The sequence below is a fragment of the Mitsuokella sp. AF33-22 genome, from assembly GCF_003475755.1.
GTDB lineage: Bacteria > Bacillota > Negativicutes > Selenomonadales > Selenomonadaceae > Mitsuokella.
In genome coordinates this window covers 1-115343 of record NZ_QRQA01000007.1, presented here as the reverse complement: position 1 = coordinate 115343, position 115343 = coordinate 1, and the positions used below count along the sequence as shown (strand labels likewise).

Annotated in this window: 102 protein-coding genes, 2 tRNA genes, 1 pseudogene and 1 riboswitch (1 of these 106 running past the window's edge); of the genes and pseudogenes, 12 read left to right on the top strand and 93 right to left on the bottom strand. The window is 56.0% G+C overall.

All coding sequences use genetic code 11. From position 1 onward, the window contains the following. Nucleotides 1–648 carry the 3' portion of a hemolysin family protein gene (locus tag DWZ54_RS06005; RefSeq protein WP_118474902.1) on the top strand. Its footprint begins 732 nt before the window's first position, so the window shows 648 of its 1380 coding nt (coding positions 733–1380); the start codon falls outside the window, past its left edge; its stop codon occupies nucleotides 646–648. Nucleotides 649–769: 121 nt separating this feature from the next. On the opposite strand, the gene ftsH is transcribed toward DWZ54_RS06005, so the two are convergent. The 14 genes from ftsH to DWZ54_RS05935 form a co-directional block, all read right to left on the bottom strand. After that, the gene (ftsH, locus tag DWZ54_RS06000) at nucleotides 770–2758 is read right to left on the bottom strand and encodes an ATP-dependent zinc metalloprotease FtsH (protein ID WP_233541636.1); all 1989 of its coding nucleotides are present in this window, start codon (nucleotides 2756–2758) and stop codon (nucleotides 770–772) included. A gap of 55 nt (nucleotides 2759–2813) precedes the next feature. Then, the gene (locus tag DWZ54_RS05995; protein ID WP_118015759.1) at nucleotides 2814–3647 is read right to left on the bottom strand and encodes an Asp23/Gls24 family envelope stress response protein; all 834 of its coding nucleotides are present in this window, start codon (nucleotides 3645–3647) and stop codon (nucleotides 2814–2816) included. A gap of 25 nt (nucleotides 3648–3672) precedes the next feature. Further along, nucleotides 3673–4503: a PHP domain-containing protein gene (locus DWZ54_RS05990; RefSeq protein ID WP_118015758.1), complete on the bottom strand. Its 831-nt coding sequence runs from the start codon at nucleotides 4501–4503 to the stop codon at nucleotides 3673–3675. Nucleotides 4504–4528: 25 nt separating this feature from the next. After that, nucleotides 4529–4789, bottom strand: coding sequence for a stage V sporulation protein S (locus DWZ54_RS05985; protein ID WP_118015757.1), 261 nt, complete (start codon nucleotides 4787–4789; stop codon nucleotides 4529–4531). A 164-nt stretch (nucleotides 4790–4953) separates the two neighbouring features. Beyond that, nucleotides 4954–5730 carry a TIGR00282 family metallophosphoesterase gene (locus tag DWZ54_RS05980; RefSeq protein WP_199663276.1) on the bottom strand — a complete coding sequence of 259 codons (777 nt, stop codon included), beginning with the start codon at nucleotides 5728–5730 and terminating at the stop codon, nucleotides 4954–4956. 35 nt (nucleotides 5731–5765) lie between these two features. Then, entirely contained in the window at nucleotides 5766–6314 is a 549-nt protein-coding gene (locus DWZ54_RS05975) for a hypothetical protein (protein WP_118474900.1), read from the bottom strand. Between the two features lie 75 nt (nucleotides 6315–6389). Then, complete coding sequence (gene rny / locus DWZ54_RS05970) at nucleotides 6390–7934, bottom strand: ribonuclease Y (RefSeq protein ID WP_118015754.1); 1545 nt, start codon at nucleotides 7932–7934, stop codon at nucleotides 6390–6392. 178 nt (nucleotides 7935–8112) lie between these two features. After that, complete coding sequence (locus DWZ54_RS05965; protein ID WP_158573625.1) at nucleotides 8113–9870, bottom strand: diguanylate cyclase; 1758 nt, start codon at nucleotides 9868–9870, stop codon at nucleotides 8113–8115. 98 nt (nucleotides 9871–9968) lie between these two features. Further along, the gene (locus tag DWZ54_RS05960; RefSeq protein ID WP_118474898.1) at nucleotides 9969–10976 is read right to left on the bottom strand and encodes a nicotinate-nucleotide--dimethylbenzimidazole phosphoribosyltransferase; all 1008 of its coding nucleotides are present in this window, start codon (nucleotides 10974–10976) and stop codon (nucleotides 9969–9971) included. 25 nt (nucleotides 10977–11001) lie between these two features. Next, on the bottom strand, nucleotides 11002–11790 hold the full coding sequence (gene eutC, locus DWZ54_RS05955) for an ethanolamine ammonia-lyase subunit EutC (protein WP_118474897.1): 789 nt from the start codon (nucleotides 11788–11790) through the stop codon (nucleotides 11002–11004). Then, the gene (locus DWZ54_RS05950) at nucleotides 11787–13184 is read right to left on the bottom strand and encodes an ethanolamine ammonia-lyase subunit EutB (RefSeq protein WP_118474896.1); all 1398 of its coding nucleotides are present in this window, start codon (nucleotides 13182–13184) and stop codon (nucleotides 11787–11789) included. Before DWZ54_RS05950 ends, eutC begins: the two co-directional genes overlap by 4 nt. 57 nt (nucleotides 13185–13241) lie before the next feature. Continuing rightward, nucleotides 13242–14651 carry an ethanolamine ammonia-lyase reactivating factor EutA gene (locus DWZ54_RS05945; RefSeq protein WP_118474895.1) on the bottom strand — a complete coding sequence of 470 codons (1410 nt, stop codon included), beginning with the start codon at nucleotides 14649–14651 and terminating at the stop codon, nucleotides 13242–13244. 2 nt (nucleotides 14652–14653) lie between these two features. Continuing rightward, complete coding sequence (gene eat, locus DWZ54_RS05940) at nucleotides 14654–16045, bottom strand: ethanolamine permease (RefSeq protein ID WP_199663274.1); 1392 nt, start codon at nucleotides 16043–16045, stop codon at nucleotides 14654–14656. 305 nt (nucleotides 16046–16350) lie between these two features. Further along, nucleotides 16351–17271, bottom strand: a complete 921-nt coding sequence (locus DWZ54_RS05935) for an SLC13 family permease (protein WP_199663272.1) — start codon at nucleotides 17269–17271, stop codon at nucleotides 16351–16353. A 20-nt stretch (nucleotides 17272–17291) separates the two neighbouring features. Between DWZ54_RS05935 and DWZ54_RS05930 the strand changes: the two genes are divergently transcribed. From DWZ54_RS05930 to DWZ54_RS05920, 3 genes are all read left to right on the top strand, one after another. Continuing rightward, nucleotides 17292–18173, top strand: a complete 882-nt coding sequence (locus DWZ54_RS05930; RefSeq protein WP_118474894.1) for a LysR family transcriptional regulator — start codon at nucleotides 17292–17294, stop codon at nucleotides 18171–18173. A 134-nt stretch (nucleotides 18174–18307) separates the two neighbouring features. Continuing rightward, nucleotides 18308–20263: a peptidase U32 family protein gene (locus tag DWZ54_RS05925; protein WP_118474893.1), complete on the top strand. Its 1956-nt coding sequence runs from the start codon at nucleotides 18308–18310 to the stop codon at nucleotides 20261–20263. Nucleotides 20264–20393: 130 nt separating this feature from the next. After that, nucleotides 20394–21632 carry an aspartate aminotransferase family protein gene (locus DWZ54_RS05920; protein WP_118474925.1) on the top strand — a complete coding sequence of 413 codons (1239 nt, stop codon included), beginning with the start codon at nucleotides 20394–20396 and terminating at the stop codon, nucleotides 21630–21632. A gap of 83 nt (nucleotides 21633–21715) precedes the next feature. Here DWZ54_RS05920 and DWZ54_RS05915 read toward each other — a convergent pair whose 3' ends face one another. After that, entirely contained in the window at nucleotides 21716–21961 is a 246-nt protein-coding gene (locus DWZ54_RS05915; RefSeq protein ID WP_118474892.1) for a hypothetical protein, read from the bottom strand. Nucleotides 21962–22067: 106 nt separating this feature from the next. Here DWZ54_RS05915 and DWZ54_RS05910 point away from each other — a divergent pair, with 106 nt between their 5' ends. Next, nucleotides 22068–22619, top strand: coding sequence for a phosphoribosyltransferase family protein (locus DWZ54_RS05910; RefSeq protein WP_118474891.1), 552 nt, complete (start codon nucleotides 22068–22070; stop codon nucleotides 22617–22619). Nucleotides 22620–22744: 125 nt separating this feature from the next. On the opposite strand, the gene DWZ54_RS05905 is transcribed toward DWZ54_RS05910, so the two are convergent. Continuing rightward, complete coding sequence (locus DWZ54_RS05905; RefSeq protein WP_118474890.1) at nucleotides 22745–23245, bottom strand: hypothetical protein; 501 nt, start codon at nucleotides 23243–23245, stop codon at nucleotides 22745–22747. Nucleotides 23246–23488: 243 nt separating this feature from the next. Here DWZ54_RS05905 and DWZ54_RS05900 point away from each other — a divergent pair, with 243 nt between their 5' ends. Then, nucleotides 23489–23776 (top strand): hypothetical protein, encoded by a 288-nt coding sequence (locus DWZ54_RS05900; protein ID WP_118015744.1) that lies wholly within the window; start codon nucleotides 23489–23491, stop codon nucleotides 23774–23776. Nucleotides 23777–23827: 51 nt separating this feature from the next. On the opposite strand, the gene DWZ54_RS05895 is transcribed toward DWZ54_RS05900, so the two are convergent. The 4 genes from DWZ54_RS05895 to DWZ54_RS05880 form a co-directional block, all read right to left on the bottom strand. Beyond that, nucleotides 23828–24505: a hypothetical protein gene (locus DWZ54_RS05895; RefSeq protein WP_147369899.1), complete on the bottom strand. Its 678-nt coding sequence runs from the start codon at nucleotides 24503–24505 to the stop codon at nucleotides 23828–23830. A 17-nt stretch (nucleotides 24506–24522) separates the two neighbouring features. Further along, entirely contained in the window at nucleotides 24523–30078 is a 5556-nt protein-coding gene (locus tag DWZ54_RS05890) for a UvrD-helicase domain-containing protein (protein WP_118474888.1), read from the bottom strand. Between the two features lie 312 nt (nucleotides 30079–30390). Further along, nucleotides 30391–30519, bottom strand: coding sequence for a hypothetical protein (locus DWZ54_RS12080; protein ID WP_255418108.1), 129 nt, complete (start codon nucleotides 30517–30519; stop codon nucleotides 30391–30393). Nucleotides 30520–30721: 202 nt separating this feature from the next. After that, nucleotides 30722–31051 (bottom strand): HIRAN domain-containing protein, encoded by a 330-nt coding sequence (locus DWZ54_RS05880; protein ID WP_118016494.1) that lies wholly within the window; start codon nucleotides 31049–31051, stop codon nucleotides 30722–30724. 139 nt (nucleotides 31052–31190) lie between these two features. Here DWZ54_RS05880 and DWZ54_RS05875 point away from each other — a divergent pair, with 139 nt between their 5' ends. Next, nucleotides 31191–32252 carry a hypothetical protein gene (locus DWZ54_RS05875; protein ID WP_118474886.1) on the top strand — a complete coding sequence of 354 codons (1062 nt, stop codon included), beginning with the start codon at nucleotides 31191–31193 and terminating at the stop codon, nucleotides 32250–32252. Between the two features lie 16 nt (nucleotides 32253–32268). On the opposite strand, the gene DWZ54_RS05870 is transcribed toward DWZ54_RS05875, so the two are convergent. The 5 genes from DWZ54_RS05870 to DWZ54_RS05850 all read right to left on the bottom strand — a co-directional run bounded on the left by DWZ54_RS05870 (nucleotide 32269) and on the right by DWZ54_RS05850 (nucleotide 35915). Further along, on the bottom strand, nucleotides 32269–33366 hold the full coding sequence (locus DWZ54_RS05870; protein ID WP_118474885.1) for a threonine synthase: 1098 nt from the start codon (nucleotides 33364–33366) through the stop codon (nucleotides 32269–32271). Between the two features lie 12 nt (nucleotides 33367–33378). Continuing rightward, entirely contained in the window at nucleotides 33379–33768 is a 390-nt protein-coding gene (locus tag DWZ54_RS05865; protein ID WP_118016498.1) for a RidA family protein, read from the bottom strand. 54 nt (nucleotides 33769–33822) lie between these two features. Further along, a complete protein-coding gene (locus tag DWZ54_RS05860) occupies nucleotides 33823–34932 on the bottom strand; it encodes an alanine racemase (protein WP_118474884.1) in 1110 nt (369 codons plus the stop codon). A gap of 65 nt (nucleotides 34933–34997) precedes the next feature. Next, nucleotides 34998–35642 (bottom strand): transcriptional regulator, encoded by a 645-nt coding sequence (locus DWZ54_RS05855; protein ID WP_118474883.1) that lies wholly within the window; start codon nucleotides 35640–35642, stop codon nucleotides 34998–35000. Nucleotides 35643–35839: 197 nt separating this feature from the next. Then, a tRNA-Ala gene (locus DWZ54_RS05850) sits at nucleotides 35840–35915 on the bottom strand. 239 nt (nucleotides 35916–36154) lie between these two features. Between DWZ54_RS05850 and DWZ54_RS05845 the strand changes: the two genes are divergently transcribed. After that, nucleotides 36155–37219 (top strand): AI-2E family transporter, encoded by a 1065-nt coding sequence (locus tag DWZ54_RS05845; protein ID WP_118474882.1) that lies wholly within the window; start codon nucleotides 36155–36157, stop codon nucleotides 37217–37219. 74 nt (nucleotides 37220–37293) lie between these two features. On the opposite strand, the gene DWZ54_RS11850 is transcribed toward DWZ54_RS05845, so the two are convergent. From DWZ54_RS11850 to argC, 29 genes and pseudogenes are all read right to left on the bottom strand, one after another. After that, entirely contained in the window at nucleotides 37294–37644 is a 351-nt protein-coding gene (locus DWZ54_RS11850) for a YezD family protein (protein WP_158573624.1), read from the bottom strand. 244 nt (nucleotides 37645–37888) lie between these two features. Next, complete coding sequence (locus tag DWZ54_RS05835; RefSeq protein ID WP_118016326.1) at nucleotides 37889–38269, bottom strand: universal stress protein; 381 nt, start codon at nucleotides 38267–38269, stop codon at nucleotides 37889–37891. Nucleotides 38270–38387: 118 nt separating this feature from the next. After that, nucleotides 38388–39695, bottom strand: a complete 1308-nt coding sequence (gene thiC, locus DWZ54_RS05830) for a phosphomethylpyrimidine synthase ThiC (protein WP_118474881.1) — start codon at nucleotides 39693–39695, stop codon at nucleotides 38388–38390. 47 nt (nucleotides 39696–39742) lie between these two features. Next, nucleotides 39743–39839, bottom strand: a riboswitch (TPP riboswitch). 91 nt (nucleotides 39840–39930) lie between these two features. Beyond that, entirely contained in the window at nucleotides 39931–40605 is a 675-nt protein-coding gene (locus DWZ54_RS11915; RefSeq protein ID WP_199663270.1) for a Flp family type IVb pilin, read from the bottom strand. 162 nt (nucleotides 40606–40767) lie between these two features. Beyond that, nucleotides 40768–40998 (bottom strand): glutaredoxin domain-containing protein, encoded by a 231-nt coding sequence (locus DWZ54_RS05820; RefSeq protein WP_118474880.1) that lies wholly within the window; start codon nucleotides 40996–40998, stop codon nucleotides 40768–40770. A gap of 57 nt (nucleotides 40999–41055) precedes the next feature. After that, nucleotides 41056–41997, bottom strand: a pseudogene (locus tag DWZ54_RS05815) (NAD(P)/FAD-dependent oxidoreductase); the annotation flags it as partial. 100 nt (nucleotides 41998–42097) lie between these two features. Then, nucleotides 42098–42745, bottom strand: a complete 648-nt coding sequence (locus tag DWZ54_RS05810; RefSeq protein ID WP_118474878.1) for an NAD(P)H-binding protein — start codon at nucleotides 42743–42745, stop codon at nucleotides 42098–42100. Nucleotides 42746–42831: 86 nt separating this feature from the next. After that, on the bottom strand, nucleotides 42832–44016 hold the full coding sequence (locus DWZ54_RS05805; RefSeq protein WP_118474877.1) for a pyridoxal phosphate-dependent aminotransferase: 1185 nt from the start codon (nucleotides 44014–44016) through the stop codon (nucleotides 42832–42834). 164 nt (nucleotides 44017–44180) lie between these two features. Then, entirely contained in the window at nucleotides 44181–44669 is a 489-nt protein-coding gene (locus tag DWZ54_RS05800) for an Lrp/AsnC family transcriptional regulator (protein ID WP_118016333.1), read from the bottom strand. A gap of 29 nt (nucleotides 44670–44698) precedes the next feature. Continuing rightward, nucleotides 44699–45157 (bottom strand): AsnC family transcriptional regulator, encoded by a 459-nt coding sequence (locus tag DWZ54_RS05795; RefSeq protein WP_118474876.1) that lies wholly within the window; start codon nucleotides 45155–45157, stop codon nucleotides 44699–44701. Nucleotides 45158–45257: 100 nt separating this feature from the next. Next, nucleotides 45258–45896, bottom strand: coding sequence for a ribosome biogenesis GTP-binding protein YihA/YsxC (gene yihA / locus DWZ54_RS05790; protein WP_118474875.1), 639 nt, complete (start codon nucleotides 45894–45896; stop codon nucleotides 45258–45260). Between the two features lie 65 nt (nucleotides 45897–45961). Further along, nucleotides 45962–48286, bottom strand: coding sequence for an endopeptidase La (gene lon, locus DWZ54_RS05785; protein ID WP_118474874.1), 2325 nt, complete (start codon nucleotides 48284–48286; stop codon nucleotides 45962–45964). 82 nt (nucleotides 48287–48368) lie between these two features. After that, nucleotides 48369–49634: an ATP-dependent Clp protease ATP-binding subunit ClpX gene (gene clpX, locus DWZ54_RS05780; protein WP_118016337.1), complete on the bottom strand. Its 1266-nt coding sequence runs from the start codon at nucleotides 49632–49634 to the stop codon at nucleotides 48369–48371. Nucleotides 49635–49645: 11 nt separating this feature from the next. Further along, nucleotides 49646–50257 (bottom strand): ATP-dependent Clp endopeptidase proteolytic subunit ClpP, encoded by a 612-nt coding sequence (clpP, locus tag DWZ54_RS05775; protein WP_118016338.1) that lies wholly within the window; start codon nucleotides 50255–50257, stop codon nucleotides 49646–49648. A gap of 25 nt (nucleotides 50258–50282) precedes the next feature. Beyond that, the gene (tig, locus tag DWZ54_RS05770; RefSeq protein ID WP_118016339.1) at nucleotides 50283–51572 is read right to left on the bottom strand and encodes a trigger factor; all 1290 of its coding nucleotides are present in this window, start codon (nucleotides 51570–51572) and stop codon (nucleotides 50283–50285) included. 159 nt (nucleotides 51573–51731) lie between these two features. Beyond that, on the bottom strand, nucleotides 51732–52334 hold the full coding sequence (locus tag DWZ54_RS05765; RefSeq protein WP_118474873.1) for a GerMN domain-containing protein: 603 nt from the start codon (nucleotides 52332–52334) through the stop codon (nucleotides 51732–51734). A gap of 22 nt (nucleotides 52335–52356) precedes the next feature. Further along, nucleotides 52357–53427, bottom strand: coding sequence for an N-acetylmuramoyl-L-alanine amidase (locus tag DWZ54_RS05760; protein WP_233541635.1), 1071 nt, complete (start codon nucleotides 53425–53427; stop codon nucleotides 52357–52359). Between the two features lie 17 nt (nucleotides 53428–53444). After that, nucleotides 53445–53645, bottom strand: a complete 201-nt coding sequence (locus tag DWZ54_RS05755) for a DUF3006 domain-containing protein (RefSeq protein ID WP_118474872.1) — start codon at nucleotides 53643–53645, stop codon at nucleotides 53445–53447. Then, nucleotides 53642–54649 (bottom strand): ComEC/Rec2 family competence protein, encoded by a 1008-nt coding sequence (locus DWZ54_RS05750; RefSeq protein ID WP_118474923.1) that lies wholly within the window; start codon nucleotides 54647–54649, stop codon nucleotides 53642–53644. The genes DWZ54_RS05755 and DWZ54_RS05750 overlap by 4 nt, the downstream gene beginning before the upstream one ends. A gap of 72 nt (nucleotides 54650–54721) precedes the next feature. Continuing rightward, nucleotides 54722–55534, bottom strand: a complete 813-nt coding sequence (locus DWZ54_RS05745) for an HAD family hydrolase (protein ID WP_118474871.1) — start codon at nucleotides 55532–55534, stop codon at nucleotides 54722–54724. After that, a complete protein-coding gene (locus DWZ54_RS05740) occupies nucleotides 55531–55728 on the bottom strand; it encodes a hypothetical protein (RefSeq protein ID WP_118016343.1) in 198 nt (65 codons plus the stop codon). The genes DWZ54_RS05745 and DWZ54_RS05740 overlap by 4 nt, the downstream gene beginning before the upstream one ends. Nucleotides 55729–55841: 113 nt before the next feature. Then, nucleotides 55842–56456 (bottom strand): hypothetical protein, encoded by a 615-nt coding sequence (locus tag DWZ54_RS05735; protein ID WP_199497604.1) that lies wholly within the window; start codon nucleotides 56454–56456, stop codon nucleotides 55842–55844. A 132-nt stretch (nucleotides 56457–56588) separates the two neighbouring features. Beyond that, nucleotides 56589–58016, bottom strand: coding sequence for an argininosuccinate lyase (gene argH / locus DWZ54_RS05730; protein WP_118474870.1), 1428 nt, complete (start codon nucleotides 58014–58016; stop codon nucleotides 56589–56591). After that, entirely contained in the window at nucleotides 58013–59224 is a 1212-nt protein-coding gene (locus DWZ54_RS05725; protein WP_118016033.1) for an argininosuccinate synthase, read from the bottom strand. The genes argH and DWZ54_RS05725 overlap by 4 nt, the downstream gene beginning before the upstream one ends. Before the next feature lie 94 nt (nucleotides 59225–59318). Further along, nucleotides 59319–60251 (bottom strand): ornithine carbamoyltransferase, encoded by a 933-nt coding sequence (gene argF, locus DWZ54_RS05720; protein ID WP_118474869.1) that lies wholly within the window; start codon nucleotides 60249–60251, stop codon nucleotides 59319–59321. A gap of 155 nt (nucleotides 60252–60406) precedes the next feature. After that, nucleotides 60407–61615 carry an acetylornithine transaminase gene (locus DWZ54_RS05715; protein ID WP_118474868.1) on the bottom strand — a complete coding sequence of 403 codons (1209 nt, stop codon included), beginning with the start codon at nucleotides 61613–61615 and terminating at the stop codon, nucleotides 60407–60409. 110 nt (nucleotides 61616–61725) lie between these two features. Beyond that, complete coding sequence (argB, locus tag DWZ54_RS05710; RefSeq protein ID WP_118474867.1) at nucleotides 61726–62610, bottom strand: acetylglutamate kinase; 885 nt, start codon at nucleotides 62608–62610, stop codon at nucleotides 61726–61728. 65 nt (nucleotides 62611–62675) lie between these two features. Then, nucleotides 62676–63890: a bifunctional glutamate N-acetyltransferase/amino-acid acetyltransferase ArgJ gene (gene argJ, locus DWZ54_RS05705; RefSeq protein WP_118474866.1), complete on the bottom strand. Its 1215-nt coding sequence runs from the start codon at nucleotides 63888–63890 to the stop codon at nucleotides 62676–62678. A gap of 41 nt (nucleotides 63891–63931) precedes the next feature. Beyond that, nucleotides 63932–64966: an N-acetyl-gamma-glutamyl-phosphate reductase gene (gene argC / locus DWZ54_RS05700; protein WP_118474865.1), complete on the bottom strand. Its 1035-nt coding sequence runs from the start codon at nucleotides 64964–64966 to the stop codon at nucleotides 63932–63934. Nucleotides 64967–65187: 221 nt separating this feature from the next. On the opposite strand from argC, the gene DWZ54_RS05695 reads away from it, so the two are divergent. Then, nucleotides 65188–66015, top strand: a complete 828-nt coding sequence (locus tag DWZ54_RS05695) for a transglycosylase domain-containing protein (protein WP_118474864.1) — start codon at nucleotides 65188–65190, stop codon at nucleotides 66013–66015. A 51-nt stretch (nucleotides 66016–66066) separates the two neighbouring features. Here DWZ54_RS05695 and DWZ54_RS05690 read toward each other — a convergent pair whose 3' ends face one another. The 6 genes from DWZ54_RS05690 to DWZ54_RS05665 form a co-directional block, all read right to left on the bottom strand. Beyond that, nucleotides 66067–66633, bottom strand: coding sequence for a coenzyme F(420) biosynthesis enzyme (locus tag DWZ54_RS05690; RefSeq protein WP_118474863.1), 567 nt, complete (start codon nucleotides 66631–66633; stop codon nucleotides 66067–66069). Nucleotides 66634–66741: 108 nt separating this feature from the next. Then, entirely contained in the window at nucleotides 66742–67626 is an 885-nt protein-coding gene (gene sdaAA, locus DWZ54_RS05685; protein WP_118474862.1) for an L-serine ammonia-lyase, iron-sulfur-dependent, subunit alpha, read from the bottom strand. A 22-nt stretch (nucleotides 67627–67648) separates the two neighbouring features. Further along, entirely contained in the window at nucleotides 67649–68311 is a 663-nt protein-coding gene (sdaAB, locus tag DWZ54_RS05680) for an L-serine ammonia-lyase, iron-sulfur-dependent subunit beta (protein WP_118016024.1), read from the bottom strand. A 153-nt stretch (nucleotides 68312–68464) separates the two neighbouring features. Further along, nucleotides 68465–69352, bottom strand: coding sequence for a 4-hydroxy-tetrahydrodipicolinate synthase (gene dapA / locus DWZ54_RS05675; protein ID WP_118474861.1), 888 nt, complete (start codon nucleotides 69350–69352; stop codon nucleotides 68465–68467). 136 nt (nucleotides 69353–69488) lie between these two features. Next, nucleotides 69489–72404, bottom strand: coding sequence for an insulinase family protein (locus DWZ54_RS05670; protein ID WP_118474860.1), 2916 nt, complete (start codon nucleotides 72402–72404; stop codon nucleotides 69489–69491). 17 nt (nucleotides 72405–72421) lie between these two features. Next, complete coding sequence (locus DWZ54_RS05665; RefSeq protein WP_118016021.1) at nucleotides 72422–72850, bottom strand: EamA family transporter; 429 nt, start codon at nucleotides 72848–72850, stop codon at nucleotides 72422–72424. A gap of 134 nt (nucleotides 72851–72984) precedes the next feature. Between DWZ54_RS05665 and DWZ54_RS05660 the strand changes: the two genes are divergently transcribed. After that, the gene (locus DWZ54_RS05660; protein ID WP_118474859.1) at nucleotides 72985–73767 is read left to right on the top strand and encodes a ZIP family metal transporter; all 783 of its coding nucleotides are present in this window, start codon (nucleotides 72985–72987) and stop codon (nucleotides 73765–73767) included. A gap of 71 nt (nucleotides 73768–73838) precedes the next feature. Here DWZ54_RS05660 and nifJ read toward each other — a convergent pair whose 3' ends face one another. The 5 genes from nifJ to DWZ54_RS05635 form a co-directional block, all read right to left on the bottom strand. Next, the gene (gene nifJ / locus DWZ54_RS05655) at nucleotides 73839–77363 is read right to left on the bottom strand and encodes a pyruvate:ferredoxin (flavodoxin) oxidoreductase (RefSeq protein WP_118474858.1); all 3525 of its coding nucleotides are present in this window, start codon (nucleotides 77361–77363) and stop codon (nucleotides 73839–73841) included. A gap of 198 nt (nucleotides 77364–77561) precedes the next feature. Further along, the gene (locus DWZ54_RS05650) at nucleotides 77562–78944 is read right to left on the bottom strand and encodes an amino acid permease (protein WP_118016018.1); all 1383 of its coding nucleotides are present in this window, start codon (nucleotides 78942–78944) and stop codon (nucleotides 77562–77564) included. 184 nt (nucleotides 78945–79128) lie between these two features. Beyond that, nucleotides 79129–79205: transfer RNA gene (locus DWZ54_RS05645), tRNA-Pro, on the bottom strand. A gap of 71 nt (nucleotides 79206–79276) precedes the next feature. Then, entirely contained in the window at nucleotides 79277–82354 is a 3078-nt protein-coding gene (locus DWZ54_RS05640) for an efflux RND transporter permease subunit (protein WP_118474857.1), read from the bottom strand. Then, nucleotides 82351–83619 (bottom strand): efflux RND transporter periplasmic adaptor subunit, encoded by a 1269-nt coding sequence (locus DWZ54_RS05635; protein WP_118474856.1) that lies wholly within the window; start codon nucleotides 83617–83619, stop codon nucleotides 82351–82353. The genes DWZ54_RS05640 and DWZ54_RS05635 overlap by 4 nt, the downstream gene beginning before the upstream one ends. 232 nt (nucleotides 83620–83851) lie before the next feature. On the opposite strand from DWZ54_RS05635, the gene DWZ54_RS05630 reads away from it, so the two are divergent. Next, a complete protein-coding gene (locus DWZ54_RS05630) occupies nucleotides 83852–85018 on the top strand; it encodes an FprA family A-type flavoprotein (protein WP_118474855.1) in 1167 nt (388 codons plus the stop codon). A gap of 102 nt (nucleotides 85019–85120) precedes the next feature. Here the strand turns inward: DWZ54_RS05630 and DWZ54_RS05625 are convergent, their stop codons facing one another. From DWZ54_RS05625 to ilvN, 25 genes are all read right to left on the bottom strand, one after another. Continuing rightward, the gene (locus tag DWZ54_RS05625; RefSeq protein ID WP_118474854.1) at nucleotides 85121–85543 is read right to left on the bottom strand and encodes a hypothetical protein; all 423 of its coding nucleotides are present in this window, start codon (nucleotides 85541–85543) and stop codon (nucleotides 85121–85123) included. Between the two features lie 284 nt (nucleotides 85544–85827). Next, a complete protein-coding gene (rpe, locus tag DWZ54_RS05620) occupies nucleotides 85828–86472 on the bottom strand; it encodes a ribulose-phosphate 3-epimerase (RefSeq protein WP_118016013.1) in 645 nt (214 codons plus the stop codon). Nucleotides 86473–86508: 36 nt separating this feature from the next. Continuing rightward, nucleotides 86509–87186 carry a transaldolase family protein gene (locus tag DWZ54_RS05615; RefSeq protein WP_118474853.1) on the bottom strand — a complete coding sequence of 226 codons (678 nt, stop codon included), beginning with the start codon at nucleotides 87184–87186 and terminating at the stop codon, nucleotides 86509–86511. 86 nt (nucleotides 87187–87272) lie between these two features. Then, a complete protein-coding gene (locus DWZ54_RS05610) occupies nucleotides 87273–88190 on the bottom strand; it encodes a transketolase family protein (protein ID WP_118474852.1) in 918 nt (305 codons plus the stop codon). Beyond that, nucleotides 88190–89011, bottom strand: coding sequence for a transketolase (locus DWZ54_RS05605; RefSeq protein ID WP_118016011.1), 822 nt, complete (start codon nucleotides 89009–89011; stop codon nucleotides 88190–88192). Before DWZ54_RS05605 ends, DWZ54_RS05610 begins: the two co-directional genes overlap by 1 nt. 19 nt (nucleotides 89012–89030) lie before the next feature. Then, nucleotides 89031–89723, bottom strand: a complete 693-nt coding sequence (locus DWZ54_RS05600) for a ribulose-phosphate 3-epimerase (RefSeq protein ID WP_118474851.1) — start codon at nucleotides 89721–89723, stop codon at nucleotides 89031–89033. Between the two features lie 3 nt (nucleotides 89724–89726). Then, entirely contained in the window at nucleotides 89727–90185 is a 459-nt protein-coding gene (gene rpiB, locus DWZ54_RS05595) for a ribose 5-phosphate isomerase B (protein WP_118474850.1), read from the bottom strand. 12 nt (nucleotides 90186–90197) lie between these two features. Further along, nucleotides 90198–91235, bottom strand: a complete 1038-nt coding sequence (locus tag DWZ54_RS05590) for a zinc-binding dehydrogenase (protein WP_118474849.1) — start codon at nucleotides 91233–91235, stop codon at nucleotides 90198–90200. A gap of 12 nt (nucleotides 91236–91247) precedes the next feature. After that, nucleotides 91248–92288 (bottom strand): galactitol-1-phosphate 5-dehydrogenase, encoded by a 1041-nt coding sequence (locus tag DWZ54_RS05585; RefSeq protein WP_118474848.1) that lies wholly within the window; start codon nucleotides 92286–92288, stop codon nucleotides 91248–91250. Nucleotides 92289–92387: 99 nt separating this feature from the next. Further along, on the bottom strand, nucleotides 92388–93650 hold the full coding sequence (locus DWZ54_RS05580; RefSeq protein WP_118016006.1) for a PTS galactitol transporter subunit IIC: 1263 nt from the start codon (nucleotides 93648–93650) through the stop codon (nucleotides 92388–92390). Between the two features lie 48 nt (nucleotides 93651–93698). After that, entirely contained in the window at nucleotides 93699–93983 is a 285-nt protein-coding gene (locus DWZ54_RS05575) for a PTS sugar transporter subunit IIB (RefSeq protein WP_118016005.1), read from the bottom strand. Nucleotides 93984–94059: 76 nt separating this feature from the next. Beyond that, nucleotides 94060–94533, bottom strand: coding sequence for a PTS sugar transporter subunit IIA (locus DWZ54_RS05570; protein ID WP_118474847.1), 474 nt, complete (start codon nucleotides 94531–94533; stop codon nucleotides 94060–94062). A 227-nt stretch (nucleotides 94534–94760) separates the two neighbouring features. Continuing rightward, nucleotides 94761–96809: a BglG family transcription antiterminator gene (locus DWZ54_RS05565; RefSeq protein WP_233541634.1), complete on the bottom strand. Its 2049-nt coding sequence runs from the start codon at nucleotides 96807–96809 to the stop codon at nucleotides 94761–94763. Between the two features lie 112 nt (nucleotides 96810–96921). Further along, nucleotides 96922–98229 (bottom strand): cell wall metabolism sensor histidine kinase WalK, encoded by a 1308-nt coding sequence (locus tag DWZ54_RS05560; RefSeq protein WP_199663268.1) that lies wholly within the window; start codon nucleotides 98227–98229, stop codon nucleotides 96922–96924. Further along, a complete protein-coding gene (locus tag DWZ54_RS05555; RefSeq protein ID WP_118016001.1) occupies nucleotides 98229–98906 on the bottom strand; it encodes a response regulator transcription factor in 678 nt (225 codons plus the stop codon). The genes DWZ54_RS05560 and DWZ54_RS05555 overlap by 1 nt, the downstream gene beginning before the upstream one ends. 74 nt (nucleotides 98907–98980) lie before the next feature. Beyond that, entirely contained in the window at nucleotides 98981–100975 is a 1995-nt protein-coding gene (locus DWZ54_RS05550) for a GGDEF domain-containing phosphodiesterase (protein WP_158573623.1), read from the bottom strand. A gap of 230 nt (nucleotides 100976–101205) precedes the next feature. Next, entirely contained in the window at nucleotides 101206–102711 is a 1506-nt protein-coding gene (locus tag DWZ54_RS05545; RefSeq protein ID WP_118474843.1) for an IMP dehydrogenase, read from the bottom strand. Between the two features lie 112 nt (nucleotides 102712–102823). Then, complete coding sequence (gene nspC / locus DWZ54_RS05540) at nucleotides 102824–103963, bottom strand: carboxynorspermidine decarboxylase (protein WP_118474842.1); 1140 nt, start codon at nucleotides 103961–103963, stop codon at nucleotides 102824–102826. After that, nucleotides 103963–105165: a saccharopine dehydrogenase family protein gene (locus DWZ54_RS05535; protein WP_118015684.1), complete on the bottom strand. Its 1203-nt coding sequence runs from the start codon at nucleotides 105163–105165 to the stop codon at nucleotides 103963–103965. The genes nspC and DWZ54_RS05535 overlap by 1 nt, the downstream gene beginning before the upstream one ends. Before the next feature lie 320 nt (nucleotides 105166–105485). Next, nucleotides 105486–107150, bottom strand: coding sequence for a biosynthetic-type acetolactate synthase large subunit (gene ilvB / locus DWZ54_RS05530; protein ID WP_118474841.1), 1665 nt, complete (start codon nucleotides 107148–107150; stop codon nucleotides 105486–105488). Between the two features lie 80 nt (nucleotides 107151–107230). After that, complete coding sequence (gene leuB, locus DWZ54_RS05525) at nucleotides 107231–108298, bottom strand: 3-isopropylmalate dehydrogenase (protein WP_118474840.1); 1068 nt, start codon at nucleotides 108296–108298, stop codon at nucleotides 107231–107233. A 92-nt stretch (nucleotides 108299–108390) separates the two neighbouring features. Then, entirely contained in the window at nucleotides 108391–108882 is a 492-nt protein-coding gene (locus DWZ54_RS05520) for a 3-isopropylmalate dehydratase small subunit (RefSeq protein WP_118015732.1), read from the bottom strand. Between the two features lies 1 nt (nucleotide 108883). Next, nucleotides 108884–110146, bottom strand: a complete 1263-nt coding sequence (gene leuC / locus DWZ54_RS05515; protein ID WP_118015733.1) for a 3-isopropylmalate dehydratase large subunit — start codon at nucleotides 110144–110146, stop codon at nucleotides 108884–108886. 114 nt (nucleotides 110147–110260) lie between these two features. Then, nucleotides 110261–111277 carry a ketol-acid reductoisomerase gene (gene ilvC / locus DWZ54_RS05510; protein WP_118474839.1) on the bottom strand — a complete coding sequence of 339 codons (1017 nt, stop codon included), beginning with the start codon at nucleotides 111275–111277 and terminating at the stop codon, nucleotides 110261–110263. Further along, a complete protein-coding gene (gene ilvN / locus DWZ54_RS05505) occupies nucleotides 111258–111788 on the bottom strand; it encodes an acetolactate synthase small subunit (RefSeq protein ID WP_118015735.1) in 531 nt (176 codons plus the stop codon). Before ilvN ends, ilvC begins: the two co-directional genes overlap by 20 nt. Nucleotides 111789–112186: 398 nt before the next feature. Here ilvN and mutY point away from each other — a divergent pair, with 398 nt between their 5' ends. Beyond that, the gene (gene mutY / locus DWZ54_RS05500) at nucleotides 112187–113311 is read left to right on the top strand and encodes an A/G-specific adenine glycosylase (RefSeq protein ID WP_118474838.1); all 1125 of its coding nucleotides are present in this window, start codon (nucleotides 112187–112189) and stop codon (nucleotides 113309–113311) included. Here mutY and cas2 read toward each other — a convergent pair. Genes cas2 through cas4 form a run of 3 tightly spaced genes read right to left on the bottom strand, consistent with a single transcriptional unit; the run spans nucleotide 113281 to nucleotide 115277 of the window. Then, nucleotides 113281–113571: a CRISPR-associated endonuclease Cas2 gene (gene cas2 / locus DWZ54_RS05495; protein ID WP_118474837.1), complete on the bottom strand. Its 291-nt coding sequence runs from the start codon at nucleotides 113569–113571 to the stop codon at nucleotides 113281–113283. The two genes, mutY and cas2, sit on opposite strands and share 31 nt — an antisense overlap. A gap of 9 nt (nucleotides 113572–113580) precedes the next feature. Next, entirely contained in the window at nucleotides 113581–114612 is a 1032-nt protein-coding gene (gene cas1c, locus DWZ54_RS05490; RefSeq protein WP_118474836.1) for a type I-C CRISPR-associated endonuclease Cas1c, read from the bottom strand. Continuing rightward, entirely contained in the window at nucleotides 114609–115277 is a 669-nt protein-coding gene (cas4, locus tag DWZ54_RS05485) for a CRISPR-associated protein Cas4 (RefSeq protein ID WP_118474835.1), read from the bottom strand. The genes cas1c and cas4 overlap by 4 nt, the downstream gene beginning before the upstream one ends. Nucleotides 115278–115343 lie beyond the last annotated feature (66 nt).

Here is a 115343-nt window from a genome sequence, read left to right as displayed (position 1 = left end):
CAGAACGTCTTCCCCGTCGGCCGCGAGAACCTCGATGATTTCTGCGGTGTCCTCTACGCCAAGGATCTCCTCAACGCCTCGCTCGAGCGCAAATCGCTCGATCTCGCACAGTACATCCGCAAGCCCATGTGCGTACCGCGCTCAATGGAAACGTTCCGCGTGCTCGAGAAATTCCGCGACACGGGCATCCACGAAGCCATGGTGCTCGATGAGTACGGCGGCGTCGTGGGGTTCATCACGCTCAACGACATCATGCAGGAAATCATCGGCGACTCGATGTCAAACGTCGAGCCGGATCCGGTCCAGTTCACGCCGCGCGACGAGAACTCGTGGTACGTCGACGGCCTCTGCTCCATCGACGAGTTCAAGGAACGCTTCGACATCGCAGAGCTGCCGGACGAGGACCACGACCATTACCAGACGATGGGCGGTTTCCTGACATCAGCGTTCGGCTACATCCCGAAAGTCGCCGAGAAATGCGAATGGAACGGCTTCACGTTTGAAGTCGTCGATATGGATCGCGCGCGCATCGACAAGATCCTCGTGACGCGCCACGAAACGCCGGACGGCCAGGACGACGCCAAAGGCGGGGAAGCGGCATCTCGCGACAAGGCAGCGGAAAAAGACTCCCTGCCCAGCAAGGCCTGAGGCTGATGGTACCAGCATCACATACGATTGCCCTGACGGCATAGAAAACGGGATGGTGACATCATATCCGGATGTCACCATCCCGTTTATTATGCTGTATTTGTGACGCTTCTCCTGCAACTCATTCCTGTTTATCAGGAGCTGCCGCTGGCGTCTCAGGTGCATCAGCAGGAGACTTTTCCCGTTTTTCCTGCTCGAGGGACTGAAGCTCTGCGGCTTTCTTCGCCTCGTCAGCTGCGTCCTTCTGTTCGTCGGCCAGCAGGCGCTTCTCGGCTTCTTCGACCTGCTGCTCCTCGCTCTCATCGCCCTTGAGGATCTTCATGAATTCCTCGCCGGTGATGGTTTCCTTTTCATAGAGGAAGGCCGCGAGTTCATCGAGCTTATCCATGTGCTCCCGGAGCAGGCGGATGGCCTTCTCATGCTGCTTGCGCACGAGCTCGACAACCCGCTTGTCGATCTGCTGCTGCGTCGCAGCCGAGCAGGTCAGGCTCGTATCGCCCCCGAGATAGCGGTTATTGACCGTTTCCATGGCGACCATGTCGAATTCCTCGCTCATGCCGTAGCGCGTGATCATCGCACGGGCCAGCTTCGTCGCCTGTTCGATATCATTCGACGCACCCGTGCTCACGAGCCCGAACTTGACTTCTTCGGCGGCACGGCCGGCCGTAAAGGTCGCAATCTTGTTCTCGAGCTCTTCCTTCGAAAGGATGTATTTATCCTGCTGCTCGACCTGCATCGTGTAGCCGAGAGCACCCGATGTACGCGGGATGATCGTGATTTTCTGGACCGGCGCCGAATGCGACTGCAGGGCCGCGACGAGCGCATGGCCGATCTCGTGATACGCCACCGTGCGCTTCTCCTTGTCGGAGAGGATGGCGTTCTTCTTCTGATAGCCGGCGATGACGACCTCGACGCTTTCCTCGAGGTCGGCCTCCGTCACCTCATGGCGGCCATCGCGCACGGCGCGCAGCGCGCCTTCATTGATGATGTTCGCCAGTTCGGCACCAGAGGCACCGGCTGCCATGCGCGCGATGGTGTGAAAATTGACATCTGCTGCCATGCGGACCTTCCGGGCATGGACCTTGAGGATATCCTCACGGCCCTGGAGATCCGGCAGCTCAACCGGCACGCGGCGGTCGAAGCGGCCCGGGCGCAGGAGCGCGGGGTCAAGGGATTCCGGACGGTTCGTCGCCGCGAGGATGATGACGCCCGTATTGCCCTCGAAGCCGTCCATCTCGGTCAGCAGCTGGTTGAGCGTCTGCTCGCGCTCATCGTTGCCCATCGCGGCTCCCGTACGCTTCTGTCCGATGGCATCGATCTCATCGATGAAGACGATGCACGGTGCCTTCTCCTTGGCCTGCTTGAAGAGGTCGCGGACCTTCGATGCGCCCATGCCGACGAACATCTCGACGAATTCCGAGCCGGCAATCGAGAAGAACGGCACGTTGGCCTCCCCGGCGACGGCCTTCGCGAGCATCGTCTTACCAGTGCCCGGAGGACCGACGAGCAGGACGCCCTTCGGCATCGAGGCACCGATGCTCGAATACTTCTCAGGATTATGCAGGTAATCGACGATCTCCGAAAGGTTTTCCTTCGCTTCATCCTCACCGGCGACATCCTTGAAGTGGATGCCCTCCGAGGACGGCACGTAAATCTTGGCCTGATTGCCGGAACCGCCGAACATCATGGAATTGCCGCCTGCGCGGTCCATGAGCTTGCGGCTCATATACTGGCCGATGGCAAAGAAGATCAGGAGCGGCAGGATCCAGGCCAGGAAGAAGCTCAGGAGAGGCGATGTCTCCTCCTTGATATCCTGTGTGAAGGTCGCACCGGATTCCTGCAGGCGTTCGGCGAGATTCGGGTCATTCATGATGCCCGTCTTGTATTTCTTGCTGTCGTCCTTCAAGGTGTAGAGAATCTGGTTCGACTGGATCTCCACATGGTCGATCTTCTTGTCGTCGATACATTCCATGAAGGTACTGTAATCCACCGGCTGGATCTGTGCCTCCTCAAAGTAAGGCTTGGCCATCTCATTGAACATCAGGATGACGAACAGAACCAGGATGTAATAAAACGCCATGGGTTTTTTCGGCGATTTTACCTCTTTCATAAGCATCTCCTCCTGTATGAAAAAGCCCCTGCGCCGACGGCTGCAGGGGCAGGAATCACGCCTTGATGTAAAGCGCTTTAACGGCGATATCCACCTCATGCACGACCATGCCGGTCATGAATTCCACCGCTTCGCGGACCTGCTGCTGTGCCTGCTGGATGAGCGTCGGGATGTGGTTCCCATACGTCAGCACGACTTCACAGGAAATGCAGATACCCTGGTCTTCCTCGCCGGCGAGCAGGTGCCGAACATGGATGCTGCTGACCTTGCTGAACGGTCCCTTCTCCATGATGACGTTGCGCACGATGGACTTGATGGCCGTATCCTCGATGCTGAGTTTGCCGTAATAGCTAAATACGGGCCGCACGATGGATTTCTCACCGAGGCGGCGCCGCCTCGTCGAGGAGCGCTTGAAAAAAGACTGCAGCGGATCGATGAGATAGCCGGAGAAATGTGGCTTGAGCTCGATAGTCGGCACGGGGATGATGTGCTTGCCCTGCTTCAGGCGGTAAAAGCGCGCCTTCTCCATCTCCGACTGCGTCGCAATATCCTCAATGTGGATGATCTTCGCGATGGCCGGCAGATGCAAAGTCTTCGTGATCTTGTGCACCATATTTTCCGAAGTGCCGAGAATCAGGATGCGGTGCGGCTTGACCGCATCGATGGCCTGGCGAACCTCTTCGGCATGCCCGGGCAGGATGAAGATGGCGCGCCGCACGGCCATGATCTTGCTTTTCTCTTTTTTGGCCGAATGACCGGCGATGATCTTGCCATCCTTGATGAGGATGCCGTCATCGATGATCGCATCGGCGTGGTTCTTGTGCGCGACGATGAGCGCCCGGTGGCTCTTGCCCGTACCACTCGGGCCTACTAATGCAATCACGTCCATCTTACTTTCTCCTTACATTCATGGTTCAGAGTTTCTGCGTCGGGCGGTAAAACTTCTCCGCGTACGAATCCTCGACGGTGAAAACACCGAGCTTGTCAGGGTAACGCGTCGGGAAGCCGTGATAATCCGAACCGCCCGAGGGAAGCAAATGGTATTCCTGGGCCATCGCCAGGTAACGCGCAGTGTCCTCCCGGTCATGGCGCGGATAGAAGACCTCGATGCCGTCGATGCCACGCTGGCAGATACTGCGCACGAGCTCATCATCGCCAACGAGCTTCGGATGGGCGAGCACCGAGACGCCGCCAGCCTCCTTGATGAGGCTGATGATCTCTTCCACCTCGAGATGATAGTGCGGCACGTAAGCCGGCTTGCCTTTCTGGAGGACGGCCTCAAAAGCCGCCTGCACCGTTGGGAAATAGCCCTTGTCCACCAGCACGCGGCCGATGTGGGAGCGGCTGATGGAGCGGCTGTCGCCGGCAATCGTCAGCACTTCCGTCTCACTGATGTCGTAGCCGAGGCCCTGGAGCTTCTCGACCATCTCACTGAAGCGCGTCCAGCGCGCCTCCGTGACCTCGTTGAGCTTATCCGCCAGCTTGGCGTAGTAAATATCGATATTGTATCCAAGAATATGAATCTCATGCAGAGGGTGATGGGCGCTGAATTCGATTCCAGGAATCAGCTTGATTCCCCGGGCCGGGTACAGGCCGTTCTCGTAGAGATGGCTGATTCCCTCCACCGTATCATGGTCCGTGATGGCCATGTAGGTCAGTCCTGCTTCTTTTCCTGCGGCTACGAGTTCTTCGGGCGTCAGTTTTCCGTCCGAATAAGTCGTATGCGTATGCAGATCGCTTGGCATCCTGAAGTCACTCCTATACTATGTTTCACCGCGGCTCAACGATGAGCTTGATGGCTGTGCGTTCTTCCCCATCGATCTTAATGTCGGTAAAGGCCGGGATACAGATGAGGTCTACGCCATGAGGTGCTACAAAGCCGCGCGCGATGGCCACAGCTTTGACCGCCTGGTTCAAGGCTCCTGCGCCGATGGCCTGCATCTCTGCACTGCCATTCTCGCGGATGACGCCCGCCAGAGCACCTGCTACGGAATTTGGATTGGATTTTGCAGAAACTTTCAAGATTTCCATATGAGCACGACCTCCTTGTTCAATCTGATGCTTGTTCTTGCACTACAAACACTTGTCATATTTACAGCCAGTATTCCTACTACTGGTCTATAATTCGTCGCAGGCCGCTCAAATCCTTCTTTTTCCTGTTATTTTCTGCACTCGGTCATTCTTCTGTGCATGTCTTATTCGTGGAGGAAAATGCGTTCGATGGACTTCGTCCGGTTCGTCGCATCATCGATCTCGACGATGACGGCACAGTAAATGCACGGTCCCTCCGCGAGGTCAAAGCGCACGGGCATCGCCGTCGTGAACTTGCGCAGGATGATGTCGGTCTTCACCCCGAGCACCGAGTCGCGCGGGCCGACCATGCCAAGATCCGTGATATAGGCTGTCCCCTTCGGCAGCAGGCGCTCGTCAGCCGTCTGCACGTGCGTGTGCGTGCCGACGACGCCGTTGACGCGGCCGTCGAGATAGAAGCCCATGGCCATCTTCTCCGATGTCGTTTCCGCATGGAAGTCCAGGAAGATGATGTCGCACTCCTGTTTCATTTCGCGCAGGAGTTCCTCGACCTTCTGGAACGGGCAGTCGAGCGGCGGCATGAAGGCACGGCCCGAGAGGTTCATGACGCCGATGTTCTTCGCCTTGAACGGATAAGAGCACCAGCCCTTGCCGGGCGTCCCCTCCGGATAATTGGCCGGGCGGATGAGAAAGGGCTCATCGTCGATGAACGAGAGCACGTCCTTCTTGTCCCAGACGTGATTGCCCGACGTGACGATGTCGGCGCCGGCGCGGTAGAGCTCATCGAGCGCCTTGCGCGTAAAGCCCTTGCCGCCTGCGGAGTTCTCTCCGTTGACGATGACGACATCGATGTTCTTCTCCTCGCGGAGTTTCGGCGTATAATTCTGGAATGTGCGGCGGCCCGGACGGCCGATGACATCCCCTACCAGCATGATTCGCAATATGATCTCCTCTTTTCTCTTTTGCCGCGTGATGATCAGCGGTTGTAGACGACCACGCGGTCGCCTTCGCGCACACCGACCATGCGGCTCCTGAAACGCATCTCCTGTGCCTGCCCGAGCATCTGATCGAGCAGGTCGCTCTGGACGGTCGCGAAATCATTTTCGAGGTTGTCGAGGGAATGATTGTCCACGACGAGCGCTGAACCAAAGGTCGTGTGCATCAGCTCAGTGATGAGCGTGAGTTCACCGCGCCGCAGCGTCGCCACTTCGCGCGTGATGTGCAGGAGCACCGTCTTGTCCCCGACGGCCTCGCCCGTGATGGCCAGGTATGGCTTCTGTCCATCCTCCAGCGCATGGTAGGTATCGAGACTTTCCTGCAGGAAATGCGTGAAGGGATTGATCTTGTCCCAGTCAATCTCGCCCTGCAGGATGAAATCGAGGACGAGGTCCCCCATCTTCGGATCATACTGCACCGAGCTGACCTCCGGGTAGCAGACGAGCAGCGAGGCCAGGAACTGGATGCCGGCCTTGTCCTGCACTTTGTTGTACGCGCCTGGGGAGCGCAGCCAATTGAAACCAAACATAATTATCCCCTCTAAGCGACTGAGGGTCCGGGGCAGACGCCCCGCACCCTCAGTACATGGTATTTTTGCTTTTGCTTATTTCGCATAATCGACGACGCGCGTCTCGCGAATGACCGTGGCCTTGATCTGGCCAGGATACTCGAGCTCGTCCTCGATCTTCTTAACGATATTGTGTGCCAGTGCAGCAGCTTCGGCATCGTCCACCTTGTCCGGCTTGACCATGACGCGGATCTCACGACCGGCCTGGATGGCAAAGCAGCGCTCAACGCCATCGAAGGACTCGGCAATCTCCTCAAGGCTCTTGAGGCGCTTGAGATACGATTCGAGGCTTTCACGGCGCGCGCCCGGGCGTGCCGCCGACACGGCATCAGCCGCCGAGACGAGAACGGATTCCACGCAGGTCGGTTCCACATCACCGTGATGGGAAACGATGGCGTTGATGACATCCTTCGACTCGCGATACTTGCGCGCGATATCGCCGCCGATCGACGTATGGGAGCCCTCGACCTCGTGGTCGATGGCCTTGCCGATATCGTGGAGCAGGCCGGCGCGCTTGGCGAGCATGACATCACAGCCGAGCTCGGCCGCCATGACGCCGGCGAGATGCGAGACTTCCACGGAATGGTTGAGCACGTTCTGGCCGTAACTCGTGCGGTAACGCAGGCGGCCCAGGAGCTTGATGAGCTCCGGATGCAGGCCGTGGACGCCCGTCTCGAACGTCGCCTGCTCGCCGGCTTCCTTGATGCGCTGGTCGACTTCGCGCTTGGCTTTCTCGACCATCTCCTCGATGCGTGCCGGATGGATGCGGCCATCCTGGATCAGCTTCTCGAGTGCGATGCGCGCGATCTCACGGCGCACGGGATCGAAGCCCGACAGGATGACGGCTTCCGGCGTATCATCGATGATGAGGTCGATGCCCGTCAGCGTTTCGAGCGTGCGGATATTGCGGCCCTCGCGGCCGATGATGCGGCCCTTCATCTCGTCGTTCGGCAGGGCCACGACGGAGACGGTCGTCTCGGCGACGTGGTCGGCTGCACAGCGCTGGATGGCAATCGACAGGATCTCGCGGGCCTTCTTGTCCGCTTCATCCTTCGTCTGCTGCTCATACTCCTTGATCTTCATGGCCTTCTCATGCTTGAGCTCTTCCTCAGCTTCTGCCATGAGCATCGTGCGGGCTTCCTCAGCCGTCAGGCTCGAGATGCGTTCGAGCTCAGCCTTCTGCTGCTCGTGCATCTCATCGATGGCCGCCTGGCTCTTGTCGAGGCGGACTTCCTTGCGGGTCAGGGCCTCCTCTTTCTTCTCGACGGACTCGAGCTTGCGATCCAGGTTCTCTTCCTTCTGCACGACACGGCGTTCCTGACGCTGGAGCTCCGAACGGCGCTCTTTCGTGTCGCGATCGAGTTCCTGACGCAGACGGTGGATATCTTCCTTCGCTTCGAGCAGGGCTTCCTTCTTTTTCGTCTCGCCCCTCTTCTCAGCGTCTTCTACAATTCGTTTTGCTTCAGCTTCGGCGGAACCGATCTGTGCTTCAGCCGTGCGCTTGCGCATCACATAGCCGATGCCGGAACCGACAAATACTGCTACTATTACCGCTAATATTATAGTAACGATAATATTCACCCCCCTTTTCTTTTTTTGCTTTCATGCTTTTATTTTTGTATTGGTTGTTGTACGTCCTGGCATACGTGACATAACTATACCTTTCCATTTTATAGTTTTTTATATCCAGTGTCAAGAAAACGGCCCCCGGAATTGTGGTCGAAAAACCACCCGGAAGCCGCTTTTTTGAATATTATTTTCAGTCCCAGCTGCTCTCATCGAGCAGCACGACGTAAAAGATTCTGCCGTAGAAATCCGTATCGACGAGGCGGCCCTTGTCGAGCACGCGGCGCAGGCGGCCTTTCTTTGTGAGGATGCGGTAAACGACAGCATCCGTACCCGCGCTGCCGGACGCAGCAATCTGCTCGTCAATGCTCGTTTCCACGCGGTCGTAATCATCGGGATGCACGATACCGCGGAACGTCCCATTCGTATAGGTGAGGAACTCCTCGAGCGTATCGCAGTCGAACAGATGGATGAGCTCGAGATTTGCAAAGAGAATTTCCTCATGCTCATCAGCCTTGTAGATGAGGATGGCTCCCGGCAGATGCATGGCGATATCCTGAAGGCCGAACGCCAGCTGGCTCCGGCCGGCTTCGCCGACATGCGGCTGATACTGTGACATTCCCTGCTTGCCGCGCAGCTTCACCGCGTAGAGCGCGGCATCGGCGCACTGGAAGAGACTCGAGCGCGAACGGGCCTGGGCCGGGTATTCGGCATATCCCATCGAAATCGTATAGGAGTGCACTTTGCCATCATAGCGGAACAGGTGGCGCCGCGTGGCAAAACCGTCCAGGAGAGGGCCTGCCTCCGCTGCTGGCATGCCGCGGAACAGCGCGCAGAATTCATCGCCACCATTGCGGCCGACAAAGGCCACGTCCGAGAAATGCTGCTGCATCGTATGAGCGAGATTCTTCAGAGCCTCATCGCCGGCGCGGTGGCTGTTGAGATCGTTGACGAGCTTGAAATTATCGATATCGATGATGACGGCCGTCGCCTTCTCCTCCGGATGCTTGCGCAGCCATTTTGAAACGGCTTCATCAAAGCCCTGCCGGTTGTACAGCCCTGTCAGGGAATCCGTATTGGCCATGCGGTGCAGATGATTGCGCCGTTCCTGCAGCTTGAGCAGGAGCATGGTCATGCCCGTCAGGAGGAAGACAATCCCGAGGCCCAGAAAAAATGACAGGACGAGCGGGAACGAAGGCTGCCAGCCCCGCTCCGGCATGATCTCAAGCTTCCAGTAACAGCCGCCGTAGAAAAACGTCTGCGCTTCTGGACGGTCCAGATACTCCCTGGAGGCCAGGACCACATGATATTCATCGTCTCCCGGTTCCGTCTTGGAAAGCCGGTACTCATTGTGCGTGGCCTTGAGATCATTTGCCATGCTCTCAAAGATGTCCGGCGCCTTGAGAACGACGATGGAAAAGCCCCAGAAGCGTTCCGTCCCGTCCGGATTCTTAAAGAAAATGGGCTGACGCACGGCGAGGCCTTCATGGCCCTCGCTGAGCTGAAACGGTCCCTGGATGATCGTGGCCTTGTTGTCGCGGCTGTACGTGACGCTCTGCACGCGGTCAGGCAGGGCGAAGAGGTTCTCCTTGCCGATGATGCGGGCCGATTCCGGATAGACATCGGCGATGATGCCGTCAGGAGCCAGCTGGATGCTGTCGATATAGGGACTCCTCTGCATCATGCCGGCGGCTGCTTTGGCAAAATTCCTCGGCATGCCGCCCTCGTCCATGATCATATAGGCCATCATGTCCGTGGCAATGCTGCTGCGGTTGAAATCCTTCTCGAGTTCATCGGCATAGATCTGGGCATTGAGGGCGCAGCGGTCCCGCATCATCATCTCTTCGTTCTTCGCCAGGCGGCTCACGATCAGCAGGAAGATCAGGAGACCGACAATAAAGACAGCCAGAGGAATGAGTCTTCTTTTATAACGATTGGCGTTCCGCTTCATGATTTGCTCCTTTTCGACCTCGCATCGCCATCCACTTTCTTTATAATACCACAAAACAGGCCTCATTCCTTCGCAGCGAGGCCTGTTGATAAATATTTTTATTGATTGGAACTTTTGACCAGTTCCTCCATGGTCTTCATATGCCGCACGGTGTAGAGCATCGTGCGCAGCAGCGAGAAGCCCAGGATGGCGCCCGTACCCTCGCCGAGACACATCTCCGCATGAATCGGCGCGTCGTCCGGCCTGATGCCGCCCGCGCGCAGGGCAACGGCTGTGCCGGGTTCCTTGGAAAGATGTGTCGGGATGGCCATCCTCGTCACTTCGGGATTGATCCGGACGGCGCAGGCCAGGGCCACGGCCGTGATGAAGCCGTCGAGCAGGAACGGGATGCGTTCTTCCGCACAAGCCAGCATGGCCCCGCAGAGCGCGGCGAGGTCAAAGCCGCCCACGCAGCGCAGGATGTCCTGCGGCGTCTTCATCAGGGGCCGGTAGTGCTTCGTGGCCGCCGCGATGACTTCGCGTTTGCGCAGCACGATCTCCGGATGGCCGGGATTGGCACCGCAGCCCGTGATATCCTCAAGGTCCGCGCCGGTCAGCGCATGCAGCACGGCAGCCGATGTCGTCGTATTGCCGATGCCCATCTCACCAAAGGAAAGCAGATTGCATCCTTCTTTCTGCGCCTGCCGAACCATCTCACGGCCCACATCACAGGCGCGCCAGAAGTTGCGCTCGCTCATGGCCGGGCTCTCGAGAAAGTTCTCCGTCCCCTTCGCGACCTTGCGGTCAATGCCGACAGCTTCATCACTTCGGATGCCGACATCCACCACGGAAAGCGGCACCTGCTGGACCTTGCAGAAGCAGCTGATGGCCGCGCGGCCCTCCACCATATTCTTTGCCTGCAGATACGTGATGTCCTGGTCCTGTGCCACGACACCGGCCGCGACGATGCCATTGTCGGCCGCAAACACGAAATGATGCGGCCGCAGCTCCCATTCAATCTGCGGCCAGGCGCGGAAGAGCTTCTGCACCTCTCTCTCCAGGAGCCCCAGGCTGCCAGGCGGCACGGCCATGCGCGCCGTCAAGCGCTGTGCTTCATCCATCAGCATCTTGGTCCCTCCCTTCTGAATCGCGTTAAATCTTGAGTTCCACGCCGCTCTTCTTCTCGCGCATGAGGATTTCCGTCAGGTGCACGACCTGCGCGCCGGCCTCAAGCGGCGGGATGCCATGCGCGTAGATATTCGAGACGACCGTGCGCTGAGACTCCGGCTTCTCGCTACTGGCCTCATACGCCATGTAAACGCTCATGCTCTCGCCCGTCGCAAGGCCCGGGCGCTCGCCGATGAGTTGGATCGTGACCTTGGCGCCAAGTGCTTCGCTGATCTTGTCCATCGTCGCCACGCGGCTGTAACGCACGAAAATCGGCGTGCCGACGCGATAGCCCTTCTCCGCGAAACCATCCATCATGATGGCGTAGATATCGCGGAGGTTGGCATTGATGGCAAAGCCGCTGAGCCCGTCCGCCACGATGATTTGCACATCGGGATTGTGGATGCAGTCTCTCTCGATGGTTGCCATGGTTTCTGCCGAGAAGATGCGGCCGCGGTCCGGCCGGCGGACGTATTCCTCCTTGTCCTTTACAAGCGTCTGCACCTTGTAGAAGCCCATCTCATCGATGAGTGTCTCATCGATATCGGTCCAGACGGCATCCTGGGCAATGGCATGATCGGCGCGGAACTTCAAGAGCGTCTCCGTCTTGAAACGGTCGCCGGCACGGCCGATGCCCAGACGTGCATTCGTCGTCTGCTTGAGTCTCCGGATCATCTCCAGATTGCGCGGATGGTCGACGAGCACCTTGTCCTTGACTTCCGGCAGGGAAACATCCGGCACGAAATCCTTTCCGACAGTCTGTTCGCAATTCATACGGCTTTGCCTCCCTGCATCATGTGATCAACGTGGAAAAATATCGACGGGTCCCCTGCCAGTCCGGTCAGGTGCCCTTCTTCATCGAGAATGCCGAGTTCCTGCAGGCGCTGCGCAAATTCGCGGATGGGCTTCTTGCCCGTGAGGCGCCGCAGGGATGCCACATCGTGATAACTCGTCGTCTGGTACATCAGCATGACGTCATCGCCGCCCGGGATGCCCATGATATAGTTGCAGTCCGCCATGGCGAGCATCATCGCGAGATTCTCGAGATCATTCTGGTCGGCGCGCATATGGTTCGTGTAGCAGACATCGCAGCCCATCGGGATGCCCGTGAGCTTGCCCATGAAGTGATCCTCGAGACCGGCGCGAATCATCTGGCGGCCATCGTAGAGGTACTCCGGGCCGATGAAGCCCACGACCGTATTGACGAGGAACGGATGGTAGCGCTTCGCGAAGGCGTAGCAGCGTGCCTCCATGACGAGCTGGTCGGCGCCGTGATGGCCGTCCGACGAGAGCTCCGAGCCCTGCCCCGTCTCAAAATACATGAAGTTCGGCCCGGTCGAGCTCTTCTTCTCCTTCATGATGGCGTACGCTTCATCCATGAGTGCGACATTGATGCCGAAGGCGCGGCTCGCCTTCTCGGACCCCGCCAGGCTCTGGAACATCAGGTCCATCGGCGCGAGGTTTTTCTCGAGCACCTTCATCTGTGTCGTGACATGGGCGAGCACACAGTTCTGCGTCGGCAGCTGCCACTTGTTCATGAACTCCTTGAATTCCTTGAGGATATCCGCCACACTGTCCATCGTGTCGACGGCAGGATTGAGCCCGATGACGGCATCGCCGACGCCGTAGCTGATGCCCTCCATGACGGAGGCCATGATGCCTTCGGGGTTGTCCGTCGCATGATTCGGCTGCAGGCGCGCCGAAAGCGTGCCCGGCCGGCCGATGGTCGTGTTGCAGGTGGCCTCCACATGCATCTTCTGCGCCGCATAGACGAGATCCATATTCGACATGAGCTTGGCGACGCCCGCCACCATCTCCGCCGTCAGCCCCGGACGGATTGCAGCGATTTCCTCCGGCTGCGCCGCCAGCAGGAATTCGCGGAATTCCCCGACCGTCAGCGACTGGATTTTCTGGTAAACATCTTCATCCACAGCGTCCTGGTCCGCGCGCGTCACATCGTCGTCCTCGTAAGGCACGACAGGATTCTCACGCAGGTCCCGGAGCGTCATATCGGCCAGCACGGCCTTGGCGGCCACGCGCTCGACATTGCCGCGCGCCGCGATGCCGGCGAGCATATCGCCGGATTTTTCTTCATTGGCCTTGGCCAGCACATCCTTGACATCGCGGAATGCATAGGTCTGGCCAAAGAGGGTTGTCTTTAACTTCATGAAAATTTCCTGCTTTCCTTATAGCAAGCCTTCCTTATGGATACAGGAAAGACTATATCAGCTCTTGAAAATCAGCGTCTTGACGATGACGGGCACCGTGCCGGCCACTGAATGGCCCACGTCGATGTAATCGCCCGGCAGCGCGCGGATGCGGTCGAGACAGATGATGCGCCGCCCGCCGCCGGCCTGACGCTTCATCAGGAGTCCCAGGGCCTTCGCGAGGTCCTGCTCGAGAACGACGAGCAGCAGGCCGCGCTCGCCGGCCGTCGCGGCAACCAGGCTGTGCGCGAGCTGCTTGAGCGCCGTATAATCACTGCGTCCGGGACCGGAAAACGCGATGGCCACCTGCTGATTTTTCGGATAGATGGCGCGTTTCATGCGATATTCGCTGACGATCGTTCCCGGCCGCTCCGGGTGGTCGAGGCGGATGACGGGGATGTTCTTGAGCGGTGCCCAGTCATCGTGCATGAGTACCGTGCTGCCACTCAGATGGATGGCATGGCTGCCCGCGCCGATGACTGTTGCACGGATGCGTTCTTCCGCCTCCAGCAGTGTCACAGCCGGTTCTGACCGGAAGCGGCGGCGAAAGGCTGCGCCCACCAGCGGGCCGATATCGCCGTACGCGAGCACCTGCTGCCAGCCGAGCGTCTCGGGCTGATTCCCATAGATGCACTCGGCTACACCGCCGGAGAACATGACGGCAGGCAAGGGCTGTGGCCGCTTCCCATGATTGATGAAAAGTGCCTCTTCCACAGGTAGTAGCGGCTTTCCGAGGCAGAGCCTGCAGCAGATATCCGCAAAGCGGTCCGCCAGCGCGCGAAGATCCGCAAGCTCTGCCGCCTCCCCTTCCCGTATCGTCAGCCCCATCTCCGACACGAGCGGGCGGATGCGCTCCGACACGTAAGAGACGCGGTGATTGGGCGTCAGGCGCACGAGCCGTCCGCCGATGTCGAGCGCAAAGGCATCCTGCAGCTCGCCATTGCTGAAAACAGCGACATTCGTCGTGCCGCCGCCGATATCGAAATTGGCGACCGGCTTGGAAATCCGCTTGGAATACGCTGCAGCACCTGCACCGTAGCCCGCCAGCACCGACTCAAGATCCGGCCCGGCCGTCGCCACGACGAAATCACCGGCAAGCGCGGAAAGGTTCTTCACTGCCAGGCGGGCATTCTGCTTGCGGGAGCTCTCTCCCGTGATGATGACGGCACCCGTCGTCACCTCTTCGCGCGTAAGCTGCGCCCGGCGGTATTCATCGGCGAGCAGGCAGGATAGAGCCTGCTCGTCGATGCTGCCGTCCGCGCGCAGCGGCGTGAAATGGATGGGACTTTTATAGAGGATTTCCTTCTTCGCGATCTTGACGTCCGGCACCGCCGTATAGGAATGATCCTCGAGCGTGAGCCGGCTGAAGATGACCTGCGAAGTCGTCGTGCCGATATCGATGCCGGCACTGATGATTTCCTGCTGCATGATCAGGCATCCTCATCGAGATCATCGAGCACGCCGAATTCCTCCTCGAACGGACGGATGTGCTTGTTGCCATGCAGGAAGTAATAGGCAATCGCGACGGCGTAAATGCCGACGACGTAAGGAAGCACGGCACTCGATGCCATCAGGAGGCTCACGAGGCAGAAGACGGCCATGATGACGCTGACGGCAGGGATGACGAGGCTCGGCACGCGGAACGGGCGCTTGAGCGCCGGCTCCTTATGGCGCAGGATGAAGAACGAGACGAGGCTCGTCAGATACATGACGACGGAGCCGTAGCAGGCAATGGTGATGACGAGGTCCGTGAGTCCCGTCAGGGCCGTGAACAGGCAGACGATGCCCGGCAGCACGAGTGCCCAGACAGGCGTATGGTGCTTCTCATCGAGATGCGCGAGGAATTTCGGCAGATAGCCCGTGCGGGCCATGGCGTACGTCTGGCGGGAATAGCCGACGATGATGCCGTGCAGCGAGGCCACGAGGCCGAAGAGGCCGATGCCGCTCATGAGCAATACGGGCAGAGAGCCGTCGCCATAAGCAGATGCAAGGGCCATGGGCAGCGGGAAGTCCACGGCGGAGATGGCCGAGACATCGGCGATGCCGGCCGTCAGGAAAAGCGTCAGGGCAGCCATGACGAGCAGCGTTGCCATGCCGCTCAGGAAGCCCTTCGGGATATCGTGCTGCGGGTCGACCATCTCCTCGGCGCTCATGGCACCGCCCTCAATGGCCAGGAAGAACCAGATGGCAAACGGTACCGCCGCCATCACGCCGCCAAAGCCGTTCGGCAAAAGCGGCGTCGTCAGTACGCGGGAGGCATCGAAATGCGGAGCCGCGAGCAGCCAGTAAACGACGAGCCCGGCCAGTGCGATGATCGTGACGGTAAGCTCGAATGTAGCCGATGTCTTCATGCCGAGGTAATTGAGGAAGATGAAGAAGAAGAACGCAGCCACGGTCGCAACCATCGGATCGACGGCAGGAATCAGCGCATGAACGTAGCCGCCGACTGCCAGCGCGATGGCCGGCGGGGCAAAGACGAACTCGATGAGGCAGCTGATGCCGTTGAGATACCCGCCGAACTTGCCCATGGCGCGGCGCGCATAGGCGGAAGGGCCGCCCGCATGCGGGATGGCCGTCGCGAGCTCCGAGTACGAAAGGATGAACGTCACGTAGAAAATCGTGACGGGGATCAGCGCCAGGGCCAGTCCCATGACGCCGCCGGCGGCAAAACCGTAGCTCCAGCCGAAATAATTGCCCGAAATGACAAGGCCCACGGCCAGTGACCACAGATGAATCGGCTTGAGTACGCGCGTCAGGTTCTCATCCTGCGCGGCTTCGGCCGGCCGGGCGACCGCCATGGCATTGCTGTGATGATTGCTCATACAAATTCCCTCCTGTTGCAAAAAGCCAGTCGTCCCCCTGCACAGCGCGGCGAACCGCACGGCGGGAACAACTGGCTTCTTTGCCTGAAGTATTTCTATTATTACGATTACGTATAAAATTCATCTCCCACCAGATGAAAAGGCGCCTGATGAGAGAACGGGCCCATCCTCTCATCAGGCGCCTTTGCCTGGTTGAACGATAGTTGTAATATAGCATGACAAAATGTACTTGTCAACAACAAAATCTGACACAAATCCACTAAAAACATCCTCACATCGTGAACTCATGTTCTTGTACATATCCATCAGCCCGCGAGGAATGTCATGGCAGCCCAGCAAACACAGGTATTGACCAGCATGGTCAGGATCGACAGCCGAAGGCCCTGATGCATCTGGACCTTCGCATCGAGGCCGTAGCCCACGGGGATGGCCCTCGTCGTCACGGGCAGGATATAGGCACAGGAGCTCGCCGCAATCGTGCCGATGACATACGGCACAGGCGGAAGGCCGAGCGTCTGGCAGACGGAAACCGTCAGAGGCAGGCAGATGAAGACGGCCAAGAGAATCGGCACGAACCAGCACATCCATTCGATGTACATGAATTCGTGGCCCGTCAGGTCCTCGATATACGAGATGGCCACGAGATTGGCCGGGCTGCCGATGGGCATACCGAAGCCGCCGATGCCGCTGCCCCAGCCGATGGCAAGCAAAATGGGCACGGCTGCCGCGCTTGTACTGATGTCCTTCTGTCCCGTGACCTTGAGCATGCCGGCTGCAATCGGGCAGAGGATGGCCGCCACGACTGTATTCGGCAGAAAGGCCGACATCAGCACGGAGGCAGCCAGCCAAACGAAGATCTGCTGGCGCATGGACGTGCCGATGAAGCAGATGGCGCGCAGCGAAATGCGCCGGTCGAGCCCCGTCGTGCTCCAGGCCATGCAGATGAGATCGGCCCCGAGCAGCAGCACGACGATATCCGTGAAATACTGGGAGATCACATGGCTGTTCGGGATCAGAGAACAGACGGCATTGACGGCAATGGGCAGCATCGAGGTCACGGCGATGTGCACCGGGCGGAAGATCCACCAGAGTGCCATCCAGAAGGCCGTGCCCACCGCCAGCGCACCCGCCCAGCCCGTCAGGGGCGACAAGATAAGGCTGGCCAGCAGGAACGCCAGCGGCCCCGACCACAGCTTCTTCAACGTTTCTTTATCAAAATGCATCATCCGCACCTCCACAGCTCTTTTTGTATACATTATACGAGACACTCTCCGCGCACATCGCCCAGCTCGAGCGCGAAATCGGCGCGCCGCTCGTCGTGCGCCGCGTGCCGCTGAGCTTCACCTGGACCGGGCAGGTCTTCTACCAGCACGCGCTGAAACTCCACAAAGAAGAAGACGCCATGCGCAAGGCTCTCGCCGATGCCTGCCAGGAGGAGACGGGCTGCCTGCGCATCGGCATCGCACCCAACCGCGAGCACGCCATTCTGCCCGCCATCCTCAAACGCTATACGAGGGAGCATCCCGGCATCCGCATCCAGATGACGGAGGATATCAACCGCCACCTGATCCAAAAGCTCAGCGAAGGCGGGCTTGACCTGGCCATCGTCCATATGGAGCAGCCGCTCGCCGGCATCACGCAGGAAGCCTTCTATCAGGAGGAAATGGTCCTGCTCATCCCCAATCAGCTGCTCATCGGGCTGGCCGAGGCGCAACAGGTGCCATTTGCCAGTCTGCTGAAGCGCCTCAGCAGCGGCACGCCCGGCTGCCTTGCACCGCTCGCCCGTGCCCCGTTCCTGCTCTCCGAGAGCGGCACCGTACCGGGACGCCTTGCCCGCCGGCTGCTAGCCGAAGCCGATATCGAGCCCTTCGTCCGCGTATCATCCGACAATCTGCGCCTGCTGCTCGAGCTCTGCGCCGCGGGCAGCGGCCTGATGTTCTGTCGTCCCGCCAACCTCATCGCGCGCAACCTCACAAAGCAACAGCGGCAGCGCCTCACGCGCATCCCGCTGCGTACCGGCGAGCGCCTGATCTCCTTCTGCTACCGCCGGGAACTGCATGACTGGAGCCTGCTCGCAGCCTTCATGGACACGGCCCGTCAGATCATGCATGCCTGTCAGGATCACTGACGATTCATGCCGGATAAAAGTATGTTTATTATAATCCCGTGCAAGAATATCCATTGCTTATTTGCTGGCGGGATATATTCCTGTTATAATTAATATTTAGACGATTTGACATCGCGATAAAAGGAGTAAATACTATGATCTTAAACCGCAAATCCGTAGAACTGCTGGCACCAGCCGGTACCTGGGACGCCCTGGTCGCTGGTGTGGAATCCGGTGCCGACGCCGTCTATCTTGGCGGCAAACACTTCAACATGCGCATGCATGAAGGCGATTTCAACTTCAGCGACGAAATGCTGAAAAAAGCCATCGATTACGCCCACGCACACGATGTACGCCTCTATATCACCCTCAACAACCTCATCAGCGACGAAGAGATCCCGGCGCTGCGCCAATACCTCGCCTATCTCAACGAGATTCAGCCTGACGCCCTGCTCGTTCAGGATTTTGCCGTACTCGAACTCGTGCATGAGATGGGACTCTCGATTCCCCTGCACACCTCTGTCATGATGAACACGCACAACGAGCACGCCATCGAGAAACTCAAGGAATACGGCATCACGCGCATCGTCGTCGGCCGCGAGATGACACTCTCCGAGCTCAGCCTCTTCAAGGAGCGCACGGGCATCGAAGTCGAATACTTCATGCACGGCGACATGTGCATCAGCGAATCGGGCCAGTGCATCCACTCCGGTGTCCTCTTCGGCCAGAGCGGCAACCGCGGCCGCTGCCTCAAGCCGTGCCGCTGGGCCTACAAGCTCATCGACGAGCAGACGGGCGAGGTGCTCGACCAGGACGGCCCCGGCGCCTACAAGCTCGCACTCAAGGATATGTGCATGTACCGCGCCATCCCGCAGCTCATCCAGGCCGGCGTCTTCTCCTTCAAGATTGAAGGACGCATGCGTCCCGCCGGCTTCATCCGCCGCATCGTCTCGACGTACCGCAAGGCCATCGATGCCTACATTGCTGACCCGAACGGCTACACGACGGACGAAGCGGGCTGGAAAAATCTCTACGACAACCGCGCGCGCGACTTCACGACGACGTTTGCCTTCGGCCAGCCCGGCAAGAAGGACATCGGCTTCACGGGCGAGCGCGAGCCGCGCTTCTTCAGCCATGCCGTCAAGGAAGCAGGCTTCCAGGATGAAGTGCTCAAGCAGGAACGCGACATCGAGAAGGAGAACGCGCCGCACCGCCATCTGAGCGTCCGCGTCAACACGCCTGCGTCTGCCAAAGCCGCCATCGATAACGGCGCTGATACGGTCTATGTCGGCGGTGAAGCCTTCCGCCCGCTGCGCCCCTGGAAGCTCGGCGACTATGCAGACATCCTCGCCTACGCCAAAGACAAGGCAAAAGTCGTCGTCAATACGCCGCGCACGACGATGCGCCGCGAATGCGGAGAACTCGAACAGTTCTTCACGGCCCTCAAGGGCATCCGCCCCGACGGCATCATGGTCAGCAACCTCGGCTCCCTGAAGCTTGCCAAGAGCATCACGGATTTCCCGATCCAGGCCGACGTCTCCTTCAATCTCTTCAATCATCTGGCCGCGAAATTCCTCAAGGCAAACGGCCTCGTCATGGCAGCGACCTCGTACGAGCTCTCCTTCGAGCAGCTGCGCGAAATCGTCGAGAGTGCCGAACTGCCGCTCGAAACGATCGTCCACGGCACCTACGAGTCCATGATCTGCGACCACGACTTCCCGGCCATGAGCCTGCCGGCCTTCAATGAGCTCGACAACCCGGAAGTCCTCGACCGCCACTACGCCTTCCTCGACACGGCCGGCGAGAAGCACCCGATCCGCATTGACCAGTACGGCCGCAACCACATCGAATTTGCCAAGGACCTCTGCCTCTATCCGTATCTCGCCAAATTCAACGGCCTCGCTTCCTACCGCATCGAAGCACAGGACTACACGCCGGAACTCACGGGCCTCGTAACGAAACTCTACCGCGAAGCACTCGACAAGCTCGCTGCGGGCAAGACCGCCGCCGACGCCTTCGATGCCGCCGCTTTTGAAACAGTCAAGGACAAGAGCCCGCGCGAATTCGGCCTCGGCACCTACCGGTTCCGCCAGAGCCGCAACTCCATCTGACCCATGTGCGGACGCACATATGTCATGAACGTGCAAGGATATAAAAGCATACACAAGGAGGTTTTTCATCTTGGGAGAAAAAACGTACATCGGCCCGGAAGCCATCATCGCGAAAAAGAAGAAGTACATCATGCCCTGCCTCGGCCATTTCTACAAGAAGCCGATGGAGCTCGTCAAAGGCTCCATGCAGTATCTGTACGACAGTGAAGGCAGGAAATACCTCGACTGCTTCGCCGGTGTCTCGGTCATGAACTGCGGCCACTGCAACCCGGCGATCACGAAGAAAGTCGTCGAGCAGGTGGAAACCCTGCAGCATGTCTGCAACATCTACCTGACGGAGAATTTCGTCAACCTGGCGGAGCGCCTCGCGGAAGTGACCCCGGGCGACCTGCAGAAGACCTTCTTCTGCTCCACGGGATCCGAGGCGACGGAAGGTGCCCTGCTGCTCGCCTCCATCTACACGAAGAACAGTGAGATCATCGCGCTGCGCAACGGCCTGCACGGCCGCACGAAGCTCGGCATGAGCGTCACGGGCATCGGCATGTGGCGCACGGATCCGGAGCCTGTCGGCGGCATCCACTTCGCGCCGAACCCCTACTGCTACCGCTGCCCGCTCAACAAGCGCTATCCGGAATGTGACCTCGCCTGCGCCAACGCCATCGAGGATGTCATCGCCACCTCCACGAGCGGCCGACCCGGCGCCTTCATCGCCGAGACGATTCAGGGCAATGCCGGCATCATCGTGCCGCCGAAAGGATACCATAAGCGCGTCAAGGAAATCCTCGCCGCCCACGGCACCCTCTTCATCGCCGACGAAGTCCAGACGGGCTTTGCGCGCACGGGCAAGATGTTCGCCATCGAGAATTTCGATGTGGCGCCGGACATCATGGCCGTCGCCAAGGCGCTCGGCAACGGCGCACCGATCTCGGCCTTCATCGCAACGGCCAAGATTGCCGATACCTACACGAAGCCGGGTGCCTCAACGCTCGGCGGCAACCCCGTCTCCACGGCGGCCGGCCTCGCCGTCCTCGACTATATCGAGAGCCACCATCTCGCCGATAACGCAGCAGCCCGCGGCGAGCAGCTGCGCGCCGGCCTGCGCGAGCTCCAGAAGAAGCATCCGATCATCGGCGACATCCGCGGCCTCGGCCTCATGACCGGCGCGGAATTCGTCCACGCGGACAAGAGCCCGGCCGCCGAGGAACTCGACGATGTACTCGAAACGCTCAAGGACCGCGGCTTCATCATCGGCAAGAACGGCGTTGCCCGCAACGTCATGGCCTTCCAGCCGCCGCTCGTCATCACCGAGCAGGACATCGACGATGTGTTCAACGCCCTCGAGCTCGTGCTGACAGAGAAAAAACTCTGAGCCGTCTGCCGGTGCCCTTGCCTGAACAATGGCATACGAAAAAGCCGCAGCCTCTCATCGCTGCGGCTTTCGTATGCCCGGAATCAATCCTCGTGCTGATGGATCTCAGCCTGCTGCTGGCGCAGGGCCTCGATGCCGATGCGGAATTCGTCCATCGTGAGCGTGAAGTACGGCAGGGTCTTCAGCACGTCGTAGACTTCCTGCTGGGATCTGGCCGCGTCGAGCTGCTCGCCGATGCCATCCTCCGTCAGAGCATGCAGCAGCATATGCGTGATTTCCTCCACGGCACGCTGCTCCTCGCTGAATGATTCTTCCTGATGGGTTTCCATTTTTCCTCTTCCTTTCTGATTTCTACATTCCTGCCTGATTGAACACAATTGCACCTCCCATCTAATCATAGTATAATGAAGGTATACCATTACGGAGAGGTGCAACATGGCAGATAGATTCTATACGTTAAACATCGCAGGCTGCAAGCGCGACCTGCCGGTACTCAACATCAATGACAAGCTCGCAATCGCCGGCTTTGTCATGCTCGGCGACGTGAGCCTGACGCGTGCCTGCGCTCACGAACTCGCCAAAAAGATTCCCGCCGGCACGGACTACATCCTGACGGCTGAAACCAAGGGCATCCCGCTCGCCGAAGAACTGGCGCGCGAGCTCGGCATGGACCGCTACATCGTGGCCCGCAAATCCGTCAAAGCCTATATGGAAAATGCCCTCTGGGTCGAGGATGTCTCCATCACGACCAAGGGCACGCAGAAGCTTTGCCTCGATGGCGCTGACATCGAGCGCGTCAAAGGGCATAACGTCCTGCTGCTCGACGATGTCATCAGCACGGGTGGCTCGATGAAAGCCCTCGTCGAGCTGACGGAAAAGGCCGGCGGCCATGTCATCGGCCAGGCCTGCGTGCTCGCCGAAGGCGATGCCGCCCAGCGCGAGGACATCATTTACCTCCAGCCGCTGCCGCTCTTCGATGCCGAGTAAGCCGGCACCTTAGACCAGCCTTGCAAAAAGCCGCCGCGCGGAGCAGATCATCTGCTTCACGCGGCGGCTTTTCCCGTCCTCCACCATCCTCACGGAATGAAGACCGGACCTGGTCGCCAAAGTACTCAGAACTTCACCGTCACGCCGACACCGACGCCATTTTCACGGCTGCCCTCATCGGGCTTGAAGTTATGATAATTGACGTTGAGATCAACGTTGAGCAGTAAGTTCTTGTTGACACCGACCTGCGTCTCATTGAAATCCTTGCCTGACACGTACGATGCATAAGCATCAAAGCCCATGATCTTCGGCGTGCTGACTGCAACACCGGCAAAGGCATTGTCCTTATCGTTCGGCAGATTCCAACGGTAACCACCGATTACCTTGAGCTCGGAACCAACGACATCATACTGCAGATAGGCGTCCTTGTGGTCGCCCTTCTCATCGCGGTCTGCATACTGGAAGCCAACCGTGGCCTTGTTCGCGACTTTATGCTCGATGTAGCTCTCTTTCGTGCCAACACCGACGGCCGTCTCATGATTGGCCATCTGATTGATTGGCGCCGCCAGGGCGCAGGAAGAACTGACGAGGAGCATTGCCGCCGTCAGCAGTGCTGATTTTTTCATAAGCTGTCCCTCCAAAATCAAATCGTATAGAATGGTATGGATACAGAATATCCAGTAATACAATCTAAGCCTACATGATTTCCGGACAACTGTCAAATCCTTTTGAGAGACTCATTCTCTCTTTCAGTCCGTCATAGTCTGCGAATGGCGGAAATGCGCCACTTCTGATACAATGATCATGATAACGTTTTCCGCATTGCATCCGAACATCCGAACATCCGAACATCAGAAAGAAGGATCATCGTGTCAATCAAGATCACCGGTTACTATAAGCTCCCGCACCAGACCACGCCGGAACTCGTGGACTTCGACGAGGTCTTCAACACCTCCTTCATGCGCCGCTATACGAAATTCCGCACCTTCGAGAAATTCCTGCAAGGCGGCAGATTCGGCATTGAAAGCCAGCGCGATTTCGAGGCTCTGCCCGAGGAGCAGATGGATGCCTGGGTCAGGAAAAGCACGAAATTTTCCTCCTGGCAGGAGATGCTCGACATCGCCACCGACAAATACGTCATGCACAAGAACCGCTGACCAAAATGGCAGCAGCCTGCGTTTCCTGCAGGCTGCTGCCATTTTATCTTCTCATTCCTGCTGCACATCCTGCAGGAACGCCTTCAGTGCCCTGCTGTCGCTGTGCAGCATTTTTTCGGTCAGGCGCTGCAGGGATTCAAACTCTTCCCGCTTGAGCCGCGTATCGACAAGGGCTTCGGTCATCGCGGCGAGATACCGCCTGACCACGCCCTTCTGCCGGCATTTTTGCAGCGACGATTCGTATTCATGCCGAAGGATCTCATAGTCGTGATCGGTCACATGACGGTATTCATATGTCGCCGACTGCCGGCTGTCCTCCGCGATGGTGTGCATTGCCTTGATGGCATTGTTGAAATCCTTGTTGTAGAGCTTCTGGCTCAGGCTGTCTACACGCTGGTTGAAGGATTTCATGGCGAGTTCGAAGCGCTCGACGCGCTCGTTGAAACGGCTGATGACGCGCGACTCGGCGATGAGCCCGTGCTGGCCGTCGCGCATCGCTTCCGTCAAGGCCTTGACTGCCTCGACCTGTTTCTGCAGTTCTTCAAGCGATTGCCCATAGGCGGCAAATGTTCCCGCGGGGTCAGATGCCTTGAGATCCGCATCGAGTCCAGATACATACTGATTGAGTCGGCTGATGTATTTCTCAATGTCCTCCAGCCCCTTCTGATAGCCGATAATTGTTTCGCAGACGCGGCTGAGTTCTTCTTTGCTGTCCAAATCCATTGACATATGGCATTTCCTTTCTCTTATTCTGCTTCATGCAGCGGCCACTGACAGACGGCCTGATGCACCTGCCGGTAATCCGACTGGATCCGCTGCGCGGCATTGGCCGCCCAGCCAGCGAGGGATGTCTGCAGCCATGGATACACCCGGAGGCCTTCGAACAGGGCCTCATAGAAGTTCGCGGCATCCTTGCTGCCCTGCTCCTCGCCCATGCCGTATTTATAGCGCCAGGCCTGCTGCGCTGCGGTGATGAAATCCTTGCCGGCCCTGCCGGTAAGCGCGTAGGCCGCCAGAAATTCACCGCCGGCGATATCCGGGCGCGCCATCATCGTTTCCGGTGCATGACAGCGCGTGCGGCCATGATCCGACCAGTCGGCAGCGATCCCCGCATACGCCCGCAGGGCCGCGGCATACGCCCCGCGGCTTTCGAGCAGGCGGCCGCGGCAATAGGCAATCATATTGGCGTCGCGTCCTTCGGCCTCGTAAATACGCAGGGCCAGGTCGTACTGACCGAAATTCAGGGCATGCTCGGCCGTCTCCAGCCGGTTTTCCGCCACATTCTCGCGGACGCCCTGATACAGATAGCCGAGCCAGGTCATTTCACCATAATCCGCCTTGCCCGTGAGGTTATCCGCATAATCGATGAGGCCTTCACAGACAGCATCTTCGAGGAACTCATAGATTGTCGTGCCCGGAACAGCCTCATCCTCATAGATGATCAGGCAGGCATTGCTGCGCGTGGCGCCGACATAGAAATACTTCCATGCCATCGCCGGATTGCCTCCCGTCTCCGAAAGCACATCGTAGAGCAGCACCGAAGGATACTCCATGCCCTTGCAGTGGAGGATATCGGTCACGGCATCCTCCTCCGTCAGCGGGAAATCCTGCCTGCCGCGGGCCCCCTCAAAGGCAAAGATGGTCTGCAGATCACTCTGCGGCGTCTTGCGCCAGAGCTCATCAATCAGGAGCCGCCGGTTCTTCTCGCCGGCGGCCACCCAGACGGGCCGCATGCCCTGCATGGTCATGGGCGGCACCGTGATTTCATGCATCTCGTCCTGACGCAGCGTCAAAAGTCCTGCCGTGCGGAAATACCGGACCAGATAATTCTGGAAGTCGATGATGCTGCGGCTCGAGCGATAATTGTAATGCAAAAAGCGCGGCCGGAGCCCATAGGCCTCCACATGATGTCCCTGTGCCCGGTCATACGCGTTCGAAGTCGTGCGCATCCAGCCCTCGTCAAAATACGTCGGCTGCACCATCTGGCAGCGGTCAGAAGCCATGCGCTTATGGCGCGTGCCGCTGAGCAGATGAAAGATGGCCAGCAGCTCCCTCTGTGTGAGATCCTGGCATTCATCCACGAAAACAGCTCCGTATTGACGCTCGAGGTGCTTCGTATTCTTAAGCAGCAGCCGGGCCATGTCGTTGTCGTCAAAGAGATGATGGCGGTGCAGATACTGCTGATACCTCTCATAGACGCGGTAGAGCGTCGTCTCCCAGAGCACCGTGCTCCGGCTGGCCTTCTTCTCCCGGCGCAACCGGTCCTGATACTCCGCAGGAGACAAGGCCTCCCGTATTTTCCGGAGCCGCCCGTAATCGATATCCTCCGGCACGGCCCCCTTGATGATACCGTGAATCTCCCGCCAAGCCGCGAGCCGCGTCATCTCTTCCGTCTGCCGGGCAAAGTCTGGGTCCTTGCGATGCCAGAACTGCGTCCAATCGACATGCTCGGCCCAGAAAGCGGAAAAGGCCTCGTAGCTCTGCGCCGCGTTCAAGAGCTGCGTTTCGGGGATTTCCGGATGGATGGCCTTGACTGCCGCCCGCAGAAAATCAAACGTCGTGCGGATCTCAGCCTTGGAAGGCAGGACCTTGCCGTCCTCAAGCTGTTCCTTCTCGAACTCAAACGACAGCGTGTAGACGAGATTCTCCGACATCGTCAGATAAAGCGCATCGTGATGCGGCTGCCGCAGCTCCTGGCGCAGCCACTTGAGCCCGATGACCGACTTGCCCGCGCCGGCATTGCCGATGACCGAGAGATTCTCAGCACGTTTGGCGCTCTCCATCGCCGCTTTCTGATCGTCGTCGAAGACAAAATGCGTCGGCGTCGCCAGATAATCCCCAAACGACAGATGGTGTTTCCTGCCCTGCTCCGGCCAGGAAGAGAGCTGCCGCAGGAAGTCCGCCGTATCATAGTAGACATAGCCGATGCTCTTGCCCTTAAGTTTGCGGATATCCGCCATCTGCCGGTCGTGGCTGCTCAGAGCCAGGAGCGTCAGGATGCCGTCTTTATAGACCATGCTGAGACGATGATCTCCGACGCGCCGCTTGAAGACACGCCGTTTATTCCTGCCTGCCACGAACTTGAAATCGTTGCCGGCCGCCCGGGCTTCTCCGGAAAAGATCTTCTGCATCTTGATGAGACGCTTCGCAAACGTCCGCCGGAACCGCTCCTGATACGCAGCCGGTACATGACGGAAAATATGCTTGTCAAACTGGATGCCGCGAAAAACGGACAGAGCGGGATTCGAGACGGACTCATCCTGCCGCTCAGCCTGTTCAGTCTGTTCAATCTGTCCGATCTGTCCGGAATTGCCGCGCGCCGGCTCCGCCGGCACATCCAAAAGTTCTGCTGCCGAATTTGGCTCGCTCGCAGCATCCTGCTCCGCATCTGCCGAGTCCGTGCTGGCAAAGAAGCGTGCACGCGCCTGCGCTCTCCACGTTTCCTTCTCCGCAAGTCCAGGTGTGAACGGGACTGGCTTATAATTTCGCTCATAGCGGACACGCTTTACAATAGCCGTCAGAAGTGCCTCGATTTCCTGTGGCCAGTCCTCTTGATCAGAAGCCGTCAGCAGGGAACGGTACTGTTCTGTCAGTACCGGCACAGACTGCTCGCTCACCAGCCTCGGCTCCTGCTCGGACACGAAATCATAGAGCTCCTCATAAAGGCTGCGGCTCACATCAAGGAACCCCGGCAAATGCAGAAAATCATTGGAAAAACAGGTATAATACGCTTCAATCGCCGCTTCGCGTTCCTGGTCGAGCAGGATCACACGATAACCCCGGTTCTTGCGCTGTATCTTGAAGGCCGCCCGGATCTGCTGGGCGGTATCTTCTCCAAGTGTTGCAGCCATCAGAAGATGTCTTTGTCCCCTCGTCTCATACACACCATAAGATGGAGGCCGCGAAACGCGATAATCCGCCGCATCCAAGACATCACAATGCTTGGCGGGCAGGCAAATGCAGAGCACCTGCCGGAAGAGCTCCGCTTCCTGTCGGCAGCGGAACCAGCCGAGCACAGAATGGTCCGTCGCATCGCACACGAGATACGGCAGCAGCTGCTGCGCCCGCGTGCGAAATTGTGGATCCGGCTGCCAGAGATACTGGAAGCCGCTCTCATTCAAACTGACGCGCCCCTGCGCGATAAAATCGTTCAGCCGGATGAGAGCCGTTTCGATGTTCTGCGTCACCATGCTGTTTCCACAAGCCTTCTGGCAGGCCAACGCACGCTGCCAGACATGAAGCGGGAATGCACTGACATCCAGCTTCTCGCTCTGCGCCAGCAAATCTGCCAGTGGAGAAAACGCATCATCCGGATCGACCGGGGCAATGCAGAACCGCAGGCCGTAAACCACCACATAGCAAAAATCCTGACGATACATGTAAATGGCTTCATGCGTCCGCATACAGCGCGCCGTCTTCAAACGGTTGAGCATACAGGTCATGTAGCGCGGGAGCTGCCGCGGCCGCCCGTTATACGCGAACAGCAGCGAAAAGGAAGCGGCAAACAAATACGCATCCGCTGCCGTCCGCAGCGGGCAATGACGCGACACTTCATACGCGCGCATGGCATCCGCCTGGCTCACGGCTTCATCCGCGTCACTCGCAAGTGTCAGGAAATACGTCCGGTCTGCCGCCAGCTGTTCAAGAAAGGCCTGCTCTTCCGCGTCCGTCTGATCCTCCTTCTCCTTTTTCATAGCAGGAACCTCTCCTTTTCCTGCAGGAGATGGATTCAACTGCGCAAAGAGGTCCTGCAGCAGCAGCTTGTAGCTCGCCGGGATCTGTTTCTCTTTGCGGAATGCCGTCGCCAGCTGCTTGGAAGAATGCCTGGCATCGTCATTCCGGCTGGCAAAATATTGAAGCCGTGCCATGACCGCGACGCCCTGCTGACGGGCATGCGCAAGGAAATCGCGCGTCTCCTGCCGCATGGCCGTTCCATTTTTCGGCAAGTACCGATCATCAGGCAGAATCTCGGAGCCCAGCGGCATATCCGCAAGGATATCCAAGAGATACTGCTGCCTGTCACTGCTGATGTTCTTCTTCGTCAGTGCGGCTTCCCCGTCCGCTCTTTGGGGAACCGGCGCGATATCCAGCAGCGACTGCTGCACACGCGTCCCGGCAGCAGCTTCTTTTCTGTCTGCCCGCAGCTCTTCACGCTTTTCACGCAGCCAGCGTTTGGCCTCTTTGTACGAATAGAAAATCTCACTGACACAGTCCTCACCTTTGCCCAAAGCCTGCTGGTAAAATTCCTCATTCAGGAAAATCCCGCAAACTTTCCCCCGAGCCACGGCATAATAGCGGCGCTGACCAAACGTTTGCGGCATTGCATCCTCTTCCTTTTCTTTTTCCTTTTTCACGACTGGCTTAGGCAAGGCCCCAGAATCCGGAGTCTTCGCCGGCTGATATATGCCAGGATCCGTCACGTTAAAATAATGCTCCAGCTGTTCCCGTAATTTGGATGTGCGTACATGATGGACTTTCTCCTCATTCTGTTTTTCCTGATATAAGGCAAAAATCCGCATCCAGGCTTTCGCAGCAACAGCGTTAAAATCAGGAAAATCCAAGTCATACGCAAGGATAGCGGCCTGCTCATCAAAGGCCGATTGCAATGACAGGATTGAATGGTACTTCTTTTTGTTTTTCTGTACCCAGCGGAGCAATTCCTGATAAAACTCCTTCGCCCGCTCATCTTCGCCTGGCAGGATGAGCGCGAGCATCTGCTCGTCCTGCAGAGCCGTATCATTCGTCGAAGTATCCAGCCAGGCAAAGCTGCCATGAGGATATTCCTTCTGCCAGGCCTGCTCGAGCAAAGATTGACAAACCTCATCATAACAGCGGCAGATACGCAGGCACCGCCCGTTCGTCATATCATAAAAGTCCTGCTGCCATGACGTTCCTGCTGTGATGCCGCGATAAAAACGACGATACGCATAACGCACCATGACTTCAAAATACGGCCAGTATTCTTTTGGAAACAAACGCTCGTAAGCCGCTGCCATCGTCTCCTCATCCTCAAAACGGTCCGATGCCAGGCACTCTTTCATATCAGCCATCAGGACCCTGTACCAGTCCACCCGGTGTTCCCGCTGTTCCTGTTGAAAATACATGCGGGCAGGCTCCGGCAAACAGCGCAGGCGCAGCGTATTCTCTGCGTCCAGGAACAAACCAGCATCCACGTCCAGTCCAGCATCACGGAATGCCTGCAAAAGGAATTGCGCATAGTTTCGATTCACAGCTTTCAAGATGACGTTGCCGTCATCATCCTGAAACCGATAGATTTCAAACTGCAGCTTTGCTCGCCACATACTATCGCCTCCCGTCAATACAACGCGTTCTCATTGCCACGTTACATCAATGTGTATCCCGAATCGATGCCAATGCAAGTCCTGGCCACACGCTCGCTTAATAATAGCCCAGACCGTAACGCAAAAGAGGCCAGGTGGCAACAGCAAGACTATGAGAAATTTGATCATTGCTTCCCGAAACATAATGTTCATCATCACTCCTTTGACAAGAACTCCTGTAATTTCATTGCCATTTATCATGATACTCCGTTCATAAGATAAAATGGTCGGTTCCAAGACGACATACCAGCCGCTTTTTATATTTGCCCCCTCTCAATCTGCCGTCTGCCAGTACTCCGGTCCCGGCCAGCCGTAGAACATCCGATGCTGCGTGGTAGAAGTACGGTCATAGACACCTTCCGGGATCATACCATACGCAGAAAGCGCCGAAGCAAACGGCACATAAAATGGCCCCTATTGGAATAACAAAACCTCTATTGTCTGTATCATAATATTCCCTCCAATAACTATTATTATACGATAGTTATTGGAGGGAATTAAATCAAAATATAAATATTCTTCTGATTATTCTTTATCTAGATGTTGAAAGCAGTAATGCCTACAATCATACTACCCTAATTTGTTGTTCATTCATCGGAGAAGGTCAATCCCGACCGAGCTCTTCCCTATGCAGAATGGACGCTTCATCAACTGCACACAGAACGCCTTCTGGCAGCACGTACAGGATGGTTCCGTTTGCCTCATCGCCGATTTTATCGTACAATCTGCCGGCACTCAGGCTTTTCCCCTGTATTGTATGAGGACTATTGGCGACATAGCCGACCTTGCCCAATCCCTCCATGCTTACGCAGATGGCTTCTGGATCGTATTCGTTGTCGGGTTCTTTTTTCAATGTGACTTTCATCTCCGGCTTCATGAATGCCGTGCCAAAGCGATATTTCGTTCCCGTAATGGTGAAATACAACTTGTCCATAAAAACACCTCCAACATCTTTTTCCTACCTGTATTTTAACACAGATTCGCAGCTTACGGCTTATAAAATCCATCATCCCTGCTGTTGTCGAATGGATGTGATATAATTGACGTATATTGGGATAAGGAAGTGTCTCCTCATGCTATCGAAAACAAAATGCGGCGCGCTGCTCTGCTGCAGCCTGCTGCTCAGCTCCCCCATGGCTTTGGCCAGGACGCAGACCATACAGGCGACGGGTGTCTACCAGATGGGCGAAAACGACAGCATCGCCGCAGCCAAGGAAGGCGCCCGCAAAGACGCCATGCGCAACGCTGCGGAACAAGCCGGTGTTTACGTGCGCTCTTACTCGAAAATCAGGAATCTGAAGCTGACGGATGATCAGGTGGAAGTCATCAGCATCCAGACCATGCAGGTCAAGGACTGCCAGTACACGCAGGATTACCGCAACAACACGCTCGTCATCCATGCGTCGATTGAGGCCACCATTGACGATGCGGATTTCCAGAAGCGCATCGACGCCAATGACAAGATTAAGGACCTCCAGACGCAGCTGGCACAGGAAAAGGAAAAGAACCGCGATAACCTGAACCGGAAAATGCAGAAATCCGGCAATGATCCCTATGCGTCGCTCCTCGTGAACGAGGAATTGCAGAAATTCCGCCAGAATCCGCAGTATGCCGCTGTAATCCACAAGGAATTCGCCGATTTTGCCAATCAGCGCAACGGCATTGTCCCGGCCGATATCTACGGACGCATGGCGCTGCTCGACCTGTACAACGGCTCCGCGCAGTTCCAGCGCGACCTGGACAAAGCCATGGAGATTGCGCCCAATGACCCCCTTTACTACACCATCGAGGCCTTGCAGACGCTTTCCACACGGGACTATTACGGCGCCGAGGCCCTGGCCGACCAGGCCTTGCGCCTGAACGGCCGTTACTGGCCTGCCTATTACGTGCGGTCCATCGCCAAAGGCTTCCGTGGTTCCACGCGCAAGGCCATTGCCGACTGCAACACAGCGCTCAAGCGCGGCGGCGAGAACTGCCGCTATGTCATGAATTATCGGGCCAAGCTCCAGCGCGTCTTCGCCGGCCGCCACGATTTCGTCGAATTCAACGATGACGATTTCCAGGAAGTCATTGAGGATACCATCAAGGGCTTCTACCACGACATGGAGCAGATAAAACTGCACAAGAAGCGGTAAACGCCCCCTATTTCCCTCAGCCATGATCCGATTTAAGCCCGGCGCCGCACATGGAAATCAGCACATCCGAAACTGGGCCATGCGCCCGGCAATACGCTTCATACCCCGCGTAAACGGCAGCCGTCGTGTGTTCACAGTAAATTCCCTGTCTGGCCAGCATGCTGCGCGCAGAAAGGATTTTTTCCTCGGGGATGGCCACGCCTTTGACACCATAACGATACGCATAGGATAAGATCTCAGTGCCGCGCATAGGCAGTCCAATCGCAATGCCTTCTGCCATGGTAGCAGCGGGCTTCTCCGGATGGATTTGCAGAGCATGTTGTTCCATGGCCTTGAGCAACGGCTGACAGCGCTCACTCTGAACAAGGTAAAGTTGTGGCATCTGCGCAATGACTCCGCTTTGCAATAGATGTTCCAGCCCTTTGACAATGCCCAGGAACAAGGTACCATTGCCCACTGGAATAAAAATATGTTTGGGGATACGATGCAGCTGCTCGTATGTTTCGTAGATATATGTCTTGGTTCCTTCATAAAAAAACGGGTTATATACATGATTCGCATAATAAAGGTGTTCCTCGCGCGCTGTTGTGCGGCAAACATCTGCACAGTGATCGCGATTTCCTGGAATGATATGTGCCGTTGCCCCATGTGCCTCAATCATACGGATTTTTTTATCTGATGTCCCTTCCGGCACAAAAATATCACAGGCAATGCCGGCTCTCCCACAGTAAGCGGCTACGCTATTGCCCGCATTGCCACTGCTATCCTGAATCACGCGCTTGACGCCGATGGATTTGGCATGGGCAATCAGTACCGCAGCACCGCGATCCTTGAAGGAAAGCGTCGGCATGAAGTAGTCCATCTTGAGCCAAACACCATCCCGGAACGGTATAATCGGCGTCATACCCTCTCCTAAAGTAATGTCCCGCCAGGTATCATCTGCCATGGCCATGAACTTCCGATAACGGAATATGCTCCAGGTATCCCGGTCAACCTCCGCCAAAGAAAATTTAGGTGGTGTGTAGGATAGTTCCCAAAGTCCGCCACAATCACATTTGGGTTTACGAGTATCCGTGTCTTCTTCGTGTCCGCAGACCGTACAAACGAATTTCATCACTAACCCTCCTCAACGATTTTCATCAGGTAGTTCCGCCATGGCTTCAATCTCGACAAGCGCACCAAAATGGAGCGTGCGGGTAGGAACCACGACGCGGGCCGGCATATGCGAGCCAAAGAAATCCGCATAAACAGCGTTGACCTGGTCCCACAGTGATATATCTGCCAGATAAATCCGGCAAAGACCTACATCTTCTTTACTGCATCCGGCGCGTTCCAATACGGCTTCCACATGCTGCAAGGCACATTTTGTCTGGGCCTGCACGTCTCCTGCCACCACACGCCCTGTTGCCGGCTCAAGCGGCAGTTGCCCGGACACATATAAGATGTTGTTCATGATGACACCAGGAGAATAATGACCTTTATTCCTAGAACCCTCAGGCTTTTCAATAAATTTCATGATATTGACCTCCGTTACCATGATCCACGCTTGCTTTATTCTGCCAGCTTGGGGTTACTGGATTTTTCCACGGCAGGAAATGGGCAGGATTGCTTTGACCTCCTCACCATCAAGCAAGGCCGCTTCATCGTATAGATTGCAGACTGGACAGATATGGACGGGAATGATGCGTACCTTGTCGCCAATCTCGACACGATCATGAAAATCACGATTGAGGATGATGGCATGTTCATCAAACAAAGCATCAATGGAAACCTCGGGGTATTCATACAGGATCCCCATGCCTTTCGTGGAACAGATTCCCTCAGTGCGCGTTTCCTTTGTCAACCCCTTGGCACCAACATCCAAGATAGTGCGTACAGCCGTCGGCTTGCTTATTACGGTAGCCAGCACGGTCGCCGCACAACGCGACCAGTCCTGGATCGCATTTCCCTGCGCTGCATCCATCAAGACATATGTGCCAGGACGAAGTTCGGTAATGCCGGGCAGGATATCAATATGATTCATGAACGTCGGCGTCGCACCGTAGCTGACGACCTCGCAATCCATGCCCTGTTCATGCGCCAGATCGGCAAAATACACCGTCCGCTTCTGCGCGCTTGCCGCTAGTGCCTTACATTCGTCCAGGTCTTTTGCCCGATACGTATTGCCATCATGAGAAAACAGCCCTTTAAACCGAATATGCGGACAAGAGCGGATGGTGGCCAGCAGAGCCAGAAAATCCTTGTCATCGATAATCCCAGAACGTTCTTCTCCGACCTCTATCTCGATTTGAACGGAAACCGTCACACCGGCTTCTGCAAAGACAGCTTCTGCTCCGGTCACCTGACAAGGCGCATCTACTCCAAAAGAAATCTGGCATCCTGCTTTCGCCAGTGCTGCAATACGCTTCCATTTCAGCACGCCCACGATTTCGTTGGCAATCAGGATATCGCGCAAGCCGGCCTTCGCCATTTCTTCCGCTTCCCCCACTTTTGCCACAGCAATGCCGCAAGCCCCCTGCTCCATCTGCATCTGCGCAATGGCCGGCATCTTATGCGTTTTTGTATGCGGACGTAAGTTCACATGATGTTCATCGGCATACGCCTGCATATCCGCTAGATTTTTGCGCAATTTCTGCTCATCAATAAGCAAGGACGGAGTATCCAGATCGGTATAATACATAAAGCAGCCCTCCTGATAGAAAAAAATATTTTATATATAAAATATTATATAGCAAAGGTAAAAATTTAACGCCCTGCGGTCTGTTCTTTTTTGCGAAGTTCGTCTAGGTAGCTGTAAACCGTGACTTTCGTGATGCCCAGACGCTTGGCGACCTGCTCGATACTGCCCTTCACCTGAAAGATGCCTCGCTTCTGCATAAAGCGTATCTTCTCCATTCGTTCTTCCCTTGTCAGCAATCTCACATCGCAGCCAGCGAGGATATTATCCACGAGCGACATGACCATATCCTCGACCCGGCTGACTTTTTTGTCGTCATGTGCAGCCGAAGGTGCCGGCGGTGCGGGCATCAAGGACTGCAAGAACGCAATCTGCTGCTGGATCTTTGTCGTGTCCAGATTGATGCACATGGCTCCAATCAGACAGTCCTCGTCATCGCGAATGAACAGCGAAGACGAACGGATCAAATGGCCATGCTTATGAAAATAATCATTGACTGCATAATCCTGTTCGGGACCGTCCGCCTGCATGACCTCTCGCACCAGGTGCTCAATCCCCTGTCCGATACAGCGTCCCGTCACCTGGCCATTGGCTACATAAACCACCGAATGTTCCGGAACGGCAAGATCATGTAAAACAACTTCACAATCCTCCCCAAATGTAGAGGCCAGCATATCAGCCAGGGGAATATATCGTTTCAACAACGGATGCATGGCATTCACCTTCCTTTTCCTCTTCCTGTTTTATTATATAATATTTTATTCAAACAATCAATTTGTATAAAAATTTATATGTCAATTGTAATCCTATCCATATTCGCGCTGTACCTTTTTGCAAAGTATAATGCAAAGCAGCACAAAAATAGGACTGGTTCGAATCATTAAGATTCTTTCCAGTCCTTTGCTTTCAATGGTGGAGACAAGGAGGATCGAACTCCTGACCTCTTGCATGCCATGCAAGCGCTCTCCCAGCTGAGCTATGCCCCCGAAGGTGTTTTGTTTGTCGTTTCGCTTAACGACAGATATTATTATACGGTACTATGCGGATATTGTCAACACACTTTTTAAAAATAAATTCATTTTTTCACCCGCTTCTGCCATGCGGCATTTCCCCTGCTTTTACCCAAGGTGACGATGTGATATAATTTTGATGGACTCATCTTGCGGCCCCGCACAGCGGCCGCCCATCCATCTGCTGATACCGTATTTAAAAAAGGAACTGTACTATGCACCTAAAGACTTATCGAACATCCATCCTGCTGGGCATCACCTTCACGATCCTTCTGTCTACGTTCTGGTTCCTGCCGCAGCTCGCCTTCATCATCTTTATCTCGATGCTCCTGCAGCTTCTCCTGACGCCGCTCGTCGACCGGCTCGAGCATAAACTGAACCGCGGGCTTGCGGCAGCCATTGTGCTCATCGGCTTCGTGCTGGTGGCCGCCGGGCTGCTCGTGCTGGTGTCGAGCACTTTCATCCCGACGTTTACACGCTTCGTCACCGATTTCCCACAGATCACCGAAAAGCTGCAGGAAGCACCATTCCTGCAGAACAATGCCTATCTGACGAATGAGCTCGACCAGCTCTGGGAGGAGCTCAAGACAGCGAGTGTCGATGCCCTGAAGTCCTCGCTGACCATCTTGCTGTCGATCTTCAATAAATTCATCGACATGGTCATCATCTTCTTCGTGACGTTCTACCTGCTGAAGGACGGCGACGACATCAAGGCGTACTGCGCGAGTCTGTTCCCACGGCGCGATTACAGCCGCGTGCTCGCGCTCTTCAACCGCATCCTGTCCTCGCTGCGCATCTACATCTGCAGCCAGCTCGTCATCTGCTCCATCACGGCCACGATTGTCCTGATTTATTACACTGCGCGCGACCTGCCGTATGCGTCGGTCTTCGCCATGGTGTCGGGCATCAGCGAATTCGTTCCGGTGCTCGGCCCGACTGTCGCTTCGGCCTTCGGTGTCCTGCTGACGGCCACGGTCGATCCCTGGATTGCCATCCAGACGGCCGGCTTCTACCTGATCCTGACGCAGCTCAACCACAACATCGTCTATCCGACGCTCATCGGCAAGTCGCTCGACCTGCATCCCGTGGCTATCATCCTCGGCATCGTGCTCGGCGGTGAGCTGCTCGGCCCGGCCGGCATGTTCCTCGCCGTACCATTCATCGTCATCTGCAAGCTTGTCATTGAGGATATCTACAAGGACCGCCAGGAAACCCAGAAACGCCTCAAGACGTCGCGCTGGCTCAGCAAGACGCACGGCGACGACAGCACTAAAAACTGAAACGGAACCGTCTCATACGAAAAAAGGACTGCCATGCCGCAGTCCTTTTTATGATTTTGGAAAACCAGCCGGCCTCAGATGCCTTCGCCGTCGAGACCTGTGAAGCGCTGCTTCTCCGTGCGTTCGATCTGCAGCAGCCGCCCATGACGGATGACGAGCACGAGCTTGCCGTACTGTAGCAGGCCGAATTCCTTGCGGATACGAGCGGCAATCTCCTGCAGGGCCGCCGGCGAATACGGGCACGTCCCTGCGCCGGCGTCCTGCCAGCAATCGAGGCGCCGTTTCTCATTCCACTCCACCTGCATGAGCACGCCATCCTGAGCCACGAGGATGATTTCCCCGTAACAGATGTTCCTGAGTCCATGAAGGATGTATTCCATAGCAAGCGCTGGGATTTCCCCCGGCTGCAGTTTACGGCCTGCCATTCTGATCGCCTCTTCTTTCTATCGGTGATTAAAACATACTAAACAAGTATGTTTAACTATAATATATTTATGATACTATAGGAAAATCCGTTTGTCAAGAACTGCCCTTTACAAAAACCGTTAGAAACATATACATACAGCGACTGTGCCCCCTTTTTGTGCATAAAAAAAGACTGCCGCACGAAACACGAATGCTTCGTGCGGCAGCCCTATGCCCCATACATGGATGCCGGCTGTCACAAACTCATTTGATGACCATGACCGGGATTGGCGATTCTTCGACGACCTTCTGACTGACGCTGCCGATCAGCGCGCCTTTGAACAGCCCCAGGCCGCGGCTGCCCATGATGATGAGGTCGCTGTGCTCCTCACCTGCCACGCGCAGGATGGCCTTCGGGATATTGCCCGTCTCGACATGCTTCGAGGCCTTGATGTCATCCGGCAGTTTCTCCCAGATGCGGTCGAAGACGATATGACTCGGGATGTCCTTATTGATGTTGCTGGCTACATAGACAAAGTCGAGATCTGCCTTGCACTTCTCCGCAAAGAAGATTGCCTCATCTACTGCTTTGCAGCCATTGACCGAACCATCAACCGGTACAAGGATTTTCTGTATCTTCCCCATAATAAAACCTCCAATCTAGGTTTGATTTCATTTTACAAGGAATATTTCGAGCCAGAGCGGTCAAAATCCTTCTTCCTGCCGATGTTTTTTGCAGAATTTCCTGAAAAGCTCCGCTTGCTCAGTCCTGGCACGGGCAGTCCGGCTTGTCAAAATACTTGTTGATGATCTCCACGGCACAGTAATCGCCGCACATCGAGCAGGCGCCTTCATCAGCCGGATTGCGCGCACCGCGTTTCTTCTTGGCAAGGTCCGGGTCGATGGCGAGTTCCATCTGACGGTTCCAGTCGAGCACCTTGCGGGCCTTTGCCATCTCGCGGTCCCATTCACGCGCACCGGGCACGCCGCGCACGAGGTCAGCAGCATGTGCGGCGATGCGCGTCGTGATGACGCCAGCATGGACATCCTCAATCGTCGGCAGGGCCAGATGCTCCGCCGGCGTCACATAGCAGAGGAAATCCGCGCCCGAAACGGCTGCGAGCGTGCCGCCGATGGCTGCGGTGATGTGGTCGTAGCCCGGCGCAATATCCGTGACGAGGGGGCCGAGGACGTAGAACGGCGCATGACGGCAGAGGCGTTTCTCCAGCTTCATGTTCGCCTCAATCTGGTCGTAGGGAACATGGCCCGGCCCCTCGACCATGACCTGGACGCCGCGCTTCCAGGCGCGGTCGACGAGCTCGCCGAGCGTGATGAGCTCCGTGAGCTGGCCGCGGTCCGTAGCATCGGCCGTGCAGCCCGGACGCATGCCGTCGCCTAGGCTGATAGTCACATCGTATTTCTCGCAGATGTCGAGGATATCGTCGTAATGCTCGTAGAGCGGGTTCTCCATCTCGTTGTGGAGCATCCAGCCGGCGATGAAGGAGCCGCCGCGGCTCACGATGTCCATGATGCGGCCCTGGCGGCGCATGCGCTCGATGGCGCTGCGCGTGACGCCGCAGTGGAGCGTCATGAAGTCCGCGCCGTCCTTGGCCTGCTGCTCGATCGTCTCGAGGATGTCGTCATCCGTCATCTCGACAACGGCGCCGTGTTCACGGATGGAGCGCACCGTTGCCTGATAGAGCGGCACGGTGCCGACCATGATGGGTGAATGCTCGATGATGCGCTGGCGCGAAAGGTCGATGTTGTTGCCCGTCGAGAGGTCCATGACGGCATCGGCGCCGCAGCGTACGGCTTCGTCAAGCTTCTCGAGTTCCGGCTCGATGTCCGGGAAGGTGCTCGACGTGCCGATATTGGCGTTGACCTTGACGCGCAGGCCCTCGCCGACGCCGCGCGGGCGCAGGTTCTTGTGGTTGATGTTGGCGCAGATGGCAATCGTGCCGTTGGCCACGCGTTCGCGGATGGTTTCCACCGGAATCTTCTCTTCCTCGGCCACGATCTTCATGGCATCGGTGATGCGGCCTTCACGGGCCTGCTGCATTTGTGTCGACATGGCTATTCCTCCTAAAAATAAAAGCCGCCCGGCGTACCGGACGGCAAAATTTGCTTTTGTCACTTCCCTACGCAGGTATTACCCCAACAGGTTCCAAGGGTCGGAAAATCCTCTCAGCCGCAAGCGGCTCCCCTAGTGAAATCGTCATATTGTGTTTGTTCTTGTTTATTGTAGCAAAAGGGTGAAAAAATAGCAAGCACTTCCTGTTATCATTATGTTGCGGATAAACAGGAGTTTATTTCGTCCAGGTATCCTCCCACACCTTCAAGGGTGTACCATCCATTCGGTTGCCTGTATTCATGCTGCTGGTATTGGTATAATCTATACCGCTCTGCTTTTGATTTTGAACCGTAGAAGCATCGCCACGATAATAATACGATGTATAGGAACCATTGCCGTTCGATACGATACGGACACCGGCCCAGCCGCTTTCCTGCTCGATGTTCATTTCGTACATCTTGAGTGAAGTTGACTGCCAGAGGCCTTCAAATCCGCCTGCAGCCATATAATCCTTCCCTTTGACCTTTACCGAAGACGACTTTCCTGGAGATGCTGCGCTTGAACCGCCATCGACATAATTCCCCTTTTTATTTTTGTCTTGCTGAACATCAATCTCAATCCATGCCCCTGAGTCCATCACGATATTGCCATTCTTGATGGCTTCGCGCAAAGCCTTGTCCAAGCGGTCCTGGATGCGCTGCTGTTTGGCTTCGTTGGAGCCATTGATTGCATTGCTGATGACTTCCGATACCTGGAAGTACGCCTCCCCAATGGCATCCGCCAGGCCGCCGTTGGCAAAGATTGCCGCGGCCACGCCGACCACGAAGGCCAGTATCAGCGCATACTCGACAATGCCCTGAGCCGCCTGGTCCCGGAGCTTCCTGCCAAGTCCCCTGAAAATCCTGCTCATATCCTCTACCTCTATCGTCTTGCTCATCTTGCCATGGAGCAAATGTTTTCGCTTTCGTAACGCTCTATCCATTATACGGTATCCGAACATCTTTTGCACTGAAAATTTTGAGCATCAGAAAAACCGGCTGACGAGCAGCCGGTGACAGGAAGAGATATGGTATCAGAGTCCGAGCAGGGCATCGAGCTTGGCTTTATCAAAGCTCACGACGAAATCCTTGCCGTTGACGGTCGTGACCGGCACGACGAGGTCGCCGGAGATCTTGTAGCATTCATCGCGGTCCTTGTCGCTGAGCTCGATGTTGTGCTCCTCAAACTCCACATGACGGGATTTGAGATATTTCTTGACCTTATCGCACCAGGGGCAGGTCGTGATCGAATAAACTTTTACCATAAGAGAACACTCCTTATCAGAAATCAAATCGTTTTACATGGAGGGACGGGAAACGGCTCAGTCCTCAAGCTGACGAATGTAGCGTTCGGCCAGCAGGGCAGCTGTCGTGCCGTCGGCTGCGGCCGTTGTGAGCTGGCGGATTTCCTTCTCGCGCACATCGCCGGCAGCGAAGACGCCCGGGATTTCCGTGCGGCAGTCCTCGCCGGCAGGGATGCGGCCGCTCTCCGTCAGGCGAATCTGCCCGCGGAAGAGTTCGGTATTCGGCACGACGCCGATGTTGACAAAAATCGCATCGGCCGGCAGTTCCTCGCTCTTGCCCGTATCTTTGTGCAGGACCTGAATGGCCTCGAGGCGGTTCTCACCGGCAAGCGCCGTGATTTCCGTCTGCAGCATGACCGTGACGGCAGGATTGGCATAAAGGCGTTTCTGGGACACTTCATCAGCCCGGAGATCCGAGCGGTGGATGAGATAGAGCTTCTTCGCATAGCGCGTCAGGTAGTTGGCCGCGTCGACGGCTGCATTGCCGCCACCCATGACGACGATCACCTTGTCCTGATACATATGGCCGTCGCAGAGTTCGCAGTAATGGATGCCGCGATCCTCATAGCGTGCAGCCTCCGGCAGCGGCATCTTGCGGCGCTTCATGCCCGTGGCCAGGATGACCGTTTTGGTCTCGTAGATATGTTCTTCCGTCTCGACGATCTTGGGGACGGCCGTGAGATCCACGCGCTTCACGAGGTCAAATTCATCGACCACAACGCCGACGGCCTCGGCCTGTGCCTGTACCGTCGCCATGAGGTCACCGCCCTTGACGCTCATGAAGCCCGGATAGTTCTCAATGCCTGCGGCATTGGCGATCTGCCCGCCCACAAGCTCATTCTCGAGCACGATCGTGCTGAGATTCGAGCGGCCTGCGTAGAGCGCCGCCGTCAGCCCGGCCATGCCCGCACCGATGATTACTACGTCTTTTGCTACCGTTTCCTTTGCCATTTCAATCCCTCCCGCTGTCGCGTTCCTTGCTTTGTTGACTTCATTGTATCAGAAAGACCACTTTGTCTCCGTTACTCGGTCACAAAGTGGTCAAAAAATCAAAATGGAATCAGGCAAAGGAGCGAATTTCCTGCCCGGTGATGCGCTGCACGCCCTGTTTCTCTTCGGCGCCAACATTGGCCATGCACGAAGCGACGACTTTCGTCGAGATGGGCGCCATGTTCTTCACGAGGCCAATGGCATTCAGGACCTGGATGGCCTTGACGGAAACCGTCTCCATGAGCCGCTTGGCATGCTTGCGGATGAGCGACGGCGGCTCGATGATCGTGAGCGCCGAAAATCCCAGGGCCTCCATATCGCGTTCCACTTCGCCCTTGAGCCGCAGGTAGAAGAAGCGCGAGGACGGGTCCGCGCCGACCGAAGAGACGAGCACCATATGTGCGATGCCGTATTTTTTGGCAAAACGCGCGAACATCATCTGGTAGTCGTAGTCCACATGGCGCTGCGCTGCCGTCGAGCCCGCCTGCTTGCGCGAGGTGCCGAGCGCCGAGAAGATGACGTCGCCTTTGACGAGGTCCTGCCAGCCTTCAGGCTTCTCAAAATCCACCACGTAGGAACGGAGCTTGTGGGCGGGGTCTTCCGCCCGTACTTCACGGCGCGTAAAGGTGCGCACCTCATCGTAACGTTTGTCCCGGAGCAGGAGATCCAGAAGGTCCCTGCCTACGGCGCCGGTCGCGCCGACAATGACTGCTTTCATCTATCGATTCTCCTCATAAAAAGCCGGCACAGGGGCGTGCCGGCTTTTTCATATGTCCAATGGTTATCTGGGTATCGCAGCCGCCATCAGCGGTATTCAGCGGCCAGCTTCTTGAAGAGCGGCAGCGAACGCTCGATCGTTGAAGTCTTGATGCAGTATGCCGCGCGGAAATAGCCGGGGCAGCCGAAGTCCGTGCCCGGCACGAGTAGGAGGTCATATTTTTTCGCGCGCTCACAGAAGGCGTAATCATCCTCTTCGAGGGCCTTCGGGAACAGGTAGAAGGCACCCTGCGGCTTCACGCACGTAAAACCGGCATCGATGAGGCCCTGATAGAGCAGTTGGCCATTCTTGACGTACGTCGAGATATCCGACGGCTGGCCGGCGCAGCGTGCAACGACGAGCTGCCAGAGTGACGGCGCATTGACGTGCGTCAGCACGCGGGCGGCACCGGCGATGGCACCGTAGACGGCGCCGAAATCGGCAACCTCGTCCGGCACAACGATGTAGCCGATGCGTTCACCCGGCAGCGAGAACGACTTGCTGTACGAATAGCAGACGAGCGTATTCTTGTAATACTTCGGGATGTACGGCACCGTATAGCCCTCATAGGCAATCTCGCGGTACGGTTCATCGGAGATGATGAAAATCGGATGACCGTATTCCTGCTCTTTGGCTGCGAGAATCTCAGACAGGCGCTGAATCGTCGCCTCGGAGTAAACGGCACCGCTTGGGTTGTTCGGCGAATTGACGATGACGGCCTTCGTGTGCGGCGTCAGGCGCTTTTCGAATTCATCGAAGCGAATCTGGAAGTCATCGACCTTCGCCGGCACAACGACAAGCTTGCCGCCCACGGATTCCACGAAACAGCGGTATTCCGGGAAGAACGGCGCAAACGTGATGAATTCGTCGCCTTCCTCGCAAAGAGCCTTGAAGCAGATTGTGATGGCCGCTGCCGCGCCGGCCGTCAGGAAGAGATTGTGCCCGTCGAACTTCGTGCCGAAACGCTCGTTGATGCTCTTGGCCAGCGCTTCCCGAGCCTGCGGGTTGCCCGGTGCGATCGTGTATCCGTGCACGGCCTCCGGCGGCATGTTCGTCAGAATGTCGATGGCCGCCTCCTTGACGTATTCCGGCGTTGGCACATTCGGATTGCCCAGACTGAAGTCAAAGATATTCTCCTCGCCGACCTCAGCAGCCCGCTTGCGGCCGAATTCAAAGATTGTACGGATGGTCGATTTCTTCGTCCCCAGTTCATACATCTTTTCCGATACCATAATATTACCACCTTTATGCGTATTCCAATTCATGATAGACATTGCTCTTTTCAGTCAGAACATATTTTACATTTTAACACATCGTTGTCATAAAAAAAAGGAGAATGTGCCGATGACCGGCAGCATTCCCGTATAAAAGAGTAAAGCATATGGTTATGAGAGCATTAATCCGTAAAATAACGCATCGAAGTCTTCTTCCACTCCTTCTTGGAGTAGAGCATCGCACGCTTCGTCACGCCCGTTTCTTCCGACAGGCGCTTGACGATGGCTTCACATTCCTCGCGGCTGTGGCCATGGACCATCGTGTAGAGGTTGTAGGGCCAGTCCGGCGCCGTATTGCGGTCGTAGCAATGGGATACGGACGGGCTCTTCGCCATCTTTGCCGCGACCTCATCGAGGCGTTCAGGCGGCTCGACCTGCCAGGCCACGAGGACATTTGACGCAAAGCCGACCTCGCGGTGACGCAGGACAGCGCCCATCTTGCGGATCTTGTGTTCCGCCTCGAGCACCCTGATGCGCTCGAGGAAAAGCTCCTCGGAGATGCCGATGGAGTCGGCCAGCGCCTTGTAGGGTTCCGCCACGAGCGGGAACTCCCCCTGCAGGGCACGGACAATCTGCTTGTCCAATTCTGTCATTGCAACATCTTCTGCCATGATTTGACCCGATTCCTTCCTCGTCTGCATCAAGCCAGCTTGAACTGGACATTGATCTTGTACTTCTTGTTGGCCTTGAGGTTCAGCATGCCGTGAACACCGGGCAGGGCCCGGACTTCCGACAGGATCCTCTGCTCGCGGTCCATGCCCGGCGTCAGGAGCGTGAACCAGAGGTTGTAGCGGCCCTCGCGCTCGTAATTATGCGTGGCGCCGGGGTAACGGTTGATGGCCTCAGCCACCGCCTCCATGCAGGACGGATCGACGCGCAGGGCGACGAGCGTCCCCTTGTAGCCCAGCTGATTGGAATTGAAGAAGGTGCCGATGCGGCGCAGATACCCTTCCTTCTTTAAATGGTTCAGCCGCTCGATGACGACCTGTTCCTCCGTGCCCAGCTTTTCCGCCAGGGCCGCGAAGGGACGGCTGCAGACGGGCAGATTCCCCTGCAGCTGATTGAGTAATGCTTTGTCAAATGACGTCAGCTCTGTCATGACGCTTCTCTCCCTTGATACTCCTGCTCGGTACAGGATACACGACGATGCGGCCCGTTCTCCTGCTCGAAAACTGAACCGCATTCACAATTTTGTACCTTTATTGTACCAGAACATCGCGTATAACGTCAAGTAAATCTGAACGCCCTTCATTTTTCAGGGAAGAATACGGCAGGATGGAGAGCTCCTTGACGCCAAGTGTCCGGCGAATGGCCGCGATCTGCTTCTGACGTGCGTTCTTGCCGATCTTGTCGGCCTTGGTCGCCACGATGAGCACGGGGATGTTGTGCGCGACGAGCCACTCAAACATCTCGATATCGGAAGCCATCGGATCGTGGCGGATATCGATGAGCTGGCAGACAAACTGCAGGCGCGGCGAGGTCAGCAGGTATTCATTGATGAATTTCGCCCAGATCTTGCGACGTTCCTTGCCCGTCTTGGCGTAGCCGTAACCCGGCAGGTCGACGAGATAGAAAGCCTTGCGCTCCTCCTCCCCATCGAGCTTGGCCGTCAGCTCAAAGAAATTGATGGTCTGCGTCTTGCCCGGCTGTCCCGAGACGCGTGCGAGCCCCCGCACGCGCGTCAGCGAGTTGATGAGCGAGGATTTGCCGACGTTCGAACGACCGATGAAGACGATTTCCGGCAGTTCCTTTTCAGGATACTGCTCCTTCTTGACGGCAGAGGCCACATACTTGCCCTGCGTGATGATGACGGATTCCTTGGCAGATTCCTTTTCCATATCTGTCACTTCCTTTCCTCTAAAAAGCCCTCTCCGCAGCGGCGGAGAAGGCTCTCTTCACTTCTTTACTTCTTTGCTTCTTCCGGACAGAGCGCCGTCTTCAGCACCTCGTCCATATGCTCGACAGGCACGAACTCAAGTTTTGTACGGACATTCTCAGGGATGTCCTCGAGGTCGCGTTCGTTCTCCTTCGGCAGGATGATGGTCTTCATGCCCTCGCGATAAGCAGCCAGCACCTTTTCCTTGAGGCCGCCGATGGGCAGCACATTGCCGCGCAGCGTAATCTCGCCTGTCATGGCGACATCGCTGCGGACCTTGCGGCCCGTCAGGGCCGAGATCATGGCCGTCGCCATCGTGATGCCGGCCGATGGGCCATCCTTCGGCACGGCACCCTCCGGCAGATGGATGTGGATATCATCCTTCTCGTAGAAATCCGGCTTGAGGCCGAGTTTCGCCGCGCGGCTGCGGATGTAGGAGAGGCCGGCCTGTGCCGATTCCTGCATGACATCGCCGAGCTGGCCCGTGAGGATCAGCTTGCCCTTGCCCGGCAGCACCGTCACCTCAGTCGGCAGGATGTCGCCGCCGACCTCCGTCCAGGCCATGCCCGTCGCCACGCCGACCTGCGGCTTCTTCTCGGCCTTCGTCTCGAGGAATTTGATGCGGCCGAGGAAATCCGTGAGGTTCTTCTTCGTCACCTGGATTGGCGTCTTCTGCCCCTCGACGATCCTGCGGGCGGATTTGCGGCAGACCTGGCCGATGAGGCGTTCGAGCTCGCGCACGCCCGATTCACGCGTGTAGCCTTCGATGATGGCCTGCAGGACGCCGGCTCCGAAGTGGATGTCCTTGCCCGAAAGGCCGTTTTCGCGGCGCTGGCGTGCGACGAGGTAGCGCTTGGCAATCTCGAGCTTCTCGTATTCCGTATAGCTCGACAGCATGATGATTTCCATGCGGTCGCGCAGCGGACGCGGTATATTGCCGAGGTCGTTGGCCGTGACGATCCAGAAGACCTTGGAGAGGTCAAACGGGATGTCGATGTAGTGATCGCTGAAGGTCGAATTCTGCGCGGGGTCGAGCACTTCCAGCAGGGCCGACGACGGATCGCCGTTGTAATCCATGACGAGCTTATCGACTTCATCGAGCAGGAAGACCGGATTGCGCGTGCCGGCCGTGCGGATGCCCTCGATGATGCGCCCAGGCATGGCACCGATGTAGGTGCGGCGATGCCCGCGAATCTCAGCCTCATCGCGCACGCCGCCGAGTGAGGCGCGGATGAACTTGCGGCCGGTCGCCCGGGCCACCGAGGCGGCCAGCGAGGTCTTGCCGACGCCCGGCGGGCCGACGAGGCAGAGGATGGGTGCGCTCTTGTCCTTGGCGAGCTGATGGACAGCCAAGTAATCGAGGATGCGGTCCTTGACCTTCTTGAGGCCGTAATGGTCGTGGTCGAGGATCTTCGAGGCTTTCTCGATATTGACATTGTCGCGCGATTCCTTCTCCCAGGGCAGTTCGAGCAGCCATTCGACGTAGTTGCGGATCACGCTCGTCTCAGCGTTCATGTTGTTCATGCCCTCGAGACGGTGCAGCTCCTTCTCGACGGCCTCGTGCACGCGCTCCGGGTAATGGCCCTTCTTGAGCGTTTCGCGATAGGCGTCGACTTCGTCTTCCATGTCATTCGGCTCACCGAGTTCCTTGCGGATGGCCTTGATCTGTTCGCGCAGGTAGTAATCGCGCTGGACTTTATCCATCTGCTTGCGCACCTGGACGTTGATCTTCATCTCCATGCGCAGGATCACGAGTTCACGCGCGAGGACCTCGTAGAGCTTTTCAAGGCGTGCCTTGACGTCGATGCAGGAGAGCAGTTCCTGGCGCGTCTCGAGCTTGAGGTTCAGGTGGCTGGCGATGAGATCGGCCAGGCGGCCGGCGTCGTCGATGATGGCGACGGAGACGAGCGTCTCTTCCGGGATCTTCTTCGAGAGCTTGACCCATTCCTCGAATTCATGCACGACGGCCCGCGTCAGGGCCTCCATCTGCATCGAGGAGTCGATCGGGTCCGTGTAGACCTCGACCTCGACTTCATCATACTGCTTCTGCTGGCGGTAGGTGATGATGCGCGCACGCTTCTCACCCTCGACGAGCACGCGGATCGTGCCGCCCGGCAGCTTGATGAGCTGACGGACCTCCGCTACCGTGCCGACCTCGTAGAGGTCTTCGCGCACCGGCAGGTCCGTATCGGCGTCAATCTGTGCCGACAGCATGATCTTGCGGTCCTCGACCATGGCCTGCTCGAGGGCTGCCATGGAACGCTCGCGCCCAACGTCCAGATGGATGATCATATAGGGAAATACCATCATGCCCCGCAGCGGGAGCAGTGGCAGGGTTTTCATCTCAGGCATATTACCCCTCCCTTTCCTGTGTTGTCAAAAATCTATAAAATACAAGGCGCTGCCGCAGCAGCGCCTTGTCTATGTGATCTGCTCAAGCAGATACTTCCTTGCCGTCCTTGGCCTTCTTGTCGATGGTCAAGACCGGGTCTTTCTTTGTCGTGACGACATCCTTCGTCACCCGGCAGGACGTCACACCTTCAATCGAAGGGACCTCATACATCACATTGCGCATGATGCCTTCGATGATGGAACGCAGGCCGCGGGCCCCCGTCTTGCGCTTGAGTGCCTCTTTGGCAATCTGACGCAGGGCATCATCGTCGAATGTCAGCTTGACGCCGTCCATCTCCAGCAGCTTTTGATACTGCTTGACGAGCGCGTTTTTCGGCTCGGTCAGGATGTTGACCAGCGCCTGTTCATCGAGCGCATCGAGCGTCACGACGACCGGCAGGCGGCCGATGAACTCCGGAATGAGCCCGCATTTCAAGAGGTCTTCCGGCAGCACCTTGCGCAGCGTGTCGCCGATGTTCCTCTGACGCTTCGACTTGATGGGAGCGCCAAAGCCCATCTGTTTCTGTCCGAGACGCGATTCGATGATCTTGTCGATGCCGTCAAAAGCACCGCCGCAGATGAACAGGATGTTCGTCGTATCGATCTGGATGAGCTCCTGATGCGGATGCTTGCGGCCGCCCTGCGGCGGAACCGAAGCCGTCGTGCCTTCGAGGATCTTCAGGAGTGCCTGCTGGACACCTTCGCCCGAAACATCACGGGTGATTGAAGGATTCTCGGATTTACGCGCGATCTTGTCGATCTCATCGATGTAGATGATGCCGCGTTCGGCCTTCTCCACATCGTAATCGGCTGCCTGAATGAGCTTCAGGAGGATGTTCTCGACATCCTCTCCGACATAGCCGGCCTCCGTGAGTGCCGTGGCGTCCGCGATGGCGAACGGCACATTCAGGATGCGCGCGAGGGACTGGGCGAGCAGCGTCTTGCCGCTGCCGGTCGGGCCGAGCATCAGGATGTTCGACTTGGCGAGTTCCACATCCTCACTCTTGCCCTGTCCCATGTTGATGCGCTTGTAGTGGTTGTACACCGCGACGGAGAGCGTCTTTTTCGCTTCGTCCTGGCCGATGACGTACTGGTCCAGTATGGCGCGGATATCCTTCGGTTTCGGGACGTCCTTGAGTTCTACCTCCACATCGTCACTGAACTCTTCCTCGATGATTTCGTTGCAGAGTTCGATGCATTCATCGCAGATGTAGACGCCGGGACCGGCCACCAGCTTGCGCACCTGATCCTGGGTTTTGCCACAGAAGGAGCATTTGAGCTGACCTTTGTCATCCCCAAACTTCAACATGACATCACCTCTTACGCCTTGGCATCCGATTTCTTCGTCTTTTTCGGACGGGCAATCACTTCGTCGACCAGGCCATAGGCTTTTGCTTCCTGAGCCGTCATGAAGTTGTCGCGTTCCGTATCCTGCACGACCTGCTCACGATCCTTGCCCGTGGCATCGACGAGGATATCGTTGATGACTTCACGGATGCGCTGGATTTCGCGGGCCTGGATCTGGATGTCCGTGGACTGGCCCTGTGCGCCGCCGAGCGGCTGATGGATCATGATGCGCGCATTCGGCAGGGCATAGCGCTTGCCCTTGGCGCCGGCCGTCAGGAGCAGTGCGCCCATGCTGGCCGCCTGGCCGATGCAGATGGTCGATACATCCGGCTTGATGTACTGCATCGTGTCGAAAATGGCAAGGCCTGCCGTCACGACGCCGCCGGGACTGTTGATGTACAGATGGATGTCCTTGTCCGGGTCTTCCGACTCGAGGAACAGCAGCTGTGCCACCACCGTGTTGGCGACGGCATCGTCGATGGGGCCGCCCAGGAAGATGATACGATCCTTCAAAAGACGCGAGTAAATGTCATACGCGCGCTCTCCCGTGTTGGAGCGCTCAACTACCATTGGTACGTAACTCATAGGAATCCTCCCTTATCAGGGATGCTTACTCAGCGATGTTATCGATGATGAACTGTGCCGTCTTCTTGCGGAGGACGGAAGCAGCCAGATCGCCAATGCGTCCCTGCTCCTTGATGATCTTCTGGACCTGCTTCGGCGTAGCGCCATAGGCAGCAGCCATAGCGGCAACCTCAGCATCCAGATCCTTTGCTTCTACTTTGATGTTCTCAGCCTTGGCAACTTCTTCGAGCATGAGATCCGTCTTGACGTTCTTCTCTGCTGTCTCGCGATACTGCTCGCGGAGCTTGGCGATATCCGTGCCAGCATACTGCAGGTACTGCTCGAACTTCATGCCCTGCTGCTCGAGGCGCATGGCCATTTCCTGGATCATGGCCGTCACGCGGTTGTCGATCATGACAGCCGGGATGTCAACCGTGATGTTGTTCGTAGCCATCTCGATGGCAGCACTCTTCTGATCGTTCTCAGCCGTGCGCTCAGCATTCTCCGTCAGGTTCTTGCGGATGTCAGCCTTGAGCTCATCGAGCGTCTGGAACGTGCTGACCTTCTTGGCGAGCTCGTCATCGATGGCCGGCAGCTCTTTCGTCTTGATGCTGCGGATCGTGCACTCGAACTTGGCATCCTTGCCAGCGAGTTCCTTTGCATGGTACTCTTCCGGGAACTTGACGTTCACTTCGCGCTCTTCGCCGATCTTGGCACCGATGAGCTGATCCTCGAAGCCCGGGATGAAGCTGTTGGAACCGATCTGCAGCGGATAATCCTTGCCTTCGCCGCCGGCAAAAGCCTCACCATCAACGAAGCCCTTGAAGTCGAGCGTCGTGAAGTCGCCGCTCTTGACCTCAGCGCCTTCCGGAGCATCGACGAGCTTACCCTGACGATCCTGGAACGTCTTGAGCTGCTTCTCGACATCCTCGTCCGTGATGTTGACTTCAGCCTTCTCTACCTTCAGGCCTTTGTACTCGCCGAGCTTGACCTCAGGACGCGGCGTAACCGTAGCCTTGAAGACGAGATCCTTGCCCTCTTCGAGCGTCACGATGTCGATGTTCGGGCGCGTAACCGGCTCGATCTTCTGCTCATCGAGTGCTTCCTGGAAAGCCTTCGGAGCAATGATGTCAAATGCTTCCTGCATGACGGCTTCCTTGCCAACGTGGCGCTCTACGATCATGCGCGGAGCCTTGCCTTTGCGGAAACCCGGGATGCTCACACGGTTAGCGAGGCGCTTGCAAGCCTGATCTGCGGCCTTCTCTACCTTTGCTGCTTCTACTTCAATCGTCAGAGTAACCTGCTGGTTCTCTCCATTTTCAACCGTAACTTTCATTGTCTGAAATGACCTCCTGTATATCTGATTGCATAGATATTGGCCGATTCCGGCTATTCCAGCCTCAAAACATGCCATATGGATTTTATCATAACACAAAGTGCGCAGAAATACAAGGTTTCCCGCGCACTTGCAAGGTAAAAAGTCAAAAAATCAATATCACTTGAGCAAATCGTTCATGCGTGAAAGCGGCTGGCTGAGATCCATATGGCCAGCAAGTGTTTCCACGGGTTTACCCGCCACGAGAATCTGCACCTTCTTGACTTCGGGGAACTCCGTCAGCGTATCGACCACGGAGCCGACAAGCATCGTCTCGCCCGTGGAGCCGCCCACGAAATTCTTGACGATTTCCTGGCTGAAGTCCACTTTCGCAACGCCGTTTTCCACCTTGACGCTGCGCAGCTTCGCCTGCTTCGGGATGATGGCCGTCTGCCCCTTCTCCTTCGTGCCCTCGAGCAGCGAGTTCATGGCTGCCGTGTACTTGTCGGTCTTGCCGACCGTTACCTGGCGCTTCACGGCAATGAGCTTCGTGCCCTGCTCATTCGGGTAGTAAACTTTGATGTCAAGCTTCTCTTCCTTCGCGCCGGAAGAAGCAGACGAGGACGACTTCGGGTTGCCTGCCGTCGCGCTGCTCTCCGACCGCGCGGCTGACGAAGAACCGTCATCTGCTCCCCTGGTGCTTGAGGAATTGCAGCCGGCAAGCAGGAGCAGCATGCCCGCGGCCACGGCCAGCAGTGCATAGCGCAGATAGTGTTTCATCATGAATTCATCTCCTTATGATTGCTCAACGTCCCTCAAAATAACGGCCGAGTGCCCTGGCAATCGCCTTGGCAAGCTTTGCCTGATACGACGCATTGGCAAGCAGCGCCTCCTCATGGTCATTGGTGATGAAGCCGAGTTCCACGAGCGAAGCCGGCATGCTCGAATGCTTGATGACGTAGAAATTCGCCGTCTTGACGCCGCGGTTCAGAAGGCCGCCCGCCTGCTCGAGCTCCTCATTGAGGAGCGTGGCGAGGCGCTCGCCCTTCGATGAGCCGCTGTAATAATACGTTTCCATGCCATGCGCAGCCGGATTCGAGAAGGCATTGCAGTGGATGGAGAGGAAGAGCTCCGCACCCGGCGTGTATTCACCGACGTTGACACGGGCCTGGAGTTCCTGGCGGTCGCTGGCGTACGGGCCGTAAACGTCGCGGTCACTCGTGCGCGTCATCGTGACGCGGGCACCCGAGTTCTCGAGGATGGCATCGACCTTCTGCGCGACGCTCAGCGTCACCGAGGCCTCCGTGACACCGGTCGGGCCGACGGCACCCGTATCGCTGCCGCCGTGGCCCGGGTCGAGCACGATGACATGGCCGCGCACGCCGTCAACCTTGTCGGACGACGCGGCACGGCTCTGCGGGAAGATATCGATAACGAGACGGTTCGGCTTGCGTGCCTTGCGGTCTGCCGCTTCCTCATGGATCTTGTACGTGCCGTCGAGCACGGGATTCGTGAAGTCGATGCGGACCTGCGTGCGGCGCGATTCCAGCTCGTCGATGTGGATGGACTTCGCGAGCTTGCTCTTGACCTTGTAATCGCTCTTGACCGTTCCCGGTTCCGTATTCTTGAGATCCAGGATCAGCTGCTTCTGCAGATACGTTTTCGTACTCGTCGTGTAGGAAATATTCGGGTTATCAAAGCCGAGCTCGATGCGCAGGGCTTTTTCCCCATCCACGGTCGTTTCCGAAGTCTTGACGCTCTGCATGGTATGGACGGGTTCGCGGCGGGCGGCTTCGCCCATCTGCGGCACGAGCATGACGAGACACGCCACCCCCAGGAGCAGCAGTCCGCAAACATGGGATAACTTGGTAAACAAAAGGACTCCTCCTATTATTAATTCTTCATGAGGTCAAGCGCTTCCTGCTCAGCCTGCTCAGTCTTTTCCTTATCGTATGAAATATCCAAGCGCAGGTAATCGCCCTCGTTGAGGCCCTCCGGCAGATACGCCCTGGGGAAATTCACCTTTTTCATGTCATCGCCGAGATACAGGACGGCGAAGTCGCCTTCGAAGCGGTCAAGATATGCAGAAATCACTGTGCATCACCTTCCTCTGCCTGGAGCTTGTATCCCTGTCCATCCGTCGTCACCGTGATGGTGCCGTTCTTATCCGTCTCGTAGACCTTGGCCTTCAGGACGGTTCCCTTGTCGTCCTTGACGAGCTTCGTCTTTTTCTGCTTGCCGTCGCGGCGGTCGGTGTAATTGGACTGACCAAGGAAACGGGCCAGCACATCGGTATGCGGGTGGCCGTAATCATTGCCCTGGCCGCATGAAATCAGCACGGTTTCCGGCCAGACCGCCTTGAGATAGGCAACCGAGGAACTCGTGCTGCTGCCGTGATGCGGGGCCTTCAGGATCGTGCTCTTGAGCTCACCGGCATTCGTCTTCAGGATCTGTTCCTCGACCGGCGTCTCCGCGTCGCCCGTAAAGAGCATCGAGAAGCTGCCATACGTCAGGCGGCCGACGATGGATTCGTTGTTCGGATCATGCTTGTAGCCCTTCTGCGCCCCCTTCTGCTGGAGTTCCTCCGTCGGATAGAACACCTTGAACGAAACGCCGCCGCCAAAGTCCAGCACATCCCCGGCCTTGAGTGCCTGATACGGGATATTCTTGGCCTTCAGGGCCTTGCGGTACGACAGATAGAGCTTTGACGTCGACGGCATGCCGTTGTCGTAAACGGCGCCGACCTGATAATCCTTGAGCAGGACATCCATACCGCCGATGTGATCGGCATGCGGATGCGTCAGGATGACCTTATCGATTTTCTTGACGCCGGCCTTGTCGAGCTCGCGCTTGAGCTTGTCGCGCTCATCGACATCACTCGTATCGATGAGCACCGTCTGCTCCGGTGTCTCGATGAGGATGGAATCCCCCTGACCGACGTTGAGCATCTTGATCGTGACTGCTTTGCCCGCCTGTGCCGTCTGTGCCGGCGACGAGGACGACGAGGCCCTGCCCGCCGTATTCGTCTGGCCGCAGCCTGTAAGGACCGCAACGGCCAGCATCAGGATTCCCAGTATTATTCCAATTCGCTTGCGCATCAAAAAGCCTCCCTTGATCATTGATGCTTTCTTATAAAATCCCCTGGAACCCACATTCCAGGGAAAAGCTTCTTAAGCCAGTACATAACGGCTGATGCCTACGGCCACGCCGTCCTCCTCGACAGACGGCACAACATGGTCTGCCAGTTTCTTGAGAGCCGGGCGTGCATTGCCCATGACGAGACTCGTACCCACCGTCTGCATCATCTCGATGTCATTGAGCCCGTCGCCAAAGGCATAGCTGTTCTCCACTGGAATGCCGAGATACGAGAGCGCATGCCGGATCCCGGAGCCCTTCGTGACATCCGATGCATAGAGCTCCATATTCTTCTTGTGATACGGGTCCATGAGGCCCGTAAGCCCCGGCCAGGCCAGAAGCTTCTCGAAGAGCCCGTGCCCGCCCGGATCCTCCGAGGCGAATTCGAGCTTGGCCACCTCGATCTCGTCAAGATTGAATTCACGGACGAAGCGCGTCACATCGACATCGATGCTGCGATAGAAATTCTCGGTCAGCTGGAATCCCGGCCGCAGATAGACGTGCTGTGACCCCTCAAGGATGTATTCGACGCCATGAGTCTCCGAGGCCACGACGATTTCGCACACCGTTTTCTTCGGCAGCGGCTGCTCGTAGATGGTCCTGCCGTCCAGCAGCACGACCGCGCCGTTCATGAGCACATAGCCGTCAAACAGCCCTTCCTGCGTGAGCTCCGGGTCCAGGTAGTCATAGGGACGGCCGCTCGCGATGAATGTGGCATTGCCCGCCGCGCGCAGTGCGCGGATGGCCTCCCTGACTGCCGGCTGAATGGTCGTCTGCCCCTTCATGATATTGATGAGCGTCCCGTCTATATCAAAGAAAACGGCTTTTTTCATTCGCTTGTTCGTCATGATCCCTGACCTTTCCGATAATAGATGTAGCAGCGCACCAGGAGCAGGACAAACCACACGGCAAATGTGACAAGAAGGATCTTGTCCACGAGCAGCAGATGTGAGAAGTCCGTCCGGTACAGAATGTAGAGTGCGGCCATGCCGATGAAGACATCAAACGGCTTGATGGCCTGTTTCAGCCAGTCCCAGTTCAATGAAAAGACCCCAATCTCAATAAAAATCCATAGAATACACGCTTCTATAGTACTAGAGATTGGAGTCGTATTCAAGTGCTTTTCTCGGTGCGAACCGATGAAAAGCGCGGCTGTTAGCGGTAGTTGAGATCGCGCGTGCCGTTGCGGATTTCCTCAGAAACCGGCAGACTTGCCTCGTAGCGGCGGATGATGACATTCGTCGTCAGGACGCCGGCAAGCAGCACGATGGCCACGAGCAGGAGCACGCGGGCCGTCGAATTGTCGCTGTCGCCGTCATCCGAGAACAGGCCGCCGAGTCCCTGCTGGACGCTGTCAAGCGCCGGGCCGAAACTCTGGATGGCGTTGTACGTGTTGTACGCCTGCGCGAACGTGTTCCAGCCGGCCACGCCGAGATTCGACAAGGACTTGTCACGCGCAAAGGCAATCCACGACTGGATCGTGATGAAGATGCCCGAGCCGATGAGCGGCACGATAATCAGCAGGTAGATGAGATTCATCATGACGCCGAGCATCGCAGCCGGCAGATAGCCCGTCTGTACGGCGATGTAGCCGACGACGATGGCATAGACGAACGTGAAGCCCGCGGCCGACTGGATGGCACCGCACCAGGCCAAGAGGCGGATCCAGCCGCCGACAGCCTTCGACTCCGCCCAGACGCGCCCGACGTTGCGGGCATTGAGGAAACTGATGACAAGGTTGACGCCGAGTAAAAGAATCAGCATCATCATGATTATCACTCCTTTAAAAATCTGAACTCTAGTATAAGGAATGATTCTGAAAAGAAGCAGAAAGCAAGGATTTCATTAAAAGTCCCCGGTGAATCGATTGACACACCGGGGACTTTTAATTGATTGAGGTATTTATTTGACTTGTACCTGCTGCTTGGCAGCCTGGTCGGAGACTTCCTGTTCTGCAGCCAAGAGTTCCCTGGCAGCCTTGAGCTGGAGCTCAACCTGCCGGTATGACGTGCCGCCGAACGAATTGCGGTTCTTTACGCACGTCTCAGGGCTGATGGCTTCCTTGATGTCCTCACTGAAGAGCGGCGAGAGCTTCTTAAAGTCCTCGAGACTCATATCCTCGAGATAGATGCCCTTCTCGATGCAGTCATGAACGGCCTGTCCCGAAACGGCATGAGCCTTGCGGAACGGCATGCCCTTCTTGACGAGGTAATCGGCAAGATCCGTAGCGTTCGAGAAATCTTCCGTCACAGCCTTCTTCATGACTTCCTTGCGCACCTTCATGCCGCGAATCAGCTGTGCGTAGACAGCCAGGCTGAACTTCACGGTATCGATGGCATCGAAGATGCCCTCCTTGTCTTCCTGGAGGTCCTTGTTGTAGGCAAGCGGCAGGCCTTTTACCGTCGTCAGCATGGCCATGAGATGGCCGACGACACGGCCCGTCTTGCCGCGCACGAGCTCGGAAACATCGGGGTTCTTCTTCTGCGGCATCATCGAGGAACCCGTGCAGTGCGCATCGTCGAGCTCGACGAAGTGGAACTCACGGCTGCACCAAAGGATGGTTTCCTCAGACAGGCGCGAGAGATGAACCATGAGGATCGAAGCCGCTGCGAGGAATTCCATGATGTAATCGCGGTCGCTGACGGCATCGAGGCTGTTGTTGTAGATGTTCTCGAAGTTCAGGAGCTTCTGGACATACGGACGGTCAATCGGGAACGTCGTCCCCGCAAGAGCGCCGGCGCCGAGCGGCATGATGTCCGCGCGCTTGTAGACGCCTTCAAAGCGGGCAAAGTCACGCGAAAGCATGCAGAAGTACGCCATGAGATGATGCGAGAAGAGGATGGGCTGTGCGCGCTGCAGATGCGTGTAGCCCGGCATGATGACATCGCTGTACTTCTCTGCCGTCTCGACGAGTGCGCGCTGGAGATTCTCAATCTCCTTCTGCACCTCGACGACCTGGCGGCGGATGTACATGTGCGTATCGAGGGCAACCTGGTCGTTGCGGCTGCGCGCCGTGTGCAGGCGGCCGCCGGCTTCGCCGATGGCCTCGGTCAGGCGTTTCTCGATATTCATGTGGATGTCCTCGAGGTCGACGGAGAACTCGAATTTCCCCGCCTCGATCTCCTGCAGGATATCCTTGAGGCCCTTGACGATGGCATCCTTGTCCGCCTCTGAGATGATGCCGCATTTCGCGAGCATTGTCGCGTGCGCGATGGAACCGGCAATGTCCTCATGATACATGCGCTTGTCAAAATTGATGGAAGCCTGGAACTCGTTGATCATCTCATCGGTCGTCTTGGAGAACCGGCCTCCCCACATTGCTTCACTCATTTCTGGGTTTTCTCCTGCATCAGGGCACGTACCTTGAGCGGCAGGCCGAAGAGGTTGATGAAGCCCGTCGCATCAGCCTGGTTGTAAACGTCATCGTGCTCGAACGTGACGAATTCCTTGCTGTAGAGGGAATACGGGCTCGTGGAACCGGCGGAGATGATGTTGCCCTTGTAGAGCTTGAGCTTGACCGTGCCCGTAACCGTCTGCTGCGTGCTGTCGACGAAGGCCGAGAGAGCCTCGCGCAGCTGGCAGAACCACATGCCGTCGTAGACGAGCTCGCCGAAGCGGACAGCGACATGCTGCTTGAAATGGAACGTCATGCGGTCGAGGCAGAGATACTCGAGCTCGCGATGTGCATAGTAGAGGATAGATCCGCCCGGATTCTCATAGACACCGCGGGACTTCATGCCGACGAGGCGGTTCTCACAGATGTCGACAATGCCGACGCCGTTGCGCGCACCAATCTCGTTGAGCTCCGTCAAGAGAGCGACGGGGTCCATCTTCTTGCCGTTGACGGCAACCGGCTCGCCCTTCTCGAAGTCGACCGTGACGTATTCCGGTTTGTCCGGTGCATCCTCTGGAGCCTTGGAGATCAGGAACATGCTGTTGTGCGGCTCGTTGGCCGGATCCTCGAGGTCAGAGCCCTCATGGGAGAGATGCCAGATGTTGCGGTCCATGGAGTACGTCTTGTTCTCCGTGGCGATGGGGATGCCGTGCTTCTTGGCGTATTCAATCTCGGCCGAACGGGAATCGAGATCCCACTCACGCCACGGAGCGATCAACGTGATGTTCGGAGCCAGTGCCTTGACCGTCAGCTCAAAGCGGACCTGGTCGTTGCCCTTGCCCGTAGCGCCGTGAGCGATGGCATCAGCGCCCTCTTTCTTGGCAATCTCGACGAGCTTCTTGGCGATGATTGGACGTGCGAACGACGTGCCGAGCAGGTACTTGTCCTCGTAAACAGCACCGGCCTTGAGCGTCGGCCAGACGTATTCCTTGAGGAACTCTTCCTTGAGGTCTTCGATGTAGACCTTGGAAGCACCGGATTTCAGGGCCTTGTCGTGAACGGCATTGAGTTCATCGCCCTGGCCGACATCGGCGCAGCAGGCAATGACTTCGCAGCCATCGTAATGCTCCTTGAGCCAGGGAATGATAACGGAGGTGTCCAGACCGCCAGAATAAGCGAGTACGACTTTCTTGATCTTAGCCATAATAAATAACCTCTTTTCTTATATCTCCCCCGCTGCGGGTTTCCCTCAAGGTTCCCTTCAGCAGGCGATTTCACGATGCAAACGGCAAATACGGTCAGTCCGCCATGGTCAGTGCCATGATGGCCTTCTGCGTGTGCAGGCGGTTCTCCGCCTCGTCAAAGATGACATTCGCATTGGCCTCGAAGACGTCGGCCGTGATCTCTTCCCCGCGGTAAGCCGGCAGGCAGTGCATGACGATGACGCGCTTGTCTGCTCCCTTCAGGAGCTCGGCATTAACCTGATACGGAGCGAAGATCTTCTTGCGCTCCTCGTGCTCGGCTTCCTGTCCCATGCTGGCCCAGGTATCCGTCACGACGATATCCGCGTCCTTGACGGCTTCCTTCGGGTCCGTGACGAGACTGAGCGAAGCGCCGGTCTCCTTGGCGTCCTCGAGAGCATTCTTGACGACTTCGGCATCCGGCCGATAATCCTCAGGCGTCGCGGCGACAAACGTCATGCCGGCCTTGGCGCATCCATAGAGGAAGGAATTCGTCATGTTGTTGCCGTCGCCGACATAAGCCATCTTGAGGCCCTTGAGGTCCTTGCCCTTGTACTCCTGGATCGTCAGGAGGTCCGTGAGGACCTGGCAGGGATGCAGAAGATCCGTCAGGGCATTGATGACTGGGATGTCCGCCCATTTGGCCATCTCCGTCGCACGGTCATGGCCGTACGTGCGGATCATGATGCCATCGAGGTAACGGGAAAGCACACGGGCCGTATCACGGATGGGTTCGCCGCGCCCGAGCTGGAGATCGCGGTTGGAAAGGAAAAGAGCCTGTCCGCCAAGCTGGTACATACCCGTCTCAAAGGAGACTCGGGTTCGCGTCGAGGACTTCTCGAAAATCATGCCGAGCGTCTTCCCCTTGAGCAGCCGATGCGGAATACCAGCTTTCTGTTTGGCTTTGAGTTCCTTGGCGAGTGCCAGGATTTCCTGTACCTCATCCACCGAAAGATCGTGGATGGATAACATATCTTTTCCTTTCAACATTGGATGACCTCCCACACTGTAATAGATGTCCGTGTTTACTGCATATTATACATCAATTATGGCCGCTTGAAAAGTGTAGATATGCATTTTTTTTGCATTTATATGCAAATCGTTGTATCGTACCATAAATTTTACGGATTGATGCGGTTTGCGCGTCATTGCTCGTAATGTGCCAGTACCTCATCGAGCGTCCGGATGACCGTATCGACCTGTTCCTTCGTGATGATGAGCGGCGGGATGAAGCGCAGTACCTTGCCAGCCGTGCAGTTGATGATGGCGCCCTTTGCCAGGCAGTCATTGACGATATCGCGTCCATGCTCCGCCGAAGCGAGCTCGGCGCCCAGGATCAGGCCTTCGCCGCGCACCTCCGTGATGAGCGCCGGATGCTTGCTCTGGAGTTTCTCGAGCTGGCCCTTGAAGTAGCTGCCGACCTCTTCGACATGCGCGAGGAACTCCGGTTTTGGCACCGTGTCGAGCACGACGTTGGCAGCGGCGCAGGCCAGCGGATTGCCGCCGAACGTCGTGCCGTGATCGCCGGCATGGAAGGCCTTCGCGACTTCATCCGTGACGATGAAGGCACCGATGGGCACGCCGCCCGCCAGACCCTTGGCCAGCGTCACGATGTCCGGCTTGACGCCGTACTTCTCATAGGCGAAGAACTTGCCGCTGCGGCCGATGCCCGCCTGAATCTCGTCGAAGATCAGCAGCGCATGATGTTTGTCGCAGAGCGCGCGAACCTTCTTGAGATAATCGTCCTTCGGCGTGTAGACGCCGCCCTCGCCCTGGATCGTCTCGAGCATGACGGCTGCCGTCTTGTCGCTCATCATGGCTTCGAGTTCATCGATGTCATTGTAGTGGACGTAGTCAAAACCATCGGGCAGCGGGCCGAAGCCCTCATGATACTTGGGCTGGCCCGTCGCCGTCAGCGTCGCGATCGTGCGGCCATGGAAGCTGTCCCAGGCCGTGATGATCTGGGATTTCTCCGGGTCAAACTGATGCGCGTACTTACGCGCAATCTTGATGGCACCCTCGTTGGCCTCGGCCCCCGAGTTGCCGAAGAACGCCTTGTCGAGGCCCGAGAGCGCAACGAGCTTTGCGGCAGCATCAGCCTGCGGCTGCGTGTAGTAGAGATTCGAGCAATGAATGAGCTTCTTTGCCTGCTCGGCAATCGCCGTGACGAGCGGGCCGTAATCATGGCCGAGCACATTGACGGCGATGCCCCCGAGAAAATCGAGGTACTTCTTGCCGTTGTTATCCCAGAGATACGCTCCCTCGCCATGGTCGAGGACAATCTTATAGCGGTTGAACACCGGCAGATAATCCTGTTCGTCCTTGGCAAATATTTCTTTATCCGTTTCCTGCATAAAAATCGCATCCTTATCTTTATCCGGATTTTCTCCGGCTACACATAACGGTCCAATCGGCAAAAACTGCCTGGAAGAAGCATCCGGCTTTCTCCCAGGCAGCTGTAACATCAGCGCACGACCTGCGTGCCAATACCCTTGGAAGTGAAGATCTCGAGAATGATGGAGTGATCGAGACGCCCGTCGATGATGTGCGTCTTGCCCGCTCCCTTCTCGAGTGCCGTCAGGCAGGCCTCTACCTTCGGAATCATGCCGCCCTTGATGATGCCATCGCGGATGTGGGCGCGTGCCTCCGGCAGATGCAGCGTCGAAAGGAACGACGACTTATCCTCGAAGTCCTTGTAGATGCCCTCGATATCCGTCAGCAGCAGGAGCTTCTCCGCCTGCAGCGCGCCGGCAATCTCGGCTGCCACGTAATCGGCGTTGATGTTGTAGCTCTCGCCGTCCCGGCCGACGCCAATCGGCGCGATGACCGGCACGTAATCCTGATCGAGCAGATCCTCGATGAGGCTCGTGTTGATTTTCGCCACCGAGCCGACATAGCCGATATCGACCTTTTTCTCCGCCTCACCCTCGTAAACCGTGGCCAGTTTCTTCTGGGCCTCGATGAGGCCGGCATCCTTGCCCGACAGGCCGACGGCGCGAACACCGCGGCGGTTGAGGAGCGTTACGATTTCCGAATTTACCTTGCCGTCGAGGACCATCTCGGCAATCTCGACAGTTTCGGCATCGGTGACGCGCAGCCCGGCCACGAAGGACGATTCCTTGCCGACTTTCTGCAGGAATTCCGTGATTTCCGGACCGCCGCCATGCACGATGACCGGGCGGATGCCGACGTATTTCATCAGCGCGACATCCTGCATGACTTTTTCCTTCAGTTCGTCATTGACCATGGCATTGCCGCCGTATTTGATGACGATGGTCTTGCCATAAAATTCCTGGATGTACGGCAGAGCCTCGACGAGAATGGCCGCCTTATCCTTTGCTTCAAACATGTGATACGACATTCCTTTCCAGCTTCCGCGCTTCCTGCGGCGTCTTGTTCCGGCACAGCCTGCGATCAGGTGTGATACTCGCCGTTGATCTTGACGTACTCGTAGGAGAAATCACAGGTCCAGATGGTCGCTTCCTCCGTGCCTTCCCCCATATCGATGTCGATGACGATGTCATGCTCGGCCATGACCTTGCGCAATTCCTCCTCATCGTACTCCGCACCGACGCCGCCAGCATAGACGGGAATGCCGCCAAACTTCACGACCGTCTTCTCGGGATCCATCGGCACACCGGCATAACCGACGGCACAGATGACGCGGCCCCAGTTCGGGTCCTCACCGAAGAACGCCGTCTTGACGAGCGGGCTCTTCGCGACGCTCATGCCGATCGTCTTGGCATCGGCAAATGACTTCGTGCCCGTGACATGAACCGTCAGGAATTTCGTCGCGCCTTCGCCGTCCGACGCAATGCGCTTGGCAAGGCCCTGGCAGATTGCCTTGAGCGTTGCCTTGAACGTCTCATAATCCTCGTTCTCGGCCGTAATCATCGCATTGCCGGCCGCACCGTTGGCCATGACGATGGCCATGTCGTTCGTGCTCATATCGCCGTCAATGGAAATCATGTTGAAGGAAACCTCGACGACTTCAGAGAGTGCCTTCTGCAGCAGCTTGCTGTCGATGGCCGCATCCGTCGTGATGAAGCAGAGCATTGTGGCCATGTTCGGCTGGATCATACCCGAGCCCTTGGCGATGGCACCGAAGCGCACCTTCTTGCCGCCGAGCTCAATTTCCGTCGCGCACGATTTGGAATACGTGTCCGTCGTGATGATGGCGTTGCCGGCATTGACGCTGCCATCTGCCGAAAGCTCCTTGATGGCCTGCTCAATGCCCTTTTCCATCTTGTCCATCGGCAGATTGACGCCGATAACGCCCGTCGAGGCAACGATGACATCGAGAGGCTGGCAGCCGAGCGCCTTGGCCGTGATTTTCTGCATGGCCGCAGCGTCTTTCTCGCCCTGCTCGCCCGTGCAGGCATTCGCACAGCCGGCATTGGCCGTGATGGCATGTGCCGTGCCCGTCGCGACGACCTTCTTCGAGGCGAAGACCGGAGCCGCCGCCACGGCATTCTGCGTGAACGTGCCGGCTACTGCCGCTTCCTTCTCCGTATAGATCACAGCGACGTCGAGATTGCCGCTCTTCTTGATGCCGGCCTTGACGCCGGCTGCCAGAAAGCCCTGCGGGAACGTGACGCCCGCTTTGGCATTTGCTTCACTGAATAACATATGAATTCCTCCTGAAATGGCATGAATGTGCTTGAGAACAGTCAAGGGTACATGGGAACGAAATCAAGGCCCGTCTTCTCATCGAAGCCGCAGGCGATATTGAAGTTCTGCACGGCCTGACCCGCAGCTCCCTTGACGAGGTTGTCGATGGCCGAGAGCACGATGACGCGGTGCGTGCGCTCGTCGATATGCCAGCCGATATCGCAGAAATTCGAACCCCGGACCTCTTTCGTCGACGGATAGCCGCCGCGGCCGAGCAGCCGGATGAAAAATTCCTTGCCATAAATCTTCTCATAGGCCGCATCGACGAGCTCCGGCTCGACGCCCTCCTTGAGGGTGGCGTAGCACGTCGCGAGGATGCCGCGTGACATCGGCACGAGATGCGGCGTGAAATTGATGACGCTCTTCTCGCCCGAAAGGTCTTCCATGGCCTGCTCAATTTCCGGCGTATGGCGGTGCTGCGCCACATTGTACGCCCGGAAATTGTCGTAGAACTCCGGGAAATGATTGGCCTGCTTCGGTGAGCGGCCTGCGCCCGAAACGCCGGACTTGGCATCGACGATGATGGTGTTGACGTCGATGAGGTGCTGGCGTGCGAGCGGCGCGAGCGCGAGTATGCTGGCCGTCGTGAAGCAGCCGGCATTGCCAATGATCTTGGCGTCGCGGATCTCCTCGCGGTAAAGTTCCGCCAGGCCGTAGACGCGCGGCGCTTCCGGATACGTGTGCAGTACGTGGTACCACGCCTCGTAAACGGAGGTATCGCGGAAGCGGTAGTCAGCACCGAGGTCGATGATGCGCACGGGCAGATCCTTGAGGGTCTTGCCGACGGCCATCGCATGGCCATGCGGCAGACCGATGAATACGAAATCACTGTCCCTGCCGATGGCCTCGATGTCCTTCATGCTTTCCAGCTTCATGTCGTACAGGCCTCGCAGATGCGGGTAGAGCGATGCAATGGGCTCTCCCGTATGGCTCTCCGATGTGATATGCACCACCTCTGCCTCCGGATGGCTGTATAAGATGCGCAGCAGTTCCGCACCGGCATAGCCGGTCGCGCCTAGAACACTGACTTTCATAACCTTCGTCCTCCTTCCGGGGCGGCCGCCTGCCTCCCCTTGAGTTGATGTTTATAATTATACATCTTTCATGTATATTTTTTCAACCCCTATTTTACACATTTACAAATAAATTTCGTCAGCGTTTCCTTCACACCTGTCAGGTGCCCTCTCTTTCCCTGCTGACGAAATGCAAAACGGGTGCTATAATGTTATAGAAGCAAAGGAGTGAACCCGAAACGATGAAAAAACGAAGAAGACGTTCGCCAAAGCGGCTGGTCCGCTTTCTTTTTTTGTTGCTCTGCGTCTTCCTGGGCGCGTACTTCCTTTCCGGCGGCCTGGCCATCTTCTCCGCACATACCTGGCAGGCTGCCGGCGATTTCCTGCCCCGTCCCGAACAGCACCCGCCCTCCAATACCCTGACGGATGACAGCGACGATACGATAAGCGAGCGTCTCTCTCGCATCATCTTCCTCAAGCGGGCCGTGAACAGCCGGCTTGACCGCAGCCACTATACCAGGATCGATGAAATTCCCACCTCGATGCAGCAGGCCATCGTCGCCGTTGAGGACAAGCGCTTTTACGACCATCACGGCTTCGACATCGAAGGCATCATGCGTGCGACGCTCGTCAACCTGCAACAGGGAGAGATCGATGAGGGAGCCAGCACGATCACCCAGCAGCTCGTCAAGAACCTCTTCCTGACGCATGAACGGTCATTCGGCCGCAAGGCAGAAGAATTCCTGCTCTCGCTTGCCATGGAATTCAATTATTCCAAGGATGAAATCCTCGAGATGTACCTCAATACCATTTACTACGGCTCGAATTTTTACGGCATCGAGGAGGCCGCCGAAGGCTACTTCGGCAAGCATCCGAGTGAACTGCAGCTGCCGGAAGCCGCCATGCTGGCGGGGCTGCCCAACGCGCCGTCTCTGTACTCCCCCTACGTGGACTTCATGATGGCTAAAAAACGCCAGTTCGTCGTCCTCGATGCAATGGTCCGCGCCGGCTATATCGACAAGACCATCGCGGAAGACGCCAAGATCAAGCCGATTTATCTGGCTCACTGAGCAGAACAATCTAAAAAAGACAAGGTGCGCAAAGGCATCTTGTCTTTTTTCTTACTTCTTTTTGCTGTTGTCCTTCTGCTGCTCCATGGCGGAACGCTCAAAGTGCTTGTAGAACTGCTCGGAAAGATTCGTGTACGTAGCAACCGTATCGGCTTCGCTGCGGTTGGCCTGAATCTCATACGTGTAGAGCAGCTGGTTCGTGCCGGCCTTGTAGACATCGAAGAAGAAGGTCGTGCGGCTGTCGTTGGCTACCGTCAGGATGACGTAGGCATCGGCATAATTGCCGACATACTCCTTGAAGCTCTTGGCTGCCGTGCGGCGGTCCAGAGCCTTGAGGTCGATGTTGTGATCCTGCTTGATGTTCTGGGCAATCGTATCGTACGAGATGACGTAGCAGCGGGCAACGTGGCTCGAATCATAAACGATCTGCGTCAGCATCTCCTTGTTCGGGGATTTCGGGTCGACCTGCTGATACAGCGGGGAGCCGATGGCCAGGCGATGGATGGAAGTAAGATCTGCTCCCTCTTGGACCGTGACCTTATCCGAGTTTGCAAAAGCCACTTGCGTGCCAAGCACGACCAGGCAGGCGATGAGCAGCATCTGGACGATTTTTCTCATATCATATCTCTCCTTGCACATAATCTTGCGAATCATCTCGCAGTGTTATCCTCATTTTACACTGCCCGGGCAAGATACGCAAGACTTTCCTCAGCCAGGAGAGCATCGTCAGCCCTGCACCGGATAGATTCTCGCTTCGATTTTTTTCGCGGTCGGCGTGACGGCAAGGCCCGCTTCGCTCGTTTCGCGCAGGGACTTCGGCAGGGCACGGCCGATTTCGTTCATGGCCGCAATGACTTCATCGACGGGGATGACGGACGTGACGCCCGCCATCGTCATATCGGCCGCGAGCATGGCCGTGACGGCAGCGAAGCCGTTGCGCTTGACGCAGGGGACTTCGACAAGGCCCGCGACGGGATCGCAGACAAGCCCCAGGAGATTCTTGATGGCCAGAGCCGTCGCATTGCCGATCATCGCAGGCGTGCCGCCCGCCAGCTCGACAAGTGCAGCCGCCGCCATGCCTGCCGCCGTGCCGCATTCCGCCTGGCAGCCGCCGGCAGCGCCGGCAATCGAGGCATTCTGATCGACGACCATGCCGATGCCGGCAGCCGTCAGAAGAGCCAGCACGATGTCATCATCCCGCAGGTCGCTTTCCTTCTTGGCTGCGTAGAGCGCAGCGGGCACGATACCACAGGAACCGGCCGTCGGACAGGCCACGATGCGGCCCATGACGGCGTTGACCTCACTGATACCCACGGCATAGGCCGCCGCTGACAGGACAGCCTTGCCCATATAGCCTTTCTGCCGGTACGCGTAGAGCTTCCTGGCATCACCGCCCGTCATGCCGCTGACCGAGCGCTCCGTATTGCGTATGCCGCGCTCGATGGAATCCTGCATGACCTGCCAGTTCCGCGCCATTTCCTGCAGGACAGCTTCGCGCGTGCGCTGGGAATCGTGCATCTCGCGGACCAGCACGATCTCATGGACGGGCACCTGCTGGCTCTCCGCGAGATCCATGAGCTCGGCAATCGTATTGAAATTGAATTGTATCATATCTTCTCTCCGCTAAAAATCATCAGATGGCCGGAATGCCGAAGGCGTGCTCCACCTCATAGACCTCACGGCATTCCTCGAGTACCTCATCGGCCAGTGGCTCGTCAAGCTCGAGGATCATCATCGCCATCTCGCCGCGGCTGTGGCGCGAAACGCGCATGAAGGCGATGTTGACCTCGTAGCGCGCCAGTACCTGCGTGACCTTCGTGATGACGCCCGGGCGATCGCGATGAATCGTGATGAGCGCCGGATACGTGCCCGTGAGCTCGACCTCGTAACCATCGATATTCGTAATGCGGATATTGCCGCCGCCCACCGACGAACCGCGAACGCGCGCCGTGCGCCCCGAAACGCCCGTCAGATGGATGACGGCCGTGTTCGGATGCGCCTGTTCGAGATTTACTTTCTGGAACTTGTAGGAAAGCCCCTGTTCTTTCGCGAGCGACAAAGCCTCGCGGATGCGCTCATCGTCAGGGGAAAAGCCCAGGATGCCGGCAACGAGCGCCTTGTCCGTGCCGTGACCGCGGTACGTCTGGGCAAACGAACCGTGCAGGTTGATATCGGCGCGCACCGCAGGCTCGCCAAGGATCTTGCGGGCCATGAGGCCGAGCCGCACGGCACCGGCCGTATGGGAACTCGACGGCCCGATCATCACCGGTCCGACGATATCGAATACACCATGCATAAAAAAACCTCCTCCGCCCCCGCTGAACGGGAGCAGCCAGTAAACAGGACATAAAAGAAAGCCTTGCGGAGAAGCAGTACACCAGAAGGGCAGCGTTCCTCTCCGAAGGCTTTTCTCAGCGCAGCAGGAAAACCTGCCGCATAAATGACATGCTTATTTGATCAGGCCATGGTTGCGCAGCGCGTCTTCCAGCTGCTTCTCATGAGCCGGCTCCATCTCGGAAAGAGGCATGCGCAGCGGACCTGCCGCGTAGCCGAGCTTGCGCATGGCAACCTTCACCGGAATCGGGTTGACCTCGCAGAATAGCGCATCGATGAGGTCCGTGTACTCGATCTGGAGCTTGGCAGCCTCTTCGACCTTGCCGTCAAAATAGTACTGGCACATGTTGTGCGTGTCGCGCGGTGCGACATTCGACAGGACGGAGATGACGCCCTTGCCGCCGAGCGAAAGAATCGGGATGATCTGGTCGTCATTGCCCGAATAGACCGTGAGGCTGTCGCCGCAGGCTGCGCGCAGGCGCAGGATCTTCGAAAGGTCGCCGTTGGCTTCCTTGACGGCCACGATGTTCGGAATCTTGGCGAGCTCGACATACGTCGGGATCTGGATGCCAACGCCCGTGCGCGACGGCACATCGTAGAGGATGATGGGGATGCTGACGCTCTCAGCGATGGCCTTGTAATGTGCGACGAGGCCCTTCTGCGTGCATTTGTTGTAATACGGCGTGACGACGAGCAGGGCATCGGCGCCGGCCTTCTCCGCATACTGGGAAAGCTGAATGGCATACGACGTCTCATTGGAGCCCGTGCCCGCGATGACGGGGATGCGGCCCTTGACTTTATCGACGGCATACTTGATGGCAGCCTTGTGCTCTTCGTCCGTCATCGTGGCGGACTCGCCGCTCGTGCCCGTGATGACGATAGCATCCGTGCCACCTGCAATCTGGTCTTCGATGATGCGGCCCAGCTCTTCAAAGTTGATGCCATCTTCCGTGAACGGCGTGATGATGGCTACACCTGCGCCCTGGAAAATTGTCTGTTTCATCCAAAAAGCCTCCTCGTCTATCTGCGGAACCAAGCCGCAGTACCTTGACTGATTTCGTGTCGTTCTACTTATTATCCCATGTCCACCTGAGAAAGTCAACGCTGCCCTGTATGTACAAATGTCCCCTAAAAAGGCCTCAAAGTGCCGGTTTTACTGTACCGAAGAGGTCCTGCTCCTCGCGAATCTTCTCCTCATTGCCAAAGACACAATACACATTTTCCTTCATACAGCTGTCAATCAGCGGGGCCAGTGCGCGGATATCCTCCTGGCGGGCGCCGAGCACCTCATCGCGGCGGCGCTGGCGGTCCTCCTGCGTGATGCCGCGCAGGTAGCAGGTCGCCGCCATATCCCCCTTCATCATCGGTGTCAGCGGCGCATCGATACCGCTCATCGTGCCGATGATGAATTTATTCATCTCGCGTTCCGATGCCGTGAAATGGCGCACATAATCGGCCGTGCCGTCAAACACCTCGAGCGTTTCCCGAAGATTCGGGTCGCGGTACGAACCGAAATACATGAAGCCGTTGCGGTTAAAGCCCGTGAATGCACCGTAGGCACCGCCCTGGACGCGGATCTTCGTCCAGAAGTAATCGTAGCGCAGAAGCGTTTCAAGCACGGCCATGCTGCCCGTATACCGGTAGCCGAGGCGCAGGAAGTTCGCCCCCTTGCCGACGTACTGCACACGGCTTGAAGAAGTCAGGCCCTCGTTGCGCGTCTCGATATCCCAGTGGTATGCCTGTGGCTCGTATGCATTTGCCGACAGGGACTGCCACAGAGTGCCAAAGGCCTTCGTGAAGCATCCGTAATCCGCTTCCTTCATCGTGACACTGACCGTCAGGTTCCGGCGGTTGAAGACACGCGGGATGATGTCGGCAAAGGCCTGCTGGATTTTCTTGAGGCCTGCGTCAAAATCCTGCTGCAGTTCCTTGAGGAACGGATACATCTTGAGGCCGCCCTCCTCCGAGTAGCAGCCGGCTGCCGAAAGATACGATGCGATGCGCGCGATGATGATCTGGTTGGCCGAACGCTGCAGATCGAGTTCGATGCCAGCCTGCCCCTGCTCCAGGATTTCCTTGACGCGCTTGCCGTCCACGAACTTGCTGCGCGTGAGCGTTTCCGCAAGGATCTCCATGAGCTTCGGCAGCTTCTCAACGAGTGCCTTGGCGCGGACACGCAGCCTAGGCATGAGCGAATCCGGCTGATCCTTCTTTGTATACGCGATGACATCCGCCGTGATGCCGCCCGTATGCAGATTGCGCAAATTGGCCAGTTCCGCATACGTATGCTCCTCCGTGTCGACCATGCCAAGGAAGCCGGCCAGGAGATACAGATACGGGATTTCCTGCTGCGGCACCGCGCTGGCATCAAAGTAGAAATTCAGATAGGCGATGCCATTCGTCTCGATATCGCTGAACAGGACCTCTGCTCCTTCAGCCGCACGCACGGCCAGGGGAAGGCGGTCCGTCTGCCTGCGGATATCCGAGAGCTTCAGTACGGGAATGCTCTTTAAAGCTTCCTCCGTCTCCGGACTCTGCTGGCGTTCCTTGAGCGCGCGCGTGGCGGCGATGACCTGATCGATCTCCTCTGCGCTCATCGCGGCCTTTTTTTCAGCCAGGATCTTTTCCTGCTCGGCCTCGCGGCGGGCGGCAAGCTTTGTATCTGGGGCCATGACGAGCAGCGTCTGATGGCTGTTCTTCAGGAAATACGTTTCGAGCAGCTGCTCAAAGTAGCCGCTTGCAAGGCCCGCCTTCATCTCGCGCAGCAGATCCTCGTAATAAAGATACGTCTCCGGCTGACCATCGTAGAGCCAGCTCTTCATGATGCGGATGCCGTAGATGAGTCCCTTCGGTGCCGAACCGAAGTCCGATTCGCGCAGGCGGAATTCGAGAAGATTGATGGACGCCTCAAGGAGTTCTTTATCGATGCCGTCGTGCACGAGCTTCTGCATGGCCTCAAGCGTCAGCGCGCGGAACGTTTCCGCACGCTCCGCCTCCGCATTGTTGACGACAATGCTGAAGAACGGCTGCAGCATATCATCCTCAAAGAGGGAGTCGACATCCTTGCCGAGCTTGGCGTCGATGAGCACCTTGCGCAGGGGGGCCGCCTGCGTGCGCAGCAGCGCATGCTCCAGGATCTCGAGCCCCATCATGGTCTTGGGGTCGAGCGATTCACCCACCGACCAGTTGAGCGCGAGGAACGTCTTTTCCGCCGTCCCGTCCTCCTCGCTGACGGGATACGTCGTATCGATGCGGCGGAAAGCTGCAAAAGCCGGCTCGCGGTCAATGCGCGAAGGCACCGGAATGCGGTCAAAATGCGACAGGTATTCTTCATCGAGATAGGCCAGCTTTTCTTCGATATCGATATCGCCGTACAGATAGATGTAGCTGTTGGACGGATGGTAATAACGGCTGTGGAATGCGACGAACTTTTCCTGCGTGAGGTCCGGGATGGCCTCGGGATCGCCGCCCGATTCATGGCCATACGTCGTATCGGGATAAAGGGAATGCATGATGCGGCTTTCGAGCAGATCATCGGGAGCCGACAGCGCACCCTTCATCTCATTATAGACCACGCCGCTGTAGCGCAGGGGCTCCTCCGGCTTCTCGATCTCATAATGCCAGCCCTCCTGCATGAGCACCTGCGGATTCTGGCACATGGATGGATAAAAGACGGCGTCGAGATAGACATCCATGAGGTTCTGGAAATCCTTGTCATTGCGGCTGGCCACCGGATACATCGTCTTGTCCGGATACGTCATCGCGTTGAGGAAGGTGTTGAGCGATCCCTTGACGAGCTCAACGAACGGTTCCTTGAGCGGATACTTGCGCGAGCCGCAGAGTGTCGAATGCTCCACGATGTGCGCGACGCCCGTATCATCCGTCGGCGGCGTGCGGAAGGAAATGGAAAAGACCTTGTTGTCATCCTCATTCTGCAAAATGAAGACACGGGCGCCGCTCTTGACGTGCTCAAAGGTATAGGCCGTCGAATCGGCCTCCTTGACAAAGATCTTGTGCAGCAGCTGGAAACCATGTATAAGTGTACCGTTGGTCATAAAATGAACGACTCCTTTCAAAATATCGCGAGGATCAGGCCGCCGACGGCAATCATGCCAATGGCAAGGCCGTGGACCAGGCTGACTTTCTCGCCGAAAATCAAGACGGCCAGGATGACGGCGAAGACCACGCTGAGTTTGTCGATGGGCGCGACCTGGGAAACATTGCCCGTCTTGAGCGCCATGAAGTAGAAAAGCCAGGAGGTCGCACCGGCGATGCCGCTGAGTGCGATGAACAAAAGTCCCCGCTTATCTGAGAACGCATCCGATAGATGCGTGAGATTGCCCTGTGCGGCCACCACGCCCACCAGGAACAGTGCCATGATGATGGCACGGATAGCCGTAGCCACGTTGCTGTCCACGCCGGACAAGCCGACCTTGCCAAAAATTGAAACGAAGGCTGCGCTGATGGCGGAAAGCAGCGCATAAAAAAGCCAAGACTCCATACATATCCCTCCTGAAAGATGTCTTTCCCTAGTATACCATAAACAGAATTATTCTCTCCAGCCATCGTCAAATCCTGCCTACTCCGGTATAATAATAGCAAAGAGGTATTGTTTTATAAAAAAAGGAGGTTTTTATGCAACTTGAAATCCTGCAGGGACTGGCCATCCCTTTTCTCGGCACGACGCTCGGCGCAGCCTGCGTCTTCTTCATGCGCGGGGCCATGCGGCCGCACGTGCAGAAGGGACTCACGGGCTTTGCCTCTGGCATCATGGTAGCCGCTTCCATCTGGAGCCTTCTGATGCCAGCCATCGAGGAAAGCCAGGAACTCGGCCCCTATGCCAGCCTGCCAGCCATCGCCGGCTTCTGGTTCGGCACGCTCTTCCTTCTGGCTCTCGACCACATCATCCCTCATCTTCACATGAACGCCGAAGACCCTGAGGGTCCCAGAAGCTCGCTTTCCAAAAATGCCATGATGGTGCTCGCCGTCACGCTTCACAACATCCCGGAGGGCATGGCCGTCGGCGTGGTGCTGGCCGGCTGGCTCACCGACAGCGCCGGCGTATCCCTTTCTGCAGTGCTCGCGCTCTCCATCGGCATCGCCATCCAGAATTTCCCGGAAGGCGCCATCATCTCGATGCCGCTCGCAGCCGGCGGCGCAAGCCGCGGCAAGGCTTTCATGAGCGGCGTGCTCTCCGGCGTCGTCGAGCCGATTGGCGGCGCGCTGACGATACTCGCCGCAAGCTTCGTCGTGCCGGTACTGCCCTACCTGCTGGCCTTCGCCGCCGGTGCCATGATGTACGTCGTCGTCGAGGAGCTCATCCCCGAGATGAGTGCCGGCGAGCATTCCAACGTCGGCGTCATCACCTTCACTGCCGGCTTCACGCTCATGATGGCACTCGATACCATCCTGGGGTGATCCAATACGATACGAAAAAGGGCCATCCAGCCGTTGTGACTGGATGGCCCTTCTATTATGACCGGCAAAGATTATTTGCCTGCGAGCGTCTTGTAGTTGTTGTAACGGATCTGCGCATCATGCTGCGTCTTCTCGAACAGCGCATCGGCTGCCTCCGGGAAGGAACGCTTGAGGTTGATGTAGCGGTTCTCGCCCATGAGGAAGTCCTGGAACTTCGAGAAATCCGGCTCCTTCGAATCGAGGCTGAACGGATTCTTGTCCGTGCCGACGAGCTGCGGGTTGTAGCGATAATTTGCCCAGTAACCGCACTCGACAGCAAGCTTCTCCTCGAGCTGGCTGCAGCCCATGCCCTTGCGGATACCGTGGTTGATGCACGGTGCATACGCGATGATGAGGGACGGACCATGGTAAGCCTCTGCCTCCGTGATGGCCTTGAGCAGCTGATTCTGGTCAGCACCCATGGCGACCTGAGCGACATAGACGTAACCATACGTGCGCGCCATCATGCCGAGATCCTTCTTGCGGGTCTTCTTGCCCGTAGCAGCGAACTGTGCGATGGCGGCAGCCGGCGTGGCCTTGGAAGCCTGGCCGCCCGTGTTGGAATAAACCTCCGTATCGAAGACGAAGACGTTGACATCCTGGCCGGAAGCGAGGACGTGGTCGACACCACCGTAGCCGATATCGTAAGCCCAGCCGTCGCCGCCGAAGATCCACTGGGAACGCTTGACGAAGTAGTCGCGGTTCTCGTAGAGCTTGTTGAGGAGTTCATCCTCGCCCTTCTCGGCTGCGAGCAGAGCTTCGAGGCGGTCAGCACGGTCGCGCGTGCCATTGCCGTTCTCGAGGTTCTCCACCCAATCCTTGAGGGCCGCCTGCAGGTCCTCGCTGCCGAGGCCAGCTTCGATGGCCTTCTTGGCATCATCGGCAAGGCCGTTGCGGACCGACTGCGTGCCGAGGAACATGCCGAGGCCGAACTCCGCATTATCCTCGAACAGGGAGTTTGCCCAAGCCGGGCCATGGCCCTTGACGTTCTTCGTGTACGGCATAGCCGGAGCACTGCCGCCCCAGATGGACGTGCAGCCCGTGGCATTGGCAATCATCATGCGGTCGCCGAAGAGCTGCGTGATGAGTTTTGCATACGGCGTCTCGCCGCAGCCGGCGCAGGCACCGGAGAACTCGAGCAGCGGCTGCTCGAACTGCGAGCCGATGACCGTCTCTTTCTTCATCGGGTTCTTCTTCGGAGCAACCTTCGTTGCATCGACACCGTAATCGAAGTAAACCTGTTTTGCCTTGAGCTCATCGTCAAGCGGCGTCATATCGAGAGCCTTGACCGGGCAGACCTGTGCGCAGTTGCCGCAGCCGAGGCAGTCCATCGTGGAGACAGCCACCGTGAAGTGGTAATCCTTGACCGTACGGAGATCCTTCGACGGGAAACCTGCCGGAGCAGCGTCGCGCTCGGCATCCGTCGTGAGAACCGGACGAATGGAAGCATGCGGGCAGACATAGGAGCACTTGTTGCAGCCAATGCACTTCTCCGTGTTCCAGACCGGAACGTTGATGGCCGTGCCGCGCTTCTCGTAAGCAGCGCCGCCAACCGGGAACGTGCCGTCAGCCATATCGCCATGGAATTTCGATACCGGCAGCTTGTCGCCTTCCTGACGGTTCATGACATTCTGTACGTCTGTGATGAAAGCCGGTACATCATGCTTCTCAGCCGGTGCATCCTCAGCCTCAGCCCAGGAAGCCGGGACCTCGACGCGATGCAGAGCCTCGATACCCTTGTCGATGGCACCGTTGTTCATATCGACGACTTTCTGACCCTTCTTGCCGTACGACGTGACGACGGCATCCTTGAGGTACTTGACAGCCGTATCGATGGGGATGATTGCAGCCAGCTTGAAGAAGGCGGACTGCATGACCATGTTGAAGCGGCCGCCGAGGCCGAGCTCCTTCGCGATCTCAACGGCATTGACCGTGTAGAACTCAATGCCGTTCTTCGCGATGTAGCGCTTCATGTAGGCCGGCAGGTGCTTCGTGAGCTCCTCATCACTCCATACCGTATTCAGGAGGAACTTGCCGCCCTTCTTGAGTCCGGCCAGCAAATCATATTTGTAAACATAGGACTGCTGCGAGCAGGAGATGAAGTCTGCCTTGTTGATGAGATACGGGCTCGTGATCGGCGATTTGCCGAAACGCAGATGGGACATCGTGATGCCGCCCGATTTCTTGGAGTCATAGGCGAAGTAAGCCTGAGCATACATGTCCGTCTTGTCGCCGATGATCTTGATGGCACTCTTGTTGGCACCGACCGTACCATCGGAGCCGAGGCCCCAGAACTTGCAGGCCGTCGTGCCCTCAGGCGTCAGGTCGACATCGCTCATGACCGGTGCGAGGCTCGTGTTCGTCACATCATCCTCGATGCCAATCGTGAAGCCATTCTTCGGCGCATCCTTCTTGAGCTCTTCAAATACGGCGAAGATCTGGTCCGGCGTCGTGTCCTTGCCGCCGAGGCCGAAACGGCCGCCGACGATGACAGGATGCAGATCCGATGCATAGAATGCAGCCTTGACATCAAGGTAAAGCGGCTCGCCGAGGGAACCCGGTTCCTTCGTATGATCGAGGACAGCGACCTTCTTGACCGTCTTCGGCAGGAACTTGAAGAAGTGCTCAATCGAGAACGGACGGTAGAGATGTACGTTCAGCAGGCCAACCTTCTCGCCATGTGCATTGAGATAGTCAACCGTCTCTTCGACTGCCTGGCAGACGGAGCCCATGGCCACGATGATGCGCTCGGCATCCTCAGCACCATAGTAGTCGAAGAGGTGATGCTCGCGGCCCGTGATCTTGGCAATGTCAGCCATGGCCTCTTCCACGAGCTGCGGCAGTGCCTCATAATAGCTGTTGGCAGCTTCACGGGACTGGAAGTAGACATCCGGGTTCGTAGCCGAACCACGGATGACCGGATGATCCGGGTTCAGCGCACGGCGGCGGAAGGCCTTGACGGCATCCCAGTCGAGCAGCTTGCCGAGATCTTCATAATCAACGACTTCAATCTTCTGGATCTCATGAGAGGTACGGAAGCCATCGAAGAAGTTGATGAATGGTACACGGCCCTTGATGGCCACGAGATGGGCAACGGCAGAGAGATCCATGACCTCCTGGACGCTGGCTTCTGCCAGCATGGCGCAGCCCGTCTGGCGCGCTGCCATGACATCCTGATGATCGCCGAAGATGTTCAGCGAATTGGCCGCCAAAGCGCGGGCACTGACGTGGAACACACCCGGCAGCAGCTCGCCGGCAACTTTATAGAGGTTCGGGATCATCAGCAGGAGGCCCTGAGAGGCCGTATACGTCGTCGTGAGTGCACCGGCCTGCAGCGAACCATGAACGGCACCGGCCGCACCAGCCTCGGACTGCAGCTCGATGACGCGAACCTTCTGGCCGAACAGGTTTTTCGCACCCCTGGCAGCCATTTCATCCACATGCTCAGCCATAGGCGAAGACGGCGTGATCGGGTAGATGGCCGCTACGTCCGTGAAGGCATAGGAGATGTAGGCGGCAGCTGTGTTGCCGTCCATGGTTTTCATCTTTTTGCTCATGTTTGTGATTGCTCCCCTCTTGATGAAGATTTTACCTTTATCGCTACTATCGCTGTTTATCGAACAAAGCGATAGCATTCGATAATCGACAATAGAAAAACTTAATGAACTTGATGGTCATCCATCAAGCTTTATTATACCTTCTATACAAAAACTTGTAAACAATAATCCGCATGGAAAGTGATTCTTAAATTTTTCTTAGTCAGCACGATTCTGGCGGCTGTGACGATAGCCGTAAGCGAAATAAATCACGATGCCAAGCGCGCTCCAAATCCAGAAGCGTTCCCACGTCATGGACGAAAGGTTGTACATGATGTACGCACAGCTCACGATTGCGAGCGTGCCGACGACATAAATGGCGGGGCAGCGGAACGGACGCGGCAGGTCCGGATACTTCCTGCGCATGAGCATCACACCGGCCGACGAAACGATAAACGCGAAAAGCGTGCCGACGCTGCACATCTCGGCGATGACATTGATGGGCGTGAAACCGCTGATGACGGCGACGGCAATGCCGACGATGATCGTGATGCGATGCGGCGTCGCATAGCGCGGATGGACCTTGCAGACCGCCTGCGGAATGAGGCCGTCGCGGCTCATCGCGAAGAAGGCGCGCGTCTGCGCATACATCATGACGAGCAGCACCGTCGTGAGGCCGGCAATCGCGCCTGTGCCGACGAGTGCCGAGCCGAAACGGTAGCCGAGCTGGCGCAGCACGAAGGCCACGGGCTCTGCATTGTCGAGCTCCGTATACGGGACATTGCCCGTCATGACAGCGGTCACCGCGATGTAGAGCACGGTGCAGATGAGCAGCGACGCGATGATGCCCGTCGGCATATCGTGAGCCGGGTTCTTCGTCTCCTCTGCCGCCGTCGCAATCGAATCGACGCCGAGATATGCGAAGACGATGACAGCGGCACCAGCCGAGACCCCCGAGAAGCCAAACGGCATGAAGGGCTCCCAGTTCACCGGATCGACGGAAGGCGCCGCGAGAAACAGGAACAGGAAAATCGCCGCCAGCTTGACACCGACGAGTACCTTGTTGACCGTGACGCTCTCGCGTACGCCGCGCACAAGCAAGAACGTCAGGAACAAGGTGATGAGAACGGCCGGCAGGTTAATCACGCCGCCATCGGCCGGCACCGTGGTCCAGGCGGCCGGCAGTTCCACGCCAGCCGTCTTCAGCAGGCCGACGACATAAGCAGACCAGCCGCCCGCGACAGCACTCGCCCCCACGGAATACTCAAGTACGAGGTTCCAGCCGACAAGCCACGCAAAGAACTCGCCGACCGACGTATAGGCGTAGGCATAGGCGGAGCCCGCCACCGGCACCATCGAAGCCAGCTCGGAATACGCCATGCTGACGAAACCGCAGGCGATGCTGGCGATCAGGAAGGACAGCATGAGTGCCGGTCCTGCATATTTGGCAGCCGCTACACCCGTCAGCACGAAAATGCCCGTGCCGACAATGACGCCGATGCCGAGCAGCGTGACATCGAGCGAGCCCATGGCCCGCCGCAGGTGCGACCGCGAGGCATCCTGCTTGTACGCAGCGATGCTCTTTGTACGGAAGATTCTCAAATGAAACAACTCCTTACCTTTATTTACAGGTATACATTATAACATAATGAGCAAACGTCTGACCACTCCTTATGTCATTTTGCAGCCTGTCAAAACACCATGCACCGTCTTCCTGCCCTGCCTATGCATGTTTTTTATACACAAAAAAGACCAGCCTCTGCAGACTGGTCTTACGTTCTAAAAATGGTCGGGATGACAGGATTCGAACCTGCGGCCTCATCGTCCCGAACGATGCGCGCTACCAAACTGTGCCACATCCCGACAACGTAGACTATTATATAACGGAACGCAGGCGAATGCAACCCCTAAAATAAAATTTCTGTCAAAAATTTTTAAAGACGCTTTTTCTTCGTGTGTTCGGCAAAGAACAGGAAGATGATGGGGATGACGATCAGCGTGAAAACCGTCGAGGTCAGCAGGCCGCCGATGATGACCCAGGCCATCGATGAGCGCGACTCCGATCCCGGCGTCATCGCGAGCGCCATCGGCGTCATGCCCACCATCATCGTGATCGTTGTCATGAAGATTGGCTTGAGGCGCACCCGCCCGGCTTCGATTACGGCCTCACGCGCCGAGCGCCCCCTGTCCATCAGCGTCAGCGTATAATCGATGAGCAGCGTGCCGTTCTTGGCGACGATGCCATCCATCACGAGGATGCCGATGAGCGAGAAGAGATTCAGCGTGTTGTGCGTGAGGAACAGCAGCAGGATGGAGCCGATGAGTCCGAGCGGCAGAGAGAACATGCGGATGAACGGCGTGATGACAGATTCATAGAGCACCGCGAGCAGCATGTAGATGAGCACGAGTGCCAAAAACAGCGCCGACAAGAGTTCCGAGAACGTTTCATTCATATTCGTGGCCTGTCCCTTGAATTGATACGTCACGCCTTCGCCCAGCCCCTCCTTCTGGAAGGCAGCCTGGACATCCTTCATGACATCGCCGACGGGGCGGCCGCTGAGATTCGCGCCGATGGCGACCGAGCGCTGCTTGTCGACGCGGCGGATACTCACGGGGCCGCGGCCGTTGTGGATATCGGCCACATCGCCGAGATAGATGAGCTTGCCGGAAGCCGAGAGCGGCACGCGCGATACATCGGATGCCTTGTAGCTGTCCGCATTGCTGAACCGCACCTTGATGCTCGTGTCCTGCCCGCCATTCGTCGCATCGTTCTTGAGCTCGCCGGCCGAGAGCCCCGAGATGGCCGAAGCAAAGGCCGTATCGACATCGGCCAGCGAAGTGCCGTATGCCTTGAGCTTCTCGCGATTGACCGTGAGCTGGAGTTCCGGCATGCCCTCCGTGTACGACGAATTGACATCGGTGACGCCGGACACCTGCGTCTTGAGGATGCTCATGGCCTTCTCGGTCGCGGCGTCAAGCGCCGCATTGTCATTGCTGCGCAATTCGATCTGCAGAGCGCCGCTGCCGCCCTTGGCCCCGCCGCCGCTCGTCGTGCCGGCGACATTCGTCTGCGTTTCCGCGACGCGCACATCGGCTTCCTTGATCTCGCCCGCCAGCTGGCGCACCTCATTGGCCACCTGCCAGACCGTGCGGTCACGCTCCCTGCGGTCAACGAGCTGCACCTTGATGCGCCCTTCATAGGCCGTAGAGCCGCCCGCCTGTGTCATGTAGTACTTGACCTCAGGGATCGTGGCCAGCTTGGCTTCGATCTTTTCCGCCACGCGGTTTGTCTCGGCCGGCGAAGAGCCCGTCGGCGCCTGGAGGCTGACGGTGAAGCTCGATTCATCCGTCTGCGGCATGTATTCCATGCCCACAAAGCCAAGCGGCACGAGGGAAATGACAGCCACAAAGATGGTCAGGATGGAAAGCAGCAGTTTCTTCTCATGAGCCAAGCTCCATTGCAGGACACGGTCATAGCGGGAAACGGCCCAATCCTCGATGCGGTCCATGAACGCAAAGGCGCGCGATGCCGGCGGATGATAGCCGCCGCGGAAAAAACGCGAGGCCAGCATCGGCGTCAGCGTGAAGGAGACGAACAGCGAGAAGAGTCCCGCAAAGACGATGGTCAGGCCGAACTGGCGGAAATACTGTCCCGTCATGCCCTGCATGAACGCGATTGGCATGAAGACCGCCGCATCGCACAGCGTGATGGCGATAGCCGCCATGCCGATTTCGGTACGGCCGTTCTCGGCGGCCGCATCCGGCGGTTCGCCGAGCTGCAGATGCCGCACGATATTCTCGAGCACGACAATGGAGTCGTCGACGAGAATGCCGACACAGAGCGTCATGCCCATGAGCGACATCATGTTGAACGTGAAGCCGAACAGGTACATGACGAAGAACGTCGAGATCAGCGACGTCGGGATGGCAATCATGACGGCAGCCGTCGAACGCCAGCCGCGCAGGAAGAAGAACAGCACGAGCCCCGTCGTGATGAGGCCCTCGATGAGCGTGCCCATCGTGCTGTGCAGCGAGGCATTGACGTAATCCGCATCGTTCGAAACGATGACAAACTGGTAATCCGGATACGACTGGCGGAGTTTCTCCACGCTCTTGAGGATGTTGTGGGCCGTTTCCACGACATTGGCATCGCTGTTCTTGTAGATCAGCACATTGATGGCATCCTCGCCGTTGAGCCTGCCGTAACGGTCAGCACGGGCATCCTGTTCCTTGACGGTTGCCACCGACGTCAGCGGGATCTTCTCGCCCGCCGTATTCGTGACCTGTACCTTCTCGATATCCGATGCCTTCTTGAACTGAGCGATGACGCGCACATCGGATTTCGTCGTCTCGGTGTAGACCGAGCCCGACGGCAGCAGCTGATTCTCGTTGCGGATGGCAGAAGCGATCTGCGTCAGCGTCAGCTTGTAGGCAGCCATCTTGTCGCGGTTGACCTCGATGGCCACCTCGCGGTCGCGTCCGCCGTGCAGCTGTACTTCCGAAACGCCGCCTGCCTGCTGGATGATTTCCGAAAAGACGTTTTCCGTTTCCGTATACGTCTCCGCCAGACTCTTGTTGGAAAGAACGGCCAGCTCCACGACAGGCTTCGCATTGAGGTCACGCTTGACGACGACAGGCGAATCCGCCTCATCGGGCAGCTTGTTCTTGATGGCCTCGACCTTCTTGCTGGCATCGATGGCCGCCGTATCGGCATTTGTATCAAACTCAAGCTCCAGGCTGACGCGCGCCTGTTCGTAGCTGGCCGTTGACGTGATTTTCTTGACGCCCGAGACGGATGATACGGCATCTTCCACGGGCTTGACGACTTCCTGCTCAACGGACTCCGCACTGGCGCCCGGATACTTGACCGAAATGGTGACATACGGCGTATTGAGCGCCGGCAGGAGTTCCACGCCCAGGCGGTAGTAGCTGTAAAGTCCCAGCACGACGAAAAAGGCGACAATCATCGAGATGCCAACAGGGCGTTTGATGGAAAGGCGCGTGATGTTCATGATGCAGCCCCCACCGTATCGTCCGTGCCATCATATGGCATCGCATCGACGGCCGTGCCGTCCTTGAGCTTGTCCTGATTCGTCACGACGACAACCTCGCCATCCTCGAGTCCTTCGATGATTTCCTCTGCTTCATCATTCATGAGACCGATGCGCACCGCGCGCTCCTCAACTTTCCCGTCCGGTTTCAGGACGTACAGGATCTGCTGCCCGTTGCGCGAAAGCACGGCTTCCTTCGGCACGAAAAGGGTCTGCGGACGCTGCAGGATGTCGATGTCCGTATGCGCGAAAAGACCGGCCTTCATATCATCGGCAGCCGCCTCAAGCTCGATGCGCACCTGATACGTCTTGCTCGTATCGTCCATGGCCGGGCTGACGTAAACGATGCGCCCCGGATAGTCCGTGCCGAGTGCATCGATGGTCACCTGCACGGCCATGCCGGTCTTGAGGATGGCCGCATCGCTCTCTGAGAGTGTGCAGTCCACATTGATATGGCTGTTGTCGACCAGGGAAAACACCTTCGTGCCCGCCGAGACAATGGCGCCGGCTTCCACATTGCGGTAGCCGATGACACCATCGCGCGGGGCCCGCAGATACATGTCCTCACGCTGACGGCGCAGGGCATCCGTAGCGCGCTCCGCCTTCTCCGCCGTGTACTGCTTGGACTGGACGCTCGCTGCATCTCCGTTCTGCACCTGGTCTGCCAGCACATTGAAGGCTGCCTGCGAGGCGAGGTATTCCTGCTTGACGCTGTCGAGTGTATCCTGCGAGATGGCCCCGATGGAGAAGAGATACTGATTGCGTTCGTATTTGCTCGTCTCGAGCTCCAGGTCATTGCGTGCCTTGAGGTAATTGGCATCATAGGATGCCACGGCTTCGCGTGCATCGGCCTGCGCCGCTCCGGCCGCCGCATCGTTCTCGGCAATTGAGATATCGAGGTCACCGGTATCCTGGACCATCAATACATCGCCTGCCCGGACTTCGTCACCGAGTCTGGCGCGAACCTCCGTGACACGCCCCGTGTACTTGGGCGCCAGTGGTATATTGGCATCTGCCACGGTCTGCCCCGATAAATTGATATGGCGCATCATATCCGCCCGGTTCACGGTCACGACCTTGACGAGCGGTTTTCCATGAGCGATCTTCACCTTCTGATTCCTGCTCTGCCCGAGAAAGCCGTAAAGTGCCAGTGCCAGCACCAGCAGACACGCCAGCCCGGAAAGGATTGCCTTCCTGCGATTGAGTTGTGTGATCTTATGCCGCATATCGTACGATCCTGCCTTTCCTGTCTCTCCTGTCCTTCTTACTACTGCCTTTAGCCTACCGCATTTAATGTCTGCTGACAAATAAATTTTTCGAAACGTTTTCGTTATCTGGCCGTTATTTTCATAATTTGCATGTTTACAAGAGCAAAGCAGTCGATATAAAATAAGATGCGTAACGAATATCTGCCGTTTATTGATTCGATAGAAGAAGATAAAGGAAAGAGGGTACATTATGCAAGCAGTTGAAATCCGCAAAGACATCTATTGGGTTGGCGCGATTGATTGGTCCATGCGCAGCTTCCACGGGTACGAGACCAGCCGTGGCTCCAGCTATAACGCTTATCTGATCCTCGATGAAAAGATCACCCTCATCGATACCGTCAAAGAACCGTTCAAGGAAGAGCTCCTCGAGCGCATAGCGTCCGTCATCGATCCGGCCAAGATCGATTACATCGTCTCGAGCCACGTCGAGCCCGACCATTCCGGTGCCATCCCCTTCATGATGCAGCACTGCCCGAATGCCAAGATCATCACGAGCTTGCCGAACGGTCTCAAGGGCCTCAAGGCCCATTACGGCGAACTGCCCTACATCGGCGTCAAGGCCGGCGACACGCTCTCCATCGGCCAGCGCACGCTGCAGTTCATCCCGACGCCGATGCTGCACTGGCCGGACAGCATGGTCACCTACTGTCCGGAAGAAACCATCCTGTTCTCGAACGACGCCTTCGGCCAGCACCTTGCCTCGGGCTGCCGTTACGACGACGACAACGACCTGCCGACTCTCTTCTTTGAAGCCAAGAAGTATTATGCGAATATCCTCATGCTCTACGGCCGTCAGGCACAGGCAGCCCTCAAGGCCCTGCATGATCTCGATATCAGCATGATCGCGACGGGTCATGGCCTCATCTGGCGCAGTCACGTCAAGGAAATCCTTCGTCTTTATCAGGAGTGGTCTACCGGCAAACTCGAAGACCGCGCCGTCGTCGTCTTCGACACCATGTGGCATTCCACGGAGATGATGGCACGTGCCATCACCGAAGCCTTCCAGCAGAAGGGCATCCCGGCCATATTCTACGATGTCAAGGAAAACGCGCTCTCCGATATCCTGACGGAAATCCTCACGAGCAAATACCTTGCCGTCGGCTCGCCGACGATCAACAATCAGATGATGCCGACGATCGCCAGCTTCCTCTGTTACCTGAAGGGCCTCGCACCGAAGGGACGCAAGGCCTTTGCCTTCGGTTCCTACGGCTGGGGCGGACAGAGCATCGGTCTCGTCGAAGAAGAGCTCAAGGCTGCCGGCTGCGAGATCGTACTCGAAAAGCAGCGCCAGGCCAACGTTCCCTCGGCCGAAGATCTGCAGAAGCTCACGGCTGCCGTGCAGGCAATCTGCAAGTAAAGACTCTTCCCACCAAAAATCTGTCACGAAAAAATGCCGTGCCGGTTTCATCGCCAGCACGGCATTTATTTTGTTTCCTGCTGTTTTCGCACCGCTTCCTGCTCAGCGGACGAGGCGCAAGGCCCTTTGGGGACACCTCGCTTTCCGGACGGACAGGCCCTCGTGATACGGAGCTTCCCCCACGATAAGACGCAGCGCAGCCGGCGTCCCCTGCTGGCGCGCACGTTCCTTTGCGCGCGGCTGCAGCAGCTCCTGCATGTTGAGCTGCTGCAGTGCCGCACGCAACGTGCCGGACTTGCGCGCCCGGCGCAAGCGTCTCGCCAGAGCCATGACCGCACGATCCTCCAGCTCCGTGCGGCTCATCCCCTGGATCCTCTGCACGCCCATATCCTCCCAGAGTCCGACGCGCGTCAGATAGCTCACGAGACTCCGAAAAGAAGACGCCATCGTCATCCGCTTCTGCAAGCGGATTGCGGCACAGACCATGATGTCATCCAACCGTTCATCAAAACCAACCTTTTTCATGACCGACCTCCTGGCAGCCGTACCTAGCCGAGTATTATACGATACTAACCATCCACCTTGCTCACTTGTCTGGTCTGTTTCTTCTGCAATGCGCCTGCTCTATCTGTACTGTACTGAAATCCTTGCCTGGAAACTTTCGCTATTTAACAATTACATTTTCGTCACAACAATAGAAAAATCCTGCTGAATCTGGAAAATTCAACAGGATTTTTTTCGATTCATTCTGTATCAAATATTACTTATTATCATTTTGTCATTTGAAATAAATAATACCGATATTTATATCATCCACGAATGCCATCAATCGCTTTTTTCATGTCTGTCGCACCATAAATAGCAGATCCTGCGACCAATACATTAGCTCCAGCCTCTCGTACCTGTTCTGCTGTTACTATATTAATCCCGCCATCAACCTCAATATCGCAATCATATTGCATTTCATCAATCGTGTGACGAAGGCGATGAATCTTCTCCAGCTGACTCTCAATGAATTTTTGACCTCCAAATCCTGGGTTAACCGTCATGAGGAGTACCATATCCAGGTCCCCCAGGATTTCCTCGATACTAGCCAAACTCGTACCAGGATTCAATACGGCAGCAGCTTTAATGCCATATGACTTAATCTGCTGTACAATGCGATGGCTGTGTTTTGCCGCTTCAACATGAAATGAAATAAGATCCGCGCCAGCATCAGCAAAAGCATCGATCTGAGTTTCCGGATGTTCAACCATCAAATGAACATCAAAAGGCTTTTTCGTCACTTTGCGAAGCGCTTTTACTACAGGAGATCCCAAGGTAATATTGGGTACGAATGTCCCATCCATAACATCAATATGAATATAATCGGCTCCTGCCTGATCGGCTCTCTGGACCTCTGCTCCTAATGCAGCAAAATCAGCCGACAAAATAGACGGCGCGACTTTAATCATATCAAATTCCCCTTTCTTTATTTCCTATCGGCATGTTCAGCATGAAGCCATCGTTTTTGCGGATCCGACCAACCCCGCAAAATCATCTTGGAATGTCTTTACCGCTGCATCGATTGCCGCATTTTTGACAAAACTCTCAATGACATCACAGGCAACCGTGGCGGCACCAATACCTTCTTTGCAAAGAGCCAGAACCTGCTGGCTGTTCTTGAAACTTGCAGCCAAGATCTGGCATGGTATTTCATTTTTTATAAAGATATCTTGAATCTCGCAAGCAACGTGAATACCATCGTATCCCATATTGTCAATGCGATTGATATATGGGGCTGCATAGGAAGCACCTGCCATACCGGCCAGATATGCCTGCATCGGCGTATAAATAGCTGTCGCTGTAATCTGAATTCCCGCCTTGTGAATCGCCTTCATGGCTTTGAAGCCTTCCGGTACAGCCGGCACCTTGACAAAAGTATGTTCGCCAAGTTCCTTGCGAATGCGCTCCGCATCACGCAACATTCCGTCTGCATCGCTGGCAATGACCTGTGCATGGAGTTCCGCTTTCTGACCAATGATTGAGCGGATCTCCCGCAACACTTCAAATGGCGGTCTGCCGGCTTTTGCCAAAATACTAGGATTGGTCGTAACACCAGCACAAGGATAATATTCCCAGATATGTTTAATTTTTGGAATATCCGCATCATCAATCACTAACTTCATGTTCGTGTATCCCCCCATCCTGATTGCTAAGGAAAAGAATGCCTCTTGCTTTCGCAATCAAACGAAAACAAGAGGCACCGCTTCACTTATTTTTTCGCTGCTTTAACGATTGCTTCAACCGTCAAACCATATTTCTCTAAGAGTTCAGCCGGCTTGCCGGACTGACCAAAAGCATCCTGAACACCGATGAAATCCTGACGCGTCGGGCAATTCTTTGCCAGTACCTCTGCCACAGCAGAACCCAGACCGCCGATGACGCTGTGCTCTTCGCACGTCACGATGTGGCCCGTCTTCTTGGCCGTCTCAATAATCAGCTCCTCATCCAGAGGTTTGATCGTGTGGATATTGAGTACGCGGGCATGGATGCCATCTTTTGCCAGCTCTTTGGCGGCTTCCATCGCTTTTGCAACCATGATGCCCGTTGCCACGAGAGCAACATCATCACCTTCGGAGAGGACTTCGCCCTTGCCCCAATTGAACTGATAATGCTCATCATGGATATCCGGAACAGCGGCACGTCCCAGACGGATATAAACCGGGCCATAATACTGGATGGCTGCCTTGATAGCTTCTTCCGCTTCCTTAGCATCCGCCGGATTGATAACCGTCATATTCGGCAAACTGCGCATCAAAGAAATATCTTCGATTGCCTGATGGCTGCCACCATCTTCACCTACTGTAAGACCTGCATGCGTTGCAGCAATCTTGACGTTGAGACGCGGGTAGCAGATGGAGTTACGGATCTGCTCGAAAGCACGGCCAGCTGCAAAGATTGCGAACGTGCTGGCGATAGGAATCTTGCCGCAAGTCGCCAGACCTGCTGCCGTTCCCATCATATCTGCTTCCGAAATACCCATATCCAAATAACGTTCCGGCGCAACCTTCTTGAAGGCAATCGATTTCGTTGCATTGCCAAGATCCGCATCCAAAACGACGATATCTTTGTTCTGATACAATTCCGTTTCAAGCAACTTGCCGTAAGCTGCGCGTGTTGCTGTTGCCATTACGCCTCGCCTCCTTCCAGTTCCTTGAGAGCCTCCTGGCACTGCTCTTCATTCGGAGCCTTGCCATGCCAGCCAACCTGATTCTCCATAAAGGATACACCCTTACCTTTGACCGTCGCCGCAACGATTGCCGTCGGTTTGCCTTTCACGCTCTTTGCGGCAGCGATGGCGCCACGGATAGCATCGTAATCATGACCGTTGATGGAGATGACATTCCAGCCAAAAGCGCGGAATTTCGCATCAATCGGTGCTACCGTCATGACTTCGTCATTCGGTCCGTCGATCTGGAGTCCATTCCAATCCACAAACAGGATCAGATTGTCAAGCTTGTAATGAGCTGCACTCATAGCCGCTTCCCAAATCTGTCCTTCCTGAATCTCGCCATCGCCAGCTGCGGCATAAACACGGTAAGATTTATTATTCAGCTTGGCCGCAATAGCCATGCCGTTAGCAGCCGAAAGGCCCTGCCCCAGCGAACCCGTTGACATATCCACGCCCGGAATCTTCTTCATATCTGGATGCCCCTGGAGGATTGCGCCCGTCTTTCTGAGCTTCCAGAGTTCTTCTTCCGGGAAATAACCTTTTTCTGCCAGCACAGCATAGAGTGCCGGTGCAGCGTGACCTTTGGAAAGAACGAACCGATCGCGATCTTCCATTTTAGGGTTCTTCGGATCGATATTCATTTCTTCAAAGTAAAGGACATTCAAAATATCAATAATCGAAAGGGATCCACCCGGATGCCCTGAGCCCGCTTTTGTAAGCATGCGGACGATATTGGCACGCAGGTGACGAGCGCGCTTTATCGCTTCTTCATTTGCCATGCTATCTTCTCCTTCATTTTTATTCTGCAGCACACAAGAGAGCTTCTGCATTTTCACAAACCGTCTTTCCTTGGCGGAAGAGGCCGCTAGTCCCTCCTGTGAACAAATTTGCTCCTGCTTCGTGCATTTTGCGAATCATCTTCAGATTTACACTGCCATCGGCTTGGATTGGCTGAGTCAAATGCGCCGCCTTTAAGCGCTTCCGCATCATACGGATGTGCTTCAAAGCCGACTCCTGCATCGTCTGGCCAGAAAATCCCGGATTCACCGTGAGTTTCAAAATCCATGCACACTGCGAAGCCAATGCTTCAAAATCAGCACCCGGAGGTGTCTCTGCGCGATAGGCCAGCACCGGTTCTGCACCGAACTCACGAATCGTCTCAAAAACACGATTCGGTTCATCCATGGCTTCCGCATGAACAGCCACATAATCCAAACGGAACCGCGAAAACAGCTCAACGTACCGCAAGGGATCGTACGCTGCAATGTGGAGTTCAATGGGCAGGTCCGAGTGGGCAGCCAGATATCCATAGAGCTGATCGCCAAGGATCAGGCAACGGTTGAACTTCCCATCCACGATGTCATAATGCCAGAACCGTACAGGAGATGCTTCCACATACTCAATCTCATCAGCAATGTGACCGAGATCCATGCACGATACCGACGCCGAAAGATTGGGCGTATCAACAGAAAATCCTGCTTTTCTGCCCATACCTCAGCCCCGCTTATTGTCGTAATCTGTAATCTGCTGGACACGACGCTCATACTTACCGCCGCATAACGGCTTCGCTGCCAGCCAGACTTTCGTAATTTCCCAAGCCATATTCGGTGCAATGACACGAGCTCCCATACAAAGAACATTGGCATGATTATGCTCAACCGTCATCTTGGCCGAGAAAAGATCATGGACCAGCGGAGCACGAACGCCCTTTACCTTATTGGCAGCAATCGACATGCCAAGACCTGTTCCACAAATCAGGATGCCCTTCTTTTCACCCGGATGCGCTGCGACCTCTTCACCGACGCGAAAAGCGTATGGAGCCGTATCAACGGATTCTTCACTATGCGTACCGTAATCTTCTACCGTATAACCGGCATCTTCAAGCTGCTGTTTCACAAACTCTTTCATGTGGAAGCCGGCATGATCCGATGCCATAACAATGACAGGTTTCATGATATGGCCTCCTCAACCGATCGGATGCATGACAATCTTTGTTGCCTGACCGCTCTTGAGCAGGTGATATGCTTTATCCCACTCATCGATGCCGACCTCATGCGTGATCATCTTGTCTGCATTAATCTTGCCCTCACTCATGAGCTTGAGCGTCGGCTCCCAGTCATGCGTATTCTGGCTGCGGCTGCCGGAAACAACCAGCTCTTTCTGAATGATCTTCGAGAAATCGACTTCCACGACATCTCTTGCAAAGAGGCCAATCTGAACGTACTGGCCCTGTTTGCGCAGGAGGTCCATGCCGAGCTGCATGGACGGAACAGCACCCGTGCAGTCGTAGCAAACATCGGCACCGTAGCCATCCGTCAGTTTATTGACCAGTGCTTTGACATCATCCTTCTGGACATCTACGATATATTCTACACCAAATTTTTCTTTAGCAATCTGAAGACGTCCGGCATCCTGCGTAAGACCAGTCATGACAACACGACCGCCTTTGGCCATAACACACTGTGCCGTCAGAAGGCCGATAGGACCAGGGCCAAGTACCAAGACGATGTCGCCCGGGTTAATCTTGGCTTTCGCTACGCCGTGATGTGCGCAGCAGGCAGCTTCCGTGATGCTGGCCTGACGCGTCGTCACATTCTCCGGCAGAATATGGCAGCTCTTAGCACGTGCCAGTACATACTGTGCCATGGCACCGTCCTGCTGCGTCCCCAGGCCTTTGCGCGTCGGGCAAAGATTGTAAAGACCTTCCTTGCAGTAACGGCATTCACCGCAAACCGTAAAGGTCGTTTCACTCGTTACACGGTCACCGACCTTGACATTCGTGACGCCAGGACCAACTTCAGCAACAACGCCTGCAAACTCATGACCAATCGTCAATCCCTTTGCATTAACATTGTAATGTCCTTCATACGTATGTAAATCGCTGCCGCAGATACCGATGTATTCAACTTTAATCTTGACCTGGCCTTCACCTGGAACTGGCTCCGGTTTATCAATAACTTCCCAATGGCCTGCGCCCGGCTCCATTTTTACAAGTGCTTTCATGAGGAAACCTCCTTAGTCCATAACAAACAAAATCTTGTTATATTCTTCCTTACGATCTTTGATCATCTGGAAAGCATCGCTTACTTTTTCCAGCGGGAAACGATGCGAAATCAAAGGCTTGAACTTAATCTTGCCGTCCTCCAGGGCACGGATGCTCTTCATCCAGGCCGGTCCCGGGAATGGGCTGCCATACGAATTCCAGAAGCCGCGCAGCGTCAGTTCATGACGGAAGATGCTCTCAAAGGATTTCTCCTTCAGCAGGATATCCGAGCGGGCAATGCCGAGATAACCGATGCGGCCGCGCTTCTTCGTGACCAGCAGGCACTGTTCCTGCGTGATTTTCGAACCGGCCGTTTCCATTGCGATGTCGACACCCTTGCCGTGCGTTGCTTCCAGAACGGCTTCAACCGTATCCTGCTCCATGCCATTGATGCAGATATCCGCACCGAGAGCTTTGGCTTCTTCGAGCTTTTTCTTCGAAATATCCACCGCAATGATGCGATGAACACCGGCAAGACGGAACCACTGAAGGACGAGCTGTCCAATCGTGCCGCATCCCAGGATAGCTACCGTATCACCAATCTCCGGGCGAATGCCGAGGACACCATACAGCGCAACGGCACAAGGCTCAAGGAGAGCAGCCTCTTCCAAATTCTCGCATTCAACATGCTGGATGTTCGTAGCCGGAACACGCACATACTGGGCAAAACCGCCCGGCAGGTCCGCACCAAGCATCTGCATGTCATTGCACATGGAGAAATGGCCTTCTTCGCAATTCTCGCATTTGCGGCAGGGAATCAACGGCTGAGCTGCGACCGTATCATCGAGCTTAAAGTTCTTTACATTCTTGCCAACTTCCGCAATCGTGCCGGCAAACTCATGGCCAGGAACTTGTGGACGCGGATATTTCCAAAAATTCAAGATACGCGGAGGATCGGAGCCACAAATACCGCAAGCCTTGACTTTAATTATGACATCATCATCGCCGCATACAGGATCAGCGAAATCATCGAAGCGAATGTCTCCTTCTTTATAGAAAACGCCAGCTTTCATATAATCATTGCCTCCCTATTTTCAATCTAAACCCATTATTTTATCCCTTCAATATGCAAGGCGTCAGCTAAGCTGACGCCCACATATGGAGAAATCACATTAGAAGAACTGGAAAATCTTGATAACAATCCAGTTGAGGAAGTTACCGCCGAGATCCAAGCTGGAAATCTCAGTCGTATTGGCAGGCATCTGGAAGTTTGCCTGAATAGCCATACCCGTATGGAATTCTGCGATATTCGTAGCCATGAGGAGTGCAAGCCCCATCACGATCATACCAGCGAGCACGGAATGAACGATATTGCCTTTTGCAGCACCGACGATAAAGGCTACATAGAAGCAAATCGTAGCCAAATCGCCGAACGGCAGAACGTGGTTACCAGGAATAACAACGGACAGGAACAGCGTGCACGGTACCAGTACGAGTGCCGTAGCGATAACGGCCGGATGACCAACTGCGACAGCAGCATCAAGGCCGATGGTGAGCTCTCTGCCCTTGCCAAGGTCTCTCTTCTGGAGGAACTCCTTGACCGACTCGGAAACCGGGATCAAGCCCTCCATGAGGATCTTAACCATGCGCGGCATCAGGAACATGACGCCTGCCATGATGACACCAAGCTGAAGAACTTTTGCCAGAGGATAACCAGCGAGGATGCCGAGGAGAACACCGAGGAACAAGCCCATCATAAGCGGCTCACCGAAGATACCGAAGCGTTTCTGAATGGCTTCCGGGTCAGCCTTGAGGTCTTTAATAACCGGAATCTTAGAAATAACTTTAACGATAGGAATACCAATCAAGCCCTGTGCGCAAGTAGAACCTGTCGGGAAGGAAAGGCCTTCCATGCCGAAATAATCACGAACCATCGGAGACGTCCAGTCTGCAATCTTCAAGACGGCCATCTCATACAAAATACCTGCAATAATTGCCAGAATCCAGTTGCCCTGAGTCAGGACGAAAACCGTAGCAGATGCTGCTGCAAAGTGCCAATAATTCCAAATATCGATATCGACAACGTTCGTGAGCTTCGTTACCAGCATTGCGATGTTGACGAACATGCAGATTGGAATCATGAAGGCTGCCACCGGAGATGCCCAAGTCATTGCAGCGGCTGCCGGCCAGCCGACATCGATGATGGAAAGCTCAAGGCCATAACGCGTGACCATTTGATGCGTTGCATCACCGAGGTTCGTCGTCAGAAGGCCGATAACGAGGTTGATACCGACGAAGCCAACACCAATGGTGACACCAGAGCGGAATGCCTTTTTGAATCCCTGACCGAAGCACATGCCGATAATCGTGATGACGATTGGCAGCATGACCGTTGGTCCGAGGCCCAAAATAAATTGTACGACTTCTAATACCATGATAGTCCTCCAATCTATAAATAAATAATAGAATTAATGAAACGCAACTTATTTCTTCAAGACATCCAGAATCTGTTTATCGGTCTTTTCCGTCATCATACCGGTAAGATAGTTGACAGCTTTTACAACCGGCATCTTGTACTCACGCGGCGGAATCGTCGTCGTTACCAGGAGATCGGCCGTATCCTCATATCCCCCGACTTCTGCCACTTTGCACTGAATGACGTCCGCATCGATGCCATTATCCTTCAAGAGCTTCTCCACTCTCTTGCACACAACTGTGGAGGTTGCAATGCCAGTGCCACACGCTACGAGTACCTGTTTCTTCGACATGATAAACACTCCTTTGATAAACGAAATATGATTATGATAGATTTAAATGATAGCTTACGGAATCATCTGGGATGAATCATCCTTCTGCCGTGCCATCCAGACGCTTTTTTACGAAAGCGGCAATCTTGGCTGCCGACTTTTCCGTTTTGACAAAGCGCAGGGCTTCTTCATCCTGCAAAATCCCCATCAGATTCTGCAGCAGCTCAATCTGAGCATGTGCTTCCTTCATGGCCAGCATGAAGACAAAATCAACGGAAACCGTTTCTTTATCATCGCCCATGATGACGAAATCAACTGGCGAAGTCAGGCGAGCCATGCAGATGGCAGGGCTGACAACATGCTCGACATCCGTGTGTGGGATTGCCACCCCCCCCAGAACGGTCGGCAGGCCCGTCGCGAAAATCTTTTCACGAGCGATTACTGCATCTTTATAACTTGACTTGACATATCCCTTTTCAAAAAGACGATCTGCCACCTGGCTCAGCAAGTCGAACTTGTCTTTTGCTGAGACATCCAGCAGGACGAGATCTTCTTCGATTGAAATACTCATATGTCTTGCCCCCTTTCTTCATCTTGATTTTATTTTTTATTCTCGATTGCTCTTGAATTGTCTTTAGTATAACAAAACAATCCAGTTCCGCATAGTTGCACCTCTTTCCGCTATTGCGGAAATTTAAAAATCTTTTCTTGTTTTCCATATTTAGAAAACTGAGGCAACGCTTTGGAATACAAGGATTTTCCGCTATTTTTCCGTATTTCCCTAATATAAAAAAGCGGTCATAAAACCGCTTCAAAATCCGCTATAAACTTGTCATAAGAACGATATTTCAGCAATCGTTCAATGCCGTTGCCCTCTTTGATGAAGTCATACAGCTTCAGGAAAACCTTTTCCCAGACCGCGGCTTTCCGCTGTTCGATGCTCAATAAAAAAACGACCTGTACCGGCATGCCGCCCCAATCGATTGGAGATTGCAGGAGCAATACGGAAATATTGGAAACCGCTTTTGCCGTATTGAACGCATGTGGGATGGCTGCCAAATCGCCGATGGCCGTAGAACTCATCTTCTCACGTTCAAAGACAGAAACTTTGCCCTTCTGATCCAGATACCCCGACTGCATCGCCTGATCTGTCAAGAATTCCAGGCATTCATCGCGCGTCTTGAAATCCTTATTGGCAAAAAAAGAAGAAGCATGGAAAAACTCCTGAAATTCCTTAGCCTGTACATCGGCATTGCGGTGGAATACCACCCGCTGGATACGGGCAATATCTTCTTTGCGCAGCATGTGATTGACACGTATGATCTTAGAAGAAGAAAACGGGACTTGTACGGTCGAGAAAATATAATCCGCTTCCTCAATCATCTCATCTGTCAGTTTGTACGCGGGCAGTACACCCAGGACATGGATATCCGAGTGGAAGTATTCCTGGATTTTTGCTCTCAGCATGATAGAAACGCCCAGGCCTGCCGAACAGACAATATAAACCCGCTTGGGCTTCGCTTCCTCTTCCATCCCCCGGCGGCTCATGGACGCACCAAAGTGGAGAGCGATATACCCAATTTCATTTTCATTGAAGACAATGCCTTCAATATCCCGCATGACCTGCGCCGCATATACGGCAATCTGAAACGCCAGCGGATAGTCCTGCTTGACCGTCTCCAGCATCTCATTCCGTATGGCTACCCGGAAGTTAACACGGGCAATGGCGATGCGCAAATGAAGAATCAAACCATCTTTCAGATAATCATCCGAACGGAAATCATAGCCGAACTGGTCATCTACGGCAGTCAATACTTTCTCGACGAGCTGCTCCATATGTTCATCGTTGATGGAATCGCCGATGTCCAAGAGTTTCTTACTCGTCAGCAGGCACCTGGTCAAGTAGAAGACCTCACTATAGGAAAGGTCCACACCGATATAGCGGAAGAGTTCATTGGCTACATCCTTGGCACAAACGTATTCAAAGGTATTCTCCAGCTTCTGGGCCAGGCTGGCCGGGCATTCCAGGAGATGCCCGTGTTCCGAGCGATAGATGGAAAGGGCCGACTGGACGATCAGGCTCTGGCGTGCCGTGTCAGTGAGCTGCAACTTGCGCAGACTCGGGATCCTCATCAGGATATTCTCCATATCTTTCTGGCTGACTTTGTCGAAGAGAATCGTCAAGATTGCCGTATCGCGTACATTTTGCAGGAAATCAACAAAAAACGTACGGATATTGCCTTCATCACCAGCCAACCGCAAGCCATCGGTGCGATATTGCTCGATGGACAGGGCGTATTCTTGGAAGCGTCCTCTCACCTCGCTCAGATATTTCTTGATGGTAGAAATTCCCAGATACATATCATCTGCAAGATTCATCTGCGTAATAGACTTATCCTGCAGGCAGCAAATCAGGAAACGACTGATGATATAATTCTGCTGTTCTTTGACGCTCTCATGGCCAATGCCATGCTCTTCTTCTGTGACAGCATGCAGGAGATCTTCTTCCTGATCCATCTGGATCAGGCGATACCCTTTATTGGGCGCAGCAATGATATGACTGCCAAACGGGGCCAGTTTTTCCGTAATTGCCTTGATATCCGAACGCACCGTACGTGAAGAACATCCCAGTTGTTTTGCAATCTCATCTCCAGTGAGGCCATTGCTCTTTTCCAGGAGCATTTCCATGATTTTCTTTTCTCTTTCCTGTTTCCGCATAGACACCCCAATCTCCCTTCTGCCTTGCGACAGATTGCATCCCCGCTTCAGCCAGAAGCATCTGTGGCACAAAATATTACAGCGACATGATTCCCGCAAGATTATTACGATAGCACAGATTGCTCTCACTACGAAGCTGATATGCTTATATAATCTTATATATATTCAAGACAATCATAAAAAAATCCTGCCAAAACTCGTCATTCCAGCAGGATTTTTCTGCAATATCACGTTTTCATCTTTACGGTTTCATCTTAGTGCGCAGTTCAACGAGGAACGTGGTCCCCTTGCCGAGTTCACTCTGGATGGAAATCCGGCCCTTGTGCAAGTGTACGATTTCTTGTGCGATAGCCAGGCCCAGGCCGTTGCCGCCCATCTCGCGGGAACGTGCCTTATCGACGCGGTAGAAGCGATCAAAGACCTTTGCCTGGTCTTCCTTTGCGATGCCGATGCCCGTATCGATGACGGCAAAGCGCACCTTCCCCTTCTCGGCCGGACGATACTCCACGGAAACCCTGCCGCCCTCAGGCGTATACTTGACGGCATTGTCGACGAGAATCAGGACAAGCTGACGGATTTTCTGCTCATCGGCCTGGATCTCGACTTTCGGCAGTCCTGCGGCCTTGACCTCAATGTGCTTCTGGTCAGCCAGAGGCTGCATGAGACGCGCCGTCTGCTCGATCAGCGAAGACAGGTTGAAATTCTGCGGCCGCACCTTGAGCACCTTATTGTCGCTGCGCGCGACCACGAGGAGGTCACTGACGAGCTTCGTCATCTTCTTGACCTCATCGCGCACATCCTCGATGACCTGCTTGAGGAAGGGGGACTGAATGGAAGGATCATTCTGAAGAAGCTCTGCCGAGGCCATGACGACCGCCAGCGGCGTTCGCAGCTCATGCGAAGCATCGGCTGCGAACTGGCGCTGCTTCTCATACGCCTGCTTCAACGGAACCATCGCCCGGCCGGACAGGATATGGCCGACCATGGCCGCGACGATCAGGGCCAGGAACCCCAGGAAGGCCAGGGCATACGTCGCCTTCTCCATGCCGTTGTACATGGCCGTGACATCCTTGCCGACATAGACCGTCTGAGAAGCACTGCTGTCATCGTTCTTGACGCGCTGCGCCGTCATCATGATGCGTGCCTTCGAGGAGCCGTCACTGCCCGGCTTGCTGAGCACCACGACCTCACCTTCTGCCACGTTGCGCTTGCGGATGGTATCGAGGATGAACGGCTCGATGCGGAACGAGGCACGGGCAAAGTTCAAGAGACGTCCGTCGTCATCGAAGACGTAGAAAAACAGGCGGTCATTCGTGCTCTTGTAGGCAACGCTGTCATCGAGAGCCAGCTCCGGATGCTGATTGAAGTATTCCTCGGCCTCCGCGACATTGCTCGCCGTATCCATGAGCTCCCGCGCCTGTTCCGAGGTGATGGCCCATTCCATCGTCTTGTGCATGACAAAGATTAGAACGGCTAGAAAGACGATCATGACGATGGAATACAAAAGGGTCAGCTTGCGGCGGCTGCTGCCAAAAAGGTTCTTGGCCATCAGCTCTTAGCCTCCAGCTTGTAGCCGACGCCGCGTACCGTCTTGATGACCGTGCCGCCATCCCCGAGATCCAGCTTCTTGCGGAGAATCTTCATATACGAATCGATGTTGTTGGAGCTGACATCGGATTCAAGGCCCCAGATACGGTCCAGGATGATGTCACGCGGCACGACAATGCCGATGTTCTGCGCCAGAAGGTCGAAAATCTGGAATTCGCGCGGAGAAAGCTGGATAACCTGATCCTTCTTCTTGAGGACCTTGGCCGTGCGGTTCAGCGTGAACTCGCCCACTTCCACCACATCCTGCTGGATTTTCTGCGTGCTGCGACGCCCGAGAGCCCGCAGGCGTGCCATGAGCTCGGCGAATTCAAACGGCTTGACAAGGTAATCGTCCGCACCGGCATCGAGCCCCGTCACGCGGTCCTCGACCGAATCCCTGGCTGTCAGCATCAGGATAGCCTTCTCATAACCGTCCTTGCGCAGGCGGCTGCAGGCCTCCACACCCGTCTCGCCCGGCATCATCCAGTCAAGGATCAGGATATCGTAGTCCGTATACATGGCGTATTCATAAATATCACTGCCATTCGTCACCCATTCCACCTGGATATCGTTCTGCTCCAGCATATACTGGATCAGCTTGCCGAGCCTCTTATCGTCTTCTGCCAGCAAAACCCGCATACTATCACTCCTAAAATCAAAATCTGCTTCTATATATACACGTCCTGCGTGAAAAAAGGCTGAAGCTGTGCCTCTTACATCCAGTCCTCATGCATATGTTTTTCAAAATCCGACACGGGAATCGGCTGCGAGAAATAGAATCCCTGGAACGTCGTGCAGCCGATGCCGCGCAGGTATTCCGCCTGCTCCTTCGTTTCCACGCCCTCCACGACTGTCGGCATCGAGAGCGCCTGTGCCAGAGAAATGATGGCCTGCAGGATGATGCGGCTGCGCCGGTGATGCGCGGTCTTCTGCAAGAATTCCATATCGATTTTGAGGATATCCGCCTGAATATCCTTGAGCAGTCGCAGGCTCGAATAGCCGCTGCCAAAATCATCGATGGCAATCCGAAAGCCATACGACTGCAGGCGTCGGATGAGTGCCATGGCCTCGCGCGGCTTATCCATGAAAACCGTCTCGGTGATCTCGAGTTCCAGCTTGGCCGGGTTGATGCCGTACTGCTGCGCCAGCTGCGTGAACACCTCATAGAGATCCAGATAATACATGTCCTTGACGGAAATATTCACAGACAGTGTGCAATTCTCGAGAGGCGTCCCCTGCCATTTGCGCAGCAGGCTGCAGGACTGTTCCCAGACCCAGTAATCGAGCTGCCAGATCTTGCCATGCTGCTCCAATACCGGCACGAAGAGCGCGGGCGGAATGATGGAGCCGTCATCGCGGCGCCAGCGCGACAGGACCTCTGCTCCGATCACGCGGCCGCTCCTGGCATCCACCTGCGCCTGCAGGAAGATTTGCATTTCCTGATTCCGCATCGCTTCGGCAAAACGGGCCAGGATGGCCTGGTCATGCAATTTATCGGCCAGCATATCCTCCTGATACCAGACAAAGCCGCTGCTTTCCCGTTTCTCCAGAGAACTGGCCGCGAGGAATGCCCGGTCACAGAGGATGGAGATTGGCGTCTCCGCATCTTCCACGCGACAGATTCCCACCGTCACCTGCAGGACGAGATTGCCCGGCCGAAGACTCTGCATGATCTGTTCCACATCGTGCAGGAATTCCTCGGGACGGAACCGTCTTATGGGGATCAGCAGCGCAAAGCGGTCATCCTGGATGCGTCCATAGGCCACTTCATCATCACCCTCATAATGCCGGCGCAGCATCGCGCCGATGCGGGACAGGAGTTCATTCCCCTTCGTGAGCCCGTAGAAATTGTTGATGAGCTTGAAATCACAGAAATTCAAGCCGGCCAGACAATACGTTTCTTCTGGATACGATTCCAGACAATGACGCGCCTGCCGATAAAAGCCATAACGGTTGCAGATTCCCGTCAAACTGTCATGCAGCGTGCCGAAATGCTCCAGATCGATATTCTTCTGTGCCTGCGTGCAGTCGCGCAGCAGGAAATAATTGCCGACCACACCGCCATCGGGCTCATGCAGCGGATAGCGGCTGATGGAAATCGCTTTGTTCTCCACCCCCGTTTCATACGACTGGATCCAGGATGCTGCCTGACAGCCGGCCAGCATATCCTGCTGAATCCATTTTTTCAGGATGCCGGCAAGTTTTTGCAGATCATCCGCGACGCGGAACAGCCGGAACGCCTCACTGTTGGCATAAAGACAGCGGCCTTCCTTATCGAACCAGACCATGCCATACGGAAAATCCTGCATGGCCTTCCGCAGGAGCTCGACAAATCGTTCCGGCTTGTATCCCTCGTGCAGCACGGCATGATGATGATCCTGCTTCATGCCCTTCCCCCTCCGGATGCGTATCATCTCGATGACACACGGATAAATCAGTTCATCATCGCGCAGGATTTCCACCGGGCGCGACGTGACTTCGTAAAGATCGCCATCCTTGATTTCCGTTTTATGAAGTTCGACTCCCGTCTTCAACGCCCGCAGGCTCGTACAGTCACGGCAGCGGTTTGTGCTGTGCCAGACCGAATAGCAGTCGGGCCCATACGTCATCTTCCCCTCATCGTTCATGCGGAAGGTGTGGCATTCTTCCGGATTCACCATGCGTACCAAATCATACCGCTTGGATAATTTCGCCAGGATGTTTCCCACATCCTGGCTTCTGATAGGTCTTTTCATAACCATGTTCAATCAGCCCTTCCCAGCAGGAAAGATGCTTCCTGTCACGCAATTCTTCCTCACAAATACTCATATATTTTATTTTAAATAACTTCGCTATGCGAAACCAGAATCCTTCCAGGATAAAAGAAGAGACTGATAAAAACAAAAATACTGCCCAGAAAATCTGAGCAGTATCTTCTCATCATGAATATCTTTTGGGATTACTCGCGTCCAAACTTATCCTTGAGGATGACATCATGCGAGCCGCCCTCGACGATACTCGTCGCGGAAACCAGCGTGATCTTGGCCTTCTCGCGCAGCTCCGGCAGCGTCAGCGCACCGCAGTTGCACATCGTCGAACGAACCTTGGCGAGCGTCGTATGCACGTTGTCCTTGAGCGGACCAGCATACGGCACATAGGAATCAACGCCTTCCTCGAAGGAGAGCTTGCGCGCACCGCCGAGATCGTAGCGCTGCCAGTTGCGGGCACGGTTGGAACCCTCGCCCCAATACTCCTTGTAGTACGTGCCGTTAACCTTGACCTTATCCGTCGGGCTTTCATCGAAGCGGGAGAAATAACGGCCGAGCATCAGGAAATCTGCGCCCATAGCCAGGGCCAGCGTCATGTGGTAATCGTGGACAATGCCGCCATCGGAGCAGACCGGGATGTAAACGCCCGTCTCCTCGTAGTAGCGGTCACGCTCTGCGCAGACATCGATGAGCGCCGTAGCCTGGCCGCGGCCGATGCCCTTCGTCTCACGCGTGATGCAGATGGAGCCGCCGCCGATACCGACCTTAATGAAGTCCGCACCTGCTTCTGCGAGGAAGCGGAAGCCCTCAGCGTCGACGACATTGCCGGCACCGACCTTGACATCCTCACCGAAATTCTCGTGGATGTACTTGAGCGTGATGCGCTGCCATTCCGAGAAGCCCTCGGAAGAGTCGATGCAGAGGACATCGGCGCCGGCCTTCAAGAGGGCCGGTACGCGCTCTGCGTAGTCACGCGTATTGATGCCGGCACCGACGACGTAGCGCTTGTTGGCATCGATGAGCTCCAGAGCATTTTCCTTGTTGTCCGTGTAGTCCTTGCGGAAAACCATGTAGCGCAGGCGCTGGTTGTGGTCGACGAGCGGCAGCATGTTGAGCTTATGCTCCCAGATGAGGTCGTTGGCCTTCGTCAGCGTCGTCGTATCCGCATCGGCGTAAACGAGCTTCTCGAACGGCGTCATGAAGGACTCAGCCGGCGTATCGAGGCTCATGCGCGAGACGCGGTAATCACGGCTCGTGACGATACCGAGCAGCTTGCCCGTCGGCGTGCCGTCTTCCGTGACAGCCATCGTCGAATGGCTCGTCTTCTGCAAAAGGTCCAGAATCTCGCCGAGCGTCGTCGTCGGTTTGATGTTGGAATCGCTGCTGACGAAACCGGACTTGTAATTCTTGACGCGGGCGACCATGGCAGCTTCTTCTTCAATGCTCTGCGAACCATAGATGAAGGATACGCCGCCTTCCTTTGCCAGCGCAATTGCCATCTTGTCGTTGGAGACAGCCTGCATGATAGCAGAAGTCATCGGGATGTTCATGGAGATCTTCGGCTCCTCACCCTTCTTGAACTTCACGAGTGGCGTCTTGAGCGACACATTGTTCGGGATGCATTTGTCCGATGAATAACCCGGAACGAGAAGATACTCCCCAAAAGTGTGTGATGGTTCTTTGAAATAGAATGCCAACGTAACCCCTTCTTTCTTGAATACTGCAAGGCCTTGCCTCAAATATATTGTTGCTAGTTTACTATAAAGGAGAACGACTGTCAATCGTTCCTTGAAAACTCGGTTTACAATGTTACAACCGCATCTTGAAATCGTCGTAGCCGAAGCGGCGCACGACCTCCCACGCCCCGTTCCCATGCACGGCGATGATATCGGGAAGCGGCATGCCATTGAACGTATTGTTCTTGACCATCGTGTAGATGGCCATGTCGCCGAAGACGACGCGGCTGCCGATGGCCAGCGGCTCCCGGAAGGAATACGTGCCAATCGTATCGCCGGCCAGGCAAGTCGGCCCGGCCAGGGTATACGTATGCGCATACTCACCCGGCCCACCGGCGCCCACGACAGGCGGCCGGTACGGCATCTCGATGACGTCGGGCATATGGCAGGCCGCCGACGTATCGAGGATGGCGATGCCATTCTGCGTCTGGATATCGAGCACGGAAGCGACGAGGAAACCGGCATTCAGGGCCACGGCCTCACCGGGCTCCACATAAATGGTCAAGCCGTACTTCTGCTGCATCCTGCGGATGCATTGCTTCAGGAGCGCGATGTCGTAGCCCGGCTTCGTGATGTGATGGCCGCCGCCGAAGTTGAGCCACTTCATCTGCGGCAGATACCTGCCGAACTTCTCCTCCACGGCCTCAAGCGTCACGGCGAGCGCCTCGGCTCCCTGCTCGCAGAGCGTATGGAAGTGCAGGCCGTCGAGCCCCGAAAGCTGCGTTTCATCAAAGTCGCGCAGCCGCACGCCAAGGCGCGAGCCCTCCGCACAGGGATCGTAAATGGCATAATCCTGTGTCGAGCATTCCGGATTGATGCGCAGGCCGCACGAGACGCCCGCCCGCAGTGCCTGCGGGCCAAACTTTCGCCACTGGGCAAAGGAATTGAACACGATGTGATCGCAGATTTTCACGAGCTCCGGAAAATCCTCCTCCTTATAGGCAGGCGAGAACACGTGATTCTCTTTTCCCATTTCCTCATGCCCGAGGCGAGCCTCAAAGAGGCCGCTGGCCGTCGTCCCCGAGAGGTACCGGCCGATCAGCGGATAGAAATGATACATCGAGAAGCATTTCTGCGCGAGCAGGACATGTGCGCCCGTATCCTGCTCAAGCTCGTGCAGGATCTCAAGATTATGGCGCAGCAGCTCCTCCTCCACGACATACGAAGGAGTCGGCACCTCAAACCACTCGCGCTTCATCACCGGGGCCGCCATCAATCGACGAGCTCCGGATCAAAGCTTTCCTTCCAGGGGAGGCCCCACTTATTGAGCGCCTCCATGAAGGGATCCGGATCGAACTCCTCGATGTTCTTAACACCGGGGCCCTTCCAGGTGCCGTTCATGACGAGCATCGCACCGATCATGGCCGGCACACCCGTCGTGTAGGAAACGGCCTGCGAACCGACTTCCCTGTAGCATTCCTGATGGTCACAGACATTGTAGAGGTAATACGTCTTGTCCCTGCCATCCTTCTTGCCGCGGAAGATGCAGCCGATATTCGTCTTGCCCTTCGTGCGCGGGCCGAGGCTAGCGGGATCCGGCAGGACGGCCTTGAGGAACTGCAGCGGGATGATCTTTTTCCCTTCGAACTCGATGGGTTCGATGGAGGTCATGCCGACATCCTCCAGGCATCTGAGATGGTTGAGATAACTCTCGCCGAACGTCATGAAAAAGCGGATGCGCTTGATGCCCGGGATGTTGAGGCCGAGGCTCTCGAGCTCCTCGTGATGCAGAAGGTACATGTCCTTCGGGCCGATCTCCGGGAAATTGTAGACGCGCTTGATCTCCATCGGCTTCGTCTCAACCCAGTGACCGTCCTCCCAGTAGCTGCCGTTGGCCGAAACCTCGCGGATGTTGATCTCCGGATTGAAGTTCGTCGCGAACGGATAGCCGTGATCGCCGGCATTGCAGTCGAGGATATCGATGTAGTTGATTTCATCGAAATGATGCTTGAGCGCATAGGCGGCAAACACGCCCGTAACGCCCGGGTCAAAGCCCGAGCCCAAAAGCGCCGTGATGCCGGCCTGTTCGTAGCGCTCACGGTAAGCCCACTGCCACTTGTACTCGAACTTCGCCGTATCCTCCGGCTCATAGTTGGCCGTATCGACGTAATTCGTCTTCGTCTTCAGGCAGGCATCCATGATGTGAAGGTCCTGATACGGCAGGGCAAGGTTCAACACGACATCGGGCTGGAACGATTCAATGAGAGCCACGAGTGCATCGACGTCATCCGCGTCCACCTGAGCCGTCTGGATTTTCGTCTTCGTCGTACCTTCCAGCTTCTCCTTGAGGGCATCGCATTTCGACTTCGTACGCGAAGCAATCAGGATCTCCTCAAATGCATCCGAATTCTGGCAGCACTTGTGGATGGCCACACTTGCCACACCGCCGCAGCCAATGATTAAAGCTTTTCCCATTCTGTATCTACGCCTCCTGTATACCTGGGGTAAAAATTTTTACACAGTTTATTATATCATTTCCGCGCGGGCCCTAGCAATCAATCCCGCCCGTTTTTCTTCTGCCGCCGATAATTCCGATAGGCATAGCAGGCGCCTCCCACGATGAATAAAATCGCGATGAGTGCCATGAGCTGTTCCAGGAATAACGTCACAAGAATCCCTCCCTTCTCCATGACCCCTGAATCTGGTCCGGACCCTCATTATATCATATCCCATAAAACAAAAGAGAGCCATCCCAGGCAAACAGCAGTTGCTCACCTGGAATGGCCCAGAAAAAATCACTTAAACTCGACGAACTCATCGATGCGGGCGCCGCCCTTAATCATGGGTTCGACGAAACTGCGCCATACGTTGAGAACGATAACGCGCGGATGTTTCGTATCAGCCAGAGCGTCTTTGAGCGCCTCAGCAAATTCATCCTGCGTCGACACGGCCTCTGCATGGATACCGAAGCATTCCGCATACTTGACGTAATCCATCGGATAATCGAGCTCGCAGGCAATGTAGCGTTCCTTGTACATGACCTTCTGGAGCTGGCGGATCATGCCGAGACTCCGGTTGTTGACAATCAGGGAAATGATGGGCAGTTTCAGGCGCGCGATGGTGTAGAACTCATTGCCCGTCATCTTGATGCCGCCGTCGCCAGCCACATGGATGACCCGCCGGTCCCCGCCATAATAGAGCTGTGCGCCCATGGCTGCCGGCAGGCCGAAGCCCATCGTGCCGAGTCCGCCGGAAGTCAGCCAGGTACGCGGCTCCTCGATGCGCAGGTGCAGAGCCGCCCACATCTGATGCTGGCCGACATCCGTCGCAAAAGCATAGGGTTTCCCCTTCGTGCGCATCGCAACCTGATGCATGGCCCAGGGAACGGTCAAACGGCTCTGCTGGTAATCGTACTCGTACGCTTCCTGCCACTTGTGGATCTGCGTCCACCAGTCCGTCAGAGCCGAATTCGGCTCATGCTGCATCAAAAGGCCGAGGATGGTCTTCATGTCACCGGCAAGCCCCAGTGAATTGCCGATATTCTTATCAATCTCAGCGGGGTCGATGTCGATGTGAATGAATTTCGTATTCTGCGTGTACTTGTCGAGATTGCCCGTCTGGCGGTCGCCAAAGCGGCTGCCGATGGCAATGACGAGATCAGCCGCCGCGATTGCATGATTGGCCGCCTTCTCGCCGTGCATGCCGGCAAAGCCCAGCGACTGCGGATGAGAATACGGGATGGCGCCAAGCCCCATCAGCGTATGGGCAACGGGCAGATGATACTTCTCGATAAAGGCAATGACTTCCTTCGTCGCACCGGCCGATATGACGCCGCCGCCGACAATGGCCACGGGCTGTCTGGCCTTGACGATCTCCGCCGCTGCCTCAGCCGCACAGATGCGGAAATCCGCATCCGGCTGACCGTGATGCTCCGGGTCCGGCTGCTGCGGCTCATACGCCACCTCGGCAAAGAACAGATCACGCGGCACATCGACGAGGACCGGCCCCGGGCGGCCATGGCGTGCCAGAGCGAACGCCTTGCGCACAGTCGGCACGAGGAGTTTCGGATCCTTGACCTTGAAATTATGCTTCGTAATAGGCATGGTAACATCGAGAATATCCGTCTCCTGGAATGCATCACGCCCCAGAAGCGTGGTATCGACCTGCCCCGTGATGGCCACGACAGGAATGGAATCCATGAACGCCGTCGCCAGCCCCGTGACGAGATTCGTCGCACCGGGACCAGAAGTCGCGATGCAGACACCGACCTTGCCCGAAGCTCTCGCATAGCCATCGGCAGCATGTGCCGCATTCTGTTCATGGGTGACAAGGATCTCCCGGAACTCGGGATTCTTGTAAAATACATCGTAAAGGGGCAGGATCATGCCGCCCGGATAACCAAAAACCGTATCGACTCCCTGCTCCTTGAGACAGTGAGCCACAGCCTGTGCTCCCTTCATCGGTCGTCCCCCTTCCGCCGCTCTTGCGGCCCTTGACTCTCTTCGCCTATCCTCCTGGGCATCCTGACCTTACCGAGCGGTCAGATGCGCGTGCAGATGACCTTCGTAATCTCTTCCGTATTGGCCTTCTTGAAGCCTTCCTTCCAGAGATCCGGCGTGCGGTAGCCATCGGCCAGTGCCTTGTCCACGGCCGCCTCGATGGCCTTGGCCGCCTCTTCCTCATGCAGCGAATAGCGCAGCAGCATGGCTGCCGAGAGGATCGTTCCCATCGGATTGGCAATGCCCTTGCCGGCAATGTCCGGTGCGCTGCCATGAATCGGCTCATAGAGGCTCGTGCTCGTGCCGATGGAGGCCGACGGCATCATGCCGATGGAGCCGCCGATGACGGCCGCCTCATCCGAAAGAATATCACCAAACAGATTGCCCGTGACAATGACATCGAACTGCGTCGGATGGATGGCCAGCTGCATGGAGCAATTGTCCACATAAAGGTTGTTGAGCTCGACATCCGGATAGTTTCCGGCCATCTTGGCTACCGTGCGGCGCCAGAGGCGCGACGTCGCGAGCACGTTGGCCTTGTCGACCGACGTGACCTTGCCGCGGCGCAGCTTCGCCGTCTCAAATGCGAGCTTCGAGATGCGATCAACTTCGGGAACTGAATAATTCTCAAGATCCCAGGCGCGTTCTGCGCCGTTGTGCTGCTCCGACTCGCATTTGTCACCGAAATAAATGCCGCCGATGAGCTCGCGCACGATGACGAGGTCAACGCCGCGCACGAGTTCCGGCTTCAGCGGGGAATATTCCACAAGAGCATCCGCTACCTTGACCGGGCGCAGATTGGCGTAGAGGCCGAGGTTCTTGCGCAGGCCGAGGATGGCTTTCTCCGGGCGCAGTGCCGGATCGACGTTGTCCCACTTGTCGCCGCCGACCGCACCGAAGAGTACGCCATCCGATGCCTTGCAGGCCTCGATCGTATCCTCTGGCAGCGGCGTGCCGAATTTATCGTAGGCCGTGCCGCCAGCATCTTTATACGTGTACGAAAGCCCCAGGCCGAATTTTTCATCCACTTTCTTGAGGACTTCCACAGCGGAATCCGTGATTTCCTTGCCGATACCATCGCCCGGTATCACCGTGATTTTATATGACATAACTGATTCCCTCTCTACTCTGACAAAACGCCAAACACAGCCCATCCGACATGCCTGCGATCTCCAGGCACGTCAGACAGGCTGATGCATGCTCAGTCCTTCTGACCCTTGATGTAATTGATCAGGCCGCCGGCTTTGGCAATATCCTGCACGAAGCCCGGCAGCGGATGTGCATGGAACACATCGCCCGTCGTCAGGTCTTCGATCGTGCCCGTAGCCGTATCCACACGCAGCTGATCGCCGGCCTTGATCTTCTCGACCTGATCGCCGATCTCGAGCAGCGGCAGACCGATATTGATGCCGTTGCGGTAGAAGATACGCGCAAAGCTTGCAGCGATGACGACTGGGATGCCTGAAGCCTTGATGGCAACCGGCGCATGCTCACGCGAAGAGCCGCAGCCGAAATTGCGGCCGCCGACCATGATGTCACCTTCCTTGACATTGGGTGCAAAGCTTTCATCGATGTCGACCATGCAGTGCTTGGCAAGCTCTTTCGGGTCAAACGTATTGAGGTAACGAGCCGGGATGATGACATCCGTATCGACATTATCGCCGTAGCGCCATACTTTTCCTTCTAATTTCATGTTACTGTACCTCCTCCGGTGTTGCGATGCGTCCTAAGATTGCACTCGCGGCTGCAACATGCGGGCCGGCGAGGTAAACTTCACTATCGACATGGCCCATGCGGCCGCGGAAATTGCGGTTCGTCGTCGAAACGCAGCGCTCACCCGCAGCCATGATGCCCATGTAGCCGCCGAGGCACGGGCCGCAGGTCGGCGTCGAAACGGCACAGCCGGCATCGATGAAGGCATCGATGTAGCCGCGTTTCATGGATTCCTTGTAAACGGCCGGGCTGCCCGGGATGACGATGCAGCGCACGCGGTCCGCAATCTTATGACCCTTGAGGATGGATGCAGCAATCTCCATATCCTCGAGACGGCCGTTCGTGCAGGAACCGATGATGACCTGATCGATCTCGATGGGCTCCTTGATGTCCTCGACGCGTTTCGTGTTGCCCGGCAGATGCGGGAACGCGACAACCGGCTTGAGCTCGGACAGATTGATGTCGACCTCGCGGCAGTACTCGGCATCATCGTCAGCAGCCACCGGCTCATACGGCTTCTTGACGCGGCCATCGACATACGCTTTCGTGATTTCATCAAACGGGAAAATGCCTGCCTTGCCACCGGCTTCAATGGCCATGTTGGAAATCGTCAGGCGGTCCGTCATCGTCAGGGCCTTGACGCCCGGGCCGGCAAACTCCAAGGATTTATAGAGTGCACCGTCCACGCCGATCATGCCGATGAGCGTAAGGATAACATCCTTGCCGTTGATATTCGCCGGTTTCTCACCCGTCAGATTGACCTTGATGGCCTCCGGCACCTTGAACCAGGCCTTGCCCGTCGCCATGGCAGCGCCGAGATCCGTCGAGCCGACGCCCGTCGCAAAACCGTTGACGGCACCGTACGTGCAAGTATGGGAATCCGCGCCGATCGTCAGCATGCCCGGAGCCACAATGCCTTTTTCCGGCAGGATGACGTGCTCGATGCCCACGCGGCCCTGTTCAAAGTAATTGACGATCTTGTGCTTATGAGCAAAATCGCGGACCGTTTTGGCAAGCTCTGCCGACTTGATGTCCTTGGCCGGCTGGAAATGATCCGGCACGAGTGCGATTTTCGTATTGTCAAAGACAGGGCGGCCAATCTCCTCGAATTTCGCAATGGATGGCGGCGCCGTGATATCGTTCGCGAGTACCATATCGAGCTCACACGTGACGAGCTGACCGGCTTTCACGGAATCAAGGCCGGCGTGTTTCGCGAGGATCTTCTCGCTCATAGTCATACCCATAGTATGCCCTCCTAATCTATATGATCCAATGATGTCCAGTGATTGGAAAAAACTTCCCCGACGTAGTATTCGCCGGGGAAGCGTTCATTTCCTGTTCAGTTGCCTGACGGCGAATCAGTCTTTGGAAAGATCTGCGCCATCTTTGAGCCACGGCATCATAGCACGCAGTTCTTTACCGACCTTCTCGATCGGATGCTCAGCATGGAGGCGGCGCTCCATGAGGAAGTTTGCACGGCCAGCCGACTTGTTCTCAAGCAGCCAGTTGCGAGCGAACGTGCCATCCTGGATCTCTTTGAGGACTTTCTTCATCTCTTTCTTCGTGTCTTCCGTGATGATGCGCGGGCCAACCATGTAATCGCCATACTCAGCCGTATCAGAAATGGATTTGCGCATCTTCGTGAAGCCGCCCTCATAGCAGAGGTCAACGATGAGCTTCATCTCATGGAAGCACTCGAAGTATGCCATCTCTGGCGGATAACCTGCCTCAACGAGGACATCGAAGCCCGTCTGCATCAGCTGGCAAACGCCGCCGCAGAGGACAGCCTGCTCACCGAAGAGGTCTTCTTCCGTCTCATCACGGAACGTCGTCTCAAGAGCGCCGGAACGCAGAGCACCGAGGCCCTTTGCATAAGCGAGAGCGAGGTCGAAGCACTTGCCCGTAGCATTCTGGTAAACAGCGAAGACAGCCGGAACACCGGAACCTTCCGTGAACGTACGGCGAACGAGATGGCCCGGGCCTTTCGGAGCAACCATGAAGACATCGACATCAGCCGGCGGGATGATCTGCTGATAATGGATGTTGAAGCCATGTGCGAAGACGAGAGCGCTGCCCGGCTTGAGGTTCGGTCCGATTTCCGTCTTGTAAACATCAGCCTGCTTCTCATCCGGGATCAGGACCGTCGTGATATCAGCCTGCTTGACTGCTTCAGCGACCGTGTAAACCTTCAGGCCGTGCTCTTCTGCGACCTTCTTGGACTTGGAGCCTTCATAGAGGCCGACAATGACGTTTGCACCGCTGTCCTTCAGGTTCAGGGCATGTGCATGACCCTGGCTGCCATAGCCGAGGATTGCGATCGTCTTGCCATTCATGAGTTCCCAATTTGCATCCTGATCATAGTAAGTTTTTGCCATAATACTCTCTCTCCTCACAATGTTCATAGATTGTATGTTCCCCGCGTTCCAGCGCTATGAGGCCGGTGCGTATGACTTCGGCAATCCCGTAAGGCTTTACAAGTCTCAGGAAAGCCGTCACTTTGTCATCGCTGCCCGTAATCTCAAAGACCAATGTGTTGGATTCGACATCCACCACATGAGCCCGGAAGAGTTCCGCCATCTTCAAGACATCGAGACGGCTCTGATCATCCGCCTTAACCTTGATGAGCGTCATCCCGCGGCACACAGCATTTTTCTCATCCAGCCGCTGTACGGCACGCACAACCGGCATCTTCTCGAGCTGCTTGATCATCTGCTCGATCAGATTCTCATCTCCGTGCACCACCATCGTGATGCGGGAAAACTCCGGCGCCTCCGTCACACCAACCGACAAACTGTCGATGTTGAATTCGCGTCTGGAAAACATACTTACAACACGCACCAGCACACCCGTCTGGTTCTCGACAAAGACCGACAAGACATGTTTCATAGATTCATCCCCTTCTAAGAAAGCGTTGCTGTCACATCATCGCATTTCCGATGCAACTCACTTGCCTTTCAATGTGTAACGCTGTAAATATGTATACATTATTACTCTACTGGTCGATTTTGTCAACATGTTTTTGTAAATTTTATTCTGTTTTTTGATTTGAACAAAACCGTTTCATCTTTACATAGTAGACATAATCCCCCAGCATACCATTATTTTCTGTACCATTGTCTTTTCATGCAGGATAAAACAAGATTCCTGTTTACATTTATTTGTATCGGTATTATCGTCTTTTTCACAAAGACACTTCCATGCTACAATGAATAGTATCAATCAGTGATGGAAAAAACTCCACAGACGACTGCATAGAATCATAAGAAAAGGAAACGATACAGACCATGAAAGCAACCATAAAACTCCCGCATCCGGATATCCTCAGCCAGCTGCCACAGCCCCTGCTCACCTGGTACCAGGGACAGTCAGCAGTGCGCGAGCTCCCCTGGCGCGAAGAGCCGACGCCCTATCATACCTGGCTGTCCGAGATCATGCTCCAGCAGACGAGAGCCTCTGCGGTCATTCCCTACTACCAGCGCTTCCTTGCGACCCTCCCGGATATCGCATCTCTCGCCACCTGTGACGACGAAACGCTCATGAAACTCTGGCAGGGCCTCGGCTACTACAGCAGAGCCCGCAATCTCAAGAAGGCCGCCATCGTCCTCACGGATACCTTCCACGGCGAGATGCCAGGGGATTTCAATGATTTACTGGATCTCCCCGGCATCGGCCGCTATACGGCCAGCGCCATCGGCTCCATCGCCTTCGGCCTTCCCCTGCCCGCAGTCGACGGCAACATCCTGCGCGTCGTCATGCGCGTGCTCGGCTGCCGTGAGGATATTGCAAAGCCCGCCGTGAAACGCGCCGTAGAAGATGCCCTCGCTCCCCATTATCCCACGGGAAAAGATGCCGGCGACCTCAATCAGGCCTTCATGGACCTCGGCGCCACCATCTGCCTGCCCCATGGGGCTCCGCACTGCGCCCGCTGCCCGCTCGCTCCGCTCTGCCTCGCACACGACGAAGGCTGTGAGCAGGAACTGCCGGTCAAGCAAAACAAAAAGCAGCGCCGCCAGGAAAACCTGACGGTGCTGCTGCTGCGCACAGAAAAAGCAATTGCCCTGCACAAACGCCCGGCCAAAGGCCTGCTGGCCGGACTCTGGGAACTGCCGCATATAGAAGGACATCTCACGGCAGAAGAAGTCCGGGCACATCTAAGCGCACGCGGCTTCTCCGTACAGGAAATCCACCGCCTGCCAGACGCCCGCCACATCTTCTCCCATGTCGAATGGCAGATGCGCGGCTTTGAGGTCCTGCTCAAAGACCCGGACTCTGGCATCGTAGCCGAAGACAAAATCCCACTCGTCTGGGCCTCCCCGCAGGAACTCGCCGAAACCTACAGCATCCCCGCCGCTTTCCAGTATTTTCTCAGGACACCTGCCTACAACATCAGGATCTCCTCCGGATCATAAGTATGCTTTGCACCATAATGGTCAATCTTCGATTGATATTTTGCGCCCAAATTATAAAAGCGAATGCTGTCTTGTTCCGGATCCATGATTTTTAATAATTGATGCTTCAGCAAAACGAGTTCATCCGGCTGCAACAGGCACTCAAATACAGAATTCTGGACGCGCTGCCCGTACCGCTCACATCGTTTCGCTACCTGATGAAGTCTTCGTTTCCCCGCATTATCCTGCGTACTCACATCGTATGTCACTAAAACCAACATGTCTTCATCTCATTTCCACAAAAATGCCGGATACATATCCAGATCACCACGTAATACCTTGGCCAGCAATTGCGCTTGAACGAAAGGCACCAGCCCCCACGGTATCTTTTCGTCTAAAAACGGGTGACGTATCGCATCTTTTTTCCTGTTCTGCCAATCGGTAAGAAAAACTTTACGTCCTTGTTCATTCAACAATACAGCACCATTTTCTTGATGATCAAACGCATTCACATTGATTTTGCGATTATTGATCAAGGTCAGGACAAACCGGTCAGCATAAATGCTGCGCAACTCTTCCATCAAGTCTAAAGCCAGAGACATTCGTCCTGGGCGATCGCGATGCAGGAAGCCGACATAAGCATCCAATCCTACCGACTCCAAAGCTGACGCACAATCATTCGCTAAGAGGGTATATCCGAAAGAAAGCAATGCATTGACCGGATCTCTGGGAGGACGTTTTATCCGCTGTTCGAAGGAAAAAACCTTTTTATTCTGCAAGATAAGATGATCAAATACCGAAAAATACAAGCTTGCAGCTTCCCCCTCGTAACCACGGAGGTGCTTCAAGTCCTGACATTCCCTGGCCTTCTTGGCCAGCTGCCATAAGGCAGCACTCACTTCCTGCAACGACTGCGTATCCACGCTCAATGGATGATCGCGCTTTGCCCGTTCCAGCACGCTTCGTGCATTAAATATCTTGCCAACAATAAAGTATCTGGCAATTTCACAGCTTCTATCCTCGCTGTCTGAACACCGGTATTGTTCTTTCCTCAGCAAAACATTTCCCTGCGTCACTCCCACCACTCTGGCCAGAAATCTGCCGCTTTGACGGTAAAAGCATAAGCCTATATTCCTTTTGGCGCATTCTCCAAGCAAGGCTGGTGATGCTCCTTTATAACCAAAGTATATGATTTGTTCCAACGTATGAAGCGGAATCCTGCCTTTTACCTGATCATCCAGCAGTACCAAAACATTTTCATTTTCTAAAGCCAAATATGTTTCCGGAGTCATCACATATAATGTGTTGAATAACTTTCTCATAGCAAATCATCCTCGAATACAGCATTATAGTATGAATCAACTGACTTCTTTTTGCAAATTACAGGCAAACAAAGTTCCTTTAATGAACAACTCGAACAACCTTTCCTGGGACGTACTTTAGGGACATAACCAGTTTGAAGATAATGGTGCATTTGATCCAGCATTTCTTTGACTTCCTTACGCAAATTTTCTGTCAATAAAACGCGTTCACGCCGATGTGTTTCATGGTAATACAATGCCCCTTCTTCTATAGGGACACTCAACATTTCACTTAGACACATGGCCTGACAGCAAAGTTGCAGACGATCCGCATCAATCTGCTTCGATTGACCTCGTTTGTATTCAATGGGAAAAGGTTTCCATAATCCGTCGTGTCCGTACAGATGACATCCGTCGTTATCATCCCGATGGAATTCCACAACATCACATTGACCAGTTACCCCCAAAGTCTTGGACGTTATACGCATGCCGCGTGAAATAAGGACATTGCCCCGCTTCTCGATAAAATCTTGATTGTGGCAATTCTCGTGGACGATATTGCCCTCCATTGTCTTGATATTTTCGTTCCATACCTGGTCGATATGAATCAATCCCCATTGTCTTGGACAAAAGGAAAAATGCTGTATTCCCGATATCATCAGGAAATCATCATCATCATATTCCATGATCTTTCCCCCTTTCGTATGCCCCTGTTAGCGCCGGGCGAAAAACGCCACTGAGTGTCGGGCGAA

What these genes read in the sequence shown, in the direction of transcription:
- ftsH (WP_233541636.1), bottom strand. Translation starts at nt 2,758, where the DNA reads ATGAAAGAGGTAAAATCGCCGAAAAAACCCATGGCGTTTTATTACATC.
- DWZ54_RS05995 (WP_118015759.1), bottom strand. Translation starts at nt 3,647, where the DNA reads ATGGACGTGATTGCATTAGTAGGCCCGAGTGGTACGGGCAAGAGCCAC.
- DWZ54_RS05990 (WP_118015758.1), bottom strand. Translation starts at nt 4,503, where the DNA reads ATGCCAAGCGATCTGCATACGCATACGACTTATTCGGACGGAAAACTG.
- DWZ54_RS05985 (WP_118015757.1), bottom strand. Translation starts at nt 4,789, where the DNA reads ATGGAAATCTTGAAAGTTTCTGCAAAATCCAATCCAAATTCCGTAGCA.
- DWZ54_RS05975 (WP_118474900.1), bottom strand. Translation starts at nt 6,314, where the DNA reads ATGTTTGGTTTCAATTGGCTGCGCTCCCCAGGCGCGTACAACAAAGTG.
- DWZ54_RS05965 (WP_158573625.1), bottom strand. Translation starts at nt 9,870, where the DNA reads ATGAAGCGGAACGCCAATCGTTATAAAAGAAGACTCATTCCTCTGGCT.
- DWZ54_RS05960 (WP_118474898.1), bottom strand. Translation starts at nt 10,976, where the DNA reads ATGCTGATGGATGAAGCACAGCGCTTGACGGCGCGCATGGCCGTGCCG.
- eutC (WP_118474897.1), bottom strand. Translation starts at nt 11,790, where the DNA reads ATGAATTGCGAACAGACTGTCGGAAAGGATTTCGTGCCGGATGTTTCC.
- DWZ54_RS05950 (WP_118474896.1), bottom strand. Translation starts at nt 13,184, where the DNA reads ATGAAGTTAAAGACAACCCTCTTTGGCCAGACCTATGCATTCCGCGAT.
- DWZ54_RS05945 (WP_118474895.1), bottom strand. Translation starts at nt 14,651, where the DNA reads ATGCAGCAGGAAATCATCAGTGCCGGCATCGATATCGGCACGACGACT.
- eat (WP_199663274.1), bottom strand. Translation starts at nt 16,045, where the DNA reads ATGAGCAATCATCACAGCAATGCCATGGCGGTCGCCCGGCCGGCCGAA.
- DWZ54_RS05935 (WP_199663272.1), bottom strand. Translation starts at nt 17,271, where the DNA reads ATGATGCATTTTGATAAAGAAACGTTGAAGAAGCTGTGGTCGGGGCCG.
- DWZ54_RS05925 (WP_118474893.1), top strand. Translation starts at nt 18,308, where the DNA reads ATGATCTTAAACCGCAAATCCGTAGAACTGCTGGCACCAGCCGGTACC.
- DWZ54_RS05920 (WP_118474925.1), top strand. Translation starts at nt 20,394, where the DNA reads ATGCCCTGCCTCGGCCATTTCTACAAGAAGCCGATGGAGCTCGTCAAA.
- DWZ54_RS05915 (WP_118474892.1), bottom strand. Translation starts at nt 21,961, where the DNA reads ATGGAAACCCATCAGGAAGAATCATTCAGCGAGGAGCAGCGTGCCGTG.
- DWZ54_RS05910 (WP_118474891.1), top strand. Translation starts at nt 22,068, where the DNA reads ATGGCAGATAGATTCTATACGTTAAACATCGCAGGCTGCAAGCGCGAC.
- DWZ54_RS05905 (WP_118474890.1), bottom strand. Translation starts at nt 23,245, where the DNA reads ATGAAAAAATCAGCACTGCTGACGGCGGCAATGCTCCTCGTCAGTTCT.
- DWZ54_RS05895 (WP_147369899.1), bottom strand. Translation starts at nt 24,505, where the DNA reads ATGTCAATGGATTTGGACAGCAAAGAAGAACTCAGCCGCGTCTGCGAA.
- DWZ54_RS05890 (WP_118474888.1), bottom strand. Translation starts at nt 30,078, where the DNA reads ATGTGGCGAGCAAAGCTGCAGTTTGAAATCTATCGGTTTCAGGATGAT.
- DWZ54_RS05880 (WP_118016494.1), bottom strand. Translation starts at nt 31,051, where the DNA reads ATGGACAAGTTGTATTTCACCATTACGGGAACGAAATATCGCTTTGGC.
- DWZ54_RS05875 (WP_118474886.1), top strand. Translation starts at nt 31,191, where the DNA reads ATGCTATCGAAAACAAAATGCGGCGCGCTGCTCTGCTGCAGCCTGCTG.
- DWZ54_RS05870 (WP_118474885.1), bottom strand. Translation starts at nt 33,366, where the DNA reads ATGAAATTCGTTTGTACGGTCTGCGGACACGAAGAAGACACGGATACT.
- DWZ54_RS05865 (WP_118016498.1), bottom strand. Translation starts at nt 33,768, where the DNA reads ATGAAATTTATTGAAAAGCCTGAGGGTTCTAGGAATAAAGGTCATTAT.
- DWZ54_RS05860 (WP_118474884.1), bottom strand. Translation starts at nt 34,932, where the DNA reads ATGTATTATACCGATCTGGATACTCCGTCCTTGCTTATTGATGAGCAG.
- DWZ54_RS05855 (WP_118474883.1), bottom strand. Translation starts at nt 35,642, where the DNA reads ATGCATCCGTTGTTGAAACGATATATTCCCCTGGCTGATATGCTGGCC.
- DWZ54_RS05845 (WP_118474882.1), top strand. Translation starts at nt 36,155, where the DNA reads ATGCACCTAAAGACTTATCGAACATCCATCCTGCTGGGCATCACCTTC.
- DWZ54_RS11850 (WP_158573624.1), bottom strand. Translation starts at nt 37,644, where the DNA reads ATGGCAGGCCGTAAACTGCAGCCGGGGGAAATCCCAGCGCTTGCTATG.
- DWZ54_RS05835 (WP_118016326.1), bottom strand. Translation starts at nt 38,269, where the DNA reads ATGGGGAAGATACAGAAAATCCTTGTACCGGTTGATGGTTCGGTCAAT.
- thiC (WP_118474881.1), bottom strand. Translation starts at nt 39,695, where the DNA reads ATGTCGACACAAATGCAGCAGGCCCGTGAAGGCCGCATCACCGATGCC.
- DWZ54_RS11915 (WP_199663270.1), bottom strand. Translation starts at nt 40,605, where the DNA reads ATGAGCAGGATTTTCAGGGGACTTGGCAGGAAGCTCCGGGACCAGGCG.
- DWZ54_RS05820 (WP_118474880.1), bottom strand. Translation starts at nt 40,998, where the DNA reads ATGGTAAAAGTTTATTCGATCACGACCTGCCCCTGGTGCGATAAGGTC.
- DWZ54_RS05810 (WP_118474878.1), bottom strand. Translation starts at nt 42,745, where the DNA reads ATGAAAGCAGTCATTGTCGGCGCGACCGGCGCCGTAGGCAGGGACCTT.
- DWZ54_RS05805 (WP_118474877.1), bottom strand. Translation starts at nt 44,016, where the DNA reads ATGGTATCGGAAAAGATGTATGAACTGGGGACGAAGAAATCGACCATC.
- DWZ54_RS05800 (WP_118016333.1), bottom strand. Translation starts at nt 44,669, where the DNA reads ATGGCAGAAGATGTTGCAATGACAGAATTGGACAAGCAGATTGTCCGT.
- DWZ54_RS05795 (WP_118474876.1), bottom strand. Translation starts at nt 45,157, where the DNA reads ATGACAGAGCTGACGTCATTTGACAAAGCATTACTCAATCAGCTGCAG.
- yihA (WP_118474875.1), bottom strand. Translation starts at nt 45,896, where the DNA reads ATGGAAAAGGAATCTGCCAAGGAATCCGTCATCATCACGCAGGGCAAG.
- lon (WP_118474874.1), bottom strand. Translation starts at nt 48,286, where the DNA reads ATGCCTGAGATGAAAACCCTGCCACTGCTCCCGCTGCGGGGCATGATG.
- clpX (WP_118016337.1), bottom strand. Translation starts at nt 49,634, where the DNA reads ATGTTGAAGTTTGGGGATGACAAAGGTCAGCTCAAATGCTCCTTCTGT.
- clpP (WP_118016338.1), bottom strand. Translation starts at nt 50,257, where the DNA reads ATGAGTTACGTACCAATGGTAGTTGAGCGCTCCAACACGGGAGAGCGC.
- tig (WP_118016339.1), bottom strand. Translation starts at nt 51,572, where the DNA reads ATGAAAGTTACGGTTGAAAATGGAGAGAACCAGCAGGTTACTCTGACG.
- DWZ54_RS05765 (WP_118474873.1), bottom strand. Translation starts at nt 52,334, where the DNA reads ATGATGAAACACTATCTGCGCTATGCACTGCTGGCCGTGGCCGCGGGC.
- DWZ54_RS05750 (WP_118474923.1), bottom strand. Translation starts at nt 54,649, where the DNA reads ATGCGCAAGCGAATTGGAATAATACTGGGAATCCTGATGCTGGCCGTT.
- DWZ54_RS05745 (WP_118474871.1), bottom strand. Translation starts at nt 55,534, where the DNA reads ATGACGAACAAGCGAATGAAAAAAGCCGTTTTCTTTGATATAGACGGG.
- DWZ54_RS05735 (WP_199497604.1), bottom strand. Translation starts at nt 56,456, where the DNA reads ATGATGATGCTGATTCTTTTACTCGGCGTCAACCTTGTCATCAGTTTC.
- argH (WP_118474870.1), bottom strand. Translation starts at nt 58,016, where the DNA reads ATGAGTGAAGCAATGTGGGGAGGCCGGTTCTCCAAGACGACCGATGAG.
- DWZ54_RS05725 (WP_118016033.1), bottom strand. Translation starts at nt 59,224, where the DNA reads ATGGCTAAGATCAAGAAAGTCGTACTCGCTTATTCTGGCGGTCTGGAC.
- argF (WP_118474869.1), bottom strand. Translation starts at nt 60,251, where the DNA reads ATGTTGAAAGGAAAAGATATGTTATCCATCCACGATCTTTCGGTGGAT.
- DWZ54_RS05715 (WP_118474868.1), bottom strand. Translation starts at nt 61,615, where the DNA reads ATGCAGGAAACGGATAAAGAAATATTTGCCAAGGACGAACAGGATTAT.
- argB (WP_118474867.1), bottom strand. Translation starts at nt 62,610, where the DNA reads ATGTTTGAAGCAAAGGATAAGGCGGCCATTCTCGTCGAGGCTCTGCCG.
- argJ (WP_118474866.1), bottom strand. Translation starts at nt 63,890, where the DNA reads ATGTTATTCAGTGAAGCAAATGCCAAAGCGGGCGTCACGTTCCCGCAG.
- argC (WP_118474865.1), bottom strand. Translation starts at nt 64,966, where the DNA reads ATGAAAGTCAGTGTTCTAGGCGCGACCGGCTATGCCGGTGCGGAACTG.
- DWZ54_RS05695 (WP_118474864.1), top strand. Translation starts at nt 65,188, where the DNA reads ATGAAAAAACGAAGAAGACGTTCGCCAAAGCGGCTGGTCCGCTTTCTT.
- DWZ54_RS05690 (WP_118474863.1), bottom strand. Translation starts at nt 66,633, where the DNA reads ATGAGAAAAATCGTCCAGATGCTGCTCATCGCCTGCCTGGTCGTGCTT.
- sdaAA (WP_118474862.1), bottom strand. Translation starts at nt 67,626, where the DNA reads ATGATACAATTCAATTTCAATACGATTGCCGAGCTCATGGATCTCGCG.
- sdaAB (WP_118016024.1), bottom strand. Translation starts at nt 68,311, where the DNA reads ATGCATGGTGTATTCGATATCGTCGGACCGGTGATGATCGGGCCGTCG.
- dapA (WP_118474861.1), bottom strand. Translation starts at nt 69,352, where the DNA reads ATGAAACAGACAATTTTCCAGGGCGCAGGTGTAGCCATCATCACGCCG.
- DWZ54_RS05670 (WP_118474860.1), bottom strand. Translation starts at nt 72,404, where the DNA reads ATGACCAACGGTACACTTATACATGGTTTCCAGCTGCTGCACAAGATC.
- DWZ54_RS05665 (WP_118016021.1), bottom strand. Translation starts at nt 72,850, where the DNA reads ATGGAGTCTTGGCTTTTTTATGCGCTGCTTTCCGCCATCAGCGCAGCC.
- DWZ54_RS05660 (WP_118474859.1), top strand. Translation starts at nt 72,985, where the DNA reads ATGCAACTTGAAATCCTGCAGGGACTGGCCATCCCTTTTCTCGGCACG.
- nifJ (WP_118474858.1), bottom strand. Translation starts at nt 77,363, where the DNA reads ATGAGCAAAAAGATGAAAACCATGGACGGCAACACAGCTGCCGCCTAC.
- DWZ54_RS05640 (WP_118474857.1), bottom strand. Translation starts at nt 82,354, where the DNA reads ATGAACATCACGCGCCTTTCCATCAAACGCCCTGTTGGCATCTCGATG.
- DWZ54_RS05635 (WP_118474856.1), bottom strand. Translation starts at nt 83,619, where the DNA reads ATGCGGCATAAGATCACACAACTCAATCGCAGGAAGGCAATCCTTTCC.
- DWZ54_RS05630 (WP_118474855.1), top strand. Translation starts at nt 83,852, where the DNA reads ATGCAAGCAGTTGAAATCCGCAAAGACATCTATTGGGTTGGCGCGATT.
- DWZ54_RS05625 (WP_118474854.1), bottom strand. Translation starts at nt 85,543, where the DNA reads ATGAAAAAGGTTGGTTTTGATGAACGGTTGGATGACATCATGGTCTGT.
- rpe (WP_118016013.1), bottom strand. Translation starts at nt 86,472, where the DNA reads ATGATTAAAGTCGCGCCGTCTATTTTGTCGGCTGATTTTGCTGCATTA.
- DWZ54_RS05615 (WP_118474853.1), bottom strand. Translation starts at nt 87,186, where the DNA reads ATGAAGTTAGTGATTGATGATGCGGATATTCCAAAAATTAAACATATC.
- DWZ54_RS05610 (WP_118474852.1), bottom strand. Translation starts at nt 88,190, where the DNA reads ATGGCAACAGCAACACGCGCAGCTTACGGCAAGTTGCTTGAAACGGAA.
- DWZ54_RS05605 (WP_118016011.1), bottom strand. Translation starts at nt 89,011, where the DNA reads ATGGCAAATGAAGAAGCGATAAAGCGCGCTCGTCACCTGCGTGCCAAT.
- DWZ54_RS05600 (WP_118474851.1), bottom strand. Translation starts at nt 89,723, where the DNA reads ATGGGCAGAAAAGCAGGATTTTCTGTTGATACGCCCAATCTTTCGGCG.
- rpiB (WP_118474850.1), bottom strand. Translation starts at nt 90,185, where the DNA reads ATGAAACCTGTCATTGTTATGGCATCGGATCATGCCGGCTTCCACATG.
- DWZ54_RS05590 (WP_118474849.1), bottom strand. Translation starts at nt 91,235, where the DNA reads ATGAAAGCACTTGTAAAAATGGAGCCGGGCGCAGGCCATTGGGAAGTT.
- DWZ54_RS05585 (WP_118474848.1), bottom strand. Translation starts at nt 92,288, where the DNA reads ATGAAAGCTGGCGTTTTCTATAAAGAAGGAGACATTCGCTTCGATGAT.
- DWZ54_RS05580 (WP_118016006.1), bottom strand. Translation starts at nt 93,650, where the DNA reads ATGGTATTAGAAGTCGTACAATTTATTTTGGGCCTCGGACCAACGGTC.
- DWZ54_RS05575 (WP_118016005.1), bottom strand. Translation starts at nt 93,983, where the DNA reads ATGTCGAAGAAACAGGTACTCGTAGCGTGTGGCACTGGCATTGCAACC.
- DWZ54_RS05570 (WP_118474847.1), bottom strand. Translation starts at nt 94,533, where the DNA reads ATGAGTATTTCAATCGAAGAAGATCTCGTCCTGCTGGATGTCTCAGCA.
- DWZ54_RS05560 (WP_199663268.1), bottom strand. Translation starts at nt 98,229, where the DNA reads ATGGCCAAGAACCTTTTTGGCAGCAGCCGCCGCAAGCTGACCCTTTTG.
- DWZ54_RS05555 (WP_118016001.1), bottom strand. Translation starts at nt 98,906, where the DNA reads ATGCGGGTTTTGCTGGCAGAAGACGATAAGAGGCTCGGCAAGCTGATC.
- nspC (WP_118474842.1), bottom strand. Translation starts at nt 103,963, where the DNA reads ATGGCGGCCCCGGTGATGAAGCGCGAGTGGTTTGAGGTGCCGACTCCT.
- DWZ54_RS05535 (WP_118015684.1), bottom strand. Translation starts at nt 105,165, where the DNA reads ATGGGAAAAGCTTTAATCATTGGCTGCGGCGGTGTGGCAAGTGTGGCC.
- ilvB (WP_118474841.1), bottom strand. Translation starts at nt 107,150, where the DNA reads ATGAAGGGAGCACAGGCTGTGGCTCACTGTCTCAAGGAGCAGGGAGTC.
- leuB (WP_118474840.1), bottom strand. Translation starts at nt 108,298, where the DNA reads ATGTCATATAAAATCACGGTGATACCGGGCGATGGTATCGGCAAGGAA.
- DWZ54_RS05520 (WP_118015732.1), bottom strand. Translation starts at nt 108,882, where the DNA reads ATGAAATTAGAAGGAAAAGTATGGCGCTACGGCGATAATGTCGATACG.
- leuC (WP_118015733.1), bottom strand. Translation starts at nt 110,146, where the DNA reads ATGGGTATGACTATGAGCGAGAAGATCCTCGCGAAACACGCCGGCCTT.
- ilvC (WP_118474839.1), bottom strand. Translation starts at nt 111,277, where the DNA reads ATGGCAAAAACTTACTATGATCAGGATGCAAATTGGGAACTCATGAAT.
- ilvN (WP_118015735.1), bottom strand. Translation starts at nt 111,788, where the DNA reads ATGAAACATGTCTTGTCGGTCTTTGTCGAGAACCAGACGGGTGTGCTG.
- mutY (WP_118474838.1), top strand. Translation starts at nt 112,187, where the DNA reads ATGAAAGCAACCATAAAACTCCCGCATCCGGATATCCTCAGCCAGCTG.
- cas2 (WP_118474837.1), bottom strand. Translation starts at nt 113,571, where the DNA reads ATGTTGGTTTTAGTGACATACGATGTGAGTACGCAGGATAATGCGGGG.
- cas1c (WP_118474836.1), bottom strand. Translation starts at nt 114,612, where the DNA reads ATGAGAAAGTTATTCAACACATTATATGTGATGACTCCGGAAACATAT.
- cas4 (WP_118474835.1), bottom strand. Translation starts at nt 115,277, where the DNA reads ATGGAATATGATGATGATGATTTCCTGATGATATCGGGAATACAGCAT.